The following is a 92,538-nucleotide window of genomic DNA, read 5'->3' on the forward strand; positions in this document are numbered from 1 at the left end:
GCCGCAGTCATGATGGCGCCGAAATGGCGCGCGGGCGAAACCCGCTGCGAGATCGCGAAACTGCGTTTGACGACTGCTGTTTGAAAATCGAATCCGGTATGGCCGCTTTCCGTCATTGCGAGCCAACGGGTCGGCGCGAAGCGCCGCCCGATGACAGGCTCCGCGAAGCAATCCATGCGAGCCCAAGGGGAGGTGGATTGCTTCGTCGCTGCGCTCCTCGCAATGACGATGTGAATTTCAGCGCCGTGCGGGACTTAGCGCCCCTTACTCCTCGTCGTCCGGCTTCTTGCCGCCGATGGTCTTCAGCTTGGCGAACACGGCGTCGACGTTGAGGTCGTCGCGCTGCTTTTCGCTCGGCTCGAATTCCGCCTCCTTGCGGGTGGTCTCGGAGGCCGGCAGCAGGGTGGCGCCGCCATAGGCGACGTCGGTCGGCTTTTCCTTGGCCGCGCGCTGGACCTCGAAATCGAGCTCGATCTGCGAGCACAGGCCGAGCGTCACCGGGTCCATTGGGGTCAAGGTGGAGGCATTCCAGTGGGTGCGGTCGCGCACGCTGGCGATGGTGGTCTTGGTGGTGCCGACCAGACGCATGATCTGGGCGTCCTTCAATTCCGGGTGATTGCGCACCAGCCACAGGATCGCGCTCGGTCGCTCGTGGCGGCGCGAAACCGGGGTATAGCGCGGGCCCTTCTTCTTGGCGGCCGGCGGCAGCGTCACCTTGCTCTCCTCGAGCTTGAGCCGGTAGTTCGGGTCCTTTTCACCCTTTTCGATCTCCTGGCGGGTGAGCTGGCCGTTGGAAATCGGGTCCATACCCTTGATGCCCTGGGCGGCGTCGCCGTCGGCGATGGCGCGGACCTCGAGCGGGTGCATTTTGGTGAAATCGGCCACTTGGTCGAAGGTCAGGGCGGTGTTGTCGACCAGCCACACGGCAGTCGCCTTTGGCATCAGCGGTGCATTGCTCATGGCAAATCTCCTTTGCGCTTCGCCCACCTGTTTTGGAGGCGAAGCCAGTGGTCATCAGCGATGACGGGAATTACGCCCTATATAAGCCGTCCGGGGGTATGCGGCAATGGCCTGCTAAACAGCCTTGACAGCGACCGAAAGCAGTCCCAAGTCCTTATCCGAATTGACCGTTCCCTGCCCGGCGGCAAGGGGTGATTCGGTCCGAGATCGCTCCGATGCAGGCCAAACCACCCCTCCGAATCGTGCTTTGCTCGCCCCGCGGCTTCTGCGCCGGCGTGGTGCGGGCAATCGACACCGTGGAACGGGCGCTGACCATCTACGGCGCCCCGGTCTATGTCCGCCACGAGATCGTCCATAACCGCTATGTGGTCGACAGCCTGAAGACCAAAGGCGCGATTTTCGTCGAGGAACTGGCCGAAATCCCCGACAATACCAACGCGCCGGTGGTGTTTTCGGCCCACGGAGTGCCCAAATCGGTTCCCGCTGACGCCCGCGCCCGCAATTTCTTCTCGCTCGACGCCACCTGCCCCCTGGTCACCAAGGTGCACCGGGAGGCGGCGATCCATTTCAAGCGCGGCCGGGAAATCCTCCTGATCGGGCATTCCCACCATCCGGAAGTGGTCGGCACGCTCGGGCAATTGCCGGTTGGCGCGGTCACCCTGATCGAGACCGCGGAAGACGCCAAGACCTTCACGCCGAAGGATCCCAACAACCTCGCTTTCGTCACCCAGACGACGCTGTCGATCGACGATACCGCCGAGATCGTGGCGATGCTGAAGGAGCGGTTCCCGAACATCTCCGGCCCGCACAAGGAAGACATCTGCTACGCTACCACCAACCGCCAGCTCGCGGTGAAGAAGGTGGCGCCGGTGGTCGATGCCCTGATCGTGGTCGGCGCGCCGAACTCGTCGAATTCGCAGCGCCTGCGCGAAGTCGCCGAGCGCGAGGGCTGCCCCATTGCCATCCTGGCGCAACGCGCCGGCGATCTCGACTGGTCGCGTTTCCAGGGCATCAAGAGCCTCGGCATCACCGCGGGCGCTTCGGCCCCGGAAGTGATCGTTGAGGAGATCATGGGCGCCTTCGCCGAGCGTTATGAACTGCATGTGGAGACGGTCTCGGCCGCGGAAGAGAACGAGTTCTTCCCGCTGCCGCGTTCGCTGCGGCCCGACGCAGCCGAGTAAGCGCGATGGCGGTCTACACCGACGTCGCCGCCGACGAGCTCGCGGAATTTTTGAGCCATTTCGAGATCGGCGAACTCCTGTCCTACAAGGGCATCGCCGAGGGCGTCGAGAATTCCAACTTCCTGCTGCACACCTCCTCCGGCTATTTCATCCTGACGCTGTACGAGAAGCGCGTCGCCAGAAACGAGCTGCCGTTCTTTCTCGGCCTGATGGCGCATTTGGCCAGCCGCGGCATCATTTGTCCGCAACCCCTGAAGAACAAGAGCGGCGAGGCGCTGAGCGAACTGGCCGGCCGGCCCGCGGTCATCATCAATTTTCTCGAAGGCATCTGGCCGCGCAAGCCCAACGCCGCGCACTGCGCCGGCGTGGGTCAGGCGCTGGCGAAGATGCATCTGGCGGGGCGCGATTTTGCGATGACGCGCCCCAATGCCCTGTCGGTATCGGGCTGGCGTCCGCTGTTCGATCAGGCCGCCTCGCGTGCCGACGAACTGCAGCACGGCCTGGCTGATTTTCTCCGCGCCGAGCTCGATTATCTCGAAGGCGGCGTCTGGCCGAAGAATCTGCCGCAAGGCGTGATCCACGCTGACCTGTTTCCGGACAACGTGTTCTTTCTCGGTGAAAAGGTCTCCGGCCTGATTGATTTCACCTTCGCCTGCAACGACATGCTGGCCTACGACGTCGCAATCTGCCTCAATGCCTGGTGCTTCGAGAGCGATTGTTCGTTCAACGTCACCAAGGCGCGCGCCTTCCTTAACGCCTATGGCCGCGAGCGCGCCTTGTCCGAGGCCGAGCAGGCGGCGCTGCCGCTCTTGGCGCGGGGCGCTGCGCTGCGCTTCCTGCTGACGCGGCTGGTCGATTTTCTCAACGTGCCGCCGGGCGCGCTGGTGCGCCCGAAGGATCCGCTGGAATATGTCCGCAAGCTGCGGTTCCAGCAAAGCGTGGCCAGCATGCGCGATTACGGCGTCGAAACCTCGGGGCTGGTGGCGTGAGTTCGCCCCCCTCGGTCATCATTCATACCGACGGCGCATGTTCGGGCAATCCCGGCCCCGGTGGCTGGGGCGCGATCCTGAAATTCGGCGATGTCGAGAAGGAATTGAAGGGCGGCGAGGCGCATACCACCAACAACCGTATGGAGCTGATGGCCGCGATCTCGGCGCTGGAAGCGCTGAAGAAGCCCTGCACCGTCGACCTCTACACCGATAGCCAGTATGTGCGGCAGGGCATCACCGGCTGGATCCATGGCTGGAAGAGGAACGGCTGGCGCACCGCGGACAAGAAGCCGGTCAAGAACGTTGACCTCTGGCAGCGGCTCGATGCGGCGCTGCATCAGCATCAGGTGCGCTGGCACTGGGTCAAGGGCCACGCCGGCCACGACGAAAACGAGCGCGCCGATCAACTCGCCCGCGACGGCGTCGCCATGGCGCGGCTGAAGACGAGGCTGGAGTGATGGGGGCGCCGGTGTTCGACAACCGTCATGGCCGGGCTTGTCCCGGCCATCCACGCCTTTAGTGCCATTCGCAAGCAAGAACGTGGATGCCCGGGACAAGCCCGGGCATGACGTCATTTCATCGATGCAGATGCGCTAACGGAGGCTCAGAGCTGCCCGAGCAGCGTATCGCCGCCGGAAACCTCGACCTTGCCGGGCGCCGGTTCGAGGTTGAGCGTCTTGACCACGCCGTCGTCCACCAGCATCGAGTAGCGCTTGGAGCGGATACCGAGCCCATTGCCGGAAGCATCCAGCTCCATGCCGATCGCCTTGGTGAAGTCGGCATTGCCGTCGGCGAGGAAGGTGGCCTCGTCGCGCTGGTCGGTGTCGCGCTTCCAGGCGTTCATGACGAAGGCGTCATTGACCGAGACGATCGCGATGGTGTTCACGCCCTTGTCCTTGATGGCGTAGGCGTTGAGGAAAATGCTGGGCAGGTGCATCTTGTGGCAGGTGCCGGTATAGGCGCCGGGCACCGCGAACAGCGCGACCTTCTTGCCCTTGAAGATGTCGTCGGTGGTCTTGACCTGCGGCCCTTCCGCCGTCATCACGCGAAACTTCGCTTCGGGCAGCTTGTCGCCAACTTTGATGGTCACCGTCTACTCTCCTTGAAGGGTGCGGATTTTTCTTAAAGCATTTCCCGGGGGGATGGAAAGCGCATCACCATCGTTTGATGGAGGTGAGGCCGTCATTCCGGGGCGATGCGAACGCATCGAACCCGGAATCCCGAGATTCCCCGATGTGCAATTGCACATCTGTGGTCTGGTGCTGGCGCACCATCCCGGAATGACGAGTGGATTGCTTCGAGAGCTTTCGCTCTTCGCAATGACGGGGAGGAGGCGGCGGCTCAGGCCGCCGCGGCCTTCTTCTCGTCGCGCAGTTCGCGGCGCAGGATTTTGCCGACGTTGGTCTTCGGCAGGTCGGTCCTGAATTCGATATGCTTGGGGATCTTGTAGTTGGTCAGCTGCTCGTGGCAGAAGTTGATGATGTCCTCGGCGGTGAGGTTGGGATCCTTCTTGACCACGAACGCCTTGACGGCTTCGCCCGACTTGGCGTCCACGACGCCGATCACGGCGCATTCCAGCACGCCGGGATGGCTCGCGATCACTTCCTCGATCTCGTTGGGATAGACGTTGAAGCCCGACACCAGGATCATGTCCTTCTTGCGATCGACGATCTTGGTGTAGCCGTCCGGCGTCATCACGCCGATGTCGCCGGTGCGGAAGAAACCGTCCGCGGTCATCACCCTGGCGGTCTCATCGGGCCGGTTCCAGTAACCGGCCATCACCTGCGGTCCCTTGGCGCAGATCTCGCCGGCGGTGCCGAGCGGCACTTCGTTGCCGTCGTCGTCGCGGATCGAGAGGTAGGTCGAGGGTACGGGAATCCCGATCGAGCCGGAGAACTTGTCGGTATCGGCGGGGTTGCAGGTCAGCGTCGGCGAGGTTTCCGACAGGCCGTAGCCCTCCGACAGCGCGCAGCCGGTCGTCTTCAGCCATTTCTCGGCAACCGCCTTCTGCGTCGCCATGCCGCCGCCGAACGAGGTCTTCAGCTTGGAGAAATCGACCTTTTCGAATCCGGGCGTATTCAAGAGGCCGTTATAGAGCGTGTTGACCGCCGGGAAGCTGTTGACCTGGTACTTCATCAATTCCTTGACGAAGCCGGGCATGTCGCGCGGATTGGGGATCAAGAGGTTGACGCCGCCGGCGCGCACGCCGAGCAGGAAACACGCCGTCAGCGCGAAGATGTGATAGAGCGGCAGCGCGCAGACGATGAACAGTTCGTCGACATGCGGCGGCTTTTTCAGCGCCGGCTGCAGCCAGGCGTCGTTCTGCAGCACGTTGGCGAGGATGTTGCGATGAAGCAGTGTCGCGCCCTTGGAGACGCCGGTGGTGCCGCCAGTATATTGCAGGAAAGCGACGTCCTCGCGCGTGAGCTGCGGCTTGTTGAGCCTCATGCCGCGGCCGGCCGCGATCGCGTCGTTGAAGCTGACCGCGCCCGGGATCGACCAGGCCGGCACCATCTTCTTCACGCGCCGCACTACCAGATTGACGATCACGCCCTTGAAGCCGAGCAGGTCGCCCATGCTGCCGACGATGACATGCTTGACCGCGGTCTTCGCGATCACCCGCTGTACCGTATGCGCGAAATTCTCGAGCACGACGATCGCCTCGGCACCGGAATCCTTGAGCTGATGCTCGAGTTCGCGCGGGGTGTAGAGCGGATTGACGTTGACCACCGCGTAGCCGGCGCGCAGCACCGCGGCGGTCGATGCCGGATATTGCAGCACGTTCGGCATCATCAGCGCGACGCGCGCGCCCTTCTGCAGGCCCTTGCTCTGCAGATAGGCGGCGAGCGCCTGTGACATCTCGTCGAGATCGCGATAGCTGATCGACTTGTCCATGCAGATGAAGGCCTTGCGGTCGGCAAACTTCGCAAAGCTTTCTTCCAGCAATTCGACGAGCGATGAGTACTGGGTCACGTCGATATCGGCGGGCACGCCGGCCGGATATTGCTTGAGCCAGATGCGCTCCATGGTATTTCCCCTCCGGTTTGTTCCCTGTTTGTCAGGCCGGGACGCCTTATTTCCGGCAGTATTGAGCATTGCGGCGGCCGATGGCAAGCGGCTGCGCGTTATCGACGCATCGGTGGTTAACCCGGCCGGCCGAAATCAGGCTCAGCTGCGCGGCGCGGCGGCGGTCTTTGGGTCGGAAGGCTTGGCTTCGCTGCTCTTTGGAGCAGGCTTGGTCGCGGGCTTGGCAGCCGGCTTTTCAGCAGCAGCTTTGGGCTTGGCCGGCTTCGCGGCAGGCTTGTCGGTTGCGGCAGCCGGCTTGTCGGAAGCCTTGTCGGATGTCTTGTCGGATGTCTTGGGGGCGGCCGACGGCTTGGCGTGTGCCTGCCTGACGGGTTTCGCGGCAGGTTTGCCGTCGGACTTGGCTTCAGACTTGGCTTCGGATTTGGCTTCGGATTTGGCATCCTTGCCCGCAGTCCTCGCTTCGGCCGTGGCGTCCGGTTTCCTGGCTGCGAGCCGGGACTTCTTTCCGCGATGGCGCGTCGTCTGCTTCTGCTCGTCCACGGCCACGGCGGCGATCAGGGCGGCGCCGGTCTTCTTCGGGCCAGTGTAGACCACGACGGGCTGCGACGTTGCGGGCGCCGCCGCCAGCAGTTCGGACGGCTTTGCCATCGGCGGTTGCAGTCCGGCGGTGAAGAAGGTGACGGCGGCTTCGCCGCTGCTGGCACCGTTGGCACTGGCAACGAGGTCCTCGTCCTCGTCGCTGGCGGGCCGCTTGCGCTTGCCGTTGCACATCTCGTCGCGCAGGTTGGGCGGCGAGGCGTCGACCGGCGCCAGATTGTCGACGGTGCCGAGCGAGGGCCGCAGCCACGACAATGTGTTGTTGGCAAAGCCGCGCTCGAGCAATTGTGCGGCTTTCACCGCGCGCGCCTGCCCCGACGACGCGCCGAGCACGACGGCGATCAGCCGCTTGCCGTTGCGCGTGGCCGAGGCCACCAGATTGTAACCGGAGGCGCAGATGAAGCCGGTCTTGAAGCCGTCGGCGCCCGGATAGCGCCCGATCAGCTTGTTGAAATTCTGCGTGACCCGGCGGCCGAACCGGATCGATGGCGTGTGCATGAAATATTCGTATTCCGGAAGGTCGCGAAGGATCGCGCGGGCTAGGATCGCGAGATCGCGCGCCGAGGTGACCTGGCCCTCGGCGGGCAGGCCGTTCGGATTGACGTAACTGGTCTGCGTCATGCCGAGCCGCTGCGCGGTCGAATTCATCTGCGCGGAGAAACCGTCGACCGAACCGGCGACGCCCTCGGCGAGCACCACGGCCATGTCGTTGGCCGACTTCACCATCATCATCAGCAGCGCGTTTTCGACGGTGACCTGGGTTCCCGGCCGAAAGCCCATCTTGGAAGGCGACTGCGAGGCTGCGACCGGCGACACGGTCAACGTGCTCTCGAGCGACAGCCGGCCTTCCTTGACCGCCTTCAGCGTGACATAGGCCGTCATCATCTTGGTGACGGACGCGGGATACCAGGGATAGGTTGCGTTCTCGGCCTGCAGCACCTTGCCGGTATCGGCTTCGACCACCAGCAGCGCCTCCGCAAGCACGACGCGCGGCGCAAGAACGGCGAGCGCTGCGGCAAGAACGATCCAGCTCAACGATGACTTGCGAAGCGAGGGGCGAAGAAACTGCACTATCCGATTCCGGTCCTTTGAGACCCGCCTTCGAAGAGGAGGTCTGGCGTGTGACGTTCGGGTTTCAAGCGTGTCCGGCGCCGTCGGTTACGGCGGTTGCAAACCTATACCTGCTTGGGGGCCCGGAACAGAGGCTGTGCGATTAAATCGTGGACGAAATAGGCCGATTTTTCGGCATTGGCTAACTCTTGACGGCGGCGCTGTCCGGTTGCGGCGCCTGGATGCTGGCCCGCGCATTTTCCTGCACCATGAACTGGGCCCGCGCGAGTTCCGCAAAACGGCCGCCTTGCGCCACCAGTTCGTCGAAAGTTCCGCTTTCGATCACGCGGCCGTTGTCGAACACCAGGACACGCGTGGCGTTGCGGATGGTCGAAAGCCGGTGCGCGATCACGAACGTGGTGCGTCCCTTCATCACCTCGTCCAGCGCCGCGTTGACCTTGGCTTCGGTGACGGCATCGAGCGCGCTGGTGGCCTCATCGAGGATCAGGATCGGCGGATCTTTCAATAGTGCGCGCGCGATCGACAGTCGCTGCCGCTCGCCGCCGGACAGCATGCGCCCGCGCTCGCCGGCACTGGTCTCGAATCCGTGCTCGCTGCGCTCGATGAATTCCAGCGCCTGGGCGCGGCCCGCCGCAATCCGCATTTCTTCTTCCGATGCGTCCGGCTTGCCGACGCGCAGGTTGTCGGCGATCGAACGGTTGAACAGCAGCGCTTCCTGAAACACCACGCCGATGTTCCGCCGCAGCGCCGTCAGCGTCAGGCCGCGGACATCCATGCCGTCGACCCTGATGAAGCCAGACTGCGGATCGAACGCGCGATGCAACAGCGCGATCGCGGTCGATTTTCCGGCGCCGGTGGGACCGACCAGCGCGATGGTCTGGCCAGGCAGCGCGGTGAAGGAAAGATCCTCGACCGCGGGCCGCTTGCCGTCATAGGAGAATGAGACGTCCTTGAATTCGACCAGGCCCGAGAGCCGGCCGGGATCGATCGCGTCGGGCCGGTCGCGCACCGCGGGCACCGCGTCCAGTACGTTGAAGAATTCCTGCAGCCGTGGCGCCTCCATGAACACGTTGTTGATGAAGGAGACCACCTGTTCGAGCTTCTGGATCAGCATGGTGGCGAAGCTCACGAACATCACGATCTCGCCGACCGAGGTGAGGCCCTGCCCGTGCAGCGCGATGCCGACGGTGAAGATCGCGAGCACGGTGATGGTGGTCGACGCCCGCGTGATGACGGTGACCAGCGCCCACCACGACAAGACCGGCATCTGCACCGCCAGCAGCTTGTCGGCGACGTAGCGCAGGCCCTCGACCTCGGCGCTGATGCGCACGAAGCTTTGTACCAGCGCGACATTGCCGAGCGCGTCGGAGGCGCGCGCGGACAGGTCGCTGTAATGCTCCTCGACCTCGCTTTGCATGCCGTAGGTCTTGCGCACCACCAGCGTGGTCAGCACCGTGAACACCACGCACAGCACGAACAGCAGGACCGCCAGCCGCCAGTTGATGTAGAGCGCCAGCGGCAGCAGCACCACCAGCGACATGATCGCGGCGAAATGCTCGCGGAAAAATCCGAGCCAGAGCCGCCATAGCGAGTCGGTGCCGTTCAGCATCACCTTCATCAGCCGGCCGGAATGGTGACCGGTGTGGAAGGTCAGCGGCAACTGCATGATGTGTTCGAAATAATTCGTCAGCACCGCCTGGCGCTGGCGGTGCGCCAGCCGGTCGGCGTGCAGCGCCACCGCCGCACTGCACAGAAGAGTGAACAGGCCGAACGCCGCCCACGCCGCCAGCAGCGGCCAGGCCGACGAAGACGCCAGCGGACCGCTGACGGGTTTGCCGGAGAGCACGTCGATGATGCGGCCGAACAGCACCGGTTCGGCGAATTGCGCGCCGGCCAAGAGCAGGTTGGCGCCGGCCAGAATCCAGCCCAGCCGCGCTTCCTTGCCGAGCAGTTCGAGGACGCGGGTATAAAGGCGAAGCATGGACATGCGGGCGGGACTCACGGGGCGGACGGCGGGTCAGGCCCGCATTCTAATCAGGGATCGCCGGGGAGATACAGGCGTCCGCCGAGGTTTTGCTCAGTTGATCAGGCGGCCGGCGATCGGCGGCAGGAAGGAATCGTCGAAAATATCCGGTACCGCCGGCCGCTTCTGGAATTTGAAGTCCTCGGCGATCTGGCCGACCGACCGGTCGAAGCGGGCGGGATCGATGCTGCCGATGCCGTTGCGCTTCACCTCGCCGGTGAGAATGTTGTCGCGAATGACGCTGCGCAGGCGTTCCAGCTCGAGATCGTGCGATCCGCCATCCATCCGGCTGACGACTTCATCCGCCGCGTGCCCCGGCTCCTTGATCGCCAGATGGGTGCCGGCAATCGCCGCGCGCAGAAAACCCTTCACCGCCTCGGGTTTGGCGGCGGCGAATGCCGGGTTGACGATGAGCGCGAAGCCGTAGGCCTCACAGCCATAGTCGGCGAATCGAAGCACCGCGAGGTCGTCGGCCGGAACGCCGCGATCCCTCAGATTGACCGCCGACAGATAGGAAAATCCGGTGACGGCATCGACCTGACCCGCCGACAGCATCGGCTCGCGCACGGCGGCGCTGATCTTGTGCTGCTTCACGCCCGCGACCTTGATCCCGTTCTGCCGCGCCAAGGCCGGCCACAGCCGGATCGACAGGTCGCCCTGGGCGACGCCCAGCGTCTTGCCCTCGATATCGGAGAGCGCGTGAATGCCGCGGCTCTTGCGGGCAATGATGGCGTAGGGCGCCTTGTTGAACAGCACGAACACCGCCTTGATCGGCGGGGCGCCCGGTTTGTCGCGAAAGCGGATCAGTTCGTTGATGTCGACCAGCGCGAAATCGCTGGTCCCTGCGGCGACGCGGGCAATGCCGTCGGCCGATCCGCTGGCGATATTGGTGTTGACCGAAAGCCCCTCCGAACTGAACAAACCCTTCGCCGTCGCCAGCACGAAGGGGGCTGCACTGGCGTCGATCGGACGATCGAGGGAAAACTGGACCGCAACCGGGGGCTTTTCATCGGCAGCCCGGCTTTCTCCCGCACCGAGCCAGCCAAAACCCAGCAGGCTCGTCAACAAAGCCAGGAAGCAGCGGGTTGAGATGGTTTGACCTACAAGCATCGGGATTACATCGGGACCGGAGGGCACTAGCCGCGCCGGCTATGATTGTTTGATGACGCCTGCAGCGCCGGAGGCAGGCATTCTGCCGCAGGATATCTGAACGGTCGATGAGTGCCATGATTTCGACACCGATCGTTCAGCTTGCATTCGGATTGGGGAACCTAACGTGGAGGCCAGTGGTTAGCTTGACGAGGCCTGCCAGGCCAGGCTGCCACGGAGGACATTGAAATGTTCGCGCGAAAAGGTTCGTTTTCATCGATCGGTCGTACCGCCGTCATGGCGACGGTGGCGGCGTTGGCGCTGACGGCAGTCGAGCCGTCGATGGCGCGCGCCGGGTCCGCGCCTGCAGGCGAGGGTCTGGCGGCGGCGACCGCCACCAGCGACGCCACCGACTTCAGCGCCCGCCGCCGTTACTATCGGGGCGGCGGCGCTGCCGCGGCAGCGGCCTTCGCCGGTATTGTCGGCACCGGTCTTGCGATTGCCGCGGCCCAGAACCGCCGCGATTATTACTATGGCGGCGGGCCGGTCTATTACGGCGGTGGTCCCGTCTATTACGGCGGTGGCCCGGTCTATTACGGCGGCGGCCCCTATTACTACGGCGAACGCAGCGGATACGGTTACGGCGGGTACGGTTATGATGGCGCCAAGAGCTATTATGGTGGCTGGTAAGCGTTGCCTTCCCGAACCGACTTCGGTCCGCCGGCCTTAACGATGCCGGCGGATTTCCTTCGGCCTGGGGTGCGGAAAGGCCTGCCGTTAACACGCTTTCCATCGGATTCGACTAGTTTCGAACGATGAGTGATTCGCTCGGCAGGCTTTATCTGGCAGTGCTCGCGGCCAAGGATCTCGATCCGGCAACGTCGCGAACCGCACGGCTGTTTCAGCGTGGCCCGGCCAAGATGGCCAAGAAACTGGCGGAAGAAGCCATCGAGGTCGTGATCGATGCCGTCAATGGCAATTCCGATGCGGTGGTCCGCGAGAGCGCCGATCTTCTCTACAATCTCACCGTGCTGTGGGCGGCGGCCGGCGTCCGCCCCGAGGACGTCTGGCGCGAGATGGAGCGGCGCGAACATCTGCTCGGCATCGCCGAGAAGCTGCCGAAATCGTCCGTCAAACTGCCGAAGTCGGCTGGGGCTTCGGCTGCGACTCCGGCCGCTTCCCCGGCCGTCCGGCGACGAATTGTCGCGCTTGAAGGCCGCAGCCTGCGCAAGCGGCACTAATCCACCTCAAATTCGGGCACTTCGCGGCATAGACAAATCCGCTCCATGGTGGTTCATCGCGCCATGCTGAGACGGATCTACGATTGGTGCATTGACTCCGCCCACAAGCCATACTCGGTCTGGATCATGGGCGCGGTATCGTTCGCGGAAAGCTCGTTCTTTCCGGTGCCACCGGATGTGATGTTGGTCCCGATGTCGCTGGCGCGGCCGGAGCGGGCCTGGTTCTACGCCATGGTCTGCACCGTAACCTCGGTGCTGGGCGGCATCGTCGGCTATGCCATTGGCGCGCTGCTCTACGATTCCCTCGGGCAATGGCTGATCCAGGTCTACGGTCTCAGCGGCAAGGTCGAAGCCTTCCGCGCATCCTATGCCGAATGGGGCGCCTTGATCATCATCGGCAAGGGTCTGACGCCGATCCCCTACAAGCTCGTGACCATCACCTCGGGCTTCGCCGGTTACAACGTCTGGCTATTCGTGCTGTGCTCGATCATCGCACGCGGCGGACGCTTCTTCGTGGTGGCGATCCTGCTCAACCGCTACGGCGAATGGATCCGGACCAGGATCGAGAAACATCTGGGGCTGTGGGTGGCGCTGGGCGCCGCCGTGCTGGTGCTCGGATTCTACATTGCATTTCGATTGATTTGAACGCTGCCGTGAAGCGCTTTGCTGGTTGGCGGGTTCGGGTTAGGCTCGCTGCTATGCTCGATCGCACCGGCAACATCCTGGCGCTGTCCAGGACGCATGTCGCGACCGCCTGCGCGGCGCTGTCGATGTTGGTCATGGCCACGCAAGCCTCTTGGCCGCAGGCCGCACCCCCGCCGCCATCCTCGCTCGGCGTCCAGTCGCCGGCCCAGCAAACAGTGCCGGACCGGCCCGCGCCCCGGCAGAGCGAGCCTGCGCCGCCGCCCCAGCCGCCGGCGCAGGAGGAAAATCCGGGTCTGATCAACGAACTCGGAAAATTGTGGGAGAAATCCAAGTCGATCCTGCCGCCCCTGAAAAGCCCGCAGGAGACCATCGAGGACCTCAACACCCGTGCCAAGGAGGTCACCAAGGACGCCGGCGAAAGCCTGTCGCGCCTGGCCAAGCCCTCCTTGATGGTGACCGGGCGCATGGGGTGTCCGGTGTCGGCCAACGGCGCTCCGGACTGCAAGGCCGGCGCGGACAAGCTCTGCCAGAGCAAGGGCTACAAGGAAGGCAAGAGCCTCGATACCGATGCTGCGGAAAAGTGCTCGGCCAGGGTGTATCTGCCGGGCCACAAACGCGAGCCGGGCGACTGCCGGACCGAAAATTACGTGACCCGCGCGCTATGCCAGTAGCGCCTTGGCACAAGCGAAAACGGCGGATTTGCCTTCATGGTATGATGTCTGGCATTTATCCGGCCAATGCACCACGCCTTCCCCGAATGAGCTAAGAGGATTTTTTCGAATGTCCATGCCTGCCTTGTTCAAGGGTCGTCTGTCGATTCCCGTGATCGGATCGCCGCTGTTCATCATTTCAGTGCCCGATCTCGTGATCGCGCAGTGCAAGGCGGGTATCGTCGGCTCGTTTCCGTCGCTGAATGCTCGTCCGCCGGCCTTGCTCGACGAGTGGCTGGTGCGGATCAAGGAAGAGCTGGCCGCGTACGACAAGGCGCATCCCGAGCGGCCGTCGGCGCCGTTCGCGGTCAACCAGATCGTGCATAAATCCAACAACCGGCTCGATCACGACCTGGCGCTTTGCGAAAAGCACAAGGTGCCGATGATCATCACCTCGCTCGGCGCGCGCGAAGAGCTCAATCAGGCCGCGCATCGCTGGGGCGGCATCGTGTTTCACGACGTGATCAACCAGCGGTTCGCCCACAAGGCGATCGAGAAGGGCGCCGACGGCCTGATCCTGGTCGCCGCCGGCGCCGGCGGCCATGCCGGCGAGATCTCGCCGTTCGCGTTCGTGGCGGAAACCAGGCAATGGTTCGACGGGCCGGTTGCGCTGTCGGGTGCGATCGGCAACGGCCGCGCGATCCGCGCGGCGCGGGTGCTCGGCGCCGACTTCGCCTATATCGGCTCCGCCTTCATCGCCACCACCGAAGCCAATGCGGTGGAGGGCTACAAGCAGATGGTCACCACCTCGACCGCCGAAGACATCGTCTATTCCAACCTGTTCACCGGCGTGCACGGCAACTACCTGAAGAAGTCGATCGTCGCCGCCGGCATGGACCCGGACAACCTGCCGGAGTCCGACCCGTCGAAAATGAACTTCGGCACCGACGCCACGGGCGAGCGCGCCAAGCCGAAGGCCTGGAAGGACATCTGGGGCAGCGGCCAGGGTGTCGGCAGCGTCGGCAAGATCGTGCCCGCCGCCGAACTGATCGCGCGGTTCAAGAAGGAATACGACGAGGCCATCGACCCGCCGCTGTGAGGTCTGGCCTGATCTGAAGATGTTCCTTCAGCGCGGCGTCATCGCGTCCGGCCGACCGCTCCTTATTCGAGTTCGATCGGCTGGAACTTTCCAGTTTCGTCGAGCGCGGTTCCCCAGATCTTGTGCGAAGCCTGGTGTTCGCCGCGGCCAAAGCTGAGCGACGTGCCAAGGCCCAGATCGAGATTGCGCGTGTTCTCGAGAACGTCGATCAGCTTTTCGGTATCGAATTGCGGTCCGGCGCGCTTGATGGCCTGGATCAGCACGTTCGCCGCGACGAAGCCTTCCAGAGAGACATAGTCAGGCGCTTCGCCGGGGAAATACTTGGCGAGGGCATTCTTGTATTCGAGCACGATCGATGAATAGCCGGAAACCGCCGGCACCACCTGCGTGACGATGACGCCGGTAGCGTAGCGCGCGCCCAGAAGCTTCAATTCCTCGGCAAGCGCGGTGCTGCCGACGAACGATACGTTGGTGTAAATCATCTGAGGATTGATATCGCGCGTCTTCTCGATGAACCTCGCGGCGGCTCGATAGGTCGACACCATGACCACGGCCCTGATCGACTTTTGCGCCTTCAGCTGATTGACCGCATCCTCGACATCGACGGTGTTTCGCGTGTAGTTGAGCCGAACAATGGCGCCGTCGTTGGCGCCGAGCGCGCGAAATGCCTTGGCGACGCCTGCGAACCCCGCGTCGCCGTAGGAGTCCTGCTGGGCGAAAACGGCGATCTGCCTGGGTTGCAGTTTGCGCATTTTCACGAGGTAGCGGACTACGGCATCGGTTTCTTCCGCATAGCTCGCCCGATAGTTGAACACATAGCGATCGGGCGGATCGCTGCGGAGGATATTCGCGCCGGTGAACGCGCCGAAGAACAGCATTCGCCGCTCGAGCGCGTAAGGCACCGCGACGACGGCGGTGGGCGTTCCGACATTTCCGATGATGCCGAATACCTGATCTTTTTCGTAGAGCTGCTTCATGGCCTCAGTCGTCCGCGTCGGCTCATAGCCGTCATCGGCCGCGATGAGCCGGAGCATCCGGCCCTCTATGCCGCCGGCATCGTTGATCCGGTTGAACGCAGTGTCGATGCCGAGCTTCATCTGGCGTCCGAGCTCCTTCGCGGCGCCGGAAAACGGCGCCGCGATCCCGAACCGGATTTCCCGGTCGGTGATGCCGCGCTGAGGAGGCGCGGTGGCGATCGGCGCCGTCGAAGTGGCGGCGACCGCGGACGGCGGTCCAATGGCCGCCGCCAGGCTCGGCCCGGCGATCGAGCGTTCGAGGTCCGCCAGCTGGCGGTCGGCCGATTTGCAATCCGTCCTTCCCGACGATATGGCGCTACGGCCGTCAGCGACGCTGCGGTCGAACAGTTGCGTAAGGTTCGTTCGCTCGGCCTCGTTGGATGAGCCCTCCCTTATCACGGCCGCGAACTTGTCGGAGATCGTCTGGATCCGGGACCGCGCGATGTCCGGGCAGGCCAACGCCGAACCAACAATCGGTCCGACGCGGCTTGCAAGGTCGCGCACTATTTCCGCGTTGCCGGGCGCCGCGTCCGCGGCGCCTGCGAGCAAGGTGCCTATGAGCAGCACCATCCAGCGAGCGCATCGCGCGCTCCGCGAGACCGTGGTCGTATTGGACCGATCATCAGGCAGCATCGTCACTCTTTCCTGTTTGTGTTGTTGCTCAAGGCGCTTGGCTTGGTGCCGGCTTCTGGCGCCACTGAACGAACTGTTGAAGCAGTCGTTCGGACTGCTCGCGCGTCACGGTTGAAGAATTCTGGGGGGACGCCAGAATCGTCTGAAACTCGGCCGTTGCAGGTTTCGGCCCGTCGTTGCTGGCGTCGGGCTGGATCAGCATCGCCTTTACCGACTGGACCATGCCGGCGAGAGCGCCCGTGTCGGGTTGCCGGGACGCGGGAATCATGATGACGAAGAACAGCGCCACGACGGCCGAAATGCCGACGGCGGCCGTGAAGCGGCCGACGACGCTGACGAGCGCCTTTCGCCGATCCAGTTCGCGGGCCAGCCCCGGCGGTTCGTGGATGACCTCGGGGTCCAGCGGGTGCCACAAGGCGCTGGAAACCGCGTTCTCGAGTTGGATATCGAGAGAGGCCGGCGGGGAGATCGGAGCCCTTGCGGGTTCGGAATTTGTGTCCTTCGAAAGCGGAGGTCGTGTTCCCAATCTTTCGCGCAGCCCGCGCGGTGCATAGTACTCGGGATTGTCGGGGCCAAGACGGTCGTGGTCACTCAAGCTACTCATACGCTACTCCTCACTACGGCTACGCTTGGGAATGGCACCGGGCGCTGGATGGCGCCGCGGGAACTGAACTCCGGATTTTTCTCCGGAACGATTGGACAAAGGTTCCAGCCGGCGAGGGGACGCGATCTCGCCGAACGAGATGACGAGTTCGGCCGTGGAATCCGAGTCAAAGATCCGGACGCAGACTTTGCATCATGCGCTTCGCGCGTCAGCCTGCGATTGAAATCGCGCGACGGCGCCGTTTCCGCCCCTTCCATTGCCTTGGTTCCCCGGCAAGTGTCCGTCGCGAACGACGGTGGAAATGACCCGCCGGCAATCGCGCTGGCAAAGTCACTGAGATGTGATGGAGCTGGGGCGAGACATTATTAGGTCGGAACCTCGACTGAATTGAGGTCAGTTTTTGCCGGTCAACAGCTTTGGCACAGTGGCGAAATCGCGCGCGAATCATTGGTAGCTGGCATTAACCGCGCTATCGAAAGTGCGGGGCGGCCACAAACTCGACAAAATAAGTCCACGGTTTTTCAAATGCCGCATTGCGATGTCCGAACATGAGCAGGACAGGATTCTTCTTCGGCGGGATGCGACCTGACACCCTGTTGCCGAATAACCGGCGCCATTAACGAACCGTTAACCAAGACCGCCGATTCTTAACCATTCGATAAGGAAAGGCGAGTCGATCCCCCATGGACGCAATCGTGGAGCCAACGCGACAATTGGTGCGCCTGCGCGGACGCTCATATGTGGCGTTTGTATTTTGTCCGGTGGTGCCGATCGTGGGCTGGCTTGAAGAACTGGACGCCACGCTCGCGCGTTCGCCCGGTTTCTTTGTCGGCAAGCCGGTCGTGCTCGACCTCTCGGCGCTGGATCTCAGTCAATCCGCCATCGCACATCTTGTCACGAGCCTCGAGCAGCGGAATATCCGCGTGCTCGGGATCGAAGGCGTCGACCAGGGCCACATGACCAAGAGCCTGCCGCCCTTGCTCACGGGCGGACGCCACTGCGCGCTCAAGCCCAGCGAACCCGCAAAGCCCGAAGCCAAACCGAAATCGACCTCTCTGCTGCTCGAAAGCCCGGTGCGCTCCGGTCAGTCGGTGGTCTTTACCGAAGGTGACGTCACCGTGCTCGGTTCGGTCGGCTCCGGTGCGGAAATCGTGGCCGGCGGTTCGATCCATATCTACGGGGCGCTTCGCGGCCGGGCGATGGCAGGGGTGAACGGCAACTCCGCCGCCCGGATCTTTTGCCAGAAGATCGAGGCCGAGCTTCTGGCCATCGACGGCTACTACCAGACTGCCGAAGAAATAGACCCCTCTCTGCGCAATCGGCCGGCCCAGGCGTGGCTGGAAGGCGACATCATGAAAATCACAGCGCTGGTTTAACCGGTTAAGGGAGCAAAGAATGGCCAAAGTCCTGGTCGTGACGTCCGGCAAAGGCGGCGTCGGAAAAACGACATCGACGGCCGCGCTCGGCGCGGCGCTCGCGCAAATGGGAGAAAAGGTGGTGGTGGTCGACTTCGACGTCGGCCTGCGCAACCTCGACCTCGTGCTGGGAGCGGAACGACGCGTTGTATTCGACCTCATCAATGTGGTGCAGGGCGTTGCCAAGCTCTCGCAGGCGCTGATCCGCGACAAACGTCTTGAGAATCTGTGGCTGCTTCCCGCCTCCCAGACCAGGGACAAGGATGCCCTGACCGACGAGGGCGTCGGCAGCATCATCGCGGACCTGCGCACCAGGTTCGACTGGATCCTCTGCGACAGCCCGGCGGGAATCGAACGGGGCGCGACGCTGGCGATGCGCTACGCCGACGAGGCCGTCATCGTCACCAATCCCGAAGTCTCGTCGGTGCGCGATTCCGACCGGATCATCGGCATGCTCGATTCGAAGACCGTGAGGGCCGAGAGGGGCGAGCGGGTGGAAAAGCACGTGCTGATCACCCGGTACGATTCGGGGCGCGCAGCGCGCGGCGAAATGCTCAGCATTGACGATATTCTCGAAATCCTCGCAACGCCGCTGCTCGGGATCATTCCGGAAAGCCAGGACGTGTTGCGGGCGTCGAACGTCGGATCGCCGGTGACGCTGAATAACGCCGCCAGCGCGCCGGCCCGCGCTTACATGGATGCAGCGCGCCGTCTGATGGGAGAAACCGTCACCATGGCGGTCCCGACGGAGCGCAAGGGACTGATGAACAGGCTGCTGGGACGGAGGGCCGCATGATGAATCTGCTGCGGCTTCTCGGTGGCCGTAATGCTTCCGCGCCTGTTGCACGGGAACGGCTGCAGATTCTGCTCGCTCATGAACGCGGTATGCGCGGCCAGCCGGAGCTGCTGGGCCTGCTGCGGGCAGAGATCCTCGCCGTCGTTTCGCGGCATGTCGTGCTTGATCCGGAGAAGGTCATCGTCAGGATGGAACGGGGCAAACACGTATCGACGCTTGAAGTCGATATCGAAGTGCCCAACGGCTTTGAAAGATCGCTCGCCGCCGCAGGTTGACCACCGATCGCCAGTTCGACACTTTTCGGCGCGGTTCGTCGAACCGGGGTTGCGTGGGCGCATCGGGTGTGGCCTTTGCTGGCCGGCCAGTTGTGCGCCGCGCCGCAGCCCGAACCCAGCTGAAACGGAATTGATCTGATGGACGCCATCTATCGCGTGGACGGCAATCGCGTGCTGACGAGTCCCGATGCCGCCGGCCCCTGGGACCCCCGCATGCAGCACGGCTCGGCGCCGTCATCGCTGGTGGTGTGGGCGGCCGAAGCCATTCCGACGCCGGTGCCGATGCTGGTCGCGCGCGTCACCATCGATCTGATGCGCCCGGTGCCGGTGGCGCCGCTGACGTTTGAGACTGAAATCCTGCGCGCGGGCCGCAAGATCCAGCTCTGCGCGGTCAGGCTGCTCGCCGACGGTGTTGTCGTGGTCGGCGCCACCGTGCTGAAGATCAAGACGCAGGCTTTGAGCTTGCCGCCCGATGTCGCGGATTTGCCGGTCGAGCTTCCGGGGCCGGATCAATCGCGCCCGGAGCCGGCGGACTTCTCCTCGAGCCCCTTTGTATCGGGCATGTCGTTGCGGGCGGCCCGCGGCCGCTTCGGCGCGCCGGGTCCAGGCGCGATCTGGTATCGCGCCGACCGCACTTTGGTGGAGGGGGCGCCGGTGTCGCAGGCGATGCGGGCGGTGGTGGCGGCCGATTTCTGCAACGGCACCTCGGCGGCGCTGGATTTCCGTGAATGGACCTTCATCAATGCCGACCTCACCGTCAGCATGGCGCGGCAGCCGGTCGGCGAGTGGATCCTGCTCGATGCGGAATCCTGGATCGGCCCGGATGGCGCAGGCCTCGCCATGGCGCGGCTTGCCGACACAGAAGGCTATTTCGGTCGCGTGGTGCAGAGTCTCGTGATCGAGAAGCGGTAGACCTTGGGTTCATTCCGGGATGCGCCTCCCGGAATCTCGAGATTCCGGGTTCGTGCTTCGCCGCCCCGGAATGACAAGTCGTGGGTTTCAAACAGGCCTTCGCAGCGCGACCGGGCTCCGCCGTTGGCCCTTCATCCTTCGTTTCGCTGCGCTGCAACACACCGGCAGCTGTCGGGCTAACGCAGACCCAATGCGGACCTGGCAGCCCGATCGAAGCCGAAATGATTGCCAACTTTCCCTGACCGTGCCAAAGGGCGACCGCATAGCGCCCCTGCGCCGAGCCACGTTCAACCGGCGGGGTTCGCCGTCTAGAAGACGGTCGCCGCGTCGAATTCCCGACCCTCAAAAGGACAGCCCATGCCCGCCTACCGCTCCAGGACCACCACCCACGGCCGCAACATGGCGGGCGCTCGCGGCCTGTGGCGGGCCACCGGCATGAAGAACGAGGATTTCGGCAAGCCGATCATTGCCGTGGTCAATTCGTTCACCCAGTTCGTGCCGGGCCACGTCCATCTCAAGGACCTCGGCCAGCTGGTGGCGCGCGAGATCGAGAAGGCCGGCGGCGTCGCCAAGGAGTTCAACACCATCGCGGTCGACGACGGCATCGCGATGGGCCACGACGGCATGCTCTACAGCCTGCCGTCGCGCGAGCTCATCGCCGACAGCGTCGAGTACATGGTCAATGCGCATTGCGCCGACGCCATGGTGTGCATCTCCAATTGCGACAAGATCACGCCGGGCATGCTGATGGCGGCGCTGCGGATCAACATTCCGACCGTGTTCGTCTCGGGCGGCCCGATGGAATCCGGCAAGGTCAGCCTCAAGGGCAAGATTCGCGCGCTCGATCTGGTCGACGCCATGGTCGCGGCCGCCGACGACACCGTCAGCGACGCCGACGTCGAGATCATCGAGCGATCGGCCTGTCCGACCTGCGGGTCGTGCTCGGGCATGTTCACCGCCAATTCGATGAACTGCCTGACCGAGGCGCTGGGCCTGGCGCTGCCCGGCAACGGCTCGGTGCTGGCGACCCATGCCGATCGCAAGGGGCTGTTCGTCGAAGCGGGGCATCTGATCGTCGATCTGGCGCGCCGCTATTACGAGCAGGACGACGAGACGGTCCTGCCGCGCAACATCGCCAGCTTCAAGGCGTTCGAAAACGCCATGACGCTCGATATCGCGATGGGCGGATCGACCAACACGGTGCTGCATCTGTTGGCCGCCGCCTATGAGGGCGGCATCCCCTTCACCATGCAGGATATCGACCGGCTGTCGCGCCGGGTGCCGGTGCTGTGCAAGGTGGCGCCCTCGGTGCCCGACGTGCATCTGGAAGACGTCCACCGCGCCGGCGGCGTGATGGCCATTCTCGGCGAGCTCGACCGCGCCAATCTGATCCATCGCGAGCTGCCGATGGTGCACTCGAGGTCGCTCGAGGACGCGCTGAACCGCTGGGATATCAGGCGCACCAAGAGCGAAAGCGTGCGCACCTTCTTCAAGGCGGCGCCCGGCAACGTGCCGACGCAGGTGGCGTTCAGTCAGGAACGCCGCTTCGAGGAAGTCGATACCGACCGCGCCAAGGGCTGTGTCCGCGACGCCGAACATGCTTTTTCCAAGGACGGCGGCCTCGCCGTGCTGTCGGGAAATCTGGCGCTGGACGGTTGCATCGTGAAGACCGCAGGCGTCGACGAGAGCATCCTGAAATTCGAGGGACCGGCGCGGATCTTCGAAAGCCAGGACGCCGCGGTCGAGGGCATCCTCGGCGGCAAGATCAAGGCCGGCGACGTCGTCGTGATCCGCTATGAGGGGCCGCGAGGCGGGCCGGGCATGCAGGAGATGCTGTACCCGACCAGCTACATCAAATCGAAGGGGCTCGGAAAGACCTGCGCCCTGATCACCGACGGCCGCTTCTCCGGCGGAACCTCCGGTCTGTCGATCGGACATATTTCGCCGGAAGCGGCGGAAGGCGGCCTGATCGGACTGGTCGAGGAGGGCGACCGCATCAGCATCGACATTCCCGCCCGCTCGATCAGCCTGCTGGTCGACGACACGGTCCTGGCGCAGCGCCGGCAGGCCATGCTGAACCGCAAGGCCGAGGCATGGAAGCCGGCGAAGCGAACCCGCAAGGTGTCGATGGCGCTCAAGGCCTATGCGGCGCTGACCACCAGCGCCGCGCGCGGCGCGGTGCGCATCGTTCCGGACTGATCGAAACCGCGGCGCCGTGCGCGCCGTGGTTCTACGGACAGGCGTCGCTTAAGGCGTCATTAACCATCTCGCTCCAAGAATCAGGTCCAGGACCGGCCATCGCTTATCGCAGCGGGCCGGGCCGCAAGTCCGTTCGAGGGGATGCGAGATGGATTTCGAGACACTTTTTGCCAAAACCCCGGCCACTATCGACGAGATCAGGGCCCGGGTCGCCTATGCGCTCGAGCGGCATCCGCTGTGCCGCAGCGTGCAGTTCGACATCGTCTCGACGCCCCGCACCTCCAGGGGCGGCAACTGGACCATCAGCCTGCGCTCGGTCGCGCCGGACGCGCTCTGGGAGGCCTCCGACATCGTCGCCGACATCCAGGACGCCTACGATCTGGCCGTTGCGGCCTGAAATTAACCATTTTGGCGGCGATTCCGCCCGAATTGGCGACCGCCGCCACGCCGGCGTGGTTACGCCATAATTAATGCCCAGTTATCGGGAAAGTGATCATGTCGCTTGAGGAAACGGAGAGCTGCTTGACGCGAGCCATCACGATCATTGCGATGACCTGCTTTCTCGTCGTCGGCGCCGCCGCCACCAGCATACTCGGCCGCGACAGCATACCGGGCGCCCGGCTGGAAATGGCCGCCGCTTCCGTCATCCAGAACCCGGTCTCCAACAAGGCAAGCAAGAAGGATAAGTTGGCGGTTGCCGCTCCCGTCGCGCTGGCCTCGTACGAGCCGCAGCAAACCGCGATCCTGAGCGAGCCGCTGCGCCAGGCTTTCGCTGCCGCCGGTCCCGCCGATATCGTTCCGCCGCAGATCGCGGCCCCGCAGGCGCCGAAGCCGAAGGCGGCCGCCAGGCCGCAGCCGCAGAAATCCTACGCGCTGCTCAGCGACGTGCAGATCGCCGGCATCAAGGAGCGCCTCAAACTTTCGCCCGACCAGGAATCCTACTGGCCGGGGGTGGAAAACGCGCTGCGCGCCATCGCCCGCAAGATCCACGCCACCCGCAAGACGGATCCGCACGCGACGGGCACGCCGATCGATCCCGACGCCGAAGAAGTCCAGCAGCTGAAATCGGCGGCGATGCCGCTGTTGTTCCAGTTGCGCGAGGACCAGAAGCGCGAAGTGCGCTCGCTCGCCCGCATCATCGGCCTGGAAAAAGTCGCCTCGATGATCTGAGGCGGGGTGCGCCCGCAAATTGGCGGTTTGCCGAGTAACACAGGCTGTCGTCACCCGCGCGAAAGCGGGTGACCCAGTATTCCAGAGACGCCAGCGATAAAGCCGAGGAGCCCCGCGGCGTACTGGCTCGCCCTTTCCTCCGCGCAAAGCGACGAACGCGAACTCAGCCGCCGCGGGATTCTACCACCTTGCGGCAGGAGTCGGAAAGCTTGGTCTTGTTCTCGCGCAGGCAGGCGTTCATCTGCGGCGGCTTGCCGACGTGTTCGGCGCAGAATTTACCCGCATCGGAACGGCAGGCCATCTGATCCTGCGGACTGGGGCCCGATTGCGCGCCCGCCGATGCGGCGCCGGCCGTCAGCAAGGCGACTGCGAGCAACAATGACTTGTTCATGATTACCTCTCCTGAAAAAATGGTTGGCCTGGATTGAACCGGCCGCAACCTCGCCGGGGCCGCCATCGCGGTCCATGCCATGTTCATGGCATCAACGATGCGCAGCGCCGCCGGGGCGATTCCGGCTCCCCCATCTTCATGGGATGTCGCCGCTCGCGGCCATGGCCCATGGATCGTCGTGCGTCGGCTGCGAAAGATCGATCGGTCCTCGCAAGACTGCACGTCCAATCGGGAGAGATGAGATGTTGAAGAAGGCAGGATGGATGGGCGCCGGGTTGACCTTGACGGTGCTTTCGACACTGGCGTCGGTTTCGCTGGGCGCCGGCTCGGCCGAGGCCGCCGTCGTCTATTGCAAGACCGTGGGCGTGCCGAAGGGCTGCGTGGTGCGGCCGACCGCGCCCGTGGTGGTCGCGCCTGTGGTTGCCGCACCGGTGGCCGCCGCCGCGGTGGCGACTCCCGGCGTCGGCGCACCGGGCGTGGGCGTCCGCGCCGGCACCCCGATGAATCGTGGCGGTCCGGTCGACCGCGTCGGCCGTCGCTAAACCGCTTCAGCCGGCAGCGGTGTCGCTGTCGGGAAAGCGGCGGGGCAATGTCAGTTTGACACGGGTGCCGCCGGTGCCGGAGCTGATCTCCAGTTCCGCGCCACAACGGGCGGCGCGGCTTCGCATGTTGCGCAAGCCGCGCGCCGCTTTCAGGCCGCCGCCGGCCGCGTCGCCATCCGCGGCGACCTCGAATCCCTTGCCGTCGTCTTCGATGGCGATGCAGCCGCGCGGCAGGCCCGCGGCATCGGTGAGCGTCTCGATGCTGACCGTGATGCGCCGCGCGCGGGCGTGCTTGATCGCGTTGGTCAGCGCCTCGTCCAACAGCCGCACGATCTGGATGACGTGCCCTGGCCTGAGTTCGGGATGCACCGGCAGGCCCTGCGGGCTCACCGCAAAATCCAGCGCGATATCGTGCGGCCGCAGCTGTGCCATGGCGCGCTCGCGCCACGAGCCGAGCGCCAGCATCAGGTCGCCGCCGATATCGTCCATCGAATCGATCACGACGCGAAGATCCCTCAGCGCCGCCCGCGCCGCTTCGCCGATTCCCGCACCCGCATTGCCGCGCTCGCTCAGCGCGACGATGGAGACAAGCTGGCCGCCCAGCCCGTCATGCAGGTCGCGCATCAGGCGAGTGCGCTCCCGCGCCAGCGCCGCCGCACGGGCGCGCTCTTCCTCGCGGGCGAAACTGGCCTTCAGCTTGTCCTCGGCCTCGCGCACCAGCGTCACCATGCTGGCGGCAAAGCCGTCGACCTGGTTGAGCGCGCGGGCGAAGCGCCAGGTCAGCCCGGCGCCGATCGCCGCCAGCATGGCCGAATAGGACAGCCGCGCGAGCAGGATGCGCCGGTTGGGCATCAGCTGGAGCACCGAGAGCAGGTCGAGCGCCCAGCAGGTCAGGACGATGGTCAGCGCGCAGCCCAGCATGAGACTGATGGCGTCCTGTTTCCGCCATACTGCGTGGGCGGCGATCAGCGCCAGCGCCACGACGCAAAGGCCGACCGTCGGCGCCCCCACAAGCAGGAAGGCTTCGCGGCTCAGCGTCGCATCGCCGAACAGTCCTGCTGCTGCGACCACAAGGCCGGGAGTGAAAATGAGCCAGCCGTAGCGCGGCCATTTCCAGCCGAAGAACAACAGCGCGAAGGTCAGGACGAAAGCGCTCTCCAGCGGCGCCGAAGAGATCAGCATCGCGTTGAGCCTGGAGAACGGCGAATCCTGCATCGGCGTCTGAAAGAACGCCTGGCCGACGCCGATCGCCATCGCCGCGGCCAGCACGCCATAGGCCGGCTCGTGGCGCCGCATCATCCACATGATGCCGAGGATCACGGCGAGGATCGCCTGCCATGCCGAAAACACCACCGGCAGGGTGACGAACAACAGCGTCCGGGCGTTGTAGCTCGGCCGCAGCATGGCGTCGGGGCCGACATAGAGGCGATCCAGAAAGCCCTTGATCGGGCCCCATACGAACAGCCGTATGGCGAGATCGTTCGCGCCCTCGCGCAGCAGCGACGCCGGGATCACCGCGATCTCCGGCGTGTTGCGATCGGGCCGGTTGGCGGCGGGGTTGCGCCGGCTGTCCAGGATCACGACGCCGTTGACGGCCACCTCGACACCGTTGGTGAAGCGCGGCAGCAACACCGACCATGCGCCTTGCGGCTCGCCGCCCGGCCATGTGAACCGGCCGCTGTAGAGCGGCGGATCGTTCAACTGATAACGCGAGGCGGTGAAATGCGGCAGCGTCACCGAGCGCTCGGCGCCGTTCTCCTTGAGGCTGAAATCGGTGACGAGATAGCGCGAGGAGGGCTCCGGCGGCGGTATGCGCAGCGCGAACAGGCACAAGACGACGATGACCGCCTGGAGCAGGAGATACTGCATCAGCAGCGCGGCCCGCTCGGGCCGGCGGCGACGGCCGGATGAAGTGGCGGGCGGCGCGGCGTCCGTCACAACCGGATCAAGCCTTGCTGCAGCGCCTCGAACACCGCCTCGCCCCGGGTGTGGACTTCCAGCTTGCGATAGATGTTCTTGATGTGGCCGGGCACGGTCTGGCGCGACAGGCCGAGATGGCCGGCGATCTCGGCGTAGCTGAAGCCCTTGGCGATGCCCCACAGGATATCGATTTCGCGCGGCGTCAGCCTGGCGGTATTGAGTTGCGGGCCGGGCGGAGGCTCCGGCGTGCTCTGGGTCCGGCGCACGATGAAGCGTGCGATCGACGCCGAGATCGGCGAATGCCCGGCAACCAGTTCGTGGACCGTGGCCGCGATGTCGGTCGGAAATGCATCCTTCAGGAGATAGCCGGTCGCGCCGACGGTGATGGCGGAGATCACGCTCTCTTCGTCGCCGAGAATCGAGATCACCATGATTTCCGTGTCGGGGAAGCGTTGCCGCGTCTCGCGGATCAGCTCGATGCCGTGGCCGTCCGGCAGCTGCAGATCGGTCAGCAGCACCTTTGGGCCGGCTTGCGCCAGGCTGGCGCGGGCCTCGGCGAGCGTCGCGGCCGATGTAACCTGGAAGCCGGCCTTGGCAAGCGCGTCCTGCAGCCGCCACGATGTCGGCGCGTCGTCTTCGACAAGCAGAATCGTGATGACCTGCGAAGGCCCCTGGTCGTTCAGCAGACTCATTATCGTGCCCCGGCCGCCTTCCCGCGGCGAATGCAGTTTAACCCCGGGAGCGGATTTGGCGACAGCCATGTTCATGGGGGACGTCGGCCGATCTCATCATCACGCTGCTGATGCCGCTGCCTCAACTTGCCGTTCAATCTGGGGGCTTTGGGTTCGACCGGGGCTGCGGCCGCGGGCGAGGCTGCGGCCGCAACGCCGGCGTCGGGTTCAACGCTTGCGACGCTGATCACGATGATCACCGGCGTGATCGGCGCCATTCTAGCAGCTTCATGGCCCTTAGGTGAGCCAAGGCGAATTCTCCGGCCGTTCTTCACGAAAAGGCCAGACATCCCTCAGGCGGCCGCCAAGCAAACAAGACGCGGGCAGACTACCTTTTGGCCATTCTCAATTCGAGACAAGGTACGAGAGAGACGGGCCCATGAGCAACACAGCACTGAACATCACGCCAACGACGGAAGACAGTCAATTCGTTCGGTTTTGGAACGAGGTCCTGGCGTCGAAATTCATCCGATTCAAACACATACTGGTCGGGGGTCTGTCACGTCACAGCGAGGCGGTGTTTCCCACGCTACCGGTACGTCCGGGCGACCACGTCCTGGACGTGGGTTGCGGATTTGGCGACACAGCGATCCGGCTGGCCGAGCTGGTGGGACCGAGCGGCCGGGTTGTCGGGGTGGACTGCTGTGAGGCCTTTCTGGACTACGCCCGGGCGGAAGTCAGGACCAGAGGCCTCACCAATGTTTGTTTCGTGAGGGCAGACGCAGAAACTGCACTTCCGACAAATCAATTCGATTTCGTCTTCGCCCGCTTCGGCACAATGTTTTTCGCCAATCCGGTTGCCGGTATGCGCAATATGCGCAAAGCCCTGCGGCCGGGCGGACGGATGGTGCATATCGTCTGGCGCGATCGGGCTGACAATCCCTGGCTGTCGATGGCAAAGGATGTCGTTCTTCGGTACCTGCCATCACCAGGCACAGACGCCCTGACCTGTGGTCCGGGTCCCTTCTCGATGGCGAACGAGGCGGTGGTCAGGGCGATGATGACCTCCGCCGGCTATGATCGGATCGAATTCCGCAGGGTCGACGCTCCCGTCATGGTTGGAAAGGATGTCGACGACGCCATCGCCTTCCAGTTGGCAATCGGTCCAGCCGGCGAGGTCTTTAGAGAAGCTGGCGCCCTGGCGGAATCAAAGCGGACCGATATCGAGTCCGCGCTGGCCGCGGCAATCAACGGTCAGAAAACGGCTGCAGACGGAGTGGTCATGGACAGCTCCTCCTGGGTCATCAGCGCAATCAATCCTCAATAGCAAGGGAGACATTCATGATCGAGCAGCATATATTGCCACCTGTAGTGTTGGACAAGCCTGGGCGTGGCCGCGTCTACGGAAGCATTCTGGAAACGATCGGTAACACCCCGATGGTCCGTATCGGGAGGCTCGCGCGGGAGGCAGGATGCCAGGCCGAAGTGCTGGCCAAGCTCGAGTTCTTCAATCCGCTCGCCAGCGTCAAGGACCGCATCGCCGTATCGATGCTGGAGGCCATGGAAGCTGACGGTACCATCGGCCCGGGAAGCGTGATCGTGGAGCCAACGTCGGGTAACACGGGCATCGGGCTCGCTTTCGTCTGCGCCGCCAAGGGCTACAGGTGCATCCTGACCATGCCTGACAGTTTCTCGATCGAGCGCCGCAAGTTGATGCGATTCCTCGGCGCGGAACTCGTGCTCACTCCCCGTCAGAAGGGCATCGGCGGCGCCATCGAGAAGGCCAAGGAGATCATCGCCGCAACCGAAAAAGCTGTCATGCCCTGGCAGTTCGGTCATCCGGCGAATCCAGAGATACACCGCAGAACCACGGCCGAGGAGATTTGGCGCGACACTAACGGCGTCGTCGATGCCATTGTTCTTGGCGTCGGCACGGGCGGCACGCTCACGGGCGTCGGAGAGGTGCTGAAAGCTCGCAATCCCGGCATACGCATCATCGCAGTCGAACCGGAAAATAGCCCGGTGCTGTCCGGTGGAACGCATTCGCCACACCTGATCCAGGGCATCGGAGCGGGGTTCGTGCCGGACGTTCTCGATATCAGCCTCATCGATGAAGTTCTCCTCGTGAGCAACGACGAAGCAATACAAACGTCCCGCAGGCTGGCCGCGCTTGAGGGCATACCTGCTGGCATATCATCAGGAGCCGCACTAGCCTGCGCCATGCGCGTCGCAAAACGCGACGAGATGAAGGGGCGCACGGTTGTCACCCTCCTGCCGAGTTTTGCCGAGCGATACTTGTCAACCGCTTTGTTCGATGGATACGCTGAAGATTGAGTTGGATCGTAAGACCGCCAGTCACAGGGTCACAGGTGCACCACAGTCGCGCAGTAATCTAGCTAGCTTAGTTGGAGAGCGGTAATCGAGGCGGAGGAAGCAGGTTCGGCGTAGCTAGGGATGCGAGCGAAACCATGGAACGCAAACTGACGACCATTATTGCGATGGATGTTGTCGGCTACAGCCGTCTAATGGAAATCGACGAGCAGGGTACGTTTGGTCTCCTCAAGGATGCGCGCTCGAACATCATCGACCCTGCCATTGCCCGCCACTCCGGGCGCACGGTCAAACTGATGGGAGACGGCGCGCTTGCCGAGTTCCCGAGCGTAGTCGGGGCCCTTCAGTGTGCGGTGGAGATCCAACGGCAATTCGCGTCACGCCGCCGCATGGCGGACGGGATGCATGGATTGCAATTTCGGATCGGTCTTCACCTCGGTGACGTAATCGTAGAGGGAGACGACATCTACGGCGATGGTGTCAATGTAGCGTCCCGTCTTGAAAGCATTTCACAGCCAGGCGGCATCGTGCTGTCGAAGCAGGTCCATGACCATATCGGTGCCAATGTTCCGGTGCGGTTCATATCCCTTGGCGAGCAGACGGTGAAGAATATCAACCGGCCTATCCAGGCATATCGCGTCGACTTTGGGGCGGACGCCGTCTCTGCGTATGTGATTCGCTTCCGCAACTTCGAACTCGACACCGCCCACTTCGAGCTTCGGGAAGCGGGTGAACGGATTGCGGTTGAACCCCAGGTATTCGACCTCCTCGTCTTTCTCGCGCGTAACGCAAATCGAACGGTCACAAGAGAAGAGATTTTCGCTGCAATCTGGGGCGAAAGGATCGTTTCTGATTCGGCACTCAGTAGCCAGATCAAAGCGGCGCGCCGCGCTGTCGGCGACGATGGCGTTTCGCAACACACGATAGCGACCCTTCATGGTCGTGGTTTCCGGTTTGTCGCGGCGATTGAGAATGTCGGTTCTGATGCGGTCGATGAAAGCGCCGACGGGAGAGTGGAGAGTGAAATGTCGCCGGTGGCGCACAAGCCATCGGTTGCAGTATTGCCATTCGCAAACTTGAACCAAGACCCTTCCGAGGATTACTTCGGCGATGGAATCACCGAAGACATAACCACGGCCCTGGCCAAGAACCGGTGGTTGACCGTTATCGCTCGCAATCCAGCGTTTGCTTTTCGTGGATCGAAGGACAGCATCCGGGTCATCGGTGAAAAACTCAATGCTACGTATTTGGTGACGGGAAGTATACGCAAGGCCGGATCTCGGTTCCGCATCACCGTCCAGGTTGTCGATGCCGAAACGGAGCAGAGCGTCTGGTCGGAAAGATTTGACCGCGACATGGTCGACATTTTCGAGCTTCAGGACGAGATTTCCGAGATTGTAGCGTGCCGCATCGAAGCAGAGCTGGGTCTGAGCGAGCAGAAAAAGGCCGAGAGACGGCCTCGCAAGAATCGTGGCGCATGGGACTTTTATCAGCTTGGCATTGCGGAATTCTACAAGTTCACGCGGGAGGGAAATCTGCAGTGCCAGGAGTTGCTTCGCAAGGCCATCGAGCTGGATCCTGGTTATGGCGGCGCCCATTCGAGACTGGCCTACGCAATCGTTCTCAGCATGGTATATTTCGACGTCACGCCGGACGATGCGCGGATGGACGATGCCTTGAATGCGGCGCAACGGGCCATCGAGCTGGATGATCAGGATGCGAACGGTTTCTTTACTTTGGGCCGCGTTCACTTGGCACGGCGCGAGTATGGTCAGGCGATCGACGCGCTTCAGCACGCACTGGAACTCAATCCGTCTTTGGCCGTTACATATTGTGGACTTGGGGATTCCTACGCCTACGAAGGGCGGCTTGACGAGGCGATCGAGCAGTTTGAGATTGCAATAAGGCTCAGCCCTCACGATCCATTTCGCTGGGCGTTCTACTCTTATCGCTCGCTCGCCCATCTGTTTCGCGGAGAGTTCACGGAAGCCGCTTCTTGGGCACGTAAATCGGTCCAGATACCGAATGCGCAATACTGGGCCCGGGCACACCTTGTGGCGGCCCTGGGCCACCTCGGCGATGAAGACCAAGCGCGGATTGCAGTGGCCGATCTCATGAGGATCAAGCCGGAATTCTCACTCGCATTCGCCCGAAAACACCTATTCTACCTCAAGCGTTCGGAGCAGATCGAGGCCTATGTGGACGGCCTCAGAAGGGCGGGCCTGTCGTGACACGTCGACGTTTTCTGCACCCGATCGCGGGCGCCGCCGTGTTCCCGGCCGTATCACGCTCTAGGTTTTCAGAGAGCATCTAGCTAAAAATGCGTAAGGAATAAAATCCTATGGTGCCCCTGGCCGGAATCGAACCAGCACTCCTTGCGGAACTCGATTTTGAGTCGAGCGCGTCTACCAATTCCGCCACAGGGGCATTCGCGACGGCGGCCGGAGGGCCTGATGTCGTGAAGCGGGCGGAATATAGCGGCCGGTGAGGGCGGGTCAACCCGCTGGTATGGAAGCCGCTTCCAATCCTTCGTTACCCGAAACGGCGCGCCAAAGGCCCCCAGCCGTCCAAAGACACTCCAGTGTGATCGCGCCTCGCCTCGACAGCGCCGTGGCTGCAGGATACGACGCGGTGGACAGGAGACGATCGTGACGCTGAACGCCACCGCAAGCCAGTCGCATGTGCCCATGCAAGCCCACCCCGCGTTTGCGGCGGCGCTGGCGATTGCCGTCATCGCCGCGGCGACGCTGGCGGGGGCGTGGTTCTTTGAGCTGGTGCTGGATATCCGTCCCTGTCCGCTCTGCCTCGAGCAGCGCTACGCCTATTATCTGGCGATCCCGCTCGGCGCGCTGGTGGCGTTCGCAGCAGTGAAGGATACCCCGCGCGCCGTGCTGTTGGCGGGGCTCGCCATTCTCGCGCTCGCCGCGCTCGGCAATGCCTGGCTCGGCGCCTATCACGCCGGCGTCGAATGGCAATTCTGGCAGGGGCCGACCGAGTGCTCGGGTCCGGTGGTCAATCTCGGCAGCGCCGGCAGCCTGCTGGAGCGGCTCGACACCGTGAAGGTGGTCCGCTGCGACGAGGTGCAGTGGCGCTTTCTCGGCCTGTCGCTGGCCGGCTACAACGCGCTGATCTCGCTGTTGATGGCCGCGATCGCAGGCTGGGGGATTCTTCGGCTGCAGCGCCGCTGACGTCGATGTGACTACCCGACGGGCAACCACTATCATTGCACGCGCGGCTATCGGGCGCATCGGGCGCCCGGCATTCCCCGCGCCCTCTCAGGGGCGGAAGATTTCAGCACAACCCGGGCGGCTCGCGCCGCGGGAGTAATTTCTGTCGTCCCGGCCTTGAGCCGGGACCCATAGCCACCGAAGTTGATGTTGCGCCAAGCTGGAGCCCCAATCTTTTTCGCCACTCAACTCAGTGGTTGTGGGCCCCGGCTCAAGGCCGGGGCGACGAGATGTAGGTGGACAAGAATCGCTTCAATCGTCGACATCCTCCTGCGGCCGCCCGAACAGATGGACGATGCCCGGCGTGGTGATGCTGACGAACACGAAGCGCGACAGATGATGTGCGCCGACGAAGATCGGGTCGATATGCAGGGTCAGCGCCAGCGCCAGCATGGCGTCCATCGCGCCCGGCGCGAATGCGACGATGATGTCGGCCACCCGCACATCAGTGGTCAGCGCGATCACCGCGACGAAGACGGCCGAGATGCCGACGGCGATGGTGAACGATCCCAGCGCCGCATGGACATGACTGAGCAGGGTCCTGGTCTTCATCCGCGCAAAGCGGGTGCCGATCACCGCGCCGATCCCGACCAGCGCGACGTTGCGCATCCACGGCGGCAGGCCGCCTTCGATGATGCCGCTGCCATGCAGCACGCTGGAGCCGATCATCGCGCCGAACATCCAGCTTGCCGGAAATTTCAACAGCCGCAGCACCAGCGCCACCGCGACCGAGGCCGCGATCAGCCCGGTCAGTTCGAGCGGGGAGGCGATCGTCCCCGCTGCAGCCGGCGGCGCGGAGGAGGCGACCCCCATCAACGCCAGCAGCAAGGGAAGTGCGGCAGTGAGGATGATCACCCGCATGGTCTGCACCACGGCGATCGCCGGCACGTCGGCGCCCTTCTCGACCGCGAGCATGGTGATCTGCGACAGCGCGCCGGGGCTCCCGGCCAGCAGCGCCGAGGTGCGGTCCCAGCCGTGCATGCGCTGCAGATAGAGGCTGGAGCCGAAGGTCGCGCAGAACGTCGCCAGCGCCAGCAGCGCGATGGTCAGGGGATAGGCGCCCATGTTGTGCAGCATCTGTTGCGACACCAGCGAGCCGAGCGTGATCCCGAGCAGCAGCAGCACCGCCTGGGTCAGGATCGGCGGCATGGCGAGCGGTCGGCCCGCGATCGCGGCGATGCCCGTCGCGATCATCGCGCCGGAGATCAGTCCGCCCGGCAGGTTGAGCAAAAGAAACAGCGCGCCGCCGGCGGCGCCGATCGCGAGCGTCTCGAGCACGTTGAGAATTCTGGCGCGGCTGGGAAACGCAGCCGCCATCGATGCGGGGATCAGGCTCACGCCGCCTTATGGCAAATCCGCGCTCGCGGGACAAATGCGCTCATGCGACTGCAGCAATGCGCTTTCCTCCCTCCCGCGCGGCCACCCTCTGCAAACTTTCTGCACGCGCAGTGCTTGCAAAATGTTGACCGAATCGTGGCCCCGCGATGTTGTCGCACGCTTCGGTTGCGCTAGGATGGGGGCCTCAAGGATTTGCCATGCCCAGGGAGACAAGAATGAGCTTTCAAGTCAAATTATTCTCGGCCGTTGCGGTAACGGCGTTGACGGCGTTCGCGGCGACATCGTCGGCGCAAGCCCTGACCGCGCAGGAATGCAGCGCGAAATACCAGGCCGCCAAGACCGCCGGCACGCTCGACGGCCAGAAGTGGAACGACTTCCGCAAGGCGCAGTGCGGTGCGGACGCCACCGCGGCGCCGGCCGCCGCGCCCGCTACGCCCGCCGCGCCGAAAGAGGCGGCCGCCAAGCCGAAGAAGGACGCCGCGGCTGCCGCAACGCCGGCGGCGCCGGCCGGCCCAGCGGTGTTCCCATCCGCGGTCGATCCGAAATATTCCAAGGAAACCGCCGGGAAGGCGCGGATGCACACCTGCGTCGACCAGTACAACGCCAACAAGGCCGCCAACGCCAATGGCGGCCTGAAATGGATCCAGAAGGGCGGCGGCTATTACAGCGAGTGCACCAAGAAACTGAAGGGCTCGGCGTAGGCGCCTTTTGCCCGGCAGCGCGGCCGGTTCAACCGGCCGCGTTGCAGTTTCCATGCTGCCAGCGTAGGAGTTTGGAGAAATTTCTTCCAGGAATCACGCCGTGCGAGCGAGGTTGCGAGCGTAATGATCTCGGTGATGCAGGGCGTGCTGGGACTGGCGTCGGGAGCGCTGGTCGGATTTTCGCTCGGCCTGGTCGGCGGCGGCGGATCGATCCTCGCGGTGCCGCTGATGGTCTATGTGGTCGGCGTGCCCAATCCCCATGTGGCGATCGGCACCAGCGCCATCGCGGTGGCCGCCAATGCCGCGGTCAATCTGTCGAACCATGCGCGCGGCGGCACCGTCTTGTGGCCGTGCGCGCTGACCTTCGCGGCGGCGGGAATCGTCGGCGCGCTCGCCGGCTCGATCCTCGGCAAGATGATGGATGGCCAGAAGCTGCTGGCGCTGTTCGCGCTGTTGATGCTGGTGATCGCCGCATTGATGCTGAAGACGCGAGCGCGGGTCGGCCTGCCCGGCGTGCAGATGAGCTGGACCAACACGCCGGCCATTGTCGGCCTCGGTCTGGCGACCGGGACGCTGTCCGGCTTTTTCGGCATCGGCGGCGGGTTCCTGATCGTGCCGGCGCTGATGCTGGCGACGGGCATGCCGATCATGAACGCGATCTCCTCATCGCTGGTCGCCGTGACCGCGTTCGGCCTGACGACGGCGGCCAGCTACGCCTGGTCCGGGTTGATCTCGTGGGGGCTCGCCGGGCTGTTCATCGCCGGCGGCATCGCCGGCGGATTGATCGGCACCCGTTTGGCGCAGCTGCTGGCAGCGCGGCGCGGCGCACTTAATCTGGTGTTTGCCGCTGTCATTATTGCAGTGGCGCTCTATATGTTGGCGCGCAGCACGTATTTTTCCTGAACGCAGAAGATGCCGCGCGCCGGCCGGGAGACCACAATGACAAAATCGATCGAGCCGGACCGGTTGTTTCGGCCGCTTACCCGGCGCCGAACGCTTGGCGCGCTCGGGGCGGGCGCGCTACTGCTCGGTCTCGACATCGCGCCAGGCTCGGCAGCCGCCCAGAACGGCGGCGAAAAGGTGCTGACCGAAGCGCTGGTGCTGCGCGATCCGGACATTCCTGTGGCCGGCAATCCCGATGGCGACATCACGATCGTCGAATATTTCGATTTCAATTGCCCCTACTGCCGCAAGCTCGCGCCCGAGCTGCGGCAGGTGGTGCAGGACGACGGCAAGGTCCGCCTGGTGTTCAAGGACTGGCCGATCCTCGGCGAGGTCTCGGTGCTCGCCTCGCGAATGGCGCTGGCCAGCAAATACCAGGACAAATTCATACAGGCGCATGAAGCGCTGATCGGCGTCTCCTCGAAGCTGACCGCGCCGCGGGTTCGCGAACTGCTCGCCGGCGCGGGCATCGACCTCGACCGCCTCGACCGCGACCTCGCCGCCAATGCCAAGGCGATCGACGCGATCATCGCCCGCAATGGCGAACAGGCGGAGGCGTTCGGCTTCAAGGGCACGCCGGCCTTCATCATCGGCAAATTCCGGGTGCCGGGCGTCCTGACCATGGCGCAGTTCGATCAGGCCATCGCCGATGCGCGCAAGGCGGCGAAGAAGAAGTAGCATCGCAACGATAAGGCGCCCCCGTCGAGGACGAGGGCGCCCGGCTTTCGCGGATATGTCAGGGCGATTACTTCGACGACAGCTTGGTCCAGTCGTCGTGCGCGCGCCGCTTCAGCAGATTCCATTCGCTCGCCGCGACGTCCCAGTTGACGATGGTGCGATTGGCCGATGCCGCCTGGCCGTTCGCGACCGTCGAGGTCGATTGCGAATCGTAGATGTAGACGCCGCCGACCAGCAGCAGCGCCCCCAAAATCATTCCCAAGAAAATGCGCATGGCAACCTCCGATGAAAAGCAACAACGTTGCCGGGGTGGAAAGGTTCCCTGCCCAGCGCGATCCCTCGCGTGACCGGATCACGGAATGGTTACGGCAGGCGGCCGTTCGCCGCCGCGCAGCCAGTCCAGCATCGGCGCGTTCATCTCGCGCGGATAGGTGTGGCTGAGATCGTCGAGCTCGCGATAGGTGACGTCGGCGCCGGCTGCCGATAATAGCTGGTGCGTCTGCCGCGCCACCTGCACCGGGAACATCCAGTCGAGCCGGCCATGCACGAGATAGATCGGCAGGCCGCGCAATCGCTCCGCGTCGGCCATTTCCGCCATCAGCGGGTGGAAGGTGGCGGAGACCGGGGCGAGGTGGGTGAAGGGAGAAGTGCTCTGCAGTCCGCTCACATAGCAGAACGTGCCGCCGTCGCTCATCCCGGTCAGCAGCATGCGATCGGGATCGATGTTCCAGCGCGCCCGCACCGCATCGAGAATGCGCAGGAGATTCGGCGTGTCGGTGTCCTCTCCCATCAGTGCCCAGGTATTCTTGTTCGAAGTGCTGCCGGTCGCGGTGGGCGCGATCACGATGGCGCCACGGCTGCGCGCATCGCGCAGCCAGCTCCACAAAAACCCGCGCCCGTTGCCGCTGCCGCCATGCAGCGCCATCACCAGCGGCCAGGCGCGGTCGGGCGTATAGTATTCCGGCACGTAGAGCGAGAAGCCGCCGCAGCTGCCGGGTTCGTTGTGATCGTGCAGGATGCCGGTATCCTCGTTGGCCGGCCCGGCGAGGCGCGCCAGCAGGCCGGCGTCGTCGCGCAAAGCCGGATCGAGGAAGAAGCTGCTCACCGGCGGCAGTTTGGCGGCAAGCGGGTACAGCGCCTCCTGCGCGCGCGGGGCATAGCGCAGCGCGCGAAATACAGCGACGAGATCGCCATTGCCGTTCTGTACCGCGCGCAATCCCATAAACGCCGCCAGCGCCGCGTCGCTCGCCGCTTCGAGCGAGGTCCGTATCCCGGAAAATTCCTCCGGCCACTCCGCGAGCCGCGGACGGACAGCCCGCAGCGCCTGATCCGGGGAGCCAGCGGCTTCCATGACCCGATCGAAATCCGGCGGGTTCAGGTGGCGTGCGATGAAGGCGAGCGATTCCAGCGATTGCAGCAATGGCGGCAGCACGGCCGCGATGTCGTCCACCACCGCCTCGCTCATCGCGCGTTCCCCATTTCCTGCTGATTTCAGAGCGCGCGCCGACGCAAAAGCCGGATTCCGGGCCTGCCGATCGGCCCTAATGCAACCGCGGCGCCTTCAGCAGCTTCGCGCGATCGGTCGAGGTCAGCACCACGTCGAAGGTGACGCCTTCATGATAGACGGTCAGCGGCACGTCGACGCCGGCGGATCCGAGCGACCACAGTTTCCGGTAGAATCCGGTCTGGCTGGAGATATTTTCGCCCTTCACGGCCAGAATGACATCGCCGGCCTTGAGTTCGGCGCGCCCCGCCGGCCCCTTGCCGGCGATGCCGACCACCACGACCCTGTTGTCGATTTCGGTGGTGTACATGCCAAGCCATGGCCGCGCCGGCCGGTTGACGCGGCCGAATTTCCGGATGTCTTCGAGCACCGGCTTGAGCAGATCGATCGGCACGATCATGTTGACATGCTCGGCCTTGCCGTCGCGCTCGCGCTCGAGCTGCAGCGAACCGATGCCGATCAACTCGCCGTGCGAGGAGATCAGTCCGGTGCCGCCCCAGTTCGGATGGGCGGGGTAGGTGAAGATCGCCTCGTCCAGCAGATATTCCCAGTAACCGGCGAACTCCTGCTTGGCGACGATGTGGCTGGCGACCGACCGCGTGCGTCCGCCGGCGCCGCCGACCACGACGCGGTCGCCGATCTGGGCAGCGCTGGAAGAACCGAGCGGCAGCGGATCGAGGTCGATGCGGCCGAGCGCCTGGACCAGGCCGAAGCCGGTCTCGGAATCGAAGCCGAGGGCGTGGCCTTCCACCACGCGGCCGTCGCCGAGGTGCAGCCAGACGGTTTCGGCTTCGGTGATCAGGTAGCCGATGGTCAGCACCAGTCCGTCGTCGATCAGGACGCCGTTGCCGGCGCGCTCGGTGCCCAGCGTGTCCGCGCTGAAGGCATCGGCCGGGATGATCGAATGCAGGCCGACCACTGACGAAAGCGCGCGGTCGAGATCGAAGCCGTAGTCGCCGGGGCGAGGCTGGTTCGCGGGCGGCACTTTCCATTCAGTCATTGAGGGCATGGAGATCTCCTGGCCAACCGGGCGGGCGCGAGGTGCGCGCGAAACCAGTGACAATCTATGTCGCAAACGGCCGTCATGAAAGTGTCGTGACGGGACTGAATACCGGCTGCGAATGGGAGCCGGCTTCTCGATCGCGATGTCCCGGAACCGGAACACGCGCTGGAAACGGGTCACATGGCGGTCGCGGGCACTGAAGTTCTGCGGGTTTGCCTTGCTGTGCATGGCCGTCGCCGGTCAATCGCCAGGTAGAATCGAGCCAGTCATGCGCACCTGGGCCTCCCTGGTCTGTTTGCGCGAGGGCAGAATCCGGAATGCGCGGCCCTCTTTCAGCCATGCCGCGCGCTCGTCGCGCAACATCGTACGGCGGACCTTGCCTGAATCGTCGCGCGGCCCGACGCCGACGATTTCAAAACTTTCCGGATGCTTGTAGCGGCTGAGCCGGTCGGCCAGGAAACCGCCCATCCCGCCGACGACGGCTGTGGCGTCGGCAGCCTCGGTCAGTTCGAGGATGGCGTGAATCCGTTGTCCGAGTTCGGGGTCCGGCAGGCCGACCACGACGCAGGAGCGCACGTCGGGATGCGCCGTCACCGCGGCCTCGACCTCGGCCGGGTAGATATTGGCGCCGCCGCGCAGGATCATGTCGGCGAGCCGGTCGCCGAGATAGAGGTAGCCCTCGGCATCGAGCCGGCCGATGTCGCCGAGCGATTCCCAGCCGTCGGAGCGGCGCTTCGGCTCGGCGCCGAGATAGTGATAGGTGCTGCCGGGGCCGTCGTTGGGGAGGAAATAGATTTCGCCGGTTTCGCCCGGCGCGACATCGTTGCCGTCCTCGCCGATGATGCGCAAGCGAGCCGTTTCGCCGATCTTGCCGACCGAGCCCTTGTGCGCGAGCCACTCGACGCCGGAAATGATGGTGGCGCCCTGCCGCTCGGTGCCGCCATAGAGTTCAAAGATTCGTTCCGGGCCGAGCCACTCGATCCACTTCTCCTTGAGCCACGGCGGCATCGGCGCCGCCATGTGAAACACCACCTGCAGGCTCGACACGTCATGGGCGTTGCGGACCTCCTCGGGCAGCGCCCAGATCCGATGCATCATGGTCGGCACGAAGTTGACCCACTGCACGCGGTTGGCGGCGATCAGGCGCAGCGTCTCCTCGGCATGGAATTTCACCATGCCGGTGAGGCTTCCGCCGGCGAACAGCGCGGTATGCGACACGATGAAGGGGGCGTTGTGATAGAGCGGGCCGGGATTGAGCAGCGACACGCCCTTCGGGATTCCGAGGATCTGTTCTGCATCGGGATCGACCACAGCAGGCTGATGGTCGAGGATCACCTTGGGCCGTCCGGTCGAACCGCCAGAGGTCATCGCCTTCCAGTAGCGCGCCACCGGGCTGTTGACCGGCTCGTCCGACATGCCTTCCGGCACGAAATCGGCCGGCAGGCGATTTGGCGCATTCCAGTCGGTCTCGCCGCCGACCACCAACGAGGGTTTCAGAATCTCCAGCACCGCGGCGGCCTCGCCGCGCGGCAGCCGCCACGACAGCGACGTCGGCGTCGCGCCACACTTCCACACCGAAAAACTGGTCTCGAAGAAGGTATTGCCGTTGGGGAGCCCGATGGCGACGAAATCGCCTGGCTTGACGCCTTTGGCGGCAAAGGCGCGGGCGCGCCGGTTGGCGCCGCGTTCGAGCTGTTCCCAGGTCAGCGTGTCCTTGCCATGGCTGACCGCGACCGTATCCTTCGGTTTGCGTTCGGCATACCAGCGCGGCACGTCGGCGATGGGAATCAGCATGTGGGTCCTCCGTTATCCGGCTTTTGTGGATGCCGTTTATTTACAGCGAACGAGGGCGCGGGCCGTACCCGGCCACGCTCTGCTCAGCAACGAAGGATGTTGTGACTGAAGAAAACCGCGGCGTCCATATGGGCGCCGGCGCGAGCAACGCCGCCTGGAAATTACGGATCGAGCTCGGTGTCCCAATACAAATAGTCCAGCCAGCTGTCGTGCAGATAGTTCGGCGGGAACAGCCGGCCGTTGCGGTGCAGCTGATGAACCGTCGGCGCGAACGGCGCCTGTCTCGGAAACATCCGCGCCTGCTGCGGCGTCAGGTTGCCCTTGCGCAGATTGCAGGGCGAGCAGGCGGCGACCACGTTTTCCCAGGTGGTCTGGCCGCCCTTGGAGCGCGGGATGATGTGATCGAAGGTCAGATCCTCCGGCGCCGCACAATACTGGCAGACGAAGCGGTCGCGCAGGAACACGTTGAACCGGGTGAAGGCGGGGTGGGTGGTCGGCTTGACGAAGGATTTCAGCGACACCACGCTCGGCAGCTGGATCTCGAAGGAGGGGCTGCGCACCGCGCGGTCGTAGTGCTCGACGATGTTGACGCGGTCGAGGAACACCGCCTTGATCGCGTCCTGCCACGACCAGAGCGACAACGGATAGTAACTGAGCGGGCGGAAGTCCGCGTTCAGCACCAGTACCGGCCAACCGCCTTGTGAGACATGTGCGTTCAAGAAACGCTCCTGACCCCCATATTAGCTGCGAAGCAGCATGCGTTGACATACTACAGGCAGCGTGACGGGATTGTGAAGAGCATTGAGGGCCTTATCCAGCGGGGGGAACCCGCTGGCGGCAGCATCCGGACGCGTCAGAAACCGCGGGAAGGCCGCACGGGTAGGCTGCTGACGCCAGCGGTCGCCATTGCCGGTTTCGCGTCGCCAGATGCGACCGATTCTCGGCCAGCCTGTCGTCATCGGCGGCGTCGGCTCCCCGCGATGGCGGAATAATGCGCTAGATCTTCTCCAGCTTCTGCAGGCAGCGCACCACGCCGACCTCCGCGGGCATCGGCGTATCCGGAAAACTGGTCTTCCAGTCGGTGACGCCGACCTCGCCGACATAGATGTCGCCTTTGGAATCCAGCGCGATGCCGTGCGGGGCGAGGAATTTGCCGGTTTCGACGCCGGGGCCATGCTCGCCGCCGAGCCGCGCGATGCGTTTGCCGTTGGAGTCGACGATGGAGAGGCGGGGACCGAGATTGGGCACCTTGCGGTTGACCGCCATGCCGGGGCCGAGTTCGCCGATGATGAAATTGGGCTGCTTGCTGCCGCAAGCGCACAGCGCGCAAGGGCGGTGCAGGTTGTTCCACTGCGTCTCATATCTGCCGTTGCCGTCGAACACCTGGACGCGGTGGTTCTCGCGGTCGGCGACATAGACGAAGCCGTCGGCGTCGGTGACGATGTTGTGGACGATGTTGAACTGGCCAGGATCGGTGCCGGGCTCGCCCCAGGTCTTCAGCAGCCTGCCGTCCGGCGTGAACTTGTGGACGCAGGCGTTGCCGTAACCGTCCGAGACATAGATCTCGCCCTTCGGCGACAGCGCGGTGTGGGTGCAGCGGTGGAACGGTTCGCCGCTCATGAACGGCGCCGGCTTGTGGGGAATGCCGATGGTCAGCAGCACCTTGCCGTCGGTGGAGCACTTGCGCACGGTGTGGTCGCCGTCATCGGTGCAATAGAGATTGTCCTCAGTGTCGATGTGCAGGCCATGCGCGCGGTTGAACAGGCCTTCGCCCCAGCTCCTGATGAAATTGCCTTCGCGGTCGAGCACCACCATCGGATGGGCGCCGCGGTTGAAGACGTAGATGCGGTCCTTGCTGTCGACCGCGACCGAAGCGACGTCGGTCAGGCTCCAGCCCGCCGGCAGCTTCGCCCAGTTCTCCACCACGCGGTAGCGATGCTCGCCCGAGCCGAGAATGGTCGGCATGTGTGTTCCCCCAGGATTGTTCGGGTTGTCATTCCGGGATGGTCCGAAGGACCAGACCTCAGATGCGCAATTGCGCATCGGGGAATCTCGAGATTCCGGGTTCTTGCTGCGCGCGCCCCGGAATGACAGTGAACGGATTCACGCCACCGCCGCTTCGGGCTCTGCTGTTGGCGCCACCCGCGGCAGCAGGCCTTCCTCGATCGCCTTGATCTGCAGCGCCAGGAATTTCGAGTTGATCCGGCACTGCGCCAGGCTGCCGGCGATGAACCAGAGGCCCGGCTGTGCGGTGCGCGTGTACATGTTGCGCAATTCCTGGCCTTCGCCGAATCCCCAGATCGGGCCGATGCGGCTGACGATGGCATCGCCGAACAGTTTGCGCACCAGATGCTCCTGCGGCCGGTAGCCGGTCGCCAGCACGATCAGATCGGCGGCAAGCGTCTCGCCGTTCCTCATTCGCGCGCCCTCGGCGACAAACGATTCGATATCCGAAAACTGTCTCAGTCCGACCTTGCCGCCGGCGACGAGATCGGAGCAGCCGACGTTGAAATAATAGCCGCCTCCACGGGTGAGATATTTGAACTGCCAGCCGGTGCCGCCGTCGCCATAATCGAGCTTGAAGCCGACGCGCGCCAGGCCGTCGAGCAATTCCTGATCGAGTTCTTTCGACTGCTTCGTCAGCATGACGTGGGTTCGCTTCGCCAGTGTCAGCGGCATCGACGTCGCGATCAGATCGTTGTCCTCAGTCGTTCCCTCGCCATAGGTCGCGTAGGCCAGTTGCGCCGACGGTTCGATATTGGTGACCAGGGTCGAGCTGCGTTGCACCAGCGTGACCTCCGCCCCGCTCGAATGCAGATCCTGCGCGATGTCGTGGCCGCTGTTGCCGGTGCCGATGACAATCGCCTTCCTGCCCTTCCATTCCTCGCCGTCGGTGTACTGGCTGGAATGGATCACGGTGCCGGCAAAGTTCTTCAGGGTCGGAATATCGGGCAGGCTCGGAATGCCGCTGACGCCGGTGGCCAGCACCACATGCTGCGGATGCATCGTGCGCTTGCCGCCGTCGGAACGGCGCAGCGCCACGGTCCAGCGCTGTTTATTTTCATCGTAACTGCCGCCCTCGAACTCGGTGCCGGTCCAGAAGTTCAGTTCCATGCTTTCGGCATAGGCCTCGAGCCAGTTGGCGAGCTTGTCCTTCGGGATGTAGGTCGGCCAGTTCGGCGGAAACGGCATATAGGGCAGGTGATTGACGTGCACCTGGTTGTGCAGCGTCAGCGCGTGGTAGCGATGGCGCCAGTTGTCGCCGATCCGCAGCCCCCGGTCGACGATCAGGGTGTCGACGTTCAGCTGCTTGAGGCGGGCGGCGATCGCAAGGCCGGCTTGTCCGCCGCCGACCACCAGCACGACCGGGTCGCGATCGGCATATTCGGCCGCGGCCTTGCGCAGGTCGAGCCAGTTGGGGCCGCGAAAATCCCGCGAATAGGCCTGGCCGCGGGGCCGCGATGCGCCGAGCTGTTCTTCGAAGCCTTTCAGTTCCTCGAGCGCGGTCAGCAGCGTCCAGGCCTTCAGCCGGTTGCCGTCGCCGGCATCCGGGATCAGGCGCAGCATCCCGCTGCCGCGGCCGGTAGCGGTCTCGAACCTGAAGATCGCTTCGATGCAGTCGGCGCCCGCGCGCGTCACCTTGCGCGGCGCGGCGCGGGCGGGATCGACGGCGAGGTTCGCGAGCGCCGCACCGGGCGCAAGGGCTCGCAGCCCTTCCAGGATGGCGTCGCGGCCGTTGATCGTCTGCAGCGTCCAGCTCAGCGCCAGCGCGTCGCGCCAATAGCTGTCGGGAACGAACAGGGATTCCAGTTCGCCGCCGCCGGGCGCACCAAGCGCGGATTCAAACTGCGCCAGCCAGTTTTCGGCAGCGATCGAAATGTCCGATGTCTTGTCCAGCATGCGCGTTTCTCTTCGCCAGCCGTCTGCGCGGCGTTTCCCTTGGGGACAAGCCTATACCGTCCGGGGTGGCGCAGAAAGGGCGGGATCAGATGCCGGCCATTCCGCCAGCGACAGGATGTGGCCCTGATCCGGGGGAACGCGGCCGTTCAGGGTATCGAAATAGACTTGGCTCACGGCTGCCGGCCCGCGACCCTCGGTCACGGTGAGCCACCGGTCCAGCTTCGGGGCGAAGCCCGACCATGCCGCGCCGAACCTGACGTCGACGCCGCCGGGGCCCCATTCCTTGGCGCGCTTGCGGATCTGGTCGGGCGCGAAGAACCAGCTTGGTTTGGCGCCGGGCAAATTGCCTTCGACGCCGGAAGCGTCGTGATGGGTGAGCCCGATGCGGCCGGAATATTTCATCCGGTCGCCGAAATGCCGGTGCAGCGTCTCGCGCAGCGCGCCGTTGCCCGCCATGTCCACATAGGCGACCGGCGGGTCTGCCGGCAGCGAGGTTACGCGGTCGTAGGTCACGACCTCGTCGTAACAGCCGAGCTTTTCGACGAAGGCGGTGTTGCCTGCCGAGGTCAGCCCGATCACCCGGACCGGCTTGCGCAGCGTATGCAGCAGGTGCGCGAGGCCAAACGCGGTCTTGCTGGAGGCGCTGGAGAGCAGCACGCTGCGTGCGCCGAACAAATCGTTCTCCGCAAGATAGTCGTCGACAAGGAACGACAGCATGAACAACGGCCGCAGCAGCGCCTGATAGTCGCCCTGCCGCCCGGCGAAGGCGGGGTCGCCGCTGACGCGGGCATAGGCGTTGTAGACCGGCGCCACCCCTTGCCGATGCGCGGCGGCGTCGCGCAGGCCGCGCTTGCTGACGTCGGCGGCCTCGATCACCAGATGCGACGCCATCGGGAAATAGCCGAACAGCCGTTCTCCGATGGCGATGCCCGGGTGGCGCGAGCCGATTACCTCGCCGAATCCCCACACCGGGACGTTGCCGAAATTCTCCGGCGCCGGAAACAGCTGCCAGTATTTCAGCGTGTCGCCGAGAACGGCGTAGGTGATGTTGTTGGCGGTGAAGGCGAAGCGATCGACCTTGACCAGCAGTGCGTCGTCGGGCAGCGCTGCGGCATCGGGCAATCGCGTTTCGATGGTCTTGCACTGCTGCAGATCATTGCGCGCGACGATGAAGTCGGTGGATTTCATGTTTCAAATTCCTGCGCTTCACATGCCGCGATCATTGCGCCGTTCGATGTCCGCTTTGCAACAGCAATGATGTTTAAAACGCTGTTTTGATTCATGGGAATGCCGGTTACTGACCGCGTCATTGCGAGGAGCGAAGCGACGAAGCAATCCATCTATCCCCGCGCGGGGAGATGGATTGCTTCGCTTCGCTCGCAATGACGGGGTTAGGGTTCACGCAATCGCGCGCAGTTTCCCCTCGGCATGGAGATCGCGAAGCTTGCCTTTGAAAATCTTGCCGCTGGCCTCGCGCGGCAGCGCGTCGAGGAACTGGATGTCCTTCGGCACCTTGAAGTTGGCGAGATGTCCGCGCAGGAACTGCTGTACCGCAGCGGACGACAGCGCCGCACCCGGTTCCTTTTCGATGCAGGCGAACAGCCGCTCGCCGAATTCGTCGTCGGGAACTCCGAACACCGCGCAGTCGCGCACGCCGGTCATGCCGATCAGCGCGTTCTCGATCTCGGCCGGATAGATGTTGACGCCGCCCGAGATCACCATGTCGCGCTTGCGATCGCACAGGAACAGATAGCCGTCCTCGTCGAGGTAGCCGACGTCGCCGACGCTGACCAGGCCGTCGCGCCCGGCCTCGGCGCGTGCCTCGGCCTTGCCGTGATAGTCGAAATCCGAGGTCGCGGTCTGCCGCATGAAGATTTCGCCTGCTTCGTTGACGGCGCATGGCTCGCCGTCGGCGCGGAAGGTCCTGACGATGCCGCCCTCGATCGCGCGGCCGACGGTGCCGGGCTTGCGGAGCGCCTCCTCGGCCGAGTGCCACACCGGAATCCCGGTTTCGGTCGAGCCGAAATATTCGTGCACCACCGGTCCCCACCAGTCGATCGTCGCGCGCTTGACCTGCGGCGGGCAGGGCGCGGCGCCGTGGACGATGAAGCGCAGCGACGACAGGTCGTAACGGCTTTTCACTTCCTCCGGCAGCCGCAACAGCCGCACGAACATGGTCGGCACCATATGCATGTGGGTGACGCCGTGGCGCGCGACCAGCTGCAGCATGTCCTCGGGGTCGAAGCGCGGCTCGAGCACGATCCGGCAGCCGTTGCGGAACGCCAGCATGCCGTAGGAGTTCGGCGCCGAATGGTACATCGGGCCGTTCATCAGGATGACCTGATCGTCGTTCGGCTTGATGCCATAGGCGATGGCGCCGACCCGCGCCGATGCCGCGAGCTGTTCGGGCCGCATCGGCTTGCGGCGCACGCCCTTGGGCTGGCCCGTGGTGCCTGAGGTATAGAACATCGGCGAGGCGCCGATCGGCGGCGCTAGCGACGGCGCATGGCCGTCGCGCCAGCGGTCCCAATCGGTCATGCCGTCGGGCACTTTGGTCAGCGCCGGCGCGACATTGAACGCCGCGGCGATTTCAGGCGGGGTTGCCGCCACCAATAGCCGCAGACGATCGGGCAGGCCGTCGCGGATCTGCGGCAGCAGGTCGGCGTGGCAGACCAGGATATCGGCGCCGCTGTCGGCCAGGATATAGCCGACCTCTTCGGCCTTCAGATGCCAGTTGATCGGCACCACCGGGCTGCCGAGCGCCGCCGCGGCGCCGGCGACCTCGAAGAACGCGAAATCGTTGCGCAGCATCATGCCGACCGGCGCGCCGTCGCGCAGGCCGAGCGTCCGCAAGCCGGTCGCGGCCCTGGCGATGCGGGAGTGAATCTCGGGATAGCCGATGCTGCGGTCGCCGCTGATGATCATCTGTGTTTCCCCGGCCGCTCAGCGGTCGTCCAGAATATCGCCGAAGCCGACCCAACTCTTGCCGTTGAAGCGCCGCAGCCGCAACTGCTGGAACGGCAGATAGTCGTCGGGACCGGTCGACACCGTTACTCCCGGCAGCAGCATCGGCAGCGAAAGCCCATGAAGCGAGGTCGCCTGTTTCAGGATGTTCTCGCGGCTGAAGTCGTCCTTGCAGGCCTTCAGTACATTCATCAGAAGGCTCGCATAGTGATAACCGGCGGCGTAGTTCGAATTGTTCAGGTCGGCATTGGGCATATATTGCTTCATGAAGGCAAAGTAATCCTTCACCCCGGCGTCGCCGGCCCATTGGGCGTCGAGCGTGTCCTTCTGGTTGCTCGACGAGATCAGGCCGACGGCGTTTTCCAGTCCGGCCGGCGCCAGGAACGAGATCGATGACGCCGAGGTCGGCACGAAGAACAGATCGGGTTTCCAGTTGAGTTCGGCCGTGCCCTTGATCATCTGCGAGGTGAATTTGCCGAGCACCACGCCGAACATCACGTTGGCGCCGGAAGCTTTCAGCGTCGCGAGTTGCGAGCTGATGGTCGGCGCGCTGGTCTCATAGGTCGCTTCCGAGACGATCATGGTCGCAGCCCTGGCTCCCAGCCCGCGCTTGAAACCGGCGACATAGTCACGGCCGAAATCGTCATTCTGCGACAGGATCGCAATTTTGGCGTCCGGCTTGGCTTGCAGGATGTACTTGGCGTAGACGACGCCTTCGGATTCGTAGGCCGCCATTCCCGGCATGGTCCATGGAAAATTCTTCGGGTCGGCCCATTTGGTCGCGCCGCTCAACACGAACAGCTGCGGCACTTTCTTGCCGTTGAGGTAGCGATGCACGGCATTGTTGGTGGCGGTTCCGAGCGAACCGAACATCATCACCACTTCATCCTGTTCCACCAGCTTGCGGGTCTGCTCGACCGTCTTCGGAGGCGAATAGGCGTCGTCGAGGCTGATGAATTTCACCTTGCGGCCATTGATGCCGCCCTCGGCGTTGACCTTTTCGAAAAAGGCTTCCTGCGCCCGTCCGATGATGCCAAATCCGGATGCCGGGCCGCTGTAGGGCAGGGTCTGGCCGATGCGGATCTCACCCTTCGCGCCGTCATCGGCGGCAGCCGTTACGATGCCGCCCAGGATGATACCGCTCAAGCCGAACGCGATAGCCAATGCAGGTCGCGACAGTCTCATCGTCCCACTCCCTCTGTTTGATCTGTTTTTCGAAACCGGATCGCGCTCAGGCGCGCGCCCGCTTGAGAAAATCGACGCTGGCTTGTCCGAACTCGGCTTTCAGGCGATCCACCAGTTCGGCGACCGGCGGCGCGTCGGCGATCTGGCCGATGCCCTGGCCCGAGCCCCAGATGTCGCGCCAGGCCTTGGCCTTGGTATTGCCGCCGGAGCCGAAATTCATTTTCGTCTTGTCGGCGACCGGCAAATTATCGGGATCGAGACCCGCCGCCACGATCGACGGCCCCAGATAGTTGCCGTGCACGCCGGTGAACAGGTTCGAATAGACGATATCGTGCGCGGCGTATTCCGTCAGCGCCGCCTTGTAGGCTGGATCGGCATTCGCCTCCTGGGTGGCGATGAAGCGCGTGCCCATATAGGCAAGGTCGGCGCCGAGCGCGAGCGCGGAAGCGATGCTCCAGCCGTCGGAGATCGCGCCCGACAACAGGATCGTGCCCTTGAACCATTGCTTCACCTCGCGCAGCAGCGCGAACGGCGACAGCGTGCCGGCATGTCCGCCGGCGCCGGCGCAAACCAGAATGAGCCCGTCGACGCCCTGTTCGGCGGCCTTGCGCGCATGCTTCACGTTGATGACGTCATGGAACACGACGCCGCCATAGGAATGCGCGGCCTCGACGATCTCCAGCGGCGGCCGCAGCGAGGTGATGATGATCGGAACCTTGTGCCTGACGCAGGTCTCCATGTCCTTCATCAGCCGGTCGTTGGAGGCGTGACAGATCTGGTTGACCGCGTAGGGCGCGATCTTTTTCTCCGGATGCAGCGCCTTGTATTCGCCGAGTTCGTTCTCGATGCGCGTCAGCCACTCGCCGAGCTTTTCCACCGGGCGCGCGTTGAGCGCCGGGAACGAGCCGACCACGCCGGCCTTGCATTGGGCGATGACGAGCTCGGGGCCGGACACGATGAAGAGCGGCGAGCCCACCACGGGCAGTTCGAGCGTGTCGACGAGCGAAGCAGGTAGCGGCATTTCATCCATCCCTTCGAAACGCGAGGCCGGCGAGCCGGCAGGCCGGCCCGGGGCCGGAACGCGTCGGTTTGTTGTTTGCAAGTGCCGGCCGGTGAAGCGGTCTGCGCCGCGTGGCGCCGGCCCGATGCCGCGCATTATAGGGCTGGACGGGTGCCCGGAGGCTGTTCAATATTGAACGGACAAGCTTCCAGGAATGAACAGCAAGGACGCGGGAGGCGGGGACGCCGATGGACTGGGACCTGTGCAAGACCTTCGTCGCGGTGGCAGAGACCCACAGCTTCGCGGCGGCGGCGCGACAGCTGCGCTCCAGCCATCCGACGGTGGGCCGCAACATCGCCTTGCTGGAGGAGCAACTCGGCACGCGGCTGTTCGCGCGGTCCAACGAAGGCCTTTCGCTGACGGCGCAGGGACGCAAGTTTCGCGAGCATGTCGAGGCGATGGCGGCCGCGGCACTGCGTGCCGAAGCCGCGGTGTCGGCGACCGGGCGGCATGCCCGCGGCGCGGTCAAGCTGTCGATCGGCGCAACGCTGGCGGCCCATTGGCTGATGCCGCGGATGGGGGCGTTTCTGCGTGAGCATGACCATCTGCAACTCGAGATCATCACCCATCCGTTTCCGGCCAGCGTCCGCCGCCGCGAGGCCGACGTCGTCTTGCGTCCGGTCGACAGCGGCGAAGAGAATCTGATCGGCCGCAAGGTCGGCCGCCTCGGCACCGGGTTCTATGCCTCGCGCGACTACGCGGTGCGGCGGCCGCTGCCGGAACGGCGCGACGAATGGAAGGGCCACAGCGTGATCGGCTTTGCCGACCGGGAGTCGAATGCGCATCTGGCGCGCTGGAGCGACCTGATCACGCGGCAGGGAACGGTCGTGATGCGGTGTTCGTCGCAGGGCGACATGCTGGCCGCGGCGCGGGCCGGTCTCGGGATTTCCGCGCTGTCCTGCCTGGTCGCCGCCGCCTATCCGGATCTGGTCCGGGTCGCGCCGCAGAAACTCGCCAGCGTGTCGGATCTCTGGCTGCTGGCGCATCCGGACCTCGTCGAACTCCCGGCGGTGCGCGCGGTGATCGGCTTCGTCGCGGAATGCGCGCGCGAGGACCGGGTCATGTTGCGCGGTTGAAGGGGTAGGGGCGCGGGCACTGGCGCCCCGGACGCAGCGCAGCACGAGCGCCGCGAGCCGAGGTCCACTTAACTTTGCATGGGGTTGTTTTCGCTTTTTTTGTCCAGGCCATGCATCTAGCCCGCGATCACGCCCTCACGCTTCTTCAGCGCCCGGTAATAGCTCCACCACAGATGCGCCGCGGCGCCGCGCAGCGGCCGCCAGGGCTCCGCCAGCGGCGCCATTTGCTTGGCGGTCGGTCGCGTCGTCAGGCCGAGGCCGATCTTGACGGCTTCCTGCACGGCGAGATCGCCGGCGGGCCAGGCGTCGCCATGGCCGAGGCAGAACAAGAGGTAGACGTCGGCGGTCCATGGGCCGATGCCGTGCAGCGCGGTCAGCGTATTGTGCGCGGCGTCGGCGTCCTCGTTCGCCAGCACATCCAGGTTGAGCCGCTCGGCCGCGATCTCGCGGGCCAGATTCTTCAGGGTCCTGATCTTCGCCGCCGACAGTCCGAGCCGGCCGAGCCGGTCGGCGCGCGCCTTGCGCAACGCGTCATGGTGAAACGGGTCGAACGCGGCGCTGACGCGCCCCCAGATCGCCGCGGCGCTGGCGGTCGACACCTGCTGGCCGCAGACGATGTGCGCAAGACCGGCAAAACCGGGCTCGCGCCGCCGCAGCGCCGGCATTCCGGCGACCTCGAATACCGGTTTCAGCCGCGGGTCCTGCTTCACCAGCACGTGGACGGCGTCTTCGAGGTCGGCCTGGGTCTGGAGATGGATGAACATGGCGGGCCGGTTCTAAAGGTCGTCATGCGCGGGCAAAAGCGCGAAGCGCGTCTTCGCGCTGGTGACCCGCGCATCCATCTCCTATCGTAACTGAGTCTCTCAAGGGATGGATTGCCGGGTCGAGCCCGGCAATGACGAGAACTGTGTGATGCCGCCACCCGTTTTCCGATTCGCGCCAAGCCCCAATGGTCACCTTCATCTCGGCCATGCCTATTCGGCGCTGCTGAATTTCGACCTGGCGCGACAGAGCGGCGGCCGGTTCCTGCTGCGCATCGAGGATATCGATGCGACCCGCTGCAGGCCGGAATTCGAGGCTGCGATCTACCAGGACCTCGCCTGGCTCGGTATTGCCTGGGAAACGCCGGTGCGGCGGCAGTCGGAACATCTGGCGGATTATCGCGCTGCGCTTGAGAAACTGTCGGCAGAGGGGCTGGTCTATCCGGGTTTCGAAAGCCGCGCCGAGATCGCAAGGCTGGTGGCGCAGCGCGAGGCCGACGCGCCCTGGCCGCGCGATCCCGACGGCGCGCCGCTCTATCCGGGTGCCGCGAAATCGCTGTCGCCGGACGAGCGCAGGCGATTGATCGAATCGGATACCCCCTATGCGCTGCGGCTCGACATGGAAGCGGCGTGCGCGCGTGCCTCCGGCCTGAGCTGGGTCGAACGGGGCGAAGGCCCCGATGGCGAAACCGGCGCCGTGGCCGCCCGGCCCGAAGCGTGGGGTGATGTGATTCTCGCCCGCAAGGAAACGCCGACCAGCTATCACCTCTCGGTTGTTATCGACGACGCCCTGCAGGGAGTTACGGAAGTGGTGCGCGGTGCGGACCTGTTCTGGTCGACCAGCGTGCATCGGCTGCTGCAGCAACTGCTTGGCCTGCCGCCGCCTGCCTACCGGCATCACCGCCTGATGCTCGACGGCGAGGGATGCAAGCTGTCGAAGTCGACGGAGGCCACTGGTATCCGCGAACTCCGGGCCGGCGGTGCGACGCCCGCCGACATCCGCGGCCTGGTCGGCCTGGCTTAATTGGCAGGGTATGCCGCCGGCCGAAAACGCCCTTCGGCGTGACTCCTTGCCGCCCGCCATGGCATGGTGGGGCCGGCCTGGGTCGGGGGAATCATGGCGTTGAAGTCGCGCTCACAGCGCCCAGCGCGGACGCCGAAGAAGCGGACGCCGAAAAAACGTGTTGCAAGGGTTGCCGCCGGCAAGGCGCGCAAGCGCGCCGACACGACTGCCGCGCCCAGCATGGTCGAGGCCGCGCTCGCGGCGTTCGCGCATGAGGTCCGCACGCCGCTCACCGGAATTCTCGCCATCAGCGATCTCCTGGCGACATCCGACCTCGGCGAGCGCGAGCGGCGCTGGGTCGACACCATCAAGGCGGGCGCCGAACATCTCGCCAGTCTTGCGACGCTGTTTGTCGATGCCGCGAGGAGCCGCGGTCCCGGGCTTGGCGTGCGGCAGGACTTCTTCGATCTGCGCGCGCTCGCCCGCAGCGTCGGGGATTCGCTGGCCGGCCGGGCGACGGCGAAGGGCTTGCAGTCCGAGGTCGAGATTTCCGAAAAGCTTCCGGCCTTCGTGGTCGGCGATCCGGTCCGGCTGCGCGCGGCGTTGGAAAACCTGATCGACAATGCGGTGAAGTTCACGGAGGCGGGCGGTGTCGCGCTCTCGGTCAAGCCGATATCGGGTCCGAAGGGCAAGGTCGGCGTCGCCTTTTCGGTTTCCGACAGCGGCATCGGTCTCACACTCAGTGAAATCAAACGCCTGTTCCGTCCGTTCTCGCAGGCCAATGTGAGCATCGCCTCGCGCTTCGGCGGCGCCGGGCTTGGACTTTCATCGGTGAAGGCGCTGGCGCGGGCGATGGGCGGCGACATCCTTGTGGCGCAGCGGCCGGGCGGAGGGGTCACCTTCACGCTGACGGTGACGCTGACCCGCGCCAAAGCGCCGAAACCGGCCAGTGCAGGCGCGGATGCCGATGCGTCGCCGGATCGGGCGCGGGGCTTGCGCGTTCTCAGCGTCGAGGACAACCCGTTCGGCCGCGTCGTGCTCAATGCGATTCTCACCGAACTCGGCCATCAGGCGGAATTCATCGGCCGCGGCGAACTCGCCGCGGAGCGGATCGCGCAAGGCGCGTTCGACGCGGTGCTGATGGACATGGTGCTGCCGGGCATCAACGGCATCGAGGCGATCAGGCGAATCCGCAAACTCGGCGCCCCGTTCGGCCGCATTGCCATCATCGGGGTGTCGGGCCGCGGCGACGACGAGGCGGCTTCGCGCGCTGCCGGCGCCAATGCCTTCCTGGTCAAGCCTGTGAGTCCAAGGGCTCTAGCGACTGCGCTGCTTGAAGCGACACGCCGTGCGGCAGCCGAGACTTGATGATCGCCGCGTTCAACTCGCCGCCATACACGAAGATCGCGGCGATGAAATACAAGAACACCAGCGCGATGATGACCGACGCCAGCCCCGCATACATGGTGACGTAGTTGTTGGCGAAGCGCGCGAGATACTGTCCGAACACGATGCCCGACACCAGCGACGCCGCGAAGGTGAAGATGATGCCGGGCAGGATCTGCAGAAAACCGCGGCGGCCCGCCGGAAGCCAGGCGTGCAGGATGAATAGGGCGATCACCAGCGCCAGGATGGTGATGCCGTACCGCGTGACGTTGAGGAAATGTTCGTTGGTCTCGACGATCAGCGGAATATGGCGCCGCGCCGCCTCCAGCATCAGCGGGCCGAGCACGATCAGGAAGGCCATCGCCAGCGCCGTGAAGGCCGCGATCAGGGTATAGCCGATCGATTCCAGCCGCAGCCAGTACCAGCTCCGCGGCTCGATCACCGAATAGGCGCGGTTCAGTCCGACGCGCAGGCTCTCGACGCCGTTCGACGCAAAATACACCGCGAGCACGAGGCCGATGGTCAGCGCGTCTCCGCGGGTCGTCGTCAGCACGTCGTGGATCTCGCCCGACAGCGAATCCGCGACCTGCTTGGGCCAGACCTGCAGCAACAGCCCCACCGCCTGGTCGGCGAGTTCCTTGGAGCCGAAAAAACCGGCCAGCGACGTCAGCACGATCAGGAACGGAAACAGCGCCATCAGCGCCGACAGCGCGATATGGCTCGCGATCGCCCAGCCGTCATCGGCGAGAAACGTGTAGAACGCATCCATGACGACCAGGTAGACGTAGCGAAGATGCCTCACATTTCACCTTGATGGAGCGGGCGACGCGTTCAACCGGCGACCTTGCTAGCTTCTGATATTATTGCACAAAAAGCCAGATCGTTGCGCCGGGGGCAGGGCCCGGTCTTATGCGTGGCGGACCGCCCGATGCGATGATATGTAGCGCCGATGGCATCATTCTTGAGCACGATTCTTCTTCCCGTCGCAGTCGCCGCCGTTGCGCTGGTGCTGCTGCTAGGCCTCCTCAACATGATGAGGGGCGGTTCGCCGAACCGGTCGCAGAGCCTGATGCGATGGCGGGTATTGCTGCAATTCGTCGCGATCGTCATCACCATGCTCGCGGTCTGGGCGATGGGCCGCTGAAGGAGGAAACCATGGTCGTCCTCAATCGTATCTACACCCGGACCGGCGACGACGGCACCACGGCGCTCGGCAGCGGCGAACGGCGCCCGAAATACGACCTGCGCATCGGCGCCTATGGAACCGTCGACGAGACCAACGCCGCCATCGGCATCGTGCGGCTGTATCTCAAGGAGGCGCGCGAACTCGATGCGATGCTCGGCCTGATCCAGAACGATCTGTTCGATCTCGGCGCCGATCTCGCGGTGCCCCAGCGCGAGGGCAAGGCCGAGCGCCTGCGGGTGCTGGGGAGCCAGGTCGAACGCCTCGAGCGCGACATCGACGCGCTGAACGCGCGGCTGGCGCCGCTGACCTCATTCGTGCTGCCCGGCGGCACTCCGGCGGCGGCGCATCTGCACCTGGCGCGCACCATATGCCGCAGAGCGGAACGCGTCATGGTGGAACTCGCGGCCCAGCCCGACGAGCCGGTCAGCGACGCCGCGATCCAGTATATGAACCGCCTGTCGGATTTCCTGTTTGTCGCCAGCCGATCCGTCAATGATGACGGCGCCGGGGACGTGTTGTGGGTCCCCGGCCAGAACCGCTAAAGCAGCCATGTCCGGGGCCGATTTTTGGCTTTCGCGCGTTGACCGCCGATAGCGGGACCATTAGGTTCCGCGCCCAAGCTGATCCATACCCCAAAATACAAGCGAAAGAGGGTCGATGAAGGTTCTGGTACCGGTAAAGCGGGTGGTCGATTACAACGTCAAGGTTCGCGTCAAGAGCGACGGATCGGGCGTCGAACTGTCCAACGTCAAGATGTCGATGAATCCGTTCGACGAAATCGCCGTCGAGGAGGCCCTGCGCCTGAAAGAGGCCGGCAAGGCCACCGAGGTCGTGGTGGTGTCGATCGGTCCGGCGCAGGCGTCCGAAACCATCCGTACCGGTCTGGCCATGGGCGCCGACCGCGGCATCCTGGTCAAGGCGGAGGGCAGTGCCGAACCGCTGGCGGTGGCGAAGATCCTCAAGGCCGTCGTCGACGAAGAAAAGCCGGGCCTCGTCATTCTCGGCAAGCAGGCGATCGACGACGACTCGAACCAGACCGGCCAGATGCTGGCCGCCCTGCTCGGATGGTCGCAGGCGACCTTTGCCTCCAAGCTCGAAGTCGATGGTTCCGATTTCAAGGTGACGCGCGAGGTCGACGGCGGCCTGCAGACCGTGAAGCTGAAGGGACCGGCGATCGTAACGACCGATCTGCGGCTGAACGAGCCGCGTTACGCCAGCCTGCCCAACATCATGAAGGCCAAGAAGAAGCCGATCGCCGACAAGAGCTCCACCGATTACGGCGTCGACCTGACGCCACGTCTCGAGGTGCTCAAGACCTCGGAGCCGCCGGGCCGCAAGGGAGGCGTCAAGGTCAAGGACGTCGCCGAACTGGTATCGAAGCTCAAGACGGAAGCCGGGGTTCTCTGATGACTACGCTGTTGATTGCCGAACACGACAATGTGTCGATCAAGGACTCCACCAACAAGGCGCTGACCGCGGCCGCCGCGCTCGGCGCCGACGTGCATGTGCTGGTCGCCGGCGAAAACGCCAAGGCCGCAGCCGACGCCGCGGCCAGGCTCGCCGGCGTCAAGAAGGTGCTGCTGGCGGATAACGCCGCCTATGCCCATGACCTCGCCGAACCGCTGGCGGCGCTGATCGTGGCGCTGGCGCCTTCCTATGACGCCTTCGTCGCGCCCGCGACCTCGCGCTTCAAGAACGTGATGCCGCGCGTCGCAGCCCTGCTCGACGTGATGCAGGTGTCGGAAATCATCAAGGTGATTTCGCCCGATACCTTCGAGCGGCCGATCTATGCCGGCAATGCGATCCAGACCGTGAAGTCGAAGGACGCCAAGAAGGTCATCACGGTGCGGACCTCCACCTTCGCCGCGGCCGGCGACGGCGGCAGCGCCAGCGTCGAGAATGCCGCCGCGGCGGCCGATCCCGGCCTCTCCAGCTTCGTCGGCGAGGAGGTCGCCAAGAGCGATCGTCCGGAGCTGACCTCGGCGAGGATCATCGTCTCCGGCGGTCGCGCCATGCAGAGCCGCGAGAATTTCGCCAAATATATCGAGCCGCTCGCCGACAAGCTCGGCGCCGGCGTCGGCGCCTCGCGCGCCGCGGTCGATGCCGGCTATGCGCCGAACGACTGGCAGGTCGGCCAGACCGGCAAGGTGGTGGCGCCGGAACTATATGTCGCGATCGGCATCTCCGGCGCGATCCAGCATCTCGCCGGCATGAAGGATTCCAAGGTGATCGTCGCGATCAACAAGGATGAGGATGCGCCGATCTTCCAGGTCGCCGATTACGGCTTGGTCGCGGACCTGTATCAGGCGGTTCCGGAGCTGACCGAGGCGCTCGGCAAGCTCGGAAAGTAACGACGATTCCAACAACCGGCCGGATGGATCGGACTCCGGCCGGTGTTTATGCAAAAGTGGGCGGACGCGCGAGCCGCGTCTCCCCCGGTGAGATGACAAAATGTCGGTGATGATCAACAAGGTCGGCGTGATCGGCTCGGGCCAGATGGGCAACGGCATCGCGCATGTGGCGGCGCTGGCCGGGCTCAAGGTCGTGCTCAACGACGTCTCGGAAGAGCGCCTGAAGTCCGCCATGGCGACCATCAATGGCAATCTGTCGCGCCAGGTCGCCAAGAAGATCATCAGCGAGGACGCCCGCAAGCAGGCGCTGGAGCGGATCGTTTCCACCGAAACCATGGACGGGCTCGCCGACTGCGATCTGGTGATCGAGAGCGCGGTCGAAAAGGAAGAGGTCAAGCGCAAGATCTTTCACGATCTCTGCGCGGTGCTGAAGCCCGACGCCATCGTCGCCTCCAACACCTCGTCGATCTCGATCACCCGGCTGGCAGCATCCACCGACCGGCCCGAGCGCTTCATCGGCATTCACTTCATGAATCCGGTGCCGCTGATGGAACTGGTCGAGCTGATCCGCGGCATCGCCACCGATGACGCTACCTTCGACGCCGCCAAGGAATTCGTCACCAGGCTCGGCAAGCAGATCGCGGTGTCGGAGGATTTTCCGGCCTTCATCGTCAACCGCATCCTGCTGCCGATGATCAACGAGGCGATCTACACGCTGTATGAGGGGGTCGGAAACGTCGAGGCGATCGACGCCGCGATGAAGCTCGGCGCCCATCATCCGATGGGCCCGCTGGAGCTGGCCGACTTCATCGGGCTGGATACCTGCCTGTCGATCATGCAGGTGCTGCATGAGGGGCTGGCGGACTCCAAGTACCGGCCGTGCCCGCTGCTGGTGAAATACGTCGAGGCCGGCTGGCTCGGCCGCAAGACGCAGCGCGGCTTCTACGACTATCGCGGCGAAAAGCCGGTCCCGACGCGGTAGGGGATCCGTCATTGCCGGGCTTGACCCACGGCTGTCCGGCACGTTTTCTGCTTGATGAAGTGCACGGCATTGATTCTGCTTGGGTTCAGTTGGTTGCGAATCATCTGAACAGCAAGAGGATCAACGCCGTGCCGCACCAGAATATCGTTTTTCACTGCCTTCTGAAGCAGATTCCGTGGGCGACGTTTGATCGTCTTGTGGACCGGCACAATGCCGATTGGGACGATCGGGTGACGAAGAGCCGTCCGCATCTGATCGCAATGCTGTACGCACAGTTTTGCGGGGCGCGCGGCCTTCGGGAGATCGAAGCCGGCCTGAGAAGCCACGCCGGTAAGCTTTATCACCTTGGCGGCTGCACGATCTCGAAGTCGGCCTTGTCGACCGCGAACGCTTCGCGCCCTGTGGAAGTGTTTGCCGACCTGCTCTCGGCGCTGATCGCTCAGTTGCAGAACGGCTATCGCAGGAAGATCGGCGATTGCGTTCGCCTGATCGATTCGACCAGCGTGCGGCTGAGCAGCCTGAGCGGCCATTGGGCGACATTTTCGGCCGGCGTTTGCGGCGCCAAGGCCCACATCATCTACGATCCCGATGCCGACCAGCCGCTCTACCTGATGGTGACGCCTTGCAACGTCAATGACATCACGGCGGCCAAAGCGATGCCGATCGAGGCGGGGGCGACCTATGTTTTCGATCTCGGCTATTACGATTACGGGTGGTGGGCGACGCTCGATCAGGCCGGCTGCCGTATCGTAACGCGGCTGAAGCGCAACACGCCCTTTGAGGTCGTCGAGGATCGGCCGGTTGCGGTGGGATCGCCGGTCCTGAGCGATCGGACCGGATATCTTCCGAAGCGGCTCGCCGCCTCCCGCTGCAATCCAATGTCGGGCCTGGTCCGCGAAGTCCAGGTCACGATAGAGACCGGCAAGGTGCTGCGCATCTTCACCAACGATCTGACCGCCAGCGCAGAGGAAATCGCCGATTTGTACAAGCGTCGCTGGGCGATCGAGCTGTTCTTTCGATGGGTCAAACAGACCTTGAAGATCACTCACTTCCTCGGCACATCCGAAAATGCGGTTCGCATTCAGATCACGGTCGCCCTGATTGCCTTCCTGTTGCTGCGCCTGGCTCACGACGCCAACAAGATCGTCAAAAGCCCGCTCGCCTTCACCAGGCTGATCCGTGCCAATCTTATGCATCGGCGGCCGATTGCAGGACTTCTTCAAAAAGCCTCCCCGCCAGGCCCAACACCACACCAGGCCAAATTCGATTTCGAGCCCTCCGCTACCCGGACGGCGCGACGTCGTCGCACCGCCCGCGGTTGCGTCACATTGGAGAAGGCGGCATGAAGCATAACCCGTGCCGGACAGCCGTGGGCTTGACCCGGCAATCCATCCCTTCGAAAAATTCGTTTCGTGAAGATTGATGGATACGCGGGTCAAGCCCGCGTATGACGATTTGGATTCGTTGCCCGCCTTACGTCTTTCTACGTTCCGCCATTTCCAGCATTCGTTAACCCCCGTCCGCTAGCGTCCCGGCGTTGGGGGTCATGCGTATGGATATGATGGCAATAGTGAGCAGCCTTCTCGCTGCTCAGGCGGGCAGCACCCGGATGCAGGTGGCCGCCTCGATCATGAAATCGAACGTGGATGCGGAGAAATCCGCTGTGATGACCCTGCTCGGTGCGGGCCAGAACTCGCCCGCCAATCTCGGCCCCGGCATCGGCGGCAATCTCGACGTTTCGGCCTAAAATCCGGCCGCGGCCGGCACCATCGCAGCCTTGATCAGCTTGACGGCGTCGTCGCTGGCCCATTCCGCGGGTCCGGCGATGGTGGCGATCTCGCAGCCCTGGCGGTCGACCAGCACCGAGGTGGGCATCCCCAGCGCCCGGCCTACGCCCTTAAGATCCTGGAAAACCTTGGCTTTCTGGTCGCTGAAATAGCCGAGCCGGGTCAGATTGGCCTCTCTCAGGAAATTTTTGGGCTTTTCGGGATCGCGGGTGTCGATATTGATCGCGACCACCTCGAAATCGGGGCCGCCGAGCTTGGCCTGCAGACTGTCGAGCGCCGGCATCTCCTTGCGGCAGGGCACGCACCAGGTGGCCCACAGGTTCACCAGAACCGTGCGCCCGCGCCAGTCGGAGAGCTTCTTGGGCTTCCCATCGGCATCCTCGAAGGCGAGGTCCGGCAGCCGCAGCGGGGTTGTCGCCATGGTCAGGGCGGCGACCTCGCCATGCGCCAGCGGCGCCAGCTTGCGCGCCAGCTCGACCGCCGGGCGGCAGGCGGCATCGCCGCTCTGCCGGTTCAGCCCGCCGAGGCCGTAAACCATGGCAAATCCGATCGCCGCCGCGATCAGCACCGCCCCGATCGCGAGCGGAATCCGGCGCGTGGCGGCCCGGGGAGGCGAGGGCAGTTCGGGCATATCGTTTGTCATCCTGTATCAGATACGGCTATGCAGAGCCTGGATTGCGGCCGGTTGCGCCGGCTGCGGCGTTCCGTTCGCGGGACGTGGCGATGAATGGCAAGTTATGAGCAAGAAGTCATGAGCAACAAGATGTGGGGCGGCCGGTTCGGCGAGGGGCCCGATGCGATCATGGAGGAAATCAACGTCTCCATCGACGTCGATCGCCACATGTATGCCCAGGACATCGCCGCGTCCAAGGCCCACGCCGCGATGCTGGCCGCGCAGGGCATTATCACCAAAAACGATGCGAAAAATATCGCAGGCGGTCTAGACACGATTTTGTCAGAGATCGGCAAGGGCTCGTTCAGCTTCAAGCGCGCGCTCGAGGACATTCACATGAATGTCGAGAGCAGGCTAAGCGAGCTGATCGGGCCTGCCGCGGGTCGGCTGCACACCGCGCGTTCGCGCAACGACCAGGTGGCGACCGATTTCCGGCTCTATGTCCGCGACACCATCGACGAGACCGATGCGGCGCTGGCCGGCTTCCAGCGCGCGCTGGTGGAGCGGGCGCTGGAACATGCCGGTACGGTGATGCCGGGCTTCACGCATCTGCAGACCGCGCAGCCCGTCACGTTCGGCCATCACCTCCTGGCCTATGTCGAGATGGCGGCGCGCGATCGCGGCCGCTTCGCCGATGCGCGCAAGCGCCTCAATGAATCGCCGCTCGGCGCCGCCGCGCTCGCCGGCACCTCGTTTCCGATCGACCGCGCCGCGACCGCGAAGGCGCTCGGCTTCGACCGGCCGATGGCCAATTCGCTCGACGCGGTGTCGGACCGCGACTTCGTGCTCGAAACCCTGTCGGCGGCGGCGATCGCCGCGGTGCATCTGTCGCGCTTCGCCGAGGAAATCGTGATCTGGACCTCGCCGCTGGTCGGCCTGGTGCGGCTAAGCGACAAGTTCACCACCGGCTCCTCGATCATGCCGCAGAAGCGCAACCCCGACGCCGCCGAGCTGGTGCGCGCCAAGACCGGCCGGGTGATCGGCGCGCTCACCGCGCTTCTGATCGTGATGAAGGGCCTGCCGCTCGCCTATCAAAAGGACATGCAGGAGGACAAGCAGGGCGCGATGGAGGCATTCGGCGCGCTCTCGCTGGCGGTCCGGGCGATGACCGGCATGGTCGTGGACATCGTGCCGGACGAGGCGCGGATGAAGCTGGCCGCGGGCGAAGGCTACGCCACCGCCACCGATCTCGCCGACTGGCTGGTGCGGACGCTGAAAATGCCGTTCCGCGACGCCCATCACGTCACCGGACGCATCGTCGCCAAGGCCTCGAAAGACGGTGTGGCGCTGCACGAGCTGGCCCTGAAGGACATGCAGGCGATCGAACCGAGGATTACCGCCGAGGTGATGGGGGTGCTCTCGGTGGAATCGTCGGTGAAAAGCCGGACCAGCTACGGCGGAACCGCCCCGAAGAACGTGCTGGCGCAGGCCAAGGCCTGGCTGAAGCGGCTTGAAAAAGAGCGAAAGTTGGGCTCGGCATAAGAATTTCTCTGCGATTTCATGGTTGTCCGGGTCTCGCCAGAACCGGGCAATCTTTGTATGGTGCCGCCCGCATTGGGGATCTTGTCGTGAATCGTAACCACCGCCCGACACATCAGGGATGGGCCGTCATCGTTCTGAGCGCGGCCGTGCTCGCGCTCGGGGGCTGCGGACGCAAGGGCGCGCTCGATCTGCCGCCGAACGCGCCGCAGGCCGCGGCAGCGCAGGCCGATACCGAAGCCGAGCAGGCCGCGCGGCCGAGCGTGTTCAATCCGGCCTACGGGACCGATGCGCAGCCCACCGCGCCGAAAGGCCGCAAGAAAGCCTTCGTCCTCGATCCGCTTCTCGACTGAGAACGCCAGCCATGAATCACTTCGACTATCGCAACGGCGTGCTGCACGCCGAGGCGGTCAATCTCATCGAGCTGGCGGATGCGGTCGGCACGCCGTTCTATTGCTATTCGACCGCGACGCTGGAGCGCCATTACCGGGTGTTCAGCGAAGCCTTCGCCGGCGAGAAGACGCTGGTGTGTTACGCCATGAAGGCGAACTCCAACCAGTCGGTGCTGCGCACGCTGGCGAAACTCGGCGCCGGCGCCGACGTGGTTTCCGGCGGCGAGTTGAAGCGGGCGCTGGCCGCCGGCATACCTCCGCACAAGATTCTGTTCTCCGGCGTCGGCAAGACCGAAGCCGAGCTGCGCGCGGCGCTGGCCGAGGACATTCTCTGCATCAACGTCGAATCCGAGCCCGAGCTCGAATTGCTGTCGCGGCTCGCCGTCGAGACGGGAAAGACCGCGCGGATCTCGGTGCGGGTCAATCCGGACGTCGATGCCGGCACCCACGCCAAGATCGCCACCGGCAAGTCCGAGAACAAGTTCGGCGTCCCGATCGCGCGGGCCCGTGCCGTCTATGCCCGCGCGGCCAAGCTGCCGGGGATCGAGGTGACCGGCATCGACATGCATATCGGCAGCCAGATCACCGATCTCAGCCGGATGGAAACCGCGTTTCGCATCCTGTCGGATTTCGTGACGACGCTGCGTGCCGACGGCCACACCATCTCGCATATCGATTTCGGCGGCGGGCTCGGCATTCCCTATCACATGGACCGCGAGGCACCGCCGCTGCCATCGGCCTATGCCGCGATGGTCAAGCGGGTGACGCACAATCTCGGCTGCACGCTGATGTTCGAGCCCGGCCGGATGATCGTCGGCAATGCCGGCATTCTGGTCGCGCGCGTGATCTATGTGAAGCATGGCGACGCCAAGAACTTCGTCGTCATCGACGCGGCGATGAACGACCTGATCCGCCCCACTCTGTATGAAGCGCACCACGACATCCTGCCGGTCCGCGAGGCCGAAAAGGGCGCGCGAACGATCACGGCCGACGTGGTCGGGCCGGTCTGCGAAACCGGCGACTATCTCGCGCTCGACCGCAAGCTTCCCGAACCGAAGCCCGGCGATCTCGTGGCGATCATGACCGCCGGGGCCTACGGCGCGGTGCAGTCCGGCTTCTACAACACGCGGCCGCTGGTGCCGGAAGTGCTGGTCAAGGACGACCAATACGCTGTGGTGCGGCCCCGCATCGACGTCGATGCCCTGATCGCGATGGACAAGCCGGCGCCGTGGCTGTGAGCAGCTGTCGTCCCTGCGAACGCAGGGACCCAACCACATTTGCGCATTGTTTGCGCCCGCTGGGGCTCCAGCGTTGCGCATCATCGACATCGGTGGCTATGGATCCCGGCGCGCGCTTCGCTTGGCCGGGACGACGAAGGAGAGGGCTTGCGATCGCCTCACTTGGCCGTGTGGCCACCCTTGCCGCCGACGATCACACCCGCGGCCTGCTCGATCGGCTTGATCGCCGAGGTGAAGTCGGACTCCGGGCCCATCTCGCGCATCACCACTTCCCAGAGCCGGCCGACCGCTTCGGCGACCTCCATCGACAGCCCCAGCGCCTTCATTTCCTCGAGGCAGAGCCGCACGTCCTTGACCATCAGGCCGGTGGCAAAGCCGAAATCGAAGGTGCGCGGCAGGATCGAGCGCGGAAACTTGTCGCGGCTCGCGGTGTTGAGCCCCGAGCCGGCATTGATGACGTCGATCATCACATTGGGATCGAGCCCCGATTTGACGCCCATCACCACGGCCTCCGATGTCGCGACCACGGCGGTCGCCGACAACAAATTGTTGGCGAGCTTCATGGTCTGCGCCGAGCCGGGCTTCTCGCCGATGAAGAACACCTTGCCGATGATATCGAGCGCGGGCTTGGCCACCTCGAAATCCGCTTTCGGCCCCGACACCATCACCGCCAGCGTGCCCTTTTCGGCGCCGCCGACGCCGCCGCTCACGGGACTGTCGAGCTGCACGATGTTGCGCTTCGCCAGCAGGTCGTGAATTCGCACCGCCATGTGCGATCCGACGGTGGAGAGATCGACGAAGCGTTTTATCATTTTGCCTTCGATCACGCCGCCGGTGCCGGTCGCGACCTCGAGCGAGGCCTGCAGCGACGGCAGGCTCGCCAGCACGGTCTCGGCGCGGTCGGCGACCTCTTTCGGCGATGCAGCGGCTTTGGCGCCGAGCGCCACCAGTTTGTCGACGGCCTCCTTGCGCTGGTCGAACACCACGAGCGCATGCCCCGCCTCGACCAGGCGGCGCGCCATGGGAAAGCCCATCTTCCCGAGGCCGATGAATCCGATGTCCATGTGATGTGTCCTTGAAGTCTAACGGAGGGCGTCATTGCGAGGAGCGTAGCGACGAAGCAATCCAGCTTTTTTCCTTGCGCGCGAAAGCTGGATTGCTTCGCTTTGCTCGCAATGACGGTTTCAACGTTGGCGGCTTGGCCGAACCAAGCAAGTCCTCAGCCCTTGTCGACTTCCGCAAACGCTTCGCGCGCGATCCTGAAGCTGTCGACGCCCGCGGGCACGCCGGCATAGATCGCGACCTGCATGAAGATTTCGCGAATCTCGTCTCTGGTCACGCCATTGACCAGCGCGCCCTTGATGTGGATCTTCAATTCGTGCGGCCGGTTCAGGATCGAGATCATCGCCAGATTGAGCATGCTGCGGGTCTTGCGCGGTAGTTCCTCGCGGCCCCACACCGCGCCCCAGCAATATTCGGTGACCAGTTCCTGGAACGGCTTGTTGAACTCGTCGGCGTTCTTCACGGCATTGGCGACATAGGCCTCGCCCAGCACCGCCTTGCGAATCTCCAGTCCCTTGTCGTGTGTCTTCTGGTCCATGACGTTTCCTTGGGTTTTTGCTTGATGGTTCCGGCGGTTCGCGGCGGACGTTACGGGGTCGCGGCGGCCCAGTCACGCCTTCGTGTTATGCGTATTTCCGGGTGCGGGTTACCCGGGAACAGGTGCCTCATTGCCGCCGTTGTGCTACGATTTTGTTCGGGCAACCCGGAGAGTTTGTTGAGCGGCGCCACCCCCGACCCCTCAGAAGCTGCGCGCGTCCCTGATGCCACCTCGCGGCTGCGACTGGGCCAGGCCCTGCAGCGCGCGAAATACGCGATCGCGTGGGAACAGACCTGGCCACATCTGGCGCGGTTGCTGAGCCTCATCGGGCTGTTTCTGGTGTTGTCCTGGGCCGGATTGTGGCTGGCGCTGCCCTTCCTGGCGCGCGCCATCGGTATTGGCTTGTTCGTGCTCGCAGCGCTCGGGGCGCTGTTGCCGCTCATCCGATTCCGCTGGCCGAGCCGCGAAGCGGGCCTCAGCCGGCTCGACCGCGGCACCGGCATTCGCCATCGCCCGGCAACCGCGCTGACCGATACGCTGGCCACGCAGGATCCGGTCGCGCTGGCGTTGTGGCAGGCGCAACGCGAGCGCACCCTGGCTTCGCTGAAGCGGATCCGCGCCGGCCTGCCGTCGCCGCGGCTGGCGATCCACGATCCCTGGGCGCTGCGCGCGCTGGTCGTGGTGATGATGGTGGCAACCTATATCGCCGCCGGCGATGAGCGCGGCTTGCGCGTCGCCGCGGCGTTCGACTGGAACGGCGTGCTGGCGCCGGCCAATGTCAGGGTCGACGCTTGGGTGACTCCGCCGCTCTACACCGGCAAGCCCCCGATCATCCTGTCGGCGGCGAACAAGGATGCCGCGGCGCCCGCCGCGGGTCCGTTGCCGGTTCCGGCGGGCTCTACGCTGATCGTGCGCTCGAGCGGGGGCACGCTCGATATGGTGGCCGGCGGCGGCGTCACCGAAGCTGTGTCCACCGAGCAGGCGCCCAGGGGCACCAACGAGAAGCATTTCACCATCGCCGGCGATGGAACCGCGCATGTCCGCGCGCCCTCCGGGCAGCCGCAATGGCGCTTCAGCGCCACCGCCGATCGCGCCCCGGCTATCTCGCTCGCCAAGGACCCGGAACGCCAGGCTCGCGGTTCGCTGCAGATGTCCTACAGGATCGAGGACGACTACGGCGTCACCGAAGCGCAGGCGCGTTTTGCGGCCCGTCCCGGCGACGCGGCCAAGGGCGCCGCGGAGCCCCGGCCGCTGTTCGGCGCGCCGCAATTTTCGCTGGTGCTGCCGAATGCCCGGACCCGCAACGGCGTCGGCCAGACCGTCAAGGACCTCAGCGAGGATCCCTACGCCGGCGCCGACGTCACCCTGACGCTGACGGCGAAGGACGAGGCCGGCAATGAGGGCAAGAGCGAGCCGTTCAACATGCGGCTTCCGGAGCGGCTGTTCACCAAGCCCTTGGCGCGGGCGCTGATCGAGCAGCGCCGCATTCTGGCGCTCGACGCCAATCAGAACGGGCCGGTCTATGCCGCGCTCGACGCGCTGATGATCGCGCCGCATCTGTTCATGCCCGAAACCGGCCAGTATCTCGGTCTCTACAGCGTGGCGCGGCAGCTCGAGGCCGCCCGCACCGACAATGCACTGCGCGAGGTCGTCGCCAGCCTGTGGGCGCTCGCCGTCACCATCGAGGATGGCAACATCACCGACGTGGACAAGGCATTGCGCGCCGCGCAGGAGGCGCTCAAGCAGGCGCTGGAGCGCGGCGCCAGCGATGAGGAGATCAAGAAGCTCACCGAAAACCTGCGTGCGGCGCTGGATAATTTCATGCGCCAGCTCGCCGAACAGCTGCGCAACAATCCGCAGCAATTGGCGCGGCCGCTCGATCCCAACACCCGGATGCTGAGCCAGCAGGACCTGAAGAACATGATCGATCGTATGGAGCGCCTGTCGCGCTCCGGCGACAAGGAGGCCGCCAAGCAGCTGCTCGAGCAGTTGCAGCAGATGCTGGAGAACCTGCAGATGGCGCAGCCCGGCCAGTCCGGCGACGGCGACATGGAGCAGGCGCTGAACGAGCTCGGCGACATGATCCGCAAGCAGCAGCAGTTGCGCGACAAGACCTACAGGCAGGGCCAGGATTCGCGGCGCGATCGCCAGCGCGGCAGGCAGGGCGATCAGAGCATGGGCGATCTGCAGCAGGATCAAGAAGGCCTGCGCGACCGTCTCAAGAGACTGCAGCAGGAACTGGCCAAGCGCGGCATGGGGCAGGGCCAGCGCGGCGAGAAAGGCCAGCGTGGCGAGCAGGGACAGCAGGGTCAGCAAGGCGAGCAGGGCGACGGCGAGGACGGCCTCGGAGAGGCCGATTCCGCGATGGGCGATGCCAGCGGCAGGCTGGGCGAGGGCAACGCCGATGGTGCGGTGGATTCGCAAGGCAAGGCGCTGGAAGCGCTGCGCAAGGGCGCCCAGAGCCTGGCGGAGTCGATGCAGCAGGGCGAGGGCGACGGACAGAACGACGGCCCGGGCCAGCGCGCAGGAAGGCAGCAGGGCGGCGGCAATCAGCAGGATCCGCTAGGCCGGCCGCTGCACGGCCGCGAATTCGGCGACGATTTCTCGGTGAAGATTCCCGGCGAGATCGATGTGCAGCGGGTGCGCCGGATTCTGGAAGAGCTCCGCCGCCGCCTCGCCGATCCGCAGCGGCCGCAGATCGAACTCGATTACATCGAGCGGCTGCTGAAGGATTATTGAGGGCTTCGTCCGGACCGACGGCGCCGCTACGGGGACGAGTGTCATACGCGGGCTTGACCCGCGTATCCATCAACCCTGAGAAGAGTCTTGCGAAGAAGATGGATTGCCGGGTCAAGCCCGGCAACGACGGGTCGAGAGGGGCGGCGCGGCCCGCTATCCCTTTCTTGCCGCCAGCGCGTCGGCCACCGCGGTGCGGATATCGGCCACCGAGAACGGTTTCGTCACCACGTCGTGCACGATCGCATTGAGGCCGTGGGCGCGTTCGCGCTGATCGGCAAAGCCGGTCATCAGCAGGATCGTCAGGTCCGGAAAATCCCGCGCCGCCGCCAGCGCCAGCGCGATGCCGTCCATCACGGGCATCTGGATATCGGTAAGCAGGAGATCGAAGGCGCCCGGTTCGCGGGTGAGGATTTCCAGCGCTTCGGCGCCGTCTTCGGCGGTGACGGTGGCGTGGCCGTCCATGGCGATGGCCCGCGCCACCAGCGTGCGCATGGATTCTTCGTCGTCGGCAATCAGCACGCGCGGCATCGGGCACCCGTCTTTAGCTAGCGAGACTATAGCGTTTTCGAGCGAAGTGGATACCGGTTCGCGTAAGGAAAACGCGTCAAGAAAAGACTGGCGGCCTGTTCACGCATGGCCGCCGGCGATGTCCCGCCTGTTGAAGAAGCGTACATCGATATTGCGGCCTTCGGGGGGCGGCGAAGCCAGCCGCGACTTGAACCAGGCGCGTTCGCCCGGCTTCAGCACGGATTGCTCCAGCACCGCATTCCAGGCGTAGATCTCCGCGCCCTGCGCGTCGCGGACGGAAAAGCGCAGCCGCGGCAGGTCGACCGGCTTGCGCCCTTCGCCGGTGATTACACCCTCGATCACCAGCACGGGCTTGCCTTCCACGGTCTCGGAAGTGATCTTGACGTCCTTGAACATCAGCCCGCGCAGGTTTACCTCGAGGCCGACCATCTTGTAGAAGGCGGCGGTCTGCGGCAGCAGCCGCACCACGTCGACCCGCCAGATCGTCAGCGCCAGCACCAGCGCGCCCATCGCGGCGCAGGCGGTGGTGAGGCTGATGGAGGGTTTGCCGGGGGCGTGATACGCTCCCTGGCGGGCGAAGAGCTTGCGGAACCAGGACCGGCGCTGCGGCTGCTCGCTCGCCGCGTCCTCGGCATCGTTCCGGGCGGCCGACGCCCAGTCGGTCGACGCGTCGCCTTCGGCCGGCCAGTCGGCCGATATCGAGGGACTGTCGACGACGGGGGTGTCCGAGCCGCCGTCCTCGCGCGCCATCGCTTCCCATTCCGCGGCGGCGTCGGCATTCGAGGCCTGTCGGCCGGCCTGCGCCATCGCCGGCGCGGCGATCTCGACCGCGTCCTCCGGCCGCGCCAGCCAGACTTCCTTGCAGCGGGAACAGCGGACGGTACGGCCAGCCGCGCCCAGGTTAGCCGGATCAATGGCATAGGACGTTGTACAATGAGGGCAAACGATGGGCATGGAGCCAATCTCCACAATGACGCTGGCTGGATGCTACAAGGCGACCGTTAACGAACCGGAAACCATAACCGAAGCACAACCGTTTTCTCTGGTTCGCGGCCGCGGCGGGGCCGGCGAATGGCGGGCCATCGGCTGCGGCTTTCCGGCCGCACCCCACATCGAACGGAGCTGAGCTTGGTTCGGTTCGAAAATGTCGGATTGCGTTACGGGCTTGGCCCGGAGATTCTGCGCGACCTCAGTTTCCTGATCCCCGCCCATTCCTTCCAGTTCCTGACCGGTCCGTCCGGCGCCGGCAAGACCTCGCTGCTGCGGCTTTTGTTCCTGTCGCTGCGGCCGACGCGCGGCCTGGTCAACCTGTTCGGCCACGACGTCTCGCTGCTCGGCAAGGATCAGATCGCGGACTTGCGCAAGCGGATCGGCATCGTGCTGCAGGACTTCCGGCTGCTCGATCACATGACGACCTACGAAAATGTGGCGCTGCCGTTCCGGGTGATGGGCCGCGAGGAATCGAGCTACCGCAAGGAGGTCATCGACCTCCTGAAATGGGTCGGGCTCGGCGAACGGATGGATGCGCTGCCGCCGATCCTGTCCGGCGGCGAGAAGCAGCGCGCGGCGATCGCGCGTGCCGTGATCTCGCGTCCGCACCTGCTGCTGGCGGATGAGCCGACCGGCAATGTCGATCCGACGCTGGGGCGGCGGCTGCTGCGGCTTTTCATCGAACTGAACAAGTCCGGCACCGCTGTCATCATCGCCACCCACGACATGGCGCTGATGGACCAGTATGACGCGCGGCGGCTGGTGCTGCATCAGGGACGGCTGCACATCTATGAGTAGATCAGGCGACGAGCATGGGCCGCTGGTGGATCTCGGCCACGAGCGTCCGCAGGTGCCGGCACGGGCGCGCAACCTGTCGCCGATCGTGCCGCGCGCCTCGATCGCCGGCCGCGCGCTGGTTGCCGTGGTCGCCATCATGACCTTCCTCGCCTCGATCACGACCGGCGCGGTGCTGCTGGTGAGCGCCTCGGCGGCGGAATGGCAGTCGGAGGTCGCGAGCGAAATCACCATCCAGGTGCGCCCCGCCGCCGGACGCGACATCGAGCGCGATGCGGCGGCGGTGGCCGAGACGATGCGGACGCAGCCCGGCATCGTCGAGATCAAGCCCTTCACCAAGGACGAGTCCGCCAAATTGCTGGAGCCATGGCTCGGCAGCGGATTGTCGTTCGACGATCTGCCGGTGCCGCGCGTCATCGTCGCGCGGGTCAAGCCGGGTACCGCGCTCGATCTGGCGGCGCTGCGCAGCCGGGTGTCGCAGGTGGCGCCGACGGCCAGCGTCGACGATCACCGCGCCTGGATCGAGCGGATGCGCTCGATGACCGGCGCAACCGTGTTCGCCGGCATCGGCATCCTCGCGCTGGTGATCATCGCCACCATCATTTCGGTATCGTTCGCAACCCGCGGCGCGATGGCGGCGAATCGCCCGATCGTCGAGGTCCTGCACTTCGTCGGCGCCGGGGACCGCTATATCGCCAACCGCTTCTTGCGACACTTTCTCAGGTTGGGCCTCGAGGGCGGCGTGATCGGCGGCGGCGTCGCGATGCTGGCCTTCGGCTTCTCCGAATCGATCGCCGGCTGGTTCTCGGGCACCCCCGTCGGCGATCAATTTGCGGCTTTGCTGGGAACGTTTTCGCTGCGCCCGTCGGGCTATCTGGTGCTGGCGGTGCAGGCGGTGCTGATCGCGGCGATCACCGCCTGGGCGTCGCGGCGAACCCTGTTCGCCACGCTCGACGACATCGACTGACGGCCGCCAATACCGCACCAAACCGGACTCCACTTCGCCCCAAAACGTTCTAGACTTGTCAAGGAAAGGGCAACGTCAGTACCGCATGAAGCCGAAGTCTGCCGATATCTCGCCAGCTGCGCCGATTGCCGCGCCGAAGGGATGGCTGCGCGCAACGATCGTCGCCTCGCTGGCGGTTGCTTTCGTTGTAGCCGCGTTCGGCTTCATCGGGTTCCTGTCGCAATTGCGCGGCGCCGAGGTGAAGCCCGACCGCAGCGCCGACGGCATCGTCGTGCTCACCGGCGGCTCTTCGCGCGTCTCTGATGCGATGGAATTGCTGGCCGGCGGCTATGGCAAGCGGCTCCTGATTTCCGGCGTGCATCCGACCAACGCCGCGAGCGATATTTCCCGGTCGCTGCCCGACAATCATTCGCTGCTGCGCTGTTGCGTCGATCTCGACCGCTCCGCCGTCAATACCCGCAGCAATGCGGCGGAGACGCGGCGCTGGGCGCGCGAGCGCGGCTTCAAGTCGCTGATCGTGGTGACCTCGAATTACCATATGCCGCGTGCGATCGTCGAATTGTCGCATGCGATGCCCGATATTCAGCTGATCCCCTTCGCGGTGGTCGGCGAGAAATGGCGGGATGAGCCATGGTGGACGAGTGGCGCGACGTTTCGGCTGCTGCTATCGGAGTACGTCAAATACGTCGCCGCGGAGGTGCGGGTGCGTCTGGCCGACGGCGGTCTCGATCTGGCCCCCGAGCCCGCGGACCAGCCGTCCAGGTCCCTCGCCCCGCGCAGGCCGGCGACGGCCCAAGCCAACTGATCAAGGTACTCGATGGTTTCGATCTTCCTGCGTTCGCTGGTCTACAATGTGCTGTTCTATATGCTGCTGGTGTTCTGGCTGATCGTCGGAATCCCGACCTACCTGATGCCGCGCTGGGCCATCATGAACATCGCCAGATACTGGGCGCGCAGCAGCATCTGGCTGTTGCGCGTGATCTGCAACACCAAGGTGGAATATCGCGGGCTCGAGAAGATCCCGAAGGGGCCGCTGATCGTGACCTCGAAGCATCAGTCGATGTGGGAAACCTTCGCGCTGCTGCAGTTCTTCGAGCAGCCGCTCTACATCCACAAGCGCGAACTGACGTGGATTCCGTTCTTCGGCTGGTACCTGATGAAGGCGGACATGATCGGGATCGACCGGGCCGCCGGCGGACGCGCGCTGCTGGATATGGCGCGCCGCGCCGGCGAGGCGGTGCGGCGCGGCCGCCAGTTGATCATCTTTCCCGAGGGCACCCGAACCGCGGTCGACGCGAAGCCGCATTACAAGACCGGCGTCGCCCAGGTCTATGTCGATTGCGGCGTGACCTGCCTGCCGGTTGCGCTCAATTCGGGACTGTTCTGGCCGCGCCGCACCTTCATGCGCTATCCGGGCACGCTGGTGGTCGAGTTTCTCGATCCCTTGCCGCCGGGCCTGACGCGCCGCGAATTCATCGAGCGTGTCTCGACCGTGATCGAGGCCGCCACCAGCCGGCTGGTCGAGGCCGCGCGGGCTGAGCAGGCGCAGTTGTTCGGCCGTGTGCCGTCACCGCCGGCCAGGGATTAGGCTTCTTTCTTACCCTCCAGGGGAGGGTGAAGTGAATGTGCATCTCCATGCAGCATCGCGGCGAGCTGGTGCAATTGCGCGTCGCGAAAACCTTGCGCCTCGATCGACTTCACGGTGGCCAGCACGTAGTCGCGATTGTTGCCGGAGCGGCCGTGACCCTGCTGCACGTAGTGCAGTTGTTCGGTGAGCGAGAGCCGTCCGGCATATTGCACATGGCCGCGGTCGACCACGTACGCCAGCGCGCTGACCCGTTGCCGGGCATCGTCCTCGAGCCAGACCGAACGCATTACCTCGCGATAGACGTGGGTGGTCTGCTCCCGGCCGCGCAGATAGTCGATGGTGTCGCCGCGCTGCCTGGCCGCGACCCGGAACGCGACGCCGCGGCAGGCGCCGCCGCGGTCGAGCCCGAGCACGAGGCCGGGTTTCTCCGGCGTTCCGCGATGGTCGAAGGAATACACGCAGAGCGCGCGGTGCTCGCCGATCAGCCTCGCGGGGACCTGCTCGATGAATTCGAAGCCCGGCCGCCACATCAGCGAGCCGTAGCCGAACACCCACAGGTCGCCTTTGGATAATACCGCTTCGGAAACGATTTCAACTGACATCGCGCGCACGCCTAGCAAAATTTTGCGTTTGATGAAAATGCGTTAACTTGATCCACGGCCGGCAGCATGGCTTACATGACCGCTTAATTGACAAATTCGTCCGCCAAAGGTCGCCGCATGCCCGATATCACCCCTGCGCCGCGCCGGCGCCCGCTTTGGCGCCTCTTCCTCATGCCTGTTCTGCTGCTCGTCGCCGCCGCGGCTTGGAGCGCGTTCTGGTTCTTTGCCGCCTCCCAGGTCGAGGTCAAGGCCGACGCTTGGCGCGCCCTGGAGGCGAAATCGGGTCGGGTCTATGACTGCGCCAAGCGCTCGGTGGCCGGCTTCCCGTTCCGGCTCGAAATCAGCTGCAGCGGCGCCAGCGTGACGCTGAGGTCGCAGACCGCGGAGCAGGCTGCGACCCAAGCGGCGCCGGTCACCGCCAAGCTCGGCGAAATCCTGATGGTGGCGCAGATCTACGATCCGAAAAAGGTGATCGCCGAATTCACCGCGCCCGCGACCCTTTCCGATCGCGGCGGGCCGGCTTCGATGATGGTGAACTGGAGCAAGGCGCGCTCTAGCGTGGTCGGCCTGCCGGCCATCCCGCAGCGCGCCTCGATCGTGTTCGACGAACCATCGATCGACCGCGTCAACGCTTCAGTGCAGACGCCGCTGGCGCGCGCCAAGCTGGTCGAGCTGCACGGTCGCCTCGCCGAGGGCTCGGCGCTCGATCGCCCCGTGATCGAGACCGTGCTCAAGATCCAGGGCGGCAGCGTCCAGGAGGTTCATCCGCTCTTGGCGGCGCCGTTCGACGCCGACGTCCGCGCGATGCTGAGCGGGCTGAAGGACTTCTCGCCAAAACCCTGGCCCGAGCGGTTTCGCGAAATTCAGGCTGCCGGCGGCCGCGTCGAAATCGTGCAGTCGCGGATTGCGCAGGGCGATTTGGTCGCGGTTGCCGCCGGCACGCTCGGCCTCAGCGCCAATGGGCGTATCGACGGCGAATTGCAGATGACGGTCGCCGGAATCGAGAAGGTGATTCCGGCGCTCGGTATCGAAAAAATGCTGGAAGAGGGCGTGCCGCAGGCGACGCTCGATCGCGTCGCGCCCGGTGTCAGGAGCCAGGATGTCAGCAACCTGCTCGGCGCGCTCGACCGGGCGATCCCCGGTCTCGGCAAGGTGGTCAAGCAAAACGCCAATGTCGGCGTCGCCGCCGGCATCAATGCGCTCGGCAAGGAAACAGTGCTGGAAGGCAAGAAGGCCCGCGCCTTTCCGCTGCGCTTCGTCGACGGCGCGGTGTTCTTGGGACCGCTGAAGGTCGCGCAGATTCCGCCGCTGTATTAGCTGTCGTCCCGGCCAAGCGAGCGCTTGCGAGTGCGCGCCGGGACCCATAACCACCAGCGGTTATGAGACGATGAAAGACAAACCGCGCCATTCGTGATCAATCGCGACGCCGCGGCGTATGGGTTCCCGCTTTCGCGGGAACGACAGAGCGGCCTACTCAGGCTTTCTTCCCCAGATGCGCATGCGGCCGTCCGAAATCGGGCGCGGCCGAATCCTGGCCGATCTCGACGATGCCGCGGCGGATCGCGCGGGTGCGGGTGAAATGCTCGAACAGCGCCTCGCCGTCGTTGCGGCGGATTGCGCGGGTCAGCTTCGACAGATCCTCGTTGAAGGTGCCGAGCATTTCCAGCACCGCGTCCTTGTTGGCGAGGAACACGTCGCGCCACATCGTCGGGTCGGAGGCGGCGATGCGGGTGAAGTCGCGAAAGCCGCCGGCGGAGAACTTGATCACTTCCGACGAGGTGACCTGGGCGAGTTCGTCGGCGGTGCCGACGATGGTGTAGGCGATCAGATGCGGCAGGTGGCTGGTGATCGCCAGCACCAGATCGTGATGGTCCGGCGTCATGATCTCGACCTTGGCGCCGAGCGCGGTCCAGAACGCGCGCAGCCGCTCGATCGCGCCGGGATCGACGCCTGCCGGCGGGGTCAGGATGCACCAGCGGTTGATGAACAGTTCGGCGAAACCGGAATCGGGGCCGGAGTGCTCGGTGCCGGCAACCGGATGCGCCGGCACGAAATGCACGCCTTCGGGCAGGTACGGCGCCATGTCGCGCACGATCGCGCCCTTGACCGAGCCGACGTCGGAGACGATGGCGCCGGGCTTGAGATGAGCGGCGATTTCCTGCGCGACCGGTCCGCAGGCGCCGACCGGGATGCAGAGGATCACGAGATCGGCGTCTTTGACGGCTTCGACGTTGGTTTCGACCACGCGGTCGACGATGCCGAGCTCGGCGACCCGCGCCCGGGTCCTGGCCGAGCGCGCGGTGGTGACGATTTCTCCCGCCAGCCCCTGTTCGCGCGCGGCGCGTGCGATCGAGCCGCCGATCAGTCCGAAGCCGATCAGCGCGATCTTGTTGAAGTGCGGCGCGGCGCTCACTTGCGCGCCACGAAGTCGCGCAAGCCGTCGACCACCAGCCGATTGGCTTCTTCGGTGCCGATGGTCAGGCGCAGCGCGTGCGGCAGGCCGTAATTGTTCAGGCCCCGCAGCACCAGTCCGCGCCTGGTGAGGAACGCGTCGGCTTCCGCCGCGGTCTGACCTTTCTCCGGCGGGAAGTGGATGAGAATGAAGTTCGCCACGCTCGGCGTCACCTTGAGGCCGAGTTTTGTCACTTCTTCGGTGAGCCAGGTGCGCCACTTCTCGGTATGTGTCTTCGACATCTGGATATGCGCGCTGTCCTCGATCGCCGCCACCGCCGCCCGCATCGCCGGGGTCGAGACGTTGAAGGGGCCGCGGATGCGATTGACCGCATCGACGATATTGGCCGGCCCGAACATCCAGCCGATCCGCAACGCCGCGAGGCCGTGGATCTTGGAAAAAGTGTGGGTCATCACCGTGTTCTCGGTGGTCGCCACCAGTTCGATGCCGATCTCGTAATCGTTGCGCGACACGTAGTCGGAATAGGCGGCGTCGAGCACCAGCAGCACATGCGGCGGCAATCCGGCGCGCAGCCGCTTGACCTCGTCGAACGGCAGATAGGTCCCGGTCGGGTTGTTGGGGTTGGCGAGCCACACCAGCTTGGTGCGCGGCGACACCCGCTGCAGGATCGCATCGACGTCGGCGGTGAAATTGGTTTCCGGCGCCACCACGTTGATGGCGCCGTTCGCCATGGTCGCGATCGGATACACCAGGAAACCGTGGGTGGTGGAGATCGCCTCGTCGCCGTGGCTGAGATAGGTGTGCGCCAGCAAATTGAGGATCTCGTCGGAGCCGGCGCCGCAGATGATGCGGTCGGGATCGAGCCCGAAGGCGCGGCCGATCGCTTCGCGCAAGATCCGCGAGGTGCCCTCCGGATAGTCCTCCAGGTGATCGGCGGCTTGCTTGTAGGCTTCGACCGCCTTCGGCGAAGGTCCGAGCGGCGTCTCGTTGGCCGACAGCTTGAACACCTTGCGGCCCGGCTCCGCCACCGGGCTCTTGCCCGGCGTGTAGGGCGCAATTTCGAGGATGCCGGGATTCGGCACGGGTCGGGACATCTTCAACTCCGGAAGTCTGGGGGCGGCTCTCAGGACACGATTTGAGGCTAAGCCTGATGCTTGGCGGCCCCGTTCGGGGGCACCGTATAGCGCGTTGCGTGGCTGCCGACGAGAGCCGATGAGCGCACCGAAGCACCGGCCTCGATCATGGCTGCCTTGATCTTTTCGAGGCTGGCGGCGCCGGAAACCGACACCAGCAGCGCCGCGCCGTCGAAGGCAGTGTCCGGCACCGCGACGATCTCGGCCAGCGGCGACAGCGCGCGGGCGATCTCGGCGTTCCAGCCGGACACCCTTACGCTCCACGTCTCGACCTCGGTCACCATGGCGCTGTCGGCGACGCGCGACACCACGAACACCGGCAGCGCGGCCGGATGGTCGGCGCGCTCGAGGAACGGCAGCCGCGCGATGATCTTCGGGGCGCCCTCGGCCTCGAGCGCGATCCACCATGGGGTGCGGCTCGACGTGGCCGGGACCAGCGCCAGATCGCCCTTCGACCTCGCCACCGCCTCGACGGCGGCCTGCGCGCTGAAATGCGAGACATAGGGCACGACGAATCCGAAATGAAACCGCGCCGAATCCCGCATCGCGGATTCGCCGACGGAAACATCCGCATGCACCGAAAACGGCGCTTGTACAAAGGTGAACGTCGAGATGATGACGCGCCAGATGCTCTCGATGGTGTCGATCGGCAGGATGCCGCGGTGACGCTCGACCAGGCGCCGCATCATCGCGGCCTCGCGCGCCGGACGGAACGCCGAACCGACCTCCTGGGTCTGCTTGACCTGGATCAGCCGGTCGATGATGTCGCCACGCGCCATCAGCAGGCGGTGGACCTGTTCGTCGATGCTGTCGATCTCTTGGCGCAGCACCTCGAGCGAGGGTGGGGCGGGGGGCGATTTGGACATCTCAAGGGACCCGGCGAGAGCTCTATCTTCCTCATCCTGAAGGAGCGGCCTCTTGGCCGCGTCGCGAAGGATGAGAGCCCCGTTCTCTCCCATGGTTCGAGACGGCGCAAGGGCGCCTCCTCACCATGAGGGGCCACCCCTGCAGGGTTAACCATGGACTTGCCTTGACGAAAAGCTCAACCGGGACTAGCTTGAAGCCATTCCGTGGTCATTTGAGCCGGCCGGCTTGCAGCCACGTTAAACAACTCGCTAAACAGGCCGGGGACAGAAGTGATCCCGGCCGAACCTTTGTTCAGGCCGGGTTTTTTTATGGCCTGATTTCTGTCCAGGACCTCCCTCGCGGAGGCCGGTGGTGAGATGACCAAGGTGCAGTCGATACCAAGCCCGTCGGTCCATACCGAGGAACGTGCGCACGAGGCGGACCATCCGAGTTCGCTGGTGGCGGCGTTCGGCGCCGATCAGCCCTTGCGGCTTGATTGCGGCATCGACCTGGCGCCGTTTCAGATCGCCTACCAGACCTATGGCAAGCTCAATGCAGAGCGATCCAACGCCATCATGATCTGCCATGCGCTGACGCTCGATCAGCATGTCGCCAATGTGCATCCGCTGACCGGCAAGCCGGGCTGGTGGGAAATCATGGTAGGCCCCGGCCGCCCGCTCGATACCGAAAAGTACTTCATCATCTGCTCGAACGTGATCGGCGGCTGCATGGGCTCGACCGGCCCGGCCTCGACCAATCCGGCGACCGGCAAGGTGTGGGGGCTGGATTTCCCAATCATTACGATACCCGACATGGTGCGGGCGCAGGCCATGCTGCTCGACCGCCTCGGCATCGACACGCTGCTCTGTGTTGTCGGCGGCTCGATGGGCGGCATGCAGGTGCTGCAATGGACCGCGGCCTATCCGAAACGCGTGTTCTCCGCGCTCCCGACCGCGTGCAGCACGCGCCATTCGGCGCAGAATATCGCGTTCCACGAGCTCGGCCGGCAGGCGGTAATGGCCGATCCCGACTGGCATCACGGGCGCTATGTCGATCAGGGGACGCATCCGCATCGCGGCCTCGCGGTGGCGCGGATGGCCGGGCATATCACCTATTTGTCGGACGCAGCGCTGCACCGCAAGTTCGGGCGGCGGATGCAGGACCGCGACCTGCCGACCTTTTCGTTCGATGCGGATTTTCAGGTCGAAAGCTATCTGCGCTATCAGGGCTCGTCCTTTGTCGAGCGCTTCGACGCCAACAGCTATCTCTATTTGACGCGGGCGATGGACTATTTCGACATTGCCGCCGATCATGACGGCGTGCTGGCGCAGGCGTTCCGTGGCATCCAGACCCGCTTCTGCGTGGTGTCGTTCACCAGCGACTGGTTGTTCCCGACGGCGGAGTCGCGCGCGCTGGTGCATGCGCTCAACGCCTCCAGCGCGCGGGTGTCGTTCGCCGAGATCGAGACCGACCGCGGCCACGACGCCTTCCTGCTCGATGTGCCGGAATTCTTCGACATCTCGCGGGCCTTCCTGGAATCCGCGGGCAAGGCGCGCGGCCTGACCGAGGCGGGAGGCTGACCTGAGCATGCAGCAACAGGTCCTGCCGCTCGCGGTCGTTCCGCCGGACACCGGGCATTATCGCGGCGATCACCTCCTGGTCGCCGAAATGGTCGAGCGCGGCTCGAAGGTGCTCGACGTCGGCTGCGGCGAAGGCGATCTCCTGCAACTGCTGGAGACCCGCGGCATCGACGGCCGCGGCATCGAGTTGTCGCGCGAGGGCGTCAATCGCTGCGTCGCCAAGGGTCTCGCGGTGGTGCAGGGCGACGCCGACACCGATCTGGTCAACTACCCCGACGACGCCTTCGACTATGTGATCCTGTCGCAGACCCTGCAGGCGACGCGGCAGCCGAAGGTGGTGCTGGAAAACCTGCTGCGGATCGGGCGCCGCGCCATCGTCTCGTTTCCGAATTTCGGGTTCTGGAAGATGCGGCTGCAGCTGTTGGTCGGCGGCCACATGCCGCGCACCGAAAACCTGCCCGCCACCTGGTACGACACGCCGAACATCCATTTCTGCACCATCAAGGATTTCGTCCAGCTCTGCGACGAGATCAACGTCAAGATGGAGCGCGCCGTCGCGCTCGACATGTATGGCAGGCCGCTGCGGGTCAATCTGCCCTGGTGGTTCTGGAACATGTTCGGCGAGCAGGGCGTGTTCCTGCTGAGCCGCGCGGAGAAGGGACGGTAGGGCCAGTCGTCATTCCGGGATGGTCCGAAGGACCAGACCCGGAATCTCGAGATTCCCCGATGTGCAATTGCACATCTGAGGTTCGCGCTGACGCGCGCCCCGGAATGACGGTTCAAGCCATCGACCTCGGATCGCGCACCGGCCAGCGGCCGGCTTCGGCCAGCGCGATGAAGCGCTCGACCATTTCGTTGAACAGTGCCGGCTCCTCGAGATTGAGCACGTGGCCTGATTTGGGAAAGATCGAAAGCCCCGCCGCCGGCAGGTGCTTCTTCAAAAACAGGCTCGGCTCGACGCAATTGTCGTCCTCGTCGCCGCAGATGATCAGGGTCGGCGTCGGCACTTTCCGGATCGCCTCGGTCATGGTGTAGATCGAGGGCCGGCCGCCCTGAAAGCTGCGCATGGTGTTGGCCGAGCCCCTGGCATCGTGCCGCGCCAGCGAAGCGTAGAAATCGGCGTGGCCGCGCGGGTCCTTCAGCAGGAACGGAATCCGGCTTGGCGCCTCGCGCGTCGCCTTGGCGACTTCCGCCGAGCCGATCGTCTCGTATTGTTCGCCATTGGCCTGGCATTGCCTGCGGAACGCTTCGAGGTTTTCGAGGCTCGAGCCGGCGCCGACCGCGGCGAGCGTCAGCGACAATGCGCGCTCCGGGTTGTTCAGGCCGATCTGCAGCGACGAATAGGAGCCCATCGAGAGGCCGACGAAATGCGCTCTGGCGATCTTGAGGTGGTCGAGCACGGCGAGCGCGTCGGTGTAGAAATGCTTGTAGGTGTAAACCTCCTTCGACGGCGGCACGTCCGAGGGGGTGTAGCCGCGGGCGGAATAGGCGATGCAGCGGTGGCCGCGCGAGAAATAGCGCATCTGCGGCTCCCAATTGGTGTGGTCGGCTGCGAACTCGTGCAGGAAGATGACGGGCGTTCCCTGGCCGGCTTCCTCGAAATAGAGCCGGACATTGTCGCTGGTGACGGCATAGGGCATTTGAAGAATTCCTCTCTTGGGCCGAAGCGAAAATCGCGAGTTCATGCTCGCGGCGGCAATGAGGCGGGAACCCGGTTCCCTCGTCAAGGAATCATCGCGGAATCACCCCAAAACCGTTCTTGCACCGCCGCATCGCGTCTTGCTCTCGCCACATCGCACCTCGCATTACGACCCCGGACGTGGGCTCGGATGGGCCGACGGGAATTGGGGGTGTGTCATAGAGGATCGAGTTGAGTATGGTTCAGTTGTTTGCGTTCTGCCGGTCGCTTCGTAAGGTTTCCCTGCACGCTGCGGCACTGGCTTTGTGTTCCGCGGCAGTCGTCGCATCGCTTACCCCGGCTTCGGCGAGGCCACACCACAGCGCTGCGCAGCAGGCGCGCGCGCATCACGCCGGCCATCACGCCCACCATCATTATCGACACAATCGGCATCGGCACATCGCCCGCGGTTCGCGCTGGGAGCGCGGCGTGGCGAAAATGCAGGCGCGCGGCCTTGCCGACGCCAATGCCGGCATCGCCTCCGGCGCGATGGCCGCGCCGGCCGGGTTCGGTTCATCCGATGTGGTCGCCGAGGCGCGCCGCCATCTCGGCGGCAATCCAACCGGCCGCGGCAGCCTGTGGTGTGCCCGGTTCATGAACATGGTGCTGGAGCGGTCCGGCCACCGCGGCACCGGCTCGGACATGGCGCGTTCGTTTGCCAGCTACGGCCAGCGCGTGTCCGGTCCCCAGGTCGGCGCCATCGCGGTGATGGGACGGCGCGGCGGCGGCCATGTCGGCGTCGTCAGCGGTATCGACGCCCACGGCAATCCGATCGTGGTGTCCGGCAACAACGGCAACCGGGTCCGGGAAGCGCCGGTCTCGCGCGGTCGGATTTATGCTTATGTGATGCCGAACTGAGGCAAGCGAACGGAGTGGTGGGCACGGCGCGAAGCGCCTTTGCCCACCCTTGTATTAGCGCGATCGCTTATAGTGGCCACGTTCCGTGAGGAATGGCCCAGCCCGGGTGACGGCCCGAGCTACAACAGCGTTGGCTGCTCCGCCGCGATCGCATCGCCGACGGCAATGGTGCCGCCCTCGATCACCTCGGCATAGATGCCGCATTCGTTGTGACCGAGACGGCGCATCAGCGCCTGCGGGATTTCGAGGTCGCGCGCGGCGGTGTCCGGATCGACATTGATCGCCGCGCAGCGGGTGATTCGTTTCACGACCTTCAGCCTGATGTCGCCGATGGCCAGGGTGCGGTCGAGCAGATCGAATTCGTGCCAGGCCGGCCAGCCCTCGACATAGAGGTTGGCGCGAAACCGCAAGGGATGCACCGGCTGGCCCACAATGTTCTCGATCGCCCGGAGGCTGCCGAGATTGATGATGGAAACGACCTTGCGGGCGACATCGGAAAAACTGTGGCCCTTGCTCGACAGCACCCTTGGCGGGCCCTTGATCGCGCCGGCATGGCTTTCGGCGAAGAACCGCTCGATGGCGGCGCGGCCCTCGGCGGTTTCGAGATTGCCCTGGGCGGCGATCGCGCCGTTGCGGCGGATGGTTAGGACGTTACTGGCGTCGTCGAAATGGCTGTGCAGCGCCGCCAGCCATTCGTCCCGCATCAGCATCAGGAAGTAGGCCTTCACCATCCATTTCGGGGCGGCGGGATCGAAGCCGCTGGGGCCGTTTTCGATGGCGTAGCGGCGATCGGCCGGAAAGGTCTCGCCGATGCGCAGGGCGACGTGCGGCAGCGGTTCCGGGGAGAGGCCTTTGACGGGATAGCGGTAAAGGCTGGCGATCCGGGCGGGCGGGGTGCGTGACATGCGGCTTCATAAGAGATTCCGCAGCCCGGCGCCACCGCACACGAATTTGTGAACCTGCCCCTTCCGTTCAGGGAAACTGCTTCCCACATTCGCCTCAAGCCGGCGGGAAGCCGCCGGCGACGCGACCGCGGCCGGTTGAGACATGTCAATACGACCACGCGGAAACCCAATGAAGATGCGGCAACCGTGCCACGCGCACGATCCGCCAAAGTGTAGGCGGTTTGGCGACCAGATCGTGCGCCCTTCTAAGTTTGAAGCGCGATCGGACGCAAAACCGGTGGCCACTTTTGCTGATCGCGCTTCGGGCGGAGCGGCAGGCTGAGGGAATGACCTGATGAATATCGAAAAATACACCGAGCGTGCGCGCGGTTTTATCCAATCGGCGCAATCCCTGGCGGTGCGCGACGGCCACCAGCAGTTTTCGCCGCTGCATATGCTCAAGGTCCTGCTGGACGACAGCGAGGGCCTCGCCGGCGGCCTGATCGACCGCGCCGGCGGCAATTCGCGCGCCATCCTTAAAGCGACCGAAGACGCCCTCAACAAGCTGCCGAAAGTCTCCGGAAGCGGCGCCGGGCAGGTCTATCTCGCCCCCGAGCTCGCGCGCGCGTTCGACGCCGCGGAAAAAGCCGCCGAGAAGGCCGGCGACAGTTTTGTCACCGTCGAACGGCTGCTGCTGGGACTGACGCTGGAGAAAAGCAGCGAGGCCGGCAGCATTTTGAGCAAGGGCGGCGTCACGCCGCAGAACCTGAACGCTGCCATCGAATCCCTGCGCAAGGGCCGCACCGCCGACAGTGCGACGGCCGAGAACGCCTATGACGCCTTGAAGAAATATGCCCGCGACCTGACCCAGGCGGCGCGCGACGGCAAACTCGATCCCGTGATCGGACGCGACGAGGAAATCCGCCGCACCATCCAGGTATTGTCCCGCCGCACCAAGAACAATCCGGTGCTGATCGGCGAGCCCGGCGTCGGCAAGACCGCGATCGTCGAAGGCCTGGCGCTGCGGATTCTCAATGGAGACGTGCCGGAAAGCCTGAAAGACAAGAAGCTGTTGTCGCTCGATATGGGCTCGCTGATCGCCGGCGCGAAATACCGCGGCGAGTTCGAGGAGCGGCTGAAGGCCGTGCTCCAGGAAGTCACCTCGGCCGAAGGCGGCATCATCCTGTTCATTGACGAGATGCACACCCTGATCGGCGCCGGAAAGGCCGACGGCGCGATGGACGCCTCCAACCTTTTGAAGCCTGCGCTGGCGCGGGGCGAACTGCACTGCATCGGCGCCACCACGCTCGACGAATACCGCAAACACGTCGAAAAGGACGCCGCATTGGCGCGCCGGTTCCAGCCGGTGTTCGTTTCCGAGCCGACCGTCGAGGACACCATCTCGATCCTGCGCGGGCTGAAGGACAAGTACGAACAGCACCACGGCGTGCGGATCACCGATTCCGCGCTGGTTGCGGCGACCACGCTGTCGAACCGCTACATCACCGACCGCTTCCTGCCCGACAAGGCCATCGACCTGATGGACGAGGCGGCGGCGCGGCTGAAGATGCAGGTCGATTCCAAGCCGGAAGAACTCGATTCGATGGATCGGGAAATCATCCGGCTGAAGATCGAGCAGGAAGCGCTGAAGAAGGAAACCGATACCGGCTCGAAGAGCCGCCTGCAGACGCTGGAGAAGGAACTCGCCGAGCTCGAAAAGCAGTCGGCTGACCTGACCTCGCGCTGGAGCGCGGAGAAGAACAAGCTGTCGAACGCGCAAAAGCTGAAGAGCGAGCTCGACGCGCTTCGCATCGAACTCGCCAACGCGCAGCGCCGCGGCGAATATCAGCGCGCGGGCGAACTGGCCTATGGCCGGATCCCCGAACTCGAGAAGAAGCTTGCCGATATCGAGGCCAAGGAAAACCCCGGCGAGATGATGGAGGAAGCCGTCACGGCCAACCACATCGCGCAGGTGGTGTCGCGCTGGACCGGCGTGCCCGTCGACAAGATGCTCGAGGGCGAAAAGGACAAGCTCCTGAGGATGGAGGACATGCTCGGCAAGCGCGTGGTCGGCCAGGCCGAAGCCGTGCATGCGGTTGCGACCGCGGTGCGCCGTTCGCGCGCCGGCCTGCAGGATCCGAACCGCCCGATGGGCTCGTTCATGTTCTTAGGGCCGACCGGCGTCGGCAAGACCGAACTGACCAAGGCGCTCGCCGAATACCTGTTCGATGACGAGACCGCGATGGTCCGGATCGACATGTCCGAATACATGGAGAAGCATTCGGTGTCGCGGCTGATCGGCGCGCCTCCGGGCTATGTCGGCTATGATGAGGGTGGCGCGCTGACCGAAGCGGTGCGGCGGCGGCCTTATCAGGTGGTGCTGTTCGACGAGATCGAAAAAGCCCATCCCGACGTCTTCAACGTACTCCTGCAGGTGCTCGACGACGGCCGCCTGACCGACGGTCAGGGCCGCACCGTCGATTTCCGCAATACGCTGATCATCATGACCTCGAACCTCGGTTCGGATTTCCTGGTCAACCAGCCGGAAGGCGAGGACACCTCGGCGGTGCGCGAGCAGGTGATGGGCACGGTGCGGGCGCATTTCCGTCCCGAATTCCTCAACCGCGTCGACGAGATCATCCTGTTTCACCGCCTGCAGAAGAGCGAGATGGGCCGGATCGTCGAGATCCAGTTCGGCCGGCTCACCAAGCTGCTGGAAGACCGCAAGATCGTGCTCACGCTCGATGCCGCGGCGCGCGACTGGCTCGCCGCCAAGGGCTGGGATCCCGCCTATGGCGCCCGGCCGCTGAAGCGGGTGATCCAGCGCAACCTGCAGGATCCGCTGGCGGAGATGATCCTGGCCGGCGAGGTCACGGACGGCGATCGCGTCGTGATTTCGACCGAAGGCAACGTCTTGACCTTCAACGGCAAGGCGCCGCGAACGGCCGAGATCGCGCAGTTCGAGACGCCGGTCCCGAAGCGCAAGATGAACTGAAACGTATGCCCGGACGCAGCGCGGCTGCGCCGGGCATGCACCTCTAGATGACGACAGGCCCGGCTTCCTTGTCGTGGTCCTCGTCAGGCTCGAGCGCCGAAAGAATATCGATGAGCTCGCCGACGCGCCCGCTCGCCAGCGGCTTGCCGGCGTTCATCAGCGGTTCGTCATTGATGAGCCAGGCTTGAGCCTCGGCCAGTTCGTCCGCCGTCGCGCCGGTTCCGATGATTCCGGCAATCGTCACATCGTCGGCCCCGGGGACTGCCCTGGTCACGTCGTCACGCGTGAGACGTCTCATGGTTCTTCATCCCTCAGGTCCTGCCCGCCGCTACGTAGCGGCGGGCAGGAGATTGAGCCTCAGCGGTTCGTGGTGAGCCGCGGCGGGTGTTGCGACGTCATCCAGAGCTCGATGGCGGCGAGGATGGCAACGGCAGCGCCGACGATCGCATGAATCGTCATCGCAGTGGTTCCCTGAAAGCCCAGCACCCAGGGCGAGACCAGTACCCACAATCCGACAACGAGGTTCAACCACTCTTCCCAGACCGCGAAGGCCGCAAGTGCGGCGATAGCCAGCACGGCGATCACGATTCCCGAGATATAGGCGTTCTGGGAGGCCATTCCGGCATCGAATCCGAACGCCAAAGGTGAGAAGAGCAGAAATGCGCCGAGGATGAGGTTCGCGACGTCACACAGTTTTGCGTTTGTCCAGTTCTCCATATCACACCTCCATTTGAAGGCATTCCCGGTGAATCAAGTGGACAGTGGCCGCCGGAGTTCCAGGCTGGTTCCATGAAATTTGATCGAAGACGGTGCTGCCCCCCGGCTACGGAACCCGGGGGGGCGCGGCGCGACCGACTTCAGGTGGTGCAGATTCTATGGAAGCTCAGCGGTTGCTGACCTGCCGCACCTGCGGCGTGCCGACGGCGGCATCGGAAACGCGTGCTGCGCCGTTGCGGTTGTTCATTTGGACATCCAGGCGGTCGCGCTCCTTCTCGAAGCTTGCCATCAGCGGCCCGTCGAGCGAGCGGCCGCGCGGCAGCTTGATGCGCATCGGATCGACGAAGCGGCCGTTGACCAGAATTTCGTAGTGAACGTGGGCGCCGGTCGACATGCCGGTCGATCCGACGAAGCCGATCACCTGGCCCTGCCGCACCCGCTTGCCGGGCTCCATGCCCTTGGCATAGGCCGACATGTGGCCGTAGGCGGTCTCGTAGCCGTTATTGTGCTTGATGCGGACGTACTTGCCGTAGCCGCCTTCCCAGCCGACCCGTTCGACCACGCCGTTGCCGGAAGCGAAAATCGGGGTGCCGTAGGGCGTGGCCCAGTCGACGCCTGTGTGCATCTTCACATAGCCGAGGATCGGATGGCGGCGTCCGCCGAAGCCCGAGCGCATGATCGCGTTGTTGACCGGTTTGCGGACCAGGAACTTCTTCGCGCTCTTGCCGCTCTCGTCGTAGTAATCGACTACCGCGTCGTCGGGGGTCTGGAAGCGATAGTATTTCTTGGTCTCGCCGCCGACGGTGAGGGAGGCGAACAGCACCTCGGTCTTCTCGGTGATGGTGGCGCCTTCGTCCTCGCCGGCGAAGAACACGTCGAACGAATCCCCGGGCTGAACCTTGCGCTGGAAATCGACATCGTAGGAGTAGATGCGGACCATGTCCTCGATGACGTTCGGCGGCACCTTGTTGCGTAGCGCGGTCTCGTAAATGCTCTGATAGAGCCGCACGCCGCTGCCGTCATCATCGTCGTCGTCGTCGGCCGCGGCGGTCTCGGTGACGGTGTTCATGCTCTGCACGTCGACCGCGACGTATTTGCCGAGATCGGACAGCGCGGCGACGGCTTCGATGGTGGATTCGTTGGCGACGATCACCCGGTAGGGCTGCAGCCGCTGGCCGGGGCCGGCAGGCGCCATCAGGATGCGCAGCTTCTGGCCTTCCTTCAGTCCGCCGTCGCGACCGCGGGGGCCGAGCGTGGCGGCGATGGATTTCGCCTCTTCCGGGGTCGCGCCCTGATCGCGCAGGATCGATTGGATGGTGTCGCCCTTCTTGACCACATGAACGCGTTCGCCGTTCGGATTGCCGCCGGTGATCTGATCCTTGGTCTTCGGCAGCAGCGTGACGTTTTCCGGGACCACGCGGGTTTCGAAGCCGGCATAGGGATCGGCGGTGACGTTGCCCTCGGTGGCGTAGGCCAGCTTGATGTCGGGTTTGGCGCCGCTGACGTCGGCGGTGGCGTTGGTGAGGGCGGTGTAACGGACTCCGCTGTTGCCGCGCCAGTTCGAGGCATCGCGCACCCGCATGATCACTTCGTCGAGCGCGACCACCGCGGCGAGCTTCGCCTTGGGCAGGATCGGCGCCAGGTCCTTGGTGACGAACGAGACCTCGGCATCGGGTTCGACCGAGTCGGGATTATTCGGATCTTCCGCGGCTGCGGGAACGGCGGCGCCGACGTCGGTCAGCATGCGCTGGGCGTTGAACGGCGGGATCTTGGCGCTGAGGTCGCTGGTGGACAGCGACAGATTGCCGGAGATGCGGATGAACGGCCGTACCCGCATCACGTCGCGGTTGCCGACGCGGGTGACCGTGGAAACCCGCACCACGTTGCGGGCCGCGGTCGATTCGCTGGGCGGCGGCAGACGATCGCTCTTGTGCAGGGTGGCATTCTTGTCGTTGGCGCCGAACGCGCCGCGCAACGCGCCCTCGACCCGTTCCGGCACCTTGGCAAAGGTCATTTCGCCGTCGAGCGATGCGAAAACGGCGCCGCCGATGAGGGCCGCGCCGCACAGACCGGTCAGAATCGTGCCGCTGAACCACTGCACGGAGACGCGGCGGCGGTCGATCACCGCGGCCTCGGAGCCATCGACGGAAAGCGGCGGCTCGTTACCGAGATCGATGATCCCGGTCTCGCGTCCGTAGCCGCCCCCGCGTGACGTCCTTTGGTTCAACCCGGTGTCCCCCCACATTCCATCAACATTCGACAAGACCTTGGCTCTTCCATGACCCGGTTCGCCCACTCGAGGGGGAGATTCGGGAGCACGGCGTGCCACACGCATAAATGTCCGGGATTCAGAGGCCAAACGGCCGGCCGGGATCTCGAACGATAATGGTGTGCAAATCTCTCGATGTTCTCGGCCGCAAGGGAAAAGCGACGGGTTCGTTAGAGATCGCCGGTTCCCTGGTAGATGAACGCCGGCAGCCCCCACTGGCACCCGGCGATTCAACGCCTACTTATAGTCAGATCGTCGCAGGATTGTGGCTCAAGTACGGCGCAAAGTCCCTAAAGATGGAGACTTCTTCGCGGTGCAAGATTCTCTCACCCGATGCGACGATTTGTTGACAACGACCGTTGACAAGCCCGATCGGGGGGGCTTATAAACCGACCACTGAGCGCGGCGCTGTCTTGGCCCTTGGCCAAGGCAAGCTTTCGCGCCCGTGATGCTCCTCACTAAGATGAGTGAATCAACAGCCGATAGTCATCGGTTGTTATTTGTCGTCGAATGAGAGTGTCGCGACCCTTCCAGAGATGGAAGTGGGGTTTTCGGACCCCGGGCTGTTTGACAAGTGAAGATGAAGAAAGAGAAACGTGGACGGCGGAGTCCTTGCGAGTCTCGATTACTTGAGAATTTCGGTTTTCTAGTATCGAGGCTGGACGAAAGACTTCGGCGGTACACGTTTTAAAGGTTACACCATCGTCGTCAGCGATGTGAATCGCGGGCGATAAATATGGTGGGACCTCGTCAAAACGTTGTGATCAGCCGGTTTAAAGTTTCAAGTCCAACTTGAGAGTTTGATCCTGGCTCAGAGCGAACGCTGGCGGCAGGCTTAACACATGCAAGTCGAGCGGGCGTAGCAATACGTCAGCGGCAGACGGGTGAGTAACGCGTGGGAACGTACCTTTTGGTTCGGAACAACACAGGGAAACTTGTGCTAATACCGGATAAGCCCTTACGGGGAAAGATTTATCGCCGAAAGATCGGCCCGCGTCTGATTAGCTAGTTGGTGAGGTAACGGCTCACCAAGGCGACGATCAGTAGCTGGTCTGAGAGGATGATCAGCCACATTGGGACTGAGACACGGCCCAAACTCCTACGGGAGGCAGCAGTGGGGAATATTGGACAATGGGCGAAAGCCTGATCCAGCCATGCCGCGTGAGTGATGAAGGCCCTAGGGTTGTAAAGCTCTTTTGTGCGGGAAGATAATGACGGTACCGCAAGAATAAGCCCCGGCTAACTTCGTGCCAGCAGCCGCGGTAATACGAAGGGGGCTAGCGTTGCTCGGAATCACTGGGCGTAAAGGGTGCGTAGGCGGGTCTTTAAGTCAGGGGTGAAATCCTGGAGCTCAACTCCAGAACTGCCTTTGATACTGAGGATCTTGAGTTCGGGAGAGGTGAGTGGAACTGCGAGTGTAGAGGTGAAATTCGTAGATATTCGCAAGAACACCAGTGGCGAAGGCGGCTCACTGGCCCGATACTGACGCTGAGGCACGAAAGCGTGGGGAGCAAACAGGATTAGATACCCTGGTAGTCCACGCCGTAAACGATGAATGCCAGCCGTTAGTGGGTTTACTCACTAGTGGCGCAGCTAACGCTTTAAGCATTCCGCCTGGGGAGTACGGTCGCAAGATTAAAACTCAAAGGAATTGACGGGGGCCCGCACAAGCGGTGGAGCATGTGGTTTAATTCGACGCAACGCGAAGAACCTTACCAGCCCTTGACATCCCGGTCGCGGATTCCAGAGACGGAATCCTTCAGTTCGGCTGGACCGGAGACAGGTGCTGCATGGCTGTCGTCAGCTCGTGTCGTGAGATGTTGGGTTAAGTCCCGCAACGAGCGCAACCCCCGTCCTTAGTTGCTACCATTTAGTTGAGCACTCTAAGGAGACTGCCGGTGATAAGCCGCGAGGAAGGTGGGGATGACGTCAAGTCCTCATGGCCCTTACGGGCTGGGCTACACACGTGCTACAATGGCGGTGACAATGGGACGCTAAGGGGCAACCCTTCGCAAATCTCAAAAAGCCGTCTCAGTTCGGATTGGGCTCTGCAACTCGAGCCCATGAAGTTGGAATCGCTAGTAATCGTGGATCAGCATGCCACGGTGAATACGTTCCCGGGCCTTGTACACACCGCCCGTCACACCATGGGAGTTGGTTTTACCTGAAGACGGTGCGCTAACCCGCAAGGGAGGCAGCCGGCCACGGTAGGGTCAGCGACTGGGGTGAAGTCGTAACAAGGTAGCCGTAGGGGAACCTGCGGCTGGATCACCTCCTTTCTAAGGATGATCCTTCAGATCGGCTCACGCCGTTCTATCGGATCGTTTTAGAAACATCAGGGGCCAACAATTTCAGGATTGTTGAGCTCCATTGGCGGGATTTCGCCGTCTTCGTTTCTCTTTCTTCGCGGACGAACACGCGCCAGGGCTGCGCTTGTGCGATGCGTTGGCGTTGAGCCGGCGCGCGCGAGCATGCTCCTCGTGTTAGGGGCTTGTAGCTCAGTTGGTTAGAGCGCGCGCTTGATAAGCGTGAGGTCGGAAGTTCAAGTCTTCCCAGGCCCACCACTTTGATCGAGCGTGTCATCTCTTCAGGGAGATGCGTCTCAATGATCGACGTAAGCATTCGTCTTCTGGTACGGGGCCATAGCTCAGCTGGGAGAGCGCGTGCTTTGCAAGCATGAGGTCGTCGGTTCGATCCCGTCTGGCTCCACCAGATGGAATTGAAGATCGACACAGCGCCTTTGAACAAACGGCGCCTCTGAACAAGATGGCTCAAGATAATCGTCCGCGAAACATCACTTCGCACGTTGCGTCCCTAGCGGGATGCGGGTGCGGGATTTCTGACATCGTAAAGAGGAGATTGATCCGAGTTTGGGATCTCGCGAAGCAATTCGCGGCATGCCAATCACTATCTCCGGGACGTTTCGGCGCCCGTTCATCGCAAGATGATCGGGTTGTAAATGTCCTTGTTGGTGAAGCTTGACCGCCTCATCATCGGGTTGATCTTACGAAGCAAGCTGGTCTTTCTAATCAGTGTCCAGCCGCATGCAGCATTCATCGAGGGTGCGCGCCTCAGGGTTTCGATCCTGAAGCAAGTGTGCGGACTACATTCTGCCGAGTGTGTGGACATTGATAATGAGAGCAATCAAGTGCCTTAAGGGTGTTCGGTGGATGCCTTGGCGCTGAGAGGCGATGAAGGACGTGCTACGCTGCGATAAGCCGTGGGGAGCTGCGAAGAAGCTTTGATCCACGGATTTCCGAATGGGGAAACCCACCTTCGATAGCTGGAACTCCAAGGCC

Annotated in this window: 85 protein-coding genes, 3 tRNA genes, 2 rRNA genes, 1 pseudogene and 1 riboswitch (1 of these 92 only partly in view); of the genes and pseudogenes, 50 read left to right on the forward strand and 41 right to left on the reverse strand. The window is 64.4% G+C overall.

All coding sequences use genetic code 11. The annotated features are described in order from the left end of the window. Window positions 1–264: 264 nt before the first annotated feature. A complete protein-coding gene (locus KMZ29_RS04320) occupies window positions 265–960 on the reverse strand; it encodes a DUF1013 domain-containing protein (RefSeq protein WP_215604845.1) in 696 nt (231 codons plus the stop codon). Window positions 961–1,175: 215 nt separating this feature from the next. Here KMZ29_RS04320 and ispH point away from each other — a divergent pair, with 215 nt between their 5' ends. From ispH to rnhA, 3 genes are read left to right on the forward strand one after another with little or no spacing between them, the layout of a single operon-like run. Further along, window positions 1,176–2,141, forward strand: coding sequence for a 4-hydroxy-3-methylbut-2-enyl diphosphate reductase (gene ispH / locus KMZ29_RS04325; RefSeq protein ID WP_215622606.1), 966 nt, complete (start codon window positions 1,176–1,178; stop codon window positions 2,139–2,141). Between the two features lie 5 nt (window positions 2,142–2,146). Next, a complete protein-coding gene (locus tag KMZ29_RS04330) occupies window positions 2,147–3,130 on the forward strand; it encodes a homoserine kinase (RefSeq protein WP_215622607.1) in 984 nt (327 codons plus the stop codon). Next, complete coding sequence (rnhA, locus tag KMZ29_RS04335) at window positions 3,127–3,588, forward strand: ribonuclease HI (protein ID WP_215622608.1); 462 nt, start codon at window positions 3,127–3,129, stop codon at window positions 3,586–3,588. Before KMZ29_RS04330 ends, rnhA begins: the two co-directional genes overlap by 4 nt. A gap of 146 nt (window positions 3,589–3,734) precedes the next feature. Here rnhA and KMZ29_RS04340 read toward each other — a convergent pair whose 3' ends face one another. The 5 genes from KMZ29_RS04340 to KMZ29_RS04360 form a co-directional block, all read right to left on the reverse strand. Beyond that, window positions 3,735–4,220, reverse strand: a complete 486-nt coding sequence (locus KMZ29_RS04340; protein WP_215614652.1) for a peroxiredoxin — start codon at window positions 4,218–4,220, stop codon at window positions 3,735–3,737. Between the two features lie 251 nt (window positions 4,221–4,471). Then, a complete protein-coding gene (locus KMZ29_RS04345) occupies window positions 4,472–6,157 on the reverse strand; it encodes a long-chain fatty acid--CoA ligase (RefSeq protein WP_215622609.1) in 1,686 nt (561 codons plus the stop codon). Between the two features lie 141 nt (window positions 6,158–6,298). Further along, window positions 6,299–7,825 (reverse strand): serine hydrolase, encoded by a 1,527-nt coding sequence (locus KMZ29_RS04350; RefSeq protein ID WP_215622610.1) that lies wholly within the window; start codon window positions 7,823–7,825, stop codon window positions 6,299–6,301. Between the two features lie 181 nt (window positions 7,826–8,006). Continuing rightward, on the reverse strand, window positions 8,007–9,812 hold the full coding sequence (locus tag KMZ29_RS04355) for a glucan ABC transporter ATP-binding protein/ permease (RefSeq protein WP_215622611.1): 1,806 nt from the start codon (window positions 9,810–9,812) through the stop codon (window positions 8,007–8,009). 90 nt (window positions 9,813–9,902) lie between these two features. After that, window positions 9,903–10,958 (reverse strand): ABC transporter substrate-binding protein, encoded by a 1,056-nt coding sequence (locus tag KMZ29_RS04360; RefSeq protein WP_215622612.1) that lies wholly within the window; start codon window positions 10,956–10,958, stop codon window positions 9,903–9,905. A 228-nt stretch (window positions 10,959–11,186) separates the two neighbouring features. On the opposite strand from KMZ29_RS04360, the gene KMZ29_RS04365 reads away from it, so the two are divergent. The 5 genes from KMZ29_RS04365 to KMZ29_RS04385 all read left to right on the forward strand — a co-directional run bounded on the left by KMZ29_RS04365 (window position 11,187) and on the right by KMZ29_RS04385 (window position 14,572). Continuing rightward, on the forward strand, window positions 11,187–11,627 hold the full coding sequence (locus KMZ29_RS04365; protein WP_215622613.1) for a hypothetical protein: 441 nt from the start codon (window positions 11,187–11,189) through the stop codon (window positions 11,625–11,627). Window positions 11,628–11,752: 125 nt separating this feature from the next. Further along, on the forward strand, window positions 11,753–12,178 hold the full coding sequence (gene hisE, locus KMZ29_RS04370; RefSeq protein ID WP_215622614.1) for a phosphoribosyl-ATP diphosphatase: 426 nt from the start codon (window positions 11,753–11,755) through the stop codon (window positions 12,176–12,178). A 45-nt stretch (window positions 12,179–12,223) separates the two neighbouring features. Continuing rightward, window positions 12,224–12,823, forward strand: a complete 600-nt coding sequence (locus KMZ29_RS04375) for a YqaA family protein (protein ID WP_215622615.1) — start codon at window positions 12,224–12,226, stop codon at window positions 12,821–12,823. Between the two features lie 53 nt (window positions 12,824–12,876). Continuing rightward, entirely contained in the window at window positions 12,877–13,494 is a 618-nt protein-coding gene (locus KMZ29_RS04380; protein WP_215622616.1) for a hypothetical protein, read from the forward strand. 109 nt (window positions 13,495–13,603) lie between these two features. After that, window positions 13,604–14,572 carry an NAD(P)H-dependent flavin oxidoreductase gene (locus tag KMZ29_RS04385; RefSeq protein ID WP_215604858.1) on the forward strand — a complete coding sequence of 323 codons (969 nt, stop codon included), beginning with the start codon at window positions 13,604–13,606 and terminating at the stop codon, window positions 14,570–14,572. Between the two features lie 62 nt (window positions 14,573–14,634). On the opposite strand, the gene KMZ29_RS04390 is transcribed toward KMZ29_RS04385, so the two are convergent. Both KMZ29_RS04390 and KMZ29_RS04395 read right to left on the reverse strand, forming a co-directional pair. After that, window positions 14,635–16,221, reverse strand: coding sequence for an ABC transporter substrate-binding protein (locus KMZ29_RS04390; protein WP_369810075.1), 1,587 nt, complete (start codon window positions 16,219–16,221; stop codon window positions 14,635–14,637). A 28-nt stretch (window positions 16,222–16,249) separates the two neighbouring features. After that, entirely contained in the window at window positions 16,250–16,816 is a 567-nt protein-coding gene (locus tag KMZ29_RS04395) for a hypothetical protein (protein ID WP_215622617.1), read from the reverse strand. A 692-nt stretch (window positions 16,817–17,508) separates the two neighbouring features. Here KMZ29_RS04395 and minC point away from each other — a divergent pair. The 7 genes from minC to KMZ29_RS04430 all read left to right on the forward strand — a co-directional run bounded on the left by minC (window position 17,509) and on the right by KMZ29_RS04430 (window position 23,592). After that, window positions 17,509–18,201 carry a septum site-determining protein MinC gene (minC, locus tag KMZ29_RS04400; protein ID WP_215622618.1) on the forward strand — a complete coding sequence of 231 codons (693 nt, stop codon included), beginning with the start codon at window positions 17,509–17,511 and terminating at the stop codon, window positions 18,199–18,201. A 19-nt stretch (window positions 18,202–18,220) separates the two neighbouring features. Further along, a complete protein-coding gene (gene minD / locus KMZ29_RS04405) occupies window positions 18,221–19,036 on the forward strand; it encodes a septum site-determining protein MinD (protein ID WP_215622619.1) in 816 nt (271 codons plus the stop codon). Continuing rightward, window positions 19,036–19,311, forward strand: a complete 276-nt coding sequence (gene minE / locus KMZ29_RS04410) for a cell division topological specificity factor MinE (protein ID WP_215606553.1) — start codon at window positions 19,036–19,038, stop codon at window positions 19,309–19,311. The genes minD and minE overlap by 1 nt, the downstream gene beginning before the upstream one ends. Window positions 19,312–19,449: 138 nt before the next feature. Further along, window positions 19,450–20,223, forward strand: a complete 774-nt coding sequence (locus KMZ29_RS04415) for a thioesterase family protein (RefSeq protein WP_215622620.1) — start codon at window positions 19,450–19,452, stop codon at window positions 20,221–20,223. A 357-nt stretch (window positions 20,224–20,580) separates the two neighbouring features. After that, window positions 20,581–22,422, forward strand: coding sequence for a dihydroxy-acid dehydratase (ilvD, locus tag KMZ29_RS04420; protein WP_215622621.1), 1,842 nt, complete (start codon window positions 20,581–20,583; stop codon window positions 22,420–22,422). A 148-nt stretch (window positions 22,423–22,570) separates the two neighbouring features. Continuing rightward, the gene (locus KMZ29_RS04425; protein WP_215614668.1) at window positions 22,571–22,819 is read left to right on the forward strand and encodes a hypothetical protein; all 249 of its coding nucleotides are present in this window, start codon (window positions 22,571–22,573) and stop codon (window positions 22,817–22,819) included. A 125-nt stretch (window positions 22,820–22,944) separates the two neighbouring features. Beyond that, a complete protein-coding gene (locus KMZ29_RS04430; protein ID WP_215622622.1) occupies window positions 22,945–23,592 on the forward strand; it encodes a hypothetical protein in 648 nt (215 codons plus the stop codon). A gap of 163 nt (window positions 23,593–23,755) precedes the next feature. On the opposite strand, the gene KMZ29_RS04435 is transcribed toward KMZ29_RS04430, so the two are convergent. Next, entirely contained in the window at window positions 23,756–23,983 is a 228-nt protein-coding gene (locus tag KMZ29_RS04435; RefSeq protein WP_215622623.1) for a cysteine rich repeat-containing protein, read from the reverse strand. Between the two features lie 242 nt (window positions 23,984–24,225). Here KMZ29_RS04435 and KMZ29_RS04440 point away from each other — a divergent pair, with 242 nt between their 5' ends. Then, the gene (locus tag KMZ29_RS04440) at window positions 24,226–24,525 is read left to right on the forward strand and encodes a hypothetical protein (protein WP_215622624.1); all 300 of its coding nucleotides are present in this window, start codon (window positions 24,226–24,228) and stop codon (window positions 24,523–24,525) included. Between the two features lie 6 nt (window positions 24,526–24,531). Here KMZ29_RS04440 and KMZ29_RS04445 read toward each other — a convergent pair whose 3' ends face one another. The 3 genes from KMZ29_RS04445 to KMZ29_RS04455 form a co-directional block, all read right to left on the reverse strand. After that, window positions 24,532–26,463, reverse strand: a complete 1,932-nt coding sequence (locus KMZ29_RS04445) for a sensor histidine kinase (RefSeq protein ID WP_249779822.1) — start codon at window positions 26,461–26,463, stop codon at window positions 24,532–24,534. Beyond that, window positions 26,460–27,137 carry a response regulator gene (locus KMZ29_RS04450; RefSeq protein WP_215622625.1) on the reverse strand — a complete coding sequence of 226 codons (678 nt, stop codon included), beginning with the start codon at window positions 27,135–27,137 and terminating at the stop codon, window positions 26,460–26,462. The genes KMZ29_RS04445 and KMZ29_RS04450 overlap by 4 nt, the downstream gene beginning before the upstream one ends. A gap of 71 nt (window positions 27,138–27,208) precedes the next feature. Next, window positions 27,209–27,394: a hypothetical protein gene (locus KMZ29_RS04455; protein WP_215622626.1), complete on the reverse strand. Its 186-nt coding sequence runs from the start codon at window positions 27,392–27,394 to the stop codon at window positions 27,209–27,211. A 161-nt stretch (window positions 27,395–27,555) separates the two neighbouring features. Here KMZ29_RS04455 and KMZ29_RS04460 point away from each other — a divergent pair, with 161 nt between their 5' ends. From KMZ29_RS04460 to KMZ29_RS04470, 3 genes are all read left to right on the forward strand, one after another. Beyond that, window positions 27,556–28,443, forward strand: coding sequence for a class I SAM-dependent methyltransferase (locus KMZ29_RS04460; RefSeq protein ID WP_215622627.1), 888 nt, complete (start codon window positions 27,556–27,558; stop codon window positions 28,441–28,443). A gap of 14 nt (window positions 28,444–28,457) precedes the next feature. Beyond that, the gene (gene cysK, locus KMZ29_RS04465; protein ID WP_215622628.1) at window positions 28,458–29,450 is read left to right on the forward strand and encodes a cysteine synthase A; all 993 of its coding nucleotides are present in this window, start codon (window positions 28,458–28,460) and stop codon (window positions 29,448–29,450) included. A gap of 134 nt (window positions 29,451–29,584) precedes the next feature. Next, a complete protein-coding gene (locus KMZ29_RS04470; protein ID WP_215622629.1) occupies window positions 29,585–31,678 on the forward strand; it encodes a tetratricopeptide repeat protein in 2,094 nt (697 codons plus the stop codon). A 111-nt stretch (window positions 31,679–31,789) separates the two neighbouring features. On the opposite strand, the gene KMZ29_RS04475 is transcribed toward KMZ29_RS04470, so the two are convergent. Beyond that, window positions 31,790–31,874 (reverse strand) — tRNA-Leu (locus KMZ29_RS04475). Window positions 31,875–32,134: 260 nt separating this feature from the next. Between KMZ29_RS04475 and KMZ29_RS04480 the strand changes: the two genes are divergently transcribed. Continuing rightward, on the forward strand, window positions 32,135–32,635 hold the full coding sequence (locus KMZ29_RS04480) for a disulfide bond formation protein B (protein ID WP_215624136.1): 501 nt from the start codon (window positions 32,135–32,137) through the stop codon (window positions 32,633–32,635). Between the two features lie 291 nt (window positions 32,636–32,926). Here the strand turns inward: KMZ29_RS04480 and KMZ29_RS04485 are convergent, their stop codons facing one another. After that, window positions 32,927–34,012, reverse strand: a complete 1,086-nt coding sequence (locus KMZ29_RS04485) for an AbrB family transcriptional regulator (RefSeq protein ID WP_369810076.1) — start codon at window positions 34,010–34,012, stop codon at window positions 32,927–32,929. A gap of 215 nt (window positions 34,013–34,227) precedes the next feature. On the opposite strand from KMZ29_RS04485, the gene KMZ29_RS04490 reads away from it, so the two are divergent. The 3 genes from KMZ29_RS04490 to KMZ29_RS04500 all read left to right on the forward strand — a co-directional run bounded on the left by KMZ29_RS04490 (window position 34,228) and on the right by KMZ29_RS04500 (window position 36,333). After that, window positions 34,228–34,713 carry a hypothetical protein gene (locus KMZ29_RS04490; protein WP_215622630.1) on the forward strand — a complete coding sequence of 162 codons (486 nt, stop codon included), beginning with the start codon at window positions 34,228–34,230 and terminating at the stop codon, window positions 34,711–34,713. 123 nt (window positions 34,714–34,836) lie between these two features. Continuing rightward, on the forward strand, window positions 34,837–35,616 hold the full coding sequence (locus KMZ29_RS04495) for a sulfite exporter TauE/SafE family protein (protein WP_215622631.1): 780 nt from the start codon (window positions 34,837–34,839) through the stop codon (window positions 35,614–35,616). A gap of 36 nt (window positions 35,617–35,652) precedes the next feature. Beyond that, window positions 35,653–36,333, forward strand: a complete 681-nt coding sequence (locus tag KMZ29_RS04500) for a DsbA family protein (RefSeq protein ID WP_215622632.1) — start codon at window positions 35,653–35,655, stop codon at window positions 36,331–36,333. A gap of 67 nt (window positions 36,334–36,400) precedes the next feature. Here the strand turns inward: KMZ29_RS04500 and KMZ29_RS04505 are convergent, their stop codons facing one another. The 11 genes from KMZ29_RS04505 to KMZ29_RS04555 all read right to left on the reverse strand — a co-directional run bounded on the left by KMZ29_RS04505 (window position 36,401) and on the right by KMZ29_RS04555 (window position 49,704). Then, on the reverse strand, window positions 36,401–36,607 hold the full coding sequence (locus KMZ29_RS04505) for a hypothetical protein (RefSeq protein WP_215604918.1): 207 nt from the start codon (window positions 36,605–36,607) through the stop codon (window positions 36,401–36,403). 78 nt (window positions 36,608–36,685) lie between these two features. Next, window positions 36,686–37,798: a carboxylesterase family protein gene (locus KMZ29_RS04510; protein WP_215622633.1), complete on the reverse strand. Its 1,113-nt coding sequence runs from the start codon at window positions 37,796–37,798 to the stop codon at window positions 36,686–36,688. Window positions 37,799–37,874: 76 nt separating this feature from the next. Further along, complete coding sequence (locus tag KMZ29_RS04515) at window positions 37,875–38,846, reverse strand: S1C family serine protease (RefSeq protein WP_215622634.1); 972 nt, start codon at window positions 38,844–38,846, stop codon at window positions 37,875–37,877. A gap of 234 nt (window positions 38,847–39,080) precedes the next feature. Further along, window positions 39,081–40,634 (reverse strand): AMP-binding protein, encoded by a 1,554-nt coding sequence (locus tag KMZ29_RS04520; RefSeq protein WP_215622635.1) that lies wholly within the window; start codon window positions 40,632–40,634, stop codon window positions 39,081–39,083. A gap of 161 nt (window positions 40,635–40,795) precedes the next feature. After that, window positions 40,796–41,353 (reverse strand): HNH endonuclease, encoded by a 558-nt coding sequence (locus KMZ29_RS04525; protein ID WP_215604922.1) that lies wholly within the window; start codon window positions 41,351–41,353, stop codon window positions 40,796–40,798. Window positions 41,354–41,630: 277 nt separating this feature from the next. Then, window positions 41,631–42,599 (reverse strand): peptidyl-alpha-hydroxyglycine alpha-amidating lyase family protein, encoded by a 969-nt coding sequence (locus KMZ29_RS04530; RefSeq protein ID WP_215622636.1) that lies wholly within the window; start codon window positions 42,597–42,599, stop codon window positions 41,631–41,633. A gap of 138 nt (window positions 42,600–42,737) precedes the next feature. Further along, entirely contained in the window at window positions 42,738–44,534 is a 1,797-nt protein-coding gene (locus KMZ29_RS04535; protein WP_215622637.1) for a flavin-containing monooxygenase, read from the reverse strand. Between the two features lie 51 nt (window positions 44,535–44,585). Then, window positions 44,586–45,722: a DUF2855 family protein gene (locus KMZ29_RS04540; RefSeq protein ID WP_215622638.1), complete on the reverse strand. Its 1,137-nt coding sequence runs from the start codon at window positions 45,720–45,722 to the stop codon at window positions 44,586–44,588. 210 nt (window positions 45,723–45,932) lie between these two features. Further along, a complete protein-coding gene (locus KMZ29_RS04545; RefSeq protein WP_215622639.1) occupies window positions 45,933–47,459 on the reverse strand; it encodes an acyl-CoA synthetase in 1,527 nt (508 codons plus the stop codon). Between the two features lie 18 nt (window positions 47,460–47,477). Next, window positions 47,478–48,683: an ABC transporter substrate-binding protein gene (locus KMZ29_RS04550; RefSeq protein ID WP_215622640.1), complete on the reverse strand. Its 1,206-nt coding sequence runs from the start codon at window positions 48,681–48,683 to the stop codon at window positions 47,478–47,480. 46 nt (window positions 48,684–48,729) lie between these two features. After that, window positions 48,730–49,704 (reverse strand): NAD(P)H-dependent flavin oxidoreductase, encoded by a 975-nt coding sequence (locus KMZ29_RS04555; RefSeq protein ID WP_215622641.1) that lies wholly within the window; start codon window positions 49,702–49,704, stop codon window positions 48,730–48,732. Window positions 49,705–49,931: 227 nt separating this feature from the next. On the opposite strand from KMZ29_RS04555, the gene KMZ29_RS04560 reads away from it, so the two are divergent. After that, window positions 49,932–50,819 (forward strand): LysR family transcriptional regulator, encoded by an 888-nt coding sequence (locus tag KMZ29_RS04560; protein WP_215622642.1) that lies wholly within the window; start codon window positions 49,932–49,934, stop codon window positions 50,817–50,819. A 116-nt stretch (window positions 50,820–50,935) separates the two neighbouring features. Here KMZ29_RS04560 and KMZ29_RS04565 read toward each other — a convergent pair whose 3' ends face one another. Beyond that, window positions 50,936–51,583: a DNA-3-methyladenine glycosylase family protein gene (locus tag KMZ29_RS04565; RefSeq protein WP_215622643.1), complete on the reverse strand. Its 648-nt coding sequence runs from the start codon at window positions 51,581–51,583 to the stop codon at window positions 50,936–50,938. A 148-nt stretch (window positions 51,584–51,731) separates the two neighbouring features. On the opposite strand from KMZ29_RS04565, the gene gluQRS reads away from it, so the two are divergent. Beyond that, window positions 51,732–52,604, forward strand: a complete 873-nt coding sequence (gluQRS, locus tag KMZ29_RS04570; protein WP_215622644.1) for a tRNA glutamyl-Q(34) synthetase GluQRS — start codon at window positions 51,732–51,734, stop codon at window positions 52,602–52,604. 93 nt (window positions 52,605–52,697) lie between these two features. Continuing rightward, window positions 52,698–53,951, forward strand: a complete 1,254-nt coding sequence (locus KMZ29_RS04575) for an ATP-binding protein (RefSeq protein WP_215622645.1) — start codon at window positions 52,698–52,700, stop codon at window positions 53,949–53,951. On the opposite strand, the gene KMZ29_RS04580 is transcribed toward KMZ29_RS04575, so the two are convergent. Then, window positions 53,878–54,738, reverse strand: a complete 861-nt coding sequence (locus tag KMZ29_RS04580) for a YihY/virulence factor BrkB family protein (RefSeq protein WP_369810112.1) — start codon at window positions 54,736–54,738, stop codon at window positions 53,878–53,880. The genes KMZ29_RS04575 and KMZ29_RS04580 overlap by 74 nt on opposite strands. A 180-nt stretch (window positions 54,739–54,918) precedes the next feature. Here KMZ29_RS04580 and KMZ29_RS04585 point away from each other — a divergent pair, with 180 nt between their 5' ends. The 7 genes and pseudogenes from KMZ29_RS04585 (at window position 54,919) to KMZ29_RS04615 (ending at window position 60,235) form a co-directional block, all read left to right on the forward strand. Continuing rightward, the gene (locus KMZ29_RS04585; protein WP_215622647.1) at window positions 54,919–55,113 is read left to right on the forward strand and encodes a twin transmembrane helix small protein; all 195 of its coding nucleotides are present in this window, start codon (window positions 54,919–54,921) and stop codon (window positions 55,111–55,113) included. An 11-nt stretch (window positions 55,114–55,124) separates the two neighbouring features. Next, window positions 55,125–55,697 (forward strand): cob(I)yrinic acid a,c-diamide adenosyltransferase, encoded by a 573-nt coding sequence (locus KMZ29_RS04590; RefSeq protein ID WP_215622648.1) that lies wholly within the window; start codon window positions 55,125–55,127, stop codon window positions 55,695–55,697. A gap of 115 nt (window positions 55,698–55,812) precedes the next feature. After that, entirely contained in the window at window positions 55,813–56,562 is a 750-nt protein-coding gene (locus tag KMZ29_RS04595) for an electron transfer flavoprotein subunit beta/FixA family protein (protein ID WP_215622649.1), read from the forward strand. Next, window positions 56,562–57,506, forward strand: coding sequence for an electron transfer flavoprotein subunit alpha/FixB family protein (locus KMZ29_RS04600; protein ID WP_215622650.1), 945 nt, complete (start codon window positions 56,562–56,564; stop codon window positions 57,504–57,506). The genes KMZ29_RS04595 and KMZ29_RS04600 overlap by 1 nt, the downstream gene beginning before the upstream one ends. Before the next feature lie 100 nt (window positions 57,507–57,606). Beyond that, entirely contained in the window at window positions 57,607–58,488 is an 882-nt protein-coding gene (locus KMZ29_RS04605; protein ID WP_215604938.1) for a 3-hydroxybutyryl-CoA dehydrogenase, read from the forward strand. A gap of 128 nt (window positions 58,489–58,616) precedes the next feature. Beyond that, window positions 58,617–59,729: pseudogene (locus KMZ29_RS04610) on the forward strand (IS4 family transposase); the annotation flags it as partial. Window positions 59,730–60,040: 311 nt separating this feature from the next. Continuing rightward, window positions 60,041–60,235, forward strand: a complete 195-nt coding sequence (locus KMZ29_RS04615; RefSeq protein WP_215622651.1) for a putative motility protein — start codon at window positions 60,041–60,043, stop codon at window positions 60,233–60,235. Here the strand turns inward: KMZ29_RS04615 and tlpA are convergent. Continuing rightward, the gene (tlpA, locus tag KMZ29_RS04620) at window positions 60,232–60,918 is read right to left on the reverse strand and encodes a thiol:disulfide interchange protein TlpA (protein WP_215622652.1); all 687 of its coding nucleotides are present in this window, start codon (window positions 60,916–60,918) and stop codon (window positions 60,232–60,234) included. The genes KMZ29_RS04615 and tlpA overlap by 4 nt on opposite strands. Window positions 60,919–61,026: 108 nt before the next feature. Here tlpA and argH point away from each other — a divergent pair, with 108 nt between their 5' ends. The 3 genes from argH (at window position 61,027) to lysA (ending at window position 64,057) form a co-directional block, all read left to right on the forward strand. Continuing rightward, entirely contained in the window at window positions 61,027–62,430 is a 1,404-nt protein-coding gene (gene argH, locus KMZ29_RS04625) for an argininosuccinate lyase (protein ID WP_215622653.1), read from the forward strand. 86 nt (window positions 62,431–62,516) lie between these two features. After that, window positions 62,517–62,780: an LPS translocon maturation chaperone LptM gene (gene lptM / locus KMZ29_RS04630; RefSeq protein WP_249779823.1), complete on the forward strand. Its 264-nt coding sequence runs from the start codon at window positions 62,517–62,519 to the stop codon at window positions 62,778–62,780. Window positions 62,781–62,791: 11 nt separating this feature from the next. Next, window positions 62,792–64,057, forward strand: coding sequence for a diaminopimelate decarboxylase (gene lysA / locus KMZ29_RS04635; RefSeq protein WP_215622654.1), 1,266 nt, complete (start codon window positions 62,792–62,794; stop codon window positions 64,055–64,057). A 158-nt stretch (window positions 64,058–64,215) separates the two neighbouring features. Here the strand turns inward: lysA and KMZ29_RS04640 are convergent, their stop codons facing one another. Next, window positions 64,216–65,121, reverse strand: a complete 906-nt coding sequence (locus tag KMZ29_RS04640; protein WP_215622655.1) for an NAD(P)-dependent oxidoreductase — start codon at window positions 65,119–65,121, stop codon at window positions 64,216–64,218. Between the two features lie 155 nt (window positions 65,122–65,276). Beyond that, window positions 65,277–65,657: a carboxymuconolactone decarboxylase family protein gene (locus tag KMZ29_RS04645; RefSeq protein ID WP_215614704.1), complete on the reverse strand. Its 381-nt coding sequence runs from the start codon at window positions 65,655–65,657 to the stop codon at window positions 65,277–65,279. 177 nt (window positions 65,658–65,834) lie between these two features. Here KMZ29_RS04645 and KMZ29_RS04650 point away from each other — a divergent pair, with 177 nt between their 5' ends. Continuing rightward, window positions 65,835–68,396, forward strand: a complete 2,562-nt coding sequence (locus tag KMZ29_RS04650; RefSeq protein ID WP_215622656.1) for a TIGR02302 family protein — start codon at window positions 65,835–65,837, stop codon at window positions 68,394–68,396. Between the two features lie 153 nt (window positions 68,397–68,549). On the opposite strand, the gene KMZ29_RS04655 is transcribed toward KMZ29_RS04650, so the two are convergent. Continuing rightward, window positions 68,550–68,924: a response regulator gene (locus KMZ29_RS04655; RefSeq protein WP_215622657.1), complete on the reverse strand. Its 375-nt coding sequence runs from the start codon at window positions 68,922–68,924 to the stop codon at window positions 68,550–68,552. 99 nt (window positions 68,925–69,023) lie between these two features. After that, the gene (locus KMZ29_RS04660) at window positions 69,024–69,878 is read right to left on the reverse strand and encodes an MJ0042-type zinc finger domain-containing protein (protein ID WP_215622658.1); all 855 of its coding nucleotides are present in this window, start codon (window positions 69,876–69,878) and stop codon (window positions 69,024–69,026) included. A 174-nt stretch (window positions 69,879–70,052) separates the two neighbouring features. Between KMZ29_RS04660 and ftsE the strand changes: the two genes are divergently transcribed. The 4 genes from ftsE to KMZ29_RS04680 all read left to right on the forward strand — a co-directional run bounded on the left by ftsE (window position 70,053) and on the right by KMZ29_RS04680 (window position 73,264). After that, on the forward strand, window positions 70,053–70,712 hold the full coding sequence (ftsE, locus tag KMZ29_RS04665) for a cell division ATP-binding protein FtsE (protein WP_215622659.1): 660 nt from the start codon (window positions 70,053–70,055) through the stop codon (window positions 70,710–70,712). Then, window positions 70,705–71,676: a cell division protein FtsX gene (locus KMZ29_RS04670; protein WP_215604949.1), complete on the forward strand. Its 972-nt coding sequence runs from the start codon at window positions 70,705–70,707 to the stop codon at window positions 71,674–71,676. The genes ftsE and KMZ29_RS04670 overlap by 8 nt, the downstream gene beginning before the upstream one ends. A gap of 85 nt (window positions 71,677–71,761) precedes the next feature. Further along, the gene (locus KMZ29_RS04675) at window positions 71,762–72,481 is read left to right on the forward strand and encodes a YdcF family protein (RefSeq protein ID WP_215622660.1); all 720 of its coding nucleotides are present in this window, start codon (window positions 71,762–71,764) and stop codon (window positions 72,479–72,481) included. Window positions 72,482–72,493: 12 nt separating this feature from the next. Continuing rightward, window positions 72,494–73,264 (forward strand): lysophospholipid acyltransferase family protein, encoded by a 771-nt coding sequence (locus tag KMZ29_RS04680; protein WP_215622661.1) that lies wholly within the window; start codon window positions 72,494–72,496, stop codon window positions 73,262–73,264. On the opposite strand, the gene KMZ29_RS04685 is transcribed toward KMZ29_RS04680, so the two are convergent. Continuing rightward, window positions 73,261–73,866, reverse strand: coding sequence for a gamma-glutamylcyclotransferase (locus KMZ29_RS04685; RefSeq protein ID WP_215622662.1), 606 nt, complete (start codon window positions 73,864–73,866; stop codon window positions 73,261–73,263). The genes KMZ29_RS04680 and KMZ29_RS04685 overlap by 4 nt on opposite strands. A 117-nt stretch (window positions 73,867–73,983) precedes the next feature. Between KMZ29_RS04685 and KMZ29_RS04690 the strand changes: the two genes are divergently transcribed. Beyond that, window positions 73,984–75,183, forward strand: a complete 1,200-nt coding sequence (locus KMZ29_RS04690; protein ID WP_215622663.1) for a DUF2125 domain-containing protein — start codon at window positions 73,984–73,986, stop codon at window positions 75,181–75,183. 157 nt (window positions 75,184–75,340) lie between these two features. Here the strand turns inward: KMZ29_RS04690 and KMZ29_RS04695 are convergent, their stop codons facing one another. From KMZ29_RS04695 to KMZ29_RS04705, 3 genes are read right to left on the reverse strand one after another with little or no spacing between them, the layout of a single operon-like run. Continuing rightward, window positions 75,341–76,279, reverse strand: coding sequence for a prephenate/arogenate dehydrogenase family protein (locus tag KMZ29_RS04695; RefSeq protein ID WP_215622664.1), 939 nt, complete (start codon window positions 76,277–76,279; stop codon window positions 75,341–75,343). After that, a complete protein-coding gene (hisC, locus tag KMZ29_RS04700; protein WP_215622665.1) occupies window positions 76,276–77,373 on the reverse strand; it encodes a histidinol-phosphate transaminase in 1,098 nt (365 codons plus the stop codon). Before hisC ends, KMZ29_RS04695 begins: the two co-directional genes overlap by 4 nt. A gap of 47 nt (window positions 77,374–77,420) precedes the next feature. Then, window positions 77,421–78,278, reverse strand: coding sequence for a chorismate mutase (locus KMZ29_RS04705; RefSeq protein ID WP_215622666.1), 858 nt, complete (start codon window positions 78,276–78,278; stop codon window positions 77,421–77,423). Between the two features lie 194 nt (window positions 78,279–78,472). Then, a riboswitch (SAM riboswitch) is annotated at window positions 78,473–78,552 on the forward strand. 83 nt (window positions 78,553–78,635) lie between these two features. On the opposite strand from KMZ29_RS04705, the gene metX reads away from it, so the two are divergent. Both metX and metW read left to right on the forward strand, forming a co-directional pair. After that, window positions 78,636–79,838, forward strand: coding sequence for a homoserine O-acetyltransferase MetX (gene metX, locus KMZ29_RS04710; protein ID WP_215622667.1), 1,203 nt, complete (start codon window positions 78,636–78,638; stop codon window positions 79,836–79,838). A 7-nt stretch (window positions 79,839–79,845) separates the two neighbouring features. Next, a complete protein-coding gene (gene metW, locus KMZ29_RS04715; protein WP_215622668.1) occupies window positions 79,846–80,505 on the forward strand; it encodes a methionine biosynthesis protein MetW in 660 nt (219 codons plus the stop codon). Window positions 80,506–80,617: 112 nt separating this feature from the next. Here metW and KMZ29_RS04720 read toward each other — a convergent pair whose 3' ends face one another. Then, complete coding sequence (locus tag KMZ29_RS04720; protein WP_215622669.1) at window positions 80,618–81,478, reverse strand: alpha/beta fold hydrolase; 861 nt, start codon at window positions 81,476–81,478, stop codon at window positions 80,618–80,620. A 236-nt stretch (window positions 81,479–81,714) separates the two neighbouring features. On the opposite strand from KMZ29_RS04720, the gene KMZ29_RS04725 reads away from it, so the two are divergent. Next, window positions 81,715–82,374: a TIGR02594 family protein gene (locus KMZ29_RS04725; protein ID WP_215622670.1), complete on the forward strand. Its 660-nt coding sequence runs from the start codon at window positions 81,715–81,717 to the stop codon at window positions 82,372–82,374. Between the two features lie 119 nt (window positions 82,375–82,493). Here KMZ29_RS04725 and KMZ29_RS04730 read toward each other — a convergent pair whose 3' ends face one another. After that, window positions 82,494–83,279, reverse strand: a complete 786-nt coding sequence (locus KMZ29_RS04730; protein WP_215622671.1) for an MOSC domain-containing protein — start codon at window positions 83,277–83,279, stop codon at window positions 82,494–82,496. Window positions 83,280–83,613: 334 nt separating this feature from the next. Here KMZ29_RS04730 and clpB point away from each other — a divergent pair, with 334 nt between their 5' ends. Beyond that, a complete protein-coding gene (clpB, locus tag KMZ29_RS04735; protein ID WP_215622672.1) occupies window positions 83,614–86,253 on the forward strand; it encodes an ATP-dependent chaperone ClpB in 2,640 nt (879 codons plus the stop codon). Window positions 86,254–86,296: 43 nt separating this feature from the next. Here the strand turns inward: clpB and KMZ29_RS04740 are convergent, their stop codons facing one another. From KMZ29_RS04740 to KMZ29_RS04750, 3 genes are all read right to left on the reverse strand, one after another. Further along, a complete protein-coding gene (locus KMZ29_RS04740; RefSeq protein WP_215622673.1) occupies window positions 86,297–86,551 on the reverse strand; it encodes a hypothetical protein in 255 nt (84 codons plus the stop codon). 59 nt (window positions 86,552–86,610) lie between these two features. Then, window positions 86,611–86,970, reverse strand: a complete 360-nt coding sequence (locus KMZ29_RS04745) for an SPW repeat protein (protein WP_215622674.1) — start codon at window positions 86,968–86,970, stop codon at window positions 86,611–86,613. Window positions 86,971–87,136: 166 nt separating this feature from the next. After that, window positions 87,137–89,197, reverse strand: a complete 2,061-nt coding sequence (locus tag KMZ29_RS04750; protein WP_215622675.1) for a peptidoglycan DD-metalloendopeptidase family protein — start codon at window positions 89,195–89,197, stop codon at window positions 87,137–87,139. 830 nt (window positions 89,198–90,027) lie between these two features. On the opposite strand from KMZ29_RS04750, the gene KMZ29_RS04755 reads away from it, so the two are divergent. From KMZ29_RS04755 to KMZ29_RS04770, 4 genes are all read left to right on the forward strand, one after another. Beyond that, window positions 90,028–91,518 (forward strand): 16S ribosomal RNA (locus KMZ29_RS04755). Window positions 91,519–91,726: 208 nt separating this feature from the next. After that, a tRNA-Ile gene (locus tag KMZ29_RS04760) sits at window positions 91,727–91,803 on the forward strand. A gap of 72 nt (window positions 91,804–91,875) precedes the next feature. Further along, window positions 91,876–91,951: transfer RNA gene (locus tag KMZ29_RS04765), tRNA-Ala, on the forward strand. 430 nt (window positions 91,952–92,381) lie between these two features. Beyond that, a 23S ribosomal RNA gene (locus KMZ29_RS04770) occupies window positions 92,382–92,538 on the forward strand (it continues 2,689 nt past the right edge of the window). The 16S and 23S rRNA genes sit together here with 2 tRNA genes alongside, the layout of an rRNA operon.

Origin of the sequence: Bradyrhizobium sediminis (assembly GCF_018736085.1) — a bacterium.
Taxonomy (GTDB): domain Bacteria; phylum Pseudomonadota; class Alphaproteobacteria; order Rhizobiales; family Xanthobacteraceae; genus Bradyrhizobium; species Bradyrhizobium sediminis.

Excerpts from the sequence above, each read along its gene's own strand:
- KMZ29_RS04520 (WP_215622635.1), bottom strand. The coding sequence starts at position 40,634 with ATGCTGATTCCCATCGCCGACGTGCCGCGCTGGTATGCCGAACGCAAA.
- KMZ29_RS04590 (WP_215622648.1), top strand. The coding sequence starts at position 55,125 with ATGGTCGTCCTCAATCGTATCTACACCCGGACCGGCGACGACGGCACC.
- KMZ29_RS04480 (WP_215624136.1), top strand. The coding sequence starts at position 32,135 with ATGCAAGCCCACCCCGCGTTTGCGGCGGCGCTGGCGATTGCCGTCATC.
- KMZ29_RS04565 (WP_215622643.1), bottom strand. The coding sequence starts at position 51,583 with ATGTTCATCCATCTCCAGACCCAGGCCGACCTCGAAGACGCCGTCCAC.
- KMZ29_RS04725 (WP_215622670.1), top strand. The coding sequence starts at position 81,715 with ATGGTTCAGTTGTTTGCGTTCTGCCGGTCGCTTCGTAAGGTTTCCCTG.
- KMZ29_RS04510 (WP_215622633.1), bottom strand. The coding sequence starts at position 37,798 with ATGAGCGAGGCGGTGGTGGACGACATCGCGGCCGTGCTGCCGCCATTG.
- lysA (WP_215622654.1), top strand. The coding sequence starts at position 62,792 with ATGAATCACTTCGACTATCGCAACGGCGTGCTGCACGCCGAGGCGGTC.
- metW (WP_215622668.1), top strand. The coding sequence starts at position 79,846 with ATGCAGCAACAGGTCCTGCCGCTCGCGGTCGTTCCGCCGGACACCGGG.
- KMZ29_RS04660 (WP_215622658.1), bottom strand. The coding sequence starts at position 69,878 with ATGCCCATCGTTTGCCCTCATTGTACAACGTCCTATGCCATTGATCCG.
- KMZ29_RS04655 (WP_215622657.1), bottom strand. The coding sequence starts at position 68,924 with ATGCCGCGCGTGCTGATTGCCGACGACGAAGAATCCATGCGCACGCTG.
- KMZ29_RS04495 (WP_215622631.1), top strand. The coding sequence starts at position 34,837 with ATGATCTCGGTGATGCAGGGCGTGCTGGGACTGGCGTCGGGAGCGCTG.
- KMZ29_RS04360 (WP_215622612.1), bottom strand. The coding sequence starts at position 10,958 with ATGCTTGTAGGTCAAACCATCTCAACCCGCTGCTTCCTGGCTTTGTTG.
- hisC (WP_215622665.1), bottom strand. The coding sequence starts at position 77,373 with ATGTCCCGACCCGTGCCGAATCCCGGCATCCTCGAAATTGCGCCCTAC.
- cysK (WP_215622628.1), top strand. The coding sequence starts at position 28,458 with ATGATCGAGCAGCATATATTGCCACCTGTAGTGTTGGACAAGCCTGGG.
- minC (WP_215622618.1), top strand. The coding sequence starts at position 17,509 with ATGGACGCAATCGTGGAGCCAACGCGACAATTGGTGCGCCTGCGCGGA.
- KMZ29_RS04555 (WP_215622641.1), bottom strand. The coding sequence starts at position 49,704 with ATGCCGCTACCTGCTTCGCTCGTCGACACGCTCGAACTGCCCGTGGTG.
- KMZ29_RS04645 (WP_215614704.1), bottom strand. The coding sequence starts at position 65,657 with ATGGACCAGAAGACACACGACAAGGGACTGGAGATTCGCAAGGCGGTG.
- KMZ29_RS04705 (WP_215622666.1), bottom strand. The coding sequence starts at position 78,278 with ATGTCCAAATCGCCCCCCGCCCCACCCTCGCTCGAGGTGCTGCGCCAA.
- KMZ29_RS04740 (WP_215622673.1), bottom strand. The coding sequence starts at position 86,551 with ATGAGACGTCTCACGCGTGACGACGTGACCAGGGCAGTCCCCGGGGCC.
- KMZ29_RS04685 (WP_215622662.1), bottom strand. The coding sequence starts at position 73,866 with ATGTCAGTTGAAATCGTTTCCGAAGCGGTATTATCCAAAGGCGACCTG.
- KMZ29_RS04330 (WP_215622607.1), top strand. The coding sequence starts at position 2,147 with ATGGCGGTCTACACCGACGTCGCCGCCGACGAGCTCGCGGAATTTTTG.
- KMZ29_RS04345 (WP_215622609.1), bottom strand. The coding sequence starts at position 6,157 with ATGGAGCGCATCTGGCTCAAGCAATATCCGGCCGGCGTGCCCGCCGAT.
- gluQRS (WP_215622644.1), top strand. The coding sequence starts at position 51,732 with ATGCCGCCACCCGTTTTCCGATTCGCGCCAAGCCCCAATGGTCACCTT.
- minE (WP_215606553.1), top strand. The coding sequence starts at position 19,036 with ATGAATCTGCTGCGGCTTCTCGGTGGCCGTAATGCTTCCGCGCCTGTT.
- KMZ29_RS04375 (WP_215622615.1), top strand. The coding sequence starts at position 12,224 with ATGGTGGTTCATCGCGCCATGCTGAGACGGATCTACGATTGGTGCATT.
- argH (WP_215622653.1), top strand. The coding sequence starts at position 61,027 with ATGAGCAACAAGATGTGGGGCGGCCGGTTCGGCGAGGGGCCCGATGCG.
- KMZ29_RS04440 (WP_215622624.1), top strand. The coding sequence starts at position 24,226 with ATGTTGAAGAAGGCAGGATGGATGGGCGCCGGGTTGACCTTGACGGTG.
- KMZ29_RS04720 (WP_215622669.1), bottom strand. The coding sequence starts at position 81,478 with ATGCCCTATGCCGTCACCAGCGACAATGTCCGGCTCTATTTCGAGGAA.
- KMZ29_RS04385 (WP_215604858.1), top strand. The coding sequence starts at position 13,604 with ATGTCCATGCCTGCCTTGTTCAAGGGTCGTCTGTCGATTCCCGTGATC.
- KMZ29_RS04690 (WP_215622663.1), top strand. The coding sequence starts at position 73,984 with ATGCCCGATATCACCCCTGCGCCGCGCCGGCGCCCGCTTTGGCGCCTC.
- KMZ29_RS04585 (WP_215622647.1), top strand. The coding sequence starts at position 54,919 with ATGGCATCATTCTTGAGCACGATTCTTCTTCCCGTCGCAGTCGCCGCC.
- KMZ29_RS04365 (WP_215622613.1), top strand. The coding sequence starts at position 11,187 with ATGTTCGCGCGAAAAGGTTCGTTTTCATCGATCGGTCGTACCGCCGTC.
- KMZ29_RS04600 (WP_215622650.1), top strand. The coding sequence starts at position 56,562 with ATGACTACGCTGTTGATTGCCGAACACGACAATGTGTCGATCAAGGAC.
- KMZ29_RS04550 (WP_215622640.1), bottom strand. The coding sequence starts at position 48,683 with ATGAGACTGTCGCGACCTGCATTGGCTATCGCGTTCGGCTTGAGCGGT.
- KMZ29_RS04490 (WP_215622630.1), top strand. The coding sequence starts at position 34,228 with ATGAGCTTTCAAGTCAAATTATTCTCGGCCGTTGCGGTAACGGCGTTG.
- ispH (WP_215622606.1), top strand. The coding sequence starts at position 1,176 with ATGCAGGCCAAACCACCCCTCCGAATCGTGCTTTGCTCGCCCCGCGGC.
- KMZ29_RS04670 (WP_215604949.1), top strand. The coding sequence starts at position 70,705 with ATGAGTAGATCAGGCGACGAGCATGGGCCGCTGGTGGATCTCGGCCAC.
- KMZ29_RS04435 (WP_215622623.1), bottom strand. The coding sequence starts at position 23,983 with ATGAACAAGTCATTGTTGCTCGCAGTCGCCTTGCTGACGGCCGGCGCC.
- KMZ29_RS04575 (WP_215622645.1), top strand. The coding sequence starts at position 52,698 with ATGGCGTTGAAGTCGCGCTCACAGCGCCCAGCGCGGACGCCGAAGAAG.
- ilvD (WP_215622621.1), top strand. The coding sequence starts at position 20,581 with ATGCCCGCCTACCGCTCCAGGACCACCACCCACGGCCGCAACATGGCG.
- KMZ29_RS04675 (WP_215622660.1), top strand. The coding sequence starts at position 71,762 with ATGAAGCCGAAGTCTGCCGATATCTCGCCAGCTGCGCCGATTGCCGCG.
- hisE (WP_215622614.1), top strand. The coding sequence starts at position 11,753 with ATGAGTGATTCGCTCGGCAGGCTTTATCTGGCAGTGCTCGCGGCCAAG.
- KMZ29_RS04730 (WP_215622671.1), bottom strand. The coding sequence starts at position 83,279 with ATGTCACGCACCCCGCCCGCCCGGATCGCCAGCCTTTACCGCTATCCC.
- KMZ29_RS04500 (WP_215622632.1), top strand. The coding sequence starts at position 35,653 with ATGACAAAATCGATCGAGCCGGACCGGTTGTTTCGGCCGCTTACCCGG.
- KMZ29_RS04605 (WP_215604938.1), top strand. The coding sequence starts at position 57,607 with ATGTCGGTGATGATCAACAAGGTCGGCGTGATCGGCTCGGGCCAGATG.
- tlpA (WP_215622652.1), bottom strand. The coding sequence starts at position 60,918 with ATGACAAACGATATGCCCGAACTGCCCTCGCCTCCCCGGGCCGCCACG.
- KMZ29_RS04380 (WP_215622616.1), top strand. The coding sequence starts at position 12,877 with ATGCTCGATCGCACCGGCAACATCCTGGCGCTGTCCAGGACGCATGTC.
- KMZ29_RS04615 (WP_215622651.1), top strand. The coding sequence starts at position 60,041 with ATGGATATGATGGCAATAGTGAGCAGCCTTCTCGCTGCTCAGGCGGGC.
- KMZ29_RS04425 (WP_215614668.1), top strand. The coding sequence starts at position 22,571 with ATGGATTTCGAGACACTTTTTGCCAAAACCCCGGCCACTATCGACGAG.
- KMZ29_RS04450 (WP_215622625.1), bottom strand. The coding sequence starts at position 27,137 with ATGAGTCTGCTGAACGACCAGGGGCCTTCGCAGGTCATCACGATTCTG.
- KMZ29_RS04470 (WP_215622629.1), top strand. The coding sequence starts at position 29,585 with ATGGAACGCAAACTGACGACCATTATTGCGATGGATGTTGTCGGCTAC.
- KMZ29_RS04580 (WP_369810112.1), bottom strand. The coding sequence starts at position 54,738 with ATGGATGCGTTCTACACGTTTCTCGCCGATGACGGCTGGGCGATCGCG.
- KMZ29_RS04460 (WP_215622627.1), top strand. The coding sequence starts at position 27,556 with ATGAGCAACACAGCACTGAACATCACGCCAACGACGGAAGACAGTCAA.
- KMZ29_RS04595 (WP_215622649.1), top strand. The coding sequence starts at position 55,813 with ATGAAGGTTCTGGTACCGGTAAAGCGGGTGGTCGATTACAACGTCAAG.
- clpB (WP_215622672.1), top strand. The coding sequence starts at position 83,614 with ATGAATATCGAAAAATACACCGAGCGTGCGCGCGGTTTTATCCAATCG.
- KMZ29_RS04535 (WP_215622637.1), bottom strand. The coding sequence starts at position 44,534 with ATGCTGGACAAGACATCGGACATTTCGATCGCTGCCGAAAACTGGCTG.
- KMZ29_RS04545 (WP_215622639.1), bottom strand. The coding sequence starts at position 47,459 with ATGATCATCAGCGGCGACCGCAGCATCGGCTATCCCGAGATTCACTCC.
- KMZ29_RS04680 (WP_215622661.1), top strand. The coding sequence starts at position 72,494 with ATGGTTTCGATCTTCCTGCGTTCGCTGGTCTACAATGTGCTGTTCTAT.
- KMZ29_RS04560 (WP_215622642.1), top strand. The coding sequence starts at position 49,932 with ATGGACTGGGACCTGTGCAAGACCTTCGTCGCGGTGGCAGAGACCCAC.
- KMZ29_RS04320 (WP_215604845.1), bottom strand. The coding sequence starts at position 960 with ATGAGCAATGCACCGCTGATGCCAAAGGCGACTGCCGTGTGGCTGGTC.
- KMZ29_RS04455 (WP_215622626.1), bottom strand. The coding sequence starts at position 27,394 with ATGGCGCCGATCACGCCGGTGATCATCGTGATCAGCGTCGCAAGCGTT.
- KMZ29_RS04540 (WP_215622638.1), bottom strand. The coding sequence starts at position 45,722 with ATGAAATCCACCGACTTCATCGTCGCGCGCAATGATCTGCAGCAGTGC.
- metX (WP_215622667.1), top strand. The coding sequence starts at position 78,636 with ATGACCAAGGTGCAGTCGATACCAAGCCCGTCGGTCCATACCGAGGAA.
- KMZ29_RS04640 (WP_215622655.1), bottom strand. The coding sequence starts at position 65,121 with ATGGACATCGGATTCATCGGCCTCGGGAAGATGGGCTTTCCCATGGCG.
- KMZ29_RS04355 (WP_215622611.1), bottom strand. The coding sequence starts at position 9,812 with ATGTCCATGCTTCGCCTTTATACCCGCGTCCTCGAACTGCTCGGCAAG.
- minD (WP_215622619.1), top strand. The coding sequence starts at position 18,221 with ATGGCCAAAGTCCTGGTCGTGACGTCCGGCAAAGGCGGCGTCGGAAAA.
- KMZ29_RS04390 (WP_369810075.1), bottom strand. The coding sequence starts at position 16,221 with ATGCTGCCTGATGATCGGTCCAATACGACCACGGTCTCGCGGAGCGCG.
- KMZ29_RS04745 (WP_215622674.1), bottom strand. The coding sequence starts at position 86,970 with ATGGAGAACTGGACAAACGCAAAACTGTGTGACGTCGCGAACCTCATC.
- KMZ29_RS04515 (WP_215622634.1), bottom strand. The coding sequence starts at position 38,846 with ATGCCCTCAATGACTGAATGGAAAGTGCCGCCCGCGAACCAGCCTCGC.
- KMZ29_RS04505 (WP_215604918.1), bottom strand. The coding sequence starts at position 36,607 with ATGCGCATTTTCTTGGGAATGATTTTGGGGGCGCTGCTGCTGGTCGGC.
- KMZ29_RS04415 (WP_215622620.1), top strand. The coding sequence starts at position 19,450 with ATGGACGCCATCTATCGCGTGGACGGCAATCGCGTGCTGACGAGTCCC.
- KMZ29_RS04530 (WP_215622636.1), bottom strand. The coding sequence starts at position 42,599 with ATGCCGACCATTCTCGGCTCGGGCGAGCATCGCTACCGCGTGGTGGAG.